The organism is Rothia uropygialis (genome assembly GCF_004137765.1).
In the GTDB taxonomy this organism is placed as follows: Bacteria; Actinomycetota; Actinomycetes; order Actinomycetales; family Micrococcaceae; genus Rothia.
The window spans coordinates 461,372-575,337 of sequence record NZ_NOIS01000003.1 but is presented as its reverse complement, the minus strand read 5'-3'; the positions used below and the strand labels follow the sequence as shown (position 1 = coordinate 575,337).

Below are 113,966 nucleotides of genomic sequence, written 5' to 3'. Positions count from 1 at the left end.
TCCCGCCGATGTGGAGCTCGAAGATGTCCTGGCCGCCTACGATGATGCGGAACAACAGATCGACTCATACGCCAAGAAGCTGCGGACTTAAGTCCTGCTGCTCGGATGGTTCCGTCCCGGCCAGGGCAGATCGGGTCGTTTCTGTAGCTTGGCCGCGAGAGCTGGACGCGCGGGACTCGGCCCTTGTCAGGGGTTCGTGAGGTATTAGGCTTTGCCGGGCTTGAGCAGGACCTTGGTCCAACCTTCCTCGCGGTCGTCGAAGCTGCGATAAGCCTCGGCGGCTTCCTCCAGCGAGAGCTCATGGGAGACAATCCATGACGGTTGGGCCCGGCCCATCGCGATCAGGTCTCGCAGCTGGCGGTTGTAGCGCTTGACCGGGGCCTGGCCGCTAGCGATCGACTGCCCCTTGAACCAGCTCATCCCGTAGTCCAGGTGCAGACGGCCTGCACTGGCGTCCTTGTCCTCGGCACCCGGGTCGGCGGGCAGGAAGATGCCCACTGAGCCGATGCCGCCCGTGAACTTCACTGAGGCGATCAGCTGATTCATGGTCATTGCCGGGTCCTCGTCACCACCGTGGTCGTGGGCCTGGTAGCCCACGCATTCGCAACCGCGATCTGCACCCAGGCCATTGGTTTGATCGAGAACAAACTGGACCGGGTCGACCTTCGAGTCGTCGATGGCGATCGCACCAATCTCCTCGGCCAAGCGCAGGCGATCCGGCTGACGATCTACCACCATGATCTTAGCCGCTCCGCGCAACGAGGCCGATAGCGCGGCCATCAAACCCACCGGTCCGGCCCCGTAGATCACAACGGACTCGCCTGGGCGCAGCCCAGCCAGCTCGGTGGCGTGGTAGCCGGTGGGGAAGATGTCCGAGAGCATGACGTAGTCGTTCTCCTTCTCCTGAGCATCTTCGCCCAACACCAGCGCGTTGGAATCACCGTACGGCACGCGCAGCAGCTCGGCCTGGCCGCCGCCGTAGTCACCCATCTCTGCGAAGCCATAGGCTGCCCCGCCTTTGCCTTCCGCCGGCTGGTTGGTGAGACAGTAGCTCGTGTTACCGGCTTCGCAGTTGGCGCAGAAGCCGCAGGAAATATTGAACGGCAACACCACGCGGTCGCCTACCTTCACACGGTCCACGCCGGAACCGATCTCCACGACCTCCCCCATGTTCTCGTGGCCCAGGGAGCGACCCGTCTCCATGGAGGTCCGGCCCTCGTACATGTGCAGATCCGATCCGCAGATATTGGTGGTCGTGATACGCACCAGGATGTCCGTAGGGCGCTCGATTTCGGCGTCCGGGACGTCCTTGACCGCAACGTCCTTCGGCCCTTGATAGATGACGGCTTTCATGGCGAACTCCTCGTCTCTCGGGGTGGCCTAGGGCTTTGCGTATGCCCACCGGGCCTGCCGCCGCGCCTGGCTCGGGACTCCGCCCGGTCCGACGCGACGAGCTTAGGGCCACTCTACGTGCAACCCCAGGCCCCGGCTACCACTACCGCAACACCCGGTCACCAGCGGATACCATAATCCGTGTGGGCCACGCGGGCCCGGTACCTGCACTAACAACGTGAATCAGGCCTGTGCCCGGGCTGGGAGAGCATCCGGTACAGGAATAGACGCCGGTGATCGTGAGATTGGGTGTTCATGTGAGAACTTCCCTTCAAACCCCATACCTATATGGGCCACACCCGTCGCGCCGAGACGAATCCACAGGTCAGGATACGCCGGCTCTACCGGGACTCTGGGGCCAAGCGGGTTGCAGTGAGACGGTTGTTCTCGGAGGGTTTTCCCTAACTGGCCCATACAGCCGATCGCCGAGCTTGCCGTTGGCGAAACACATCGCCCGGCGGGGTCGTTTCCCGCTCCTAAAGATCAGTGTTGTGGCAGTCATTCTCACCCCAAGGCGACCTGATACTTGTGTTGTGGTGGTTATGTCCGTTCCTCAACGAAATCCCAGGCCGAAAGTCTGGTCACCCAGCGTGGGGCCGTGGAAACTGACGGTGGCACAAGCTGACATTCGAGGGCATCGTTGGTGGTGTGACGTTGGACGCGAGGGGAATCGAGTATGCAGCGATCAGGAGGAGGTCCAAAAATGAACGTTCGGTTATCCGCGAATCTCGATGACATCGCATATAGACACCCTGGCCGCCCGGTCGTGGGGCTCCTGATGCCGATAGCTGCCCAGGCAATTGTGAGGGTGTGGCCATCGGTGTGAAGTTCCTCGGCCCCGTTTGGCTAATGCGATTGACTAACTATCTGGGGAGAGACCTGTAGGGGTTACGCGCACCGACTGTCTTGTCCGCATGATGCCCTAAAAATCCGGTTGAGTCTCGCTAACCGTAGGATTCAGGGGTTAAGGACACCTGGCTCCATTTATATCTATGCTTTGAGACCGGCGGAGTCCCGAGAGGCATCGCCTCCACGGTTGCTGCTCATCGCGTGTCGCTGCCTCACTCGATGCCCAAACGGGCGAAGGCGTTACGGAAGATCGTGAGCTCGCTGAGGCCAGGCAGTTTCTGCACGCTCTTGTCCAGTTTGTCGAGCTCTTCCCTATGCCCCTGGAAAAGGTGCGACATTACGTGTTTGACCTCGGCGTCGTCCATCATTCCCGAACCCACCGGTTTCCACAGTTTTCCCAGTGCCATGCGTACGATCGACTGCGCCCGAGGGTTCTCTTCAAGTCTCTCTCGCGCCTGTGTGGAGTAGAACGCGACGTGCCGCGTTTCCTGTTTCGCGATGCGCTCGAGAAGCGGGGAGAGAACCGGGTGGTCCTGCATTGCCGCCATACGACGGTACCCTGCGGTGGCGGAGAGCTCGTTGGCAGTGCCCCAAGCCATGTGCACGGCGATGAAGTCCGATCCCACCAGGTTCGACAGAATCGACTGTTTGGTGGGCCCCAAGGCTAGTTTCCATCCCAGGCTTGCGCGCTTGGCTTTGATCTCGTCGTAGTCAACGTGAATGCCATGCTTTTCGAGCACCGCGGCCAGAGCTTCGCCGTGCCAGAATTCCTCCCGGTTCCACATGGTCATGAACGCCGCCGAGGCATCGTCCCGATGGGAAGGGGTAACGAGCAATTCCCGAACGAAACAGGTGGTGTGATACTCGACATCGCACATGTAACGCACCGAGCGCAGCGTGTCCTTGTCCAGTGGCATCTCGTCGAAGAGATCCAGATCGAGATCGGACCACTTCACTGCCTCTGATGTTTCGGCATAGTTGTTGAAATCAAATGCCATGGTGGTTCCTTCCTTGAGCGATTGCCCTGCGGGCGCGGCGAAGTGTCGCGTGCACCTGATCGACGCTCGGCTGAGGGTCGAGCGGCAGGTGACGACCGATCACAGCGTCGGAGTTAGCGAGCTTCTGTCGATCGATACTGTGGGCGAAGATGCTCGCCAGTGCCTCGATTTCATCAGGTTGTGGAACTCCCACAACGCGCAGAGGAGCCCACGGTCTGGTCAGATGGGCCCGCGCGCTGAGCGCCTCTGGGCGTGAACGCGTGATCCGGGCGAGAGCCTCGGTGCGGAAAAATCGGAGAAGCTCCTCACGACGACCGACGAGCTCAGACATCACCCGCCTGGCTTCCCCTTCCAGCCTCGGTATCAGCGCGCTTTCGGCGACCTGCAGGGCACCTTCCTGGATAGCCATCCGGGCCATATGACCAGCAGTTATTGGCTCCTTGACTACATTTCCCACCACGGGGGCCACCACAGGCAGCGCTCGTTCTACCCAGAGACTGCGCAATTTGGTGGCGGGTGATCGAGGTTCCCGTGGCCCTCGCTCTGATGAGGAGCTATCGACTAGCTCCCGCAAAGCATGGGCCAGCCAGTATCGTTCGTAACCCCATGCGGTGATGAAGGCAGTGATGCGTGCTTCATTGGCCGTCCACGAAGCGAGCATCGCACGCGTCTCTGAGAGGGCGGCATTCTCGAGCTTCCACAGAAAATCTAGATCACGGACTAGGCCATCGTCGAGGACCACCGCTTCGACGTCGACGGAGATGCGCCCGCGGGCCCCAGCGACGTAGGCCTCAACATCGAAGTCTGTGCGCAGAACCGTCGGATGGTTCTTACGGGAGAACAGACGGCCGTCGACATGTCCGGGCGGGTGCTCAACCTCTGCGCGAGTTGGTCGCCCCGACCGCAATTCAGTAGTCGCGGCTTCCGCCGGCGGAGCGGTCGTTGCTCTATCGGAGTCTTTGTTGGTCACCATTGCAACACCTTCCAGCGTTTCTTGAGAGCAAGTCCATAGAGACCGAGGTCGGGAGTGACAGCGACTGGCTCGCCAACCAGTTCGAGCCACGCTGTATCGGCTAGCGAATCACCATATCCGGTGGACTTCGACAGGTCTGCTCCGCAGTTGCTTGCATACTTCCGTAGCCAGTTCGCCCGGGCCTCGTCCACTAGTGGTGGAGTCGCTAGATACCCGGAGAGTAAACCTGAGTCCGTGACGTCCATGCGGGTAGCGATGATGTCGTCGAAAAGGTCTGCGAGGGGCTCAACGAGCACTTCCAGGGCGCCGGTAACCAGCACGGTTCGGTGTCCAGCCGCTCGATGCTCCTCAATGAGCTTGCGCGCCTCCGGGCGGATCGAGCTTCGGATCCTTGCCCCGAGCTGCCCGTTGATGACTTCGCGCAGCTTGTCGATGGAAAAGCCCCGATAGCGTCTGTTGACCATTCGGATTAGCTCTGAACGATCGCGGGCCTCGGCCCGCAGAAGGCCCGGGACAATGCCTGCAAGCCCGCCGATAGCACGGGGCCAGTGGTAGGCCGGCTGAGTCGCTTGCATGACTGCGACATACTGTCCAATGACATTCGTTGAGATGACAGTGCCGTCGAGGTCGAACACTGCTAGAGCGTCAGTTTTCGGCCGGATCGGATCGGGGTCTGTTCGAGCGGGCCCAGAGCGACCCCGGGCCCGTGAGTAGCTTCGCGTAAGATCCGTGATTGCGGGCAGGTGGATGTCCTTGAAATAGCGGTCCCAGTTGATCTCTGCGACCTCGAATCCCCGTCTGTCGACGAACTCCGCTGGAAGCCGCCCCAATAAGTTCTTGGTTGCGGCGTCGTCGAAGATCATTTCGGTCGTAGTGTACTGACGATAGAGGTCAGCGAACTGGCGCAAGGACCTCAGGTCGGAATCAACACGATTCAGGTACGACGACCAGGCACGTGTGCGGCGAGATGCAGGGAGTCTGTCGACGACCCGACGCCCGGTTCGCGTACTCAATTCCTTGAGCCGTATCCGCTGTTCGACCAGCTCAGAGTTAGGAAAATGCCACTCAGGGACGTGAGTGGGACCGCCTTCGCGGTTGGGGATGGGCCGATCGAGGAAGTACTCACGAACCGTGGTAACCATTTGGTGAAAAGGCAGAGGGTTACGAGCTCCGGATACAACGTGATAATACTCCGGCTCTGTATGGCCGGAAGCCTGGTCTGAAGTGGGGGCTTCGGAGTCGTGGAGAGCGAGAGCGAGGATCACGTTGACCACGAAGTCGACGGGAATGATGTCGAGGACCGAATCCGCGTGGCCCGGGAATTCAGTGAGGTTACCGTTTGCATAGGCCATGATCAGTGGGTCGGCGACTTTGAACCCATCGATCCAACCAGGGCTCGGCCGGTGCAACGCAGACTCGATGATCGAAGGGCGTACGATCGAGACTCGATGGCCGTATTCGGCCCATTCCTCTTCCGCAACGCGTTCGGCCAACGCCTTCGTAAAAGTGTAAATGTCCGTCCAACCCAGGGACTGGGCACGGGTGTGTCCGAATTCGACGAGTCTCTGTGTGACATATGTATATCGGGCGGCTTCTGCGGCTGTGGCCACGGCCGTCGGTCCCATCCGGGAGCTCTGTGTGCGGGCAGTGCGCATGAATTTGCGCAACTGCTCCGGTGTGCGAGACTCCGCCTCGACCCTGTCACGGGCCTGTTGGGACGCTGCATACTCTGCGTGGCGATCAACCTCGTGAGCTAACCGTTGTTCCTGGGCGAGGCCCTTCGAAATGCCTCTTACGTAGGCGGTCGAGATGTGAATAACGTGTGGGTCCTGGTCGGTTTCGCGCAGCGCGCGGTACAGACACTCCACGCCGTGGACGTTCGTGCGAAACGCTTCGTCGATCGGTGAGTCGAACGAGACCGACGAAGCGGAGTGGACAACCACCTCGTACCGCTCCTCAAGGGGTGGTAGCTCTGATAAATCGCCTTCGATGACATTGACCCTAGTCTCCAGGGCATCGCGGACTACATCTATGCCGACACGCTCGATCCAGGGCGCGAACACCGGTTTGCTCAGCAGCCGCTGCAGGCGGTCTCTCCCGGTCTGTCGTCCGCGTGGACGTATCACAGCAGTGATGTTGACATCCTGTGTGCTTTCGAGAAGGGCTTGGAGGACAGCTTGACCGAGGAAACCGGTCGCGCCTGTCAAAAGAATACGGTTGGGCTTCATTGTGCAACCTGACCAGTTGTGTGGGAGTCGTAGCGATCAATCGGCCAGCGATCTCTTGTACATCCACCTTGCAAAGACTTGCCGGTGGTCGGCTTGTAGCCTTGATCAGTGTATCGTAACAGTATGCATGTTGCTTTGATCACAGGCGGTAGTGCAGGCATCGGCGCTGCCTTTGCTCGTGCCTTTGCCCAACGGGGTCTCGGGTTGGTGCTCGTAGCCCGCGATCGCGGAAATCTGGAGGCCTACGCCGAGCAGCTTCGTGCCGATTACGGGGTCATGGTTGAGACCATGATTGCTGATCTCGCTGATCGTCAAGCGCAGGCGCAGGTGGCAGCCAGGATTGAGGACCCGGGGGCCGCCCCTGCGATCGATGTGGTCGTCAACAATGCAGGCTTCTCGGTGCGTGCAGGACTGCTCGATAAAGATGTCAGTCAGCACGATCGGGGTTTTGAGGTGATGCAGCGAGCGGTGCTGGTCATCGGTGGTGCCGCTGCACGGGAGATGATGAGTCGCGGCAGGGGGCACATCATCAATGTCTGTTCGGTCAGCGCAGGGCTGACTCAGAACAATTACACTGCGATCAAGGCCTGGGCGCTGAACTATTCCGAGGCGCTGTCCGTACAGACGGCGCGCTCCGGGGTCAGCGTCACTGCACTGGTTCCGGGCTGGGTGCGTACCCAATTTCATGCTCGCGCAGGAATTGCGGGATCGTCTATACCGAATTTTTTGTGGTTGGATCCCGACGCACTCGTCGAAGAGTGTCTGCGGGACGTGGCCCGGGGGAAAAGTTTGAGCATTCCGCAACTGCGGTGGAAGTTTGTTGTGGCTGTGTTGCGTACAGCTCCGCGGTCGGCCATCCATCGCCTTTCCAGGGTGCTCACCGTTCGCCGAAACCAGGAGGCCTGAGAGCAATGGGGCTCAATCAGAGACTTAACATGGGCAATTCCGACTCAGAACCTGTGGCTACCCCACCAATTGGTGGGTCAATGGCCAAATATCATTCGAGGGCGCTTGCCAGTTTGCGATTCGTGCTCCAGCGAGTGCTTTTCCGGGGCCTTGTCCTGACCGCGATCCGACCGTCGGTAAAACTTGACCCAGGAGTGCGGCAGCTTGAAGGTGGGTTCCTTGTGGTGGCCAATCATGCCTCTCATGTGGATGCGCCGATCATCGCCCAGAGCCTGCCAAGACAGCAGGCCAAATTCCTCGCCGCAGGCGTCGCCTTCGACTACTTCTTCCAGTCGTGGCCCAAACGCTGGTTTGTGCGTTTGCTGTTTAATGCGTTCCCTATTTATCGCGGCGGTTCGCACAGCAACTCCGCGATTCCTCGTGCGCTGCTAAGGACGGGACTACCCGTGTTGCTGTTTCCTGAAGGCGGGAGGCAACGGACTGGAGCCATCGCAGACTTCAAAGTGGGCTCACTCAAGCTTGCGATCGACACTGGGGTGCCCATCGTCCCAACCGCCGTGGTGGGAGGTTATGACGCCATGCCCAAAGGGCGCAGCTGGCCGCTGCCGGGGAGGCCTCCGGTTCGTGTAGTGTTCGGCGCGCCGTTCACCCCTGCGCCGGGGGAATCGCCGGCCGCATGCACTACCAGGGTCCAGGCTCTTATTGAAGATCTTTACGACGCTGGGTCTGACGAGATCGGTGTTGCCCGTCTAACCCGGCGTAACCGCAGTGCCGACCAGGCAGGGAATCGCGAGCAGGCCGGCCGCGAGCGTGGAGAGAATGATCTCAGGGAGGATCTCACCGACTCCGCCGAACGAGGCGATGTCACCGATGAAGGGATGAAGAATTGAGTGCACCAATCGATGTCGGAGACGTCAAGCGCCATCGTTGGTGGGGCTGGGGAGCTGAGGGCGTGGAATTCCGTTGGGAGAACAAGCCGGCTTTCGCAGCCATTGCCAAGGAGAAGATCGGCCTCGATCTGCGGAATGAGCCGCACCCGGCTACCCCTATTCTCAATGATCACACGGTGCCTGTTTCGCGCATCTCCCGTGAGATCACCGACGAGATCATTGCGGCGGTCGGTGACGCCAATGTCAGCATCGATGACGAATTGCGCGTCATCCACTCGTTTGGGCGATCCCTGCCGGATCTGTATCGGGTACGGAACGGGATCATGCCGCGTCTGGTCGACATTGTTGTTCATCCCGGTAGTGAAGATGAGATTGTTGCCGTGCTCGGGCTCGTCATTAAATATGATCTCGTGCTCATCGCCTACGGTGGGGGATCATGCATCTCGGGCTCCATCACCCCCGATCCGGTTGAAGAGCGACCCGTTGTCTCCCTCAACCTCGGACGGCTTCGCCAGGTGGTCGACATCGATGAGTACTCGGGTCTTGCCAGGGTCGAAGCCGGTGCTTACGGGCCGGATCTTGAGGAGCAGCTCAACTTCCGCGGATGGACGATGGGGCATTTCCCAGACTCCTTCAGTTACTCGACGATTGGCGGTTGGGCGGCAACTCGGTCCTCGGGCATGCAGTCGGACAAATATGGCGACATCGAAGACATCGTGCGCGGGCTACGCATGGTCCACCCCCGGGGCGTCGTCATCAGCAAACCGATTCCCGGGCGTGATTCGGGCCCATCCGTGCACGAAATGGTTCTAGGAAGCGAGGGCCGCCTTGGCATCATTTCCGAATGCACCGTCCAAGTCCATCGGCTGCCCGAGACCCGTGAGGTGGTCGCATACCTGTTTCGGGACTGGGACAGCGGAGTCGAGTGTATGCATGACATTGCCCGGTCCGAGGTGAAGCCAACTTTCACACGCCTCTCCGACGGGGCAGAGACTCGGTTCAGTCTTGCTATGGTCTCTCAACCTACCTCCCTGAAAGGAAAGGTAGCCGCGGGGGCTCAGGGTGCCCTATTTGCCTACTTGCGTTCACGAGGGTGGGAGACGACTGAGGGAATGTGTTTGTCCTATGTCTGCTTCGAGGGCTCGAAGCAGACCGTTGATCGAGAGAAAACGGAAGCCAAGAGACTCGTGGGACGCCGGGGCGGGATCTGTCTGGGTACGGGCCCAGGAGCGATCTATGACCAGAAGAAGTTTGACACTCCGTACCTGCGGGACTTTCTGCTCGGTTACAGGGCCTTCGGCGATGTGTGCGAGACCGGAGTCACCTGGTCGCACCTCAAATCCGTCCACGCCCGTGTCCACCAAACGTTCCGACAGATTCGCCGCGCTCAGGGAGGGCAGGGTTTCATGTTCTGCCATATGTCCCATAGCTACCACCAAGGAGCCTGCCTGTACTTCACCTTTGCCATGCCGTATACCGATGAGCAGACCGCTCTCGACGAGTATCAAGAGGTCAAGAACGCCGTCCAGCAGGAATTTATCGATTCCGGAGGGGGCCTTTCTCACCATCATGCGGTGGGTACCGAGCATCGACCATGGATCGTTGATGATCTCTCCGAACCGGGTGAATTCATGGTCGGATCTCTGTTTCGGGCCACGGACCCGGGACGGCATCTTAACCCTGGCAAGGTTCTCGACGAGCACGGTCAGGCAGGGTAAAAAACGATCTTCAAGGGTGTTGAGCGACGGCAGTCGCGCCGAGTTCTGCCGATGACTTGTGATCGGTTCGGAGGCATTTCAGCAGCGTCATTCAACCTCTGAGACGGGGTGGAATGTGTTCCGGCACGTGCCCTTGTCGTCTAGTAGGTGCTGTTGCTCTGCTGGTGGGGCAGATCGATTTGGTCGGCGGGTATGATGCCGATTTCGCGGACTATGGTGTGAGCCAGTTCCTCAATCGACCCCGGCGGGGAACCTTCTTGGAACTGCTCGTCCTCCATCTGGTCAGCGTTAGCTTTCCCGGTTTCCGTCTTTTCCTGGTATTGCCCCGTGTTCCTATCGTCAATGTGCTCCAGGGTGTGCGGATCTGTTTCTTGTTCTTGGTCTTGCCCATTATTGGCTGCCTCCTCAGATGCCAGGCCCCCGAAGTTCAGTTTCTCGGTATTCCGGGGTCAGGCCGCCTGGACGGCGACCTTGTTTCATCGTGGTCTTATGATCCAGCGCCGTCAAACAGTAACTGCGTCAAATCCCCGTGCTTCTCACTTGTGCGGTTTCCTCCATTCTCGATTTGTCAGGCAGAGCGGGTGCAGCGTCGCCTGGACCGAGTCCCATGCCAGAGGAAGTTTTTTTGCCGATCCTCCAGAGTTGGCCCTAGGCCGTGTCTCTTTATTGCCGAGTGGCGGCAGCGTCGTACAGTGTGCGTATGAGGATTTCGGCCGACCAGGATCTGTAAGTGCGAGGTACTGAGGGCGACGTTGCACAGCGTCGCCCTCATAAGAGTGCCTGTTACGTGCTCCAGCCTTGGTGCCCCGCTCGTTCTACAGCGGATTGACGCGATCCGCGTTCTTCTAATACGGCGACTGACTGAGTTTGTACGTAGGCACAGTCCACCTCCGTCACCGTTGCCAGGAGCGCCTCATGCCTGCTGTGTTTCCCCCTGCCCTCACACCATTCCTCGACTTGTTGCGCTGCCCGGTGTGCAGCGCCGGTCTCCGACCCGATCCCGGCTCGCTGCGCTGTGAACGTGGCCACACCTTCAACATCGCCCGCCAGGGCTACGTCAGTCTTCTAACCGGTGCCCGCGCGACCAGCGGCGACGACGCTTCCATGGTGCACGCCAGGAACCAATTTCTCGCCACCGGCAAATACGGCCCGATTAGCCGCGCCTTGGCTGGTTTGACGGCTGAAGTCCTACCCGCCCACGGCACGGTCGTTGACGTTGGCTGCGGTACCGGCTATTACTTGGCAGGCGTACTCGACCAGCTTCCCGGTACCCAAGGGTTGGGGTTGGACTCGTCGGTACAGGCTCTGCGCTCGGCCGCCCGTTCCCATGAGCGAGCCGCCATGGCGAGCTCGGACGTCTTCCGTGCCTTCCCCCTGGTGGATCAGGCTGCCGATGTGGTCCTGAACGTGTTCGCTCCGCGGAATCCGGTCGAATTCCATCGCGTACTCCGTCCCTCCGGGCGGCTAATCGTCGTGCGACCGACCCATGACCACATAGCTGAACTCCGTAGCTGTGTGCCTGCGATGATCGCGATCGACCCGGACAAGGAGGAACGCCTGCAACGGTCGCTTGAACCATTCTTCGAAGCCACCAGCACCTGTAGAGTTGAGTACTCAGCGCATTTGACCAGTCAAGACGCTGTCGCTTTGGTGGGAATGACGCCCAGCGCACGGCATCTCGACCACGATGCTCTGATCGGTCGTCGGCTCCTACCTGACCACGTGACCGTTTCAGTCCTGATCACCTCCTACCGCCCTCGGTGAGCGCCGGCGGCCGGACGCGCCTTCTGACCGATGAGCAATGGGGCCGACTGGTGGCCCACCTCCCTCTCAACGCGGGGAAAGTGGGCCGCCCGTTCGCTGACCACCGCCGCATCGTGGAGGGGATTATCTACCGCACTTGCGTCCCCTGGCGAGACTTGCCCCGCGACGCGTTCGGTCCCTGGCAGACGGTATGGAAACGCCACCGAAAGTGGGCGGCTGACGGCACCTGGGACAAGGTGCTCGCACATCTCACCACACAAGCCGATGCGCTCGACGAGATTGACTGGACGGTTTCAGTGGACTCGACCGTGAGATCGCCAAGTGTGAGCATGAATTGCTGGAACTGCCCAGGGTCGGTCAGTGATTTATGGATAATCCGGAGGGTGTTGTCCAGGTGCTCGGGGCGGCGGTCCGGCTTTGAACCCTGGTCACTTGCCAGGGACTCGAGGATGCATCCTCTGTCCATACTGTGCAGGTGAAATGGGCACGTGCCGCACAGGTGGACCCCTCGAGTGCCCATTACGAATTCATCTAACGCCTCTATCTCGACGGAGCATACGACGGCGGAGATTGCGGAGTTGTTCGGGGTGGCCCGATCCACGGTTTCCAGGGCCGTCCAACGAGCCGGTATTTAGATGCCAGGGACTTCCAGAATCGCTGATGAATGGATGATCTGAGTCTGTTGAGGCAGGCGTGCTGGCGGGGCCTCCGAACGACACTATGAGACCTAACACCTGTCGTGGCACAAATGTCAGTTTTTTGACACGACCTCGCTCGCTGACCACGATGCGAGAAGTTTGAGTCGCTCGGCTGTGGGCGAGGAGGGCTCAGCGACGTAGGTGGACAGCGAGATGGACGGCGATGAGTCGAGGGTAAGTTCCTCGAAGCCCAGGATGAGTTCTCCGACCTCGTGGTGGTGGAGGGTCTTTCTGCCTGCGCGGTGGACGCCGACGTCGTGGGCGGCCCAGCGGGCGCGGAAGTCCTCGCTGCGCGTGGAGAGCTCGCCGACAAGTTGGGTGAGTTGCTTGTCGTGCGGGGTCGCGCCCGCCTGGGCGCGAAGGATCTTCACGCAGGTGGCGGCCGCGTCGTCGAGGTCGGCGTAGAAGTCCGCTGCAGCGGGGTCCAGGAAGACGAAGGCGGCCATGTTCGGGGCGGAGACCGCCGAGCGCCGGGTGGGGCTGCTGTAGACGACGTCAAACAGCGCCCTGCCGAGGGCGTTGGCGGCGAGCACGTCGAGTCTCCAGCTCAAGGCGATGACCGGCAAGGAGCTCATGGAGTCGATGAGCAGTTGGAGGTTCTGTGGCAAGGACGCCGTGGTCCTCGACTGCCTCCTGGCTCGCGCGGGTCTGCGCGCGGCGCGGGCGAGGTCGTAGAGGTAGGCGGTCTCGTCCTCGTCCAGTTGCAGGGCGCGGGCGAGGGCGTCGAGGACCTCGTCGGAGACGCCGGTAAGGTCGCCTTTCTCGATCCTCGTGTAGTAGTCGGCCGAGACGCCGGAGAGCATCGCGACCTCTTCCCGGCGCAGGCCGGGGACGCGGCGCACGCCAGCACCCCTGGGGATGCCGGCCATGTCGGGGGTGATCTTCGCGCGGCGGGTGGCCAGGAAGTCCCGCACATTGTCGTTCTTCGGCGTCATGCCTCCAACGGTAGGCGGGATACCCGGCTGGGAGCCAGGTGCTGGCAGAACCCCCGGCAGGGGGGTTCCATCGCAACCTTCCGCGCTCCGTCTAATGCGACGAGAGTGGGGCTTGTTCGGGCGGTCGGACAAGGGTCCGGCCCTCGGCGTACACGAGCAGGATGAAAAAGGAGACATCATGACTGAACGTACTGAGCGCGTGACCTTCCGTTCGCCGGGGATGGCCTGGGACCTAGCGGGGGTAATCCATCTCCCGGCGGACTTCGACGAGAACGGGTCGTACCCGGCGATCGTGAGCGTACACCCGATCGGCAGTTGCAAGGAGTAGACCGCCGGGAACGTATACGCGAAGTCGTTGGCGGAAGCCGGCTACGTGGTGCTGGTCTTCGACGCCAGCTTCCAGGGTGAGAGTGGTGGGCAGCCGCGGCTGGTCGAGGACCCGCACCAGCGCGTGGAGGATATCCGCGTCGCGATCGACCACCTGGTGACCCTGCCCTACGTCGATGCCGACCGGATCGGCGGGATCGGGGTCTGCGGCGGTGGCGGGTACGTCATCAGCGCGACGATGACCGATCGCCGGATCAAGGCCGTCACGTCGATCACGGGCGTGAACTTCGGCCGGCTGAGCCGCGAGTCCTTCAGCGGCTACGATCCGATCGGCGCGCTCGAGCAGATGGCTGCTCAGCGCACTGCCGAAGCCCGCGGCGAGCAAACGCGGGTCGACGACTACCTCCCAGCCTCGGTCGAGGCCGGGCGTGAGTCGGGGCTGAGCGACATCGACGTGCTTGAGGCCACGGACTACTACAAGACGGACCGCGGGCAGACAGCCGGCGGAGCGACGAGCGCGGCCTTCTCGCGACGAGCGGCGGCGATCGGCTGGGACGCGTTCTTCGACTCCGAGCAGCTGCTGACGCAGCCGCTGTTGGTCGTCATCGGCGACAGGCCCGGCGGCTTCGGGGCCTATCGCGACGGTCAGGAGATCTATGGTCGGGCCGCCTCGAAGGACAAGCATCTTCTCGTCGTCGAGAACACGTCGCACTACGACCTCTACGACCGGCCGGATCCCACGGCCAAGGCCATTCAGGCCGCGACTGAGTTCTTCGGCACCCACCTGTGAGCCCGGCTCACGCCGTCGCTCAGCTGGACTGGGACATGCTCCACGAGGCCCACAACGTGGTGCGCAGACGACGTGGCTGCTCGAGGACGGTGGCGATCTGGAACGCGATGTCCTCGGGGGCGAGATACGCATCCAGCGACGGGTCTCCTTCGGTGCGTCCAGCTCCGAGGGCGAATTCCGTCTTGGTACCGGCCGGGCAGATGGCTGTCACGCGGATCCCCTCGGGGCGCAGCTCGCGGTCGATCGCGCCGGCGAGACCGACCTGGGCGAACTTGGTTCCCGCGTACACGGCCTCGTCGGCTCCGCCTCGCAGTCCGGCGACGCTGGCGACGATGACGATGTCGCCGGCTCCCGCATCGCGGAAGCGGGGCACTGCGGCCCGGATTGCCCAAACGGTGCCGTTGACGTTGACTTGGACCATGTTGTCCAGCTGTTCGTCGGTGTTGTCGGTGATGCCCCCGTAGTAGCCGATCCCCGCGTTGGCGATAAGGGAATCAATCTTTCCGAAGCGGTCGACGGTCGCGTTGATGAACGCGTTCGCGCTGGCGGGGTCGGTGACGTCGAGCTGTAGGGGCAGCACATTATCCGCTCCGAGTTCGTCCTGCAGCGCTTCGAGGCGATCGGCGCGGCGCGCTCCGATGGACACCTTTGCGCCGCGCTGCACCAACAGCCGGGCTGTCTCGCGGCCGATCCCCGAGCTCGCACCCGTGATCGCCACCACCGTGTCCTGCAGGGATCGTGTCTCAACACCCATGTCAGCTCCTACTTTTCGTCGATCGACTTTCGTGGCTCGTTCTCGGCGGACGTCCCGCCGCCTGCCGGGCTTCGCCGGGGGACATTTCCTCACGCTGTCCATCGCTACAGGGCTCATGCGCTGATCCATTTTCCCAGGCCGGGTTCGTACGCGTCTAGCAATATGACCTCTTGTGACGGTCGACACTGTGACGGCAGCTCGAGCAGAGGGCCGATCTCCGGTGTGTCGTCAGCGTCGCGGCATCGCAGGCGATGGGGTTCGCGGCGGACGTTACTGTGTCATCCAACGAGTTCGACCTCGTTGCCTTCTGGATCGAGGACGACGGCTTCGTAGTAGCCGTCTCCGGTAACGCGAGGGCTCCCCGCGATGCGGAACCCGTCATCGCGCAGCCGCTGAGTAAGGTCGTCGATCGCTCGTCGCGAGCCGAGTCGGATTGCGACGTGCCCCCATCCGAGCTGACCCCTGGCTCGGGCATGCTGAACCCCCGGCCTACTCATGATCTCGAGGCAGGCGTCCCCGGCGAAGGAGAGGAAGTAGGTGCGCAGACCGGTCCTCGGGTTGTGGTACAGGTCGTTGGATCGGGCTCCGAAGTAGGTCTCGAAGAACGTCCGTGAGCCGTCGAGGTCGATCACGTACAGCGCGGCGTGATCGATGGCGACACTCAGCGGTCGGTCCGCGTCGGACTGCTGAGCTGCCGGGCGAGTGGTCGCCAGACCGCGAGTCGTGAACCAGTGCCAGAGGCGCTCATGATGAGCTGTCACGCGCTGAAGGAAGAGTGGCACGAGCGGTGTCCTGTCTGCTGTTGTGCGTGGTGGTCTACGTCGTGTGCACGCTGCCGCGTTGCTGTTGTCCCGATCCCCCCAGCCCGCTGAGTTGACGAGTCGAGGTGCCCATCGCGCTGTACCCGGGCGTTCTCGTCGGGGGCTCTACTCGGGCTGTGCTGCGCCTGACTCGAGGCCTAGTCTGGGGCTCGCGAAGCCAGCGTGGTCCAGGAGCTGCTCGGCGGTGATCCCGCTGAGCGAGGGCAGGATCGACCATTGATCACTGTGGGGGATCTGCACGTCGTCGGGGACGGCGATGGCGATCGTTCCGGCGGCGACGGCTGAGGTCGCTCGCGGCGGACGATGACTCGCCTCCCCTCCGGCCAGTCCTGGAGGTCAATCAGGGTGTAGCGCACCGAGTACAAAACCCGGCGCTTGACCAGCTCCTCGAGAGTCTTCTTGGTCGCCCCGGCACCGTCGATCCGGATCAGCACCTTCTTCCCGGTGAAGCGATGGTCTGGGGCATGCTTGCCGGCCCGAGCCCACGCCGCCTCGCGGGCGCGGTGCCGGGCAGTATGGAGTGCGCGTTCTGCAGCATCGACATCGCTGGCCAGGAGCGCGAGCAGGCGAGAGATCGTGGGATCGGAGGCAACCGGGCCGTAGACGTCCGGCTCGGCCCGGTGGCCTCCGATCCCACCCATAGCCAGCGTCAGCGCCAGGTCGAGCAGGATCTTGCCTGGATCATGCTGCGCCAGCGGGCGTCGCCACAGCGCCAAGGCCACAGAAAGAGACTGGTCCAGGCCGGTCGCGCGGATCGTCTCGGTCAGTAGCACCCCGCCCGCCTGCCCGCATCGCCGACGCCCGGGGCAAGGAGAACCAGTTCCCGCTGGCCCCGATGAAGAAGGAGGACGCGCCGAACGAGGAGCTGCGCCAGGCCTGGGAGTATTACCACACACCCGTTGCGAGCACCCGAATGCTCCGGGCTTCATGACCACGCGAAGCCTGTCGCAGATTATTGCCTACGACGCGTTCCACAAGGCCGAGGTGTTCTTCACCCAGCCGCTACTGGTCATCGCCGGGTCCGAGGCGGGCTCGAAGTGGATGAGCGACGATCTGTTCGCCCGTGTCGCAAGTGAGGATAAGTCCTTTCACATCGTCGAGGGCGCGAACCACATGGATATGTACGACGGCGAGAGGGAGGTCGCCGAGGCCTTGTCCGAGCTCGGCCCCTTCTTCAACGACAAGCTCTGAACCAACGGGAGGGCTTGGTGGCGCCGGTAAGGTGGTGGTGCATAATCGACCGATCGCGATCAGTTGCAGATGCCGGTTCTTGAGGCCTCGACTCAGGTTCTCCTCGGCCCCGTGGCCGCTCGGGGACGTCCGCACCGAATCAGTGGATCGCGTAGCCATAGTGGTCCATTCCTGTACACAAGCGCGAGCCGGATACCCACGCTTCAGGGGAGGTGGCCTGAATTACGCCAGGACCTTCCTACTATGACACGGTTCCTCGCGGAGACCACGGACGGGGGCGGGGCGTTGCGCCCCGCCCCCGCAGTCCGAGGCGCGGCGCTCAGCTCTCCGGTTCGGCCATGATGTACTCGTCCCGGAGTCGTTCATCGCGGAAGAAGTCCTCCAGGCATTCGACGACACCGTCGGCGATCCTCGTCTGGGCCGACAGCGTGGCTCCCGAGATGTGCGGAGTCATCGCCTCGTTCGGCATGCGCCGCCACGGGTGATCGACCGGGGCCGGTTGCGGGTACCACACATCGCCCGCGTAACCGGCGATCTGCCCGGATTCCAGGACCTTGATGAGGTCGTCGCGCACCATGATTTCCGCGCGGGCCGTATTGACGATGTATGACCCCCGGCGCATGGAATTCATCAGCTCTTCGTCGAACAGGTGCCTGGTCTCGTCCGTCAGCGGAGAGTGGATCGAGACCACGTCAACGTTCCTGACGAGTTCCTCGGTCGACTCGTAATAGGTCAGGCCGAGCTCCTGCTCCAGCTCTTCGGACAAGCGATGCCTCTTGAAGTAGCTCAGGTGGACGCCGAAGGGCTTGAGCCGCCGGGCGAGAGCCAGCCCGATGCGGCCCGCGGCGATGATTCCGACGTCCATTCCCTCGAGATCGTAGGACCGTTTGACACAGTCGGCGATGTTCCAGCCGCCGTTCACCGCGTACTGGTGGGACGGCACGAAATTGCGGACCAGGTCGAGAATCTGCATCACGGCGTGTTCGGCCACGGAGACGGAATTCGAGTAAGTGATCTCGGCGACCGTGATTCCCGCATTCGCGGCGGCATCGGTGTCCACGTGGTCGGAGCCGATGCCCGCGGTGAGAACCAGCTTGAGGTTCTTTGCCTTGCGGATTCGTTCTTCGGGCAGATAAGCAGGCCAGAACGGTTGCGAAATCACGACGTCGGCGTCCGGCAGGTGCTTTTCGAACTCGGAGTCCTTCCCCTCCTTGTCCGAGGTCACGACGAGCTCATGGCCCTGGGATTCGAGGAATTCCCGCAGGCCGAGTTCTCCGGAGACCGAGCCGAGCAACGAACCCGGTTCGAACCACTGTTTCGAGGGCGAGGGAAGCGTCTGGTCGCTGTCCGGATAGGTCTCGGGCAGTTCGGGCAGATCATCTCTCGCGTACTCCGGCGGATAACCGGTCACGGGGTCGGGATACAGCACGCACAGAACCTTGGACAACATGACTCCTCACTAAAGGTCGGCAACGCTCCGGAAAGGGCGGCCCCTGGCCGTCGATCCCCACCCGGAGCCCGGTTGAAACAACCCTCCTCTTCTCGGGACGGTACGTCTACCGCTTGCCCCGAAAGAGATGATGAAATCTCTGACCGTGGTCAGCCGAGGATGCTCCCCAGGTTCGGCAGGACCCGTTCGGCGGTACCGTGCGCAATGGCTTCCTTATCGGCGCCCCCCCAGGCGAGCGTCGCTCAGGAACTTCTGGGCTCCGTCCATCCGGACGAACGGGTAGTCGACCGCGTACATGATCCGGTCCGCACCGATCGTCTCGACGCAGTACTGCAGGTTGGCCTGCGTGAACATCCCCCTGGGCGTATTGCATACGTACGTTTGCGATACATGGTGGGCATGGTGATGATCGGTTACGCGAGAGTCTCGACCCGAGACCAGAATCCGGACGGGCAAACGGATGCCCTGAACCGGGCCGGGTGTCAGAAGCTTTTCGTCGACCATGCTTCGGGGACCCTGGCCAAACGACCTGCTCTGGACCGGGCGTTGGAGTATCTGCGAGAAGGCGACACCCACGTTGTGACCAAACTGGACCGACTAGGTCGCTCGGTGGGTAACCTCAAGGATGTCGCTGACCAGTTGCAGGACCAAGGTGTCGGACTGGTGGCCCTGTCCCAGGGGATCGATACCACCACCGCCGGTGGCCGGTTGTTCTTCCATATGTTGGTGGCCATTGCGGAGTTTGAGCACGACCTGATTGTTGAACGGACCCGTGATGGGTTGGCCGCTGCCCGTGCTCGTGGTCGGAAGGGCGGGCCGAAGTTCAAAATGACCCCAACGGAGGTCAAGCAGGCTCGAGCCATGTATGAGGCGGGAGAGCACAGCGTTCAGCAGATCGCGGAGACCTTCGGGGCCTCGAGGCCGACGATCTACCGTCACCTCGAGCAGGACACCACACGAGGCTGATCCGCCTGCCGGAGATGACAACTCGTGCAAGATGGACCGGATCCATAAATTAATCGGCGGTTATTTGTTGCGCAAAATGCCCCGCGACCCGATGGAGAGTCGCGGGGCATTTTTCCGGTGTGTGCTTAGGAAGAAGTCCTTAGTCGAGGCGGACTTTCTGGCCTGAGCATGTCGCATACGCCTGATCGTCGCTCTCACCCTCCAAGGTGAGGACAGTTGTAAAATTCGTTCCTACGTCATTGATGACATGGTCAGAGACAGGGCCTGCTTCCCATGAGATATTCCGGTCCGAAGGTTCCTTGACCCTGATGCCACCCTTGAGACCGGTCGTGATTTCGACACCAGCCATGCGAGACGAGCCGCAGTATCGGACTGGGACGAGCACATCGCAAATGGTCTTGCCGCCATCGTGGCGGCACTCAATTTTCGAGGAAACCTCACTACCGCCGCCGCCTGGGCCAGCCTGTGCTTGTGCTCCAGAAGCTGGCATCAATGGCGGCGCAATCGCAAGCCCCGATACGGCATAAATTCTTGATCCGCGGTTCTTAATTTCCTGGCTTTATCTCTTTATTACGTGCGTCATTTATTGCACATATAGCGCGGAGAGGTGGAAAGGTCTAGGTCACTCTATTCGTACAAATCTCTACTTTCCTGATCTTTTCTCCGGGTCGGCATTGTGGAGAAGTGACCCCCACCCCAGAGGGTCATGGCTGCGCCAACTGGAATGAGCGCCAGGATAGGAGCCCACTGTGTGATTATTAGGACAATTACTGATACAAAAATCATGCACAAGACTACAATCCTGACAGTGTTTGCCATTATAGTCACCCACTCTGTGGTTCGATCAGGTGAATTCACCGAATTCGCTACGTATGCTTAGTAGTATATAGCATGCGTGATAATCGGGCCCGAGGGGTTATTTGGCTGGCTGAGATCCTGGCGGTCTTCGCGGTTCATTGGAGGATGGCCCTGCCTACGTCGCCTGGCGTTTATTTGACCGGGCGACACGCCAAAAACACGAAATGCTGATCCACGTGCATTGACTCGGAAGATACCAAGTTATAAAATGCACATATGAGAACCACATGTATAAAAACTATTTCTTCTATTTCAGCTGGCTCAATTCTTGCCTTAGGTATTTTCACTCCCAGTCAAGCTTTTAGAATCGAAGATAATGCTGATAACGGCGACTCTGTCTTTTCCTTAAATCAAACTGACCAAAAAGCAATTATCGGTGGAGGCGCTGCTGTTGTAGGGACAATTGTTACTGGAGGAGCTGCGGCAATCGCAGCGGGAGTCCTTGCCCCTTATATTACGGACGTGGGACTTTGCCCTGGGGATCAGGCGCGATACATCTCGTATAAAGCTACGAACAATACAGCAGGTTCCACTATAACTAACTCCTGGTGCAAGTAGCGCATGCACGATCGCACAAAATAGGGGTGCTGGACATTCAAAATAACAAGATTTTTTTCAATAAAAAAAATATTTTTTATCAATTGTTTGCTATAGGAATGCTGTTTGGGATACTGCTCATTATGGGGCCATATGCAATCTGGTCAATCCCGCTGTTTATTTTGTCAATAGCAGGGCTTGTCGGAATGTTGGTGCAGTATTACTCCAACAAACGTAAAAATAATATCAAAATTAAATAATTAATTTGACAACATTATAAAACAATTTGGGTCAGGCTGGTCGCTAGTGGCTAGCCTGACTCGCATTCCATTTGGCTAGTATCGTTTCCCTTTGGCACTGCGGACGCGGGTCGAAGAGCTTAGACTCCGATGTCGAGGCAAGGCCTATGGTGGTTATTGTGGCGATGAAGCCGGGTGTCGTAGGAATAGGCTCATGCCTTCTCACTGGTTTAGGGCTTCACGCAGGCCTACTCTGCAGCAAGGGTCCAGCTGAACCTTTCGGCTTTCCTGTTGCCCTGTAGGCGGTCCCGCGAGGGGATGGCAGTAGCCAAGGCCAAAGGAAGACTGCGGGGTAAGAAACCGAAGCTCTCGGTATCTCAGCAGAAGCACCTGGTATCGCTATACGGGGCGGCGAGCATACGACGGCGGAGATTGCGGTGTTGTTCGGGGTGGCACGCTCCACGGTATACAGAGCGATACAACGCGCTGTATAAGTCCCCAACTAACACTTTAAGGAGTCGCTGTGGATTCTGGAGATGTGGCTACCTGGGTAGGTGCAACAGCGACTTTTGCCGCTGTTGCTGTGGCTCTGTATCAACCTGCTGGAGAACGGAAGATGCAAAGGATGGATTCTGCGAAGGAGCAAGCACGGGGAATCTCTGCCTGGATAGAAGCCGACTCTCCGCCGAAGCTTGAGGGATACGCCAAAAGGAAACAGGTGTATGTCCAGAATGCTTCCAGTACCCCTATGTTTAGGGTCGTCCTCTGTCTTGTGCCTATGGATGAGAGTAGAAACTCTCTAGCCAGTCGTGAACAAGTCTCACAGAACCACGAGTTTACGGGATTTCAGCGTGCCTTCGACGCCGTCCCACCAGGTCTGCATTCAGTACTGCTAGAAGAAATACCTGGAGGCGTAGCGAAAAGGTCGGGGGTCGAGGTGGCTTTCATAGACGCTCATGGGAAATCGTGGGTCCGTCGTGCGGAGGGGGTGTTGGAATCTCTTGGTGCAAACGATCCGCATGAGGGGAGAAAATTCGACAACATGGCGCGATGGACGGAGGGACAGGGCCTGGACCGGGTGCGGTGATGCGAGGTTGAAGACGGAGTGCGTATTCGACCGAACGTGGTGTGGAGACTCTAACTAACGGTCAGGTCCTGATAGTTGCGGAACAAGATCTCCAGTCGTTGGTCTTCGGTGCTGAGTTTCCTCGTTGCTCCGAAGGCTTTATCTACGGCTCGGTCGAGCTTGTCGTGAGCCTTGAGCAACGTCGGATCCATGGCCAGCGGGTTGTAGTGCTCTGCCAGGGAGCGATCAGGATGCAGGGACCGTGCGGCCAGCACGGATTGGCCTTCCTCAATGATCTGTTCTCGTTGTCCATGGTTCAGGGTAGGGACGGGGAAGGTATTCCAGATCAAAGTGTTGGCGAACCTCAGATCGGATTTGAGTCGGCCGCCGATGGTTTTCTGCCACGTGATGAACATAGACGAGGAAATCAAAGCGAACTGTAGACCATCCGAGTCGATGATGCGGAAGTTGGCATCCCCACAGATCACGCTGGATGCGAAAGACTGCGCAAGAAAGTATCGGCGGTTTTCCCGACATGGCGAGGAACGCAAATAAGAACCATGATTCAGAAGAGGCGAATGACCAAAGCGAGCGTCGTAACGCTCACTGTTGTTGCCCTCGTTGGCGGAAGTTTAGGGCTAGCAGCAGCCCCTGCTAATGCCGCTCCGCAAGATGCATCATCTTTGGCACAGTCCGATAGCGGACAGCTCAATAAAGCGGACTGGGAGGAAATTCAGGACAGGGCATCTGCCGCCGGTGACACCGAAGGTGCAAAGGTTGCCGAAAGCATGGCATCCGGTAGCGAGGGGACTACCACCTATGGGTTGACCGGCGCCGCAAAGAAGGCAGCAATCATTGCACTGAAATACGGCAAGGAAAAGCTTCCCGCTTCGATCCGCCCGTACGCCGGTCAGATTGTGCAGGTCCTCGAGGAGATCGACAATATTGCTGAGGCACCGATTGCCGCAGGTCTTCAGCAAGCAGGCATGGACCCCACTACCGCGGCTACCGTGTCCCAGCAGGTAGTCCTGTGGCTGTCGGTGTTTGGCCCCGTATAAAATACATCTATGAGTAAAAGGTCTCGAGAGTGGGTGACCGCAGTTGGCATGCTAGGTGTCTTCTGCGGTTTCCCCGCTTCAATATTCCTGCCACTAGCCGTATGGGACATGTGGGTTGCAGATCAAGTTGATAGCACAATAATCGCTATTCAAGTATTTTTATGTGTCGTGCTATCGATTGTATTTACATTTGCGGGTGGATTGCTTGAAAAATTACTAAAAATAAAATATTTTGGCTATTTTTCAAGTATAATTGAGATCGTCATTTCAATTATTATTATAATGGCAATATTCTCAATTTTGATACATTCAATTATTCCACTTGCTGCAACAAGCGTAGCCTCGTACTTTATATTTATCGGATATTCAATGCTTGTTGAGTCCAGATACACAATTCTGAGCAATATGGAGGGCGAGCAAGAGGAGTGATAAGCCCAAGTTTCGCCTCAAATCCTTGTCTTGTCACCTGACGAGGCGATCAGGGTTCGCCCTTCGTTGCAGTGCCACCCACCACTCGTGGTGGTGGTTCTGTCACATTCCCCGTGATCTGTCCGACAGCATCGTCGAGGTTGATGTCCAGGGATTTGGCTTCTCCGATGGCCACCCCGGTCATGAAGAAGTCGATCCAGCCGTGCTGGCCGGTGGTGGCCCGGGTGGCATCGCGTTCGAACAGGTTGATGCGTTCGGGAATGATCCCGAAGCAACGCAACAGGTCGGACCAGAAGGACTGGGCATATTTCTTCTCGGTGGCCTTCTCCCCGTCCTGTCGCCACCCGGTGATGCGTTGGCTCCAGAAGTGGGCGAAGTCAGTCAGCTTCCGGGTGGAGCTCGCACGGTCGAGGAAGTCATGAGCCATGGGTTATATCTTACGGAAGACCTAGTTGGCCCGGGGTATTCAGGCTCTTCTAACAATCCCGTAAGGAATAGAAATCAGCTGATATTGGCTGCCTCGGCGCGTACCTGCCGGGCCAGTTCCTGCTCCGGCACGCGTATGATCATCTCGCTCTTATGATGTGCCGGGTAGTACTGGATTCGTCGTCCGTTTCCCACTCGAAGAGCCTGAAGGGAAGCCCCCGAACCCAGGTGGTGGTGAAGTATGCCCCGGAAGCGCATTGGACGATTCTCTCTGTGTGAGCTTCATACCGACCTTCCCCTCCGATGTATACAGACTCAGATGTGTTCAGACCGATCCGTGTGGATGTCCTATTGATGAGGGGTTTCTTGTTCGTGGTGCAGCCGTGCCAGTTCCTGGTCTTCGAATCGTCTGACAAGGAACCGCCCGATCAGCCCCAGAACGGCTACTATTGCCAGCATGGCCACAGTGGCAATGGGGCCCTCGAAGAACTTCCCACTGATGGTGCCTCCGATCCCGGCTGCAAGGATCATGAAGATCCACACCCAGGTGGATTTCTTGCTGTTGAAGCTCATTCCCTCATCTTATGTTGGGTTCAGGCACGTCGCATCCCTTGCGGGAAGGATGGGTTCGAAAGCGTTGCTTTAAGTTCCATAAGACGGTCCCTCACTGGGGCACTTCCTGGAGTCTTCGCGGCAGACCGAGTAATCGCTAGTTGTCGCGGGGACCTGATTCCCGCAAGACCTGCCCGAATAAGTGCCCGGTGAAGGGGGGCGTCCAGGCGGTGCAGCCGGATTCTAGTTGCGGTTTAGTCCGTGACGACGAGTGTCTAGGGCTTGCTTGAAGTGGCTTTCGGCGGCATCTACTTCTGAGTCCGGTGTTGCTGGGTCGAAGACTCTCAACAGTGAGTATCGGAATGATGTCGGGTCCAGGCCACGCAGCTCGACGTTGCCGCCGTGGCCGTTGGCGGCGTAGGAGCTCCATCGTTGGCTGATGCGTTCTTCTCCGTCGGCTTTTCCGATGTATTGGCGGCCGTCGCGAGTGTCGGTAATGAGGTAGACGCCTAAGACTGAGGCCAGGGCTGTCCGCCAGGCAGCGTAGCGATGTTCGCGCATCACTGCTTGTAACTGGGTGTAGTCCAGTACCAGTTCGTCAAACCCGGGGAAGGGGATCGGTGCCGCATCGGCGATCTCCAGTACTGGGTAGGCTGCTGCGGTGGTGGCCTTGACTCTCCAGGCTCGCGGGGAGTTCCAGCTGATGACGAGGCGGTTGTTCAGGTCAGCCATCACATCCGATGCTGTCAGGTCGAAAACACGTCGGTGCTTGTCAACGGAGACAAGCCCGTGGTTTTCCACGACTGACCAGAGTCGTGCTCGGTTGCTGCCTTCTGCGATGAACACGATCCAGAAACGCGGTGGTTGCGAGGGAAAGCTCTTCGTGGAGATGGACTGGTTGGTCGTGTACTCCATGATCCGCTCGTCAGTGGATTCTGGGAGGATGCCAGGCGAGCTGTCTCCGTGTTCTTTGATGAACACGTGCCGGATCACCAGGGCGTCGGCTGGATCGATGCCAGCGTCTTTGAGGATCGTTTCGAACGTAAGCACGATGTCTATAACCCACTTCCAGGATGGGGCGAATGCTTCCCCGATCATAGCCGTGGCCAACGATCTGTAGGGGAACAGTAAGGGTGAGCTCTTGGGTCTGCGGGTGCAGTATGTGGATGCTACTGGCCAGCCTGTGATGATGGCCTGAATGCAAATGACGTTTTAACCATGATGGGTCTGCACTGCATCAGCCTGGAAGTCTACGACTTCAACCCGCGCGCACGTCGGGTTTACGAGAAGGCCGGGTTCATTTATGAGGGGACCGGGCGGGATGCGCTTCGGTTTGATGGTGGATGGGTCGATGTCCATGACATGGCCGTGATCGCCTCAGAATGAGGGGGAGAGTTTGTAAGCCTGGCCGTGGGGATCATGGTTAGAACCGTTGGTTGCGCACGGCCGGTGACATGAGCCCGAGCAGACCGCTGCAACAAAGGAGCGCCCCGGCCGCCATGAACACTGCCGTCGGTGAGAAGACGCTCGCGATCAGTCCGGAGAAGAAATACGAAACAGGGGCAGCGCCGAGCGTGGCCAGATTCAAGGCAGCCATCACACGACCGGCGTGGGAAGGATCGGTTTGGGTCAAGAATAAGGCGACGAGCACAGTGGCACTAATCCCGGAAAAGACCCCCGCTACGGTTGCACACAGGGCAGCTAGTCCAAGGTTCGGCGAAAGCCCTATCGCTGCCACAGCTGGACCCATGGCTGTGATCGAGGCCAACGCTAAGATTCCAGCGTTTAGATCAGCCTTAAAAATCGTCAGTCCCAGCGCTGAAATGCAGGCTCCGCCGCCGAAGAACGCTAGGACCATTCCGGCATCGCTGGCTTGCCAGTGGGATTCACGTGCTAACAGCGTCAGTCCTGTCGTGAACGGTCCAGTATAGGCGGATTCGGCGATGGTGATCAGCACGAGCATGGCCCTCAGGCCTGGGGCGCTCAGGGTGTAACGGAGGCCTTGCCAAGCATTCTGAACAAGTCCGACTTCGGCGGGGTCTTTGTCATCAAGCTTCTCTTGGGGAAGTTCTCGGGTGAAATATAAGGCCGTGCAGGAACCGGTGAATAATGCGACGTTGGCCAATATCGCGGTGGCGAAGTCGAAGGTACTCAGTAGGTACCCACCCAGAGGCGGTCCGGCCACGGTGGAAATTCGCTGAACTGCCGAGCGGATGGTTTGCGTCTCTGCCAGGTGTTCTTGAGTCACGATCCGGGTCGGAAGCGCTCCAACCGCCGGAAGGAAAAACGCATCGATAAGACCGAATAGTAATGCGAGGATGATCAGTTCCGGTACGGATCCTGATGAGGTGATGGCGAGGATCCCGAAGACGAGCATGGTCAACAGGCGAGCCGCATCTGAAACCAGTGCCACTGGTCGAGGCCCGAAACGATCAGATACCGCTCCACCGAACAGGAGAAATACTGCCCGTGGGGCTGCTCCAATTCCGACGATCAACCCAGCCATTGCCGGGGCGGCTACTTGTGCCGCAGTCCACGCCAAGGCTAGGTAGAAAATTTGGTCCCCAACCAGGCCCAGACCAAACCCGGTCAACCACCGAGCAACATTGAATGGCCCAGACCCGTTCGATTGACTCGGAGTCAACGATGGAGGACCTTGGGGTCTCATGGCTGCCGGTAGCCCTGTGCGAGGAAGAAGACAGTCGCTGCCTCGTCTGTTCCCTCGTTCTGAGCGCTGATTTCAAGCCACCGTTGTTCCAAGGCCTGAATTTCGGTATTGAGCTCATGAAGTTGTTGCGGTCTCAGACGGAAGTGACGGTCGGTTGCGAACCCGGAGTTGACCCAATCGTCGGCCAGCGTGGTGGTCTGGTCTAGGTAGGCAGCGAATTGCTGGCTGTAGTACTGGAAAACAAACCTGTACATGTCCTTTTGTGCGGAAAGCTTCTCAGGCTCGCGTGAGAACTCGGCGTTGGTCCAACTCGTCTTTTCGTTGCAGGCTCTCCACCACTTTTGTCGGGCATCCTTTCCTGCTTCGGGCGCAGGTTCGATGAAGCCTTCTTCGGCCAGTTTGGCGAGGTGATAACTCAGCGTGCCCGGGGCTTCGTCGACGTGCTGAGCCAGATGGGCAGCCGTCTGCGGTCCCAGCTCCCGCAATAGGGCCAAGAGTCGAAGACGGGTGGGATGGGCCAACACTCGCATCTGATTGGTGCGGTGAAGATTCGGTGACTGCGACATGCCCCATACCCTACTCCACAAGAACTATTGCGCAACATATGTTGTTAATTATTTTTCTTGTGGTCGTTTCGCGAGTCGGGTCGTATCTTGGTCCATAATCGACCGTTTATAAGACACTCGCGGGCGAAACGTGAAAACGCGATGGTCGGTGTCTCGTAAATCGTGTCCGTAATCTATGTAAGACCAGCTACGTTTTCGATACGTTGTGGGCATGGTGATGATCGGTTACGCGAGGGTCTCGACTCGAGACCAGAACCCGGACGGGCAGACGGATGCTCTGGACCGGGCCGGGTGTCGGAAGCTTTTCGTTGATCAGGCTTCGGGGACTCTGGCGAAGCGGCCTGCTCTGGATCGGGCTCTGGAGTATTTGCGGGAGGGTGACACGTTGGTGGTGACCAAGCTGGATCGGCTCGGTCGTTCGGTGGGTAACCTCAAAGACGTTGCTGACGGGTTGCAGGATCAGGGTGTGGGGTTGGTGGCCCTGTCTCAGGGGATTGATACCACCACTGCTGGTGGCCGGTTGTTCTTCCACATGCTGGCGGCCATTGCCGAATTCGAGCATGACCTGATTGTCGAGCGGACTCGTGACGGGTTGGCCGCTGCCCGTGCTCGTGGCCGGAAGGGTGGACCGAAGTTCAAGATGACCCCAACGAAGGTCAAGCAGGCTCGAGCCATGTATGACGCCGGAGAGCACACGGTCCAGCAGATCGCTGAGACCTTCGGGGTCTCGAGGCCGACCATCTACCGACACCTCGAGCAAGACACCAAATGAGACTGCTGTCCCTGCCGCTGCATGATTAATCGTGCAGGATGGACGGGCGTGGCATTGTCTCGAGTGTCCACTCAACGAGTGGTAGGTCCAGTCCGTTGTGTTAGTCGTCGACTACCAGAGTGCGCGGCATGAAAAGATCTTCGAAAGCACATTTCCGGCATTGTTGAGGAGACCGATGAAGGGCCAACCGACTGAGATCTGGCAGATCTACAACAAGGCGAACTCGACACTGGAGATTCCGGTCTACCAGCGCAACTACGACTGGGGCCTGCCGCAGTGCGCCCGCTTGTTCGACGATCTGGAGACTCTTGCCTACGCTGACCGGGAGAAGCAGCCGAAGCACTTCTTCGGCGCTGTTGTCGGCAAGTCCGAAGATTCCTGGACCTGGATCGTTATCGACGGCCAGCAACGACTCACCACGATCAGCATCCTCATCCTTGCCATCGCGCATTCCGTCGCCAACGGGGAAATTGAAGTGGGGAAGGACTCTGACCTAGGGCACAAACTCGTCGATGACTACCTCCTAGTGGATGCCAACCCGAATAATCTCAAGTTCAAGCTCAAGCCGGTTAAGAACGACGCCGCCTCCTATAGGGCTCTCTTCGGCCCCGAGGCTGACTTCATCGACTCATCAAATATCACCGCAAACTACCGCTACTTCCGTGACCGTCTGAGAACTACCGACCTCACCGCCTACCAGGTCTGGGACGCCGTATCACGCCTAGAGGTCATGCACCTGGATCTAGAGGCACACGATGACCCGCAGCGCATCTTCGAGTCACTAAACTCCACCGGGCTGAACCTCAGTGAGGCAGACAAGATCCGCAACCTGGTCCTGATGAACCAGAAGCTTGAGGAGCAGAACCGACTCTACGAACAGCGATGGAACCCCATAGAAGAAAACGTCGACTACCGCACCGACTGGTTCATCCGCTGGTACCTCACTGCAAAGACCAGCAAGACTCCGAAGGAATCGGATGTCTTCGAGGCATTCAAGCGTTTCACCCAGCGAAGCAAAGACTCCGTCCCACAGATCCTTGACGACATGTTCGAACAATCGAAGGCCAGCAAGGCCATTACGCATGCCACAACAGGATTCCCTCTCGTTGATCGTCGGCTCAGTCGAGCCAACCTCATCGTCGGTGACGTCGTTCAACCGTTGCTCATGCAGGTCGTCACTGATGCATGGCGTGGTGAGATCACCGAACACGATCTCAATGACGTCATCAGGATCATTGAGGCCTATATCTTCCGCCGCGTGATCTGCCAGGTCGCGGCAAATGGCCTCAACAAAATCTTCGCCACCGCATACAGCGAATTGCGAAGGCTGCGCACAAACGGGCAGAACTACGCAGACCTACTTACCTGGATCATCCGTCGGCGTGACGGGGGGTCAGGTCGCTTCCCCACCGACACAGATTTCCGAGAGAGTTTCGAGACTAGGGACTGCTACCACCTCCGTCCTCACCACAGGCAGTACCTCTTCGACGTGCTGGAAAACGGTGATTCGAAGGACAACAGGGACATCGCCGACAAGATTGCTTCCGGGGAACTTACCGTGGAGCACATCATGCCCCAGACCATCAACCACTCCTGGCAGGAAGAACTTGGACCGAACGCTGCGGATATCCACAGTATCTGGGAGAACCGGATCGGAAATCTCACCGTCACCGGCTACAACTCGGCCTACTCGAACTCCTCCTTTCAGAACAAGAAGGATATGCAGGAGGGCTTCAGCACCTCTCCCTACCGTCTCAATGCGGACGTCAAGACAGCAGAGCACTGGACTGAGGAGACCATGCGCACCCGGTCGCATCGACTCGTTCATCAGGCCCTGCAGTACTGGGCCTTTGCTGAGACGGATTTTCACCCCCCAGAACTCCTCCGGCCCACCGAACCGCTCGGAGATGACACCTCATTCCGCGGCAGAGAAATTACCGCCTATGAGTACGCCGATGCCTCCGAAACTGTGCCGGATTGGGCAACCATGGTGCCGAAGGTGCTGGCAGTTCTGCTCCAGCAGAACCGATCGAGGCTTCTGGACTTCGCAGAGACCGAGACCCTGCTCACCACCTCTCCTGCAGAACATGGGGAGACCCATGTGATGCGCACGGTCGACCCGAGCCTCGGTGTCTGGGTGAACACCAGTACCGAGAGAAAGATTGCGTTGCTCCGTCGTGTCTTCACTGCGTTGGACCTCGACCCGGAAGAACTCATCTTCACTCTGAGGCCCACCGCTGCCCAGACTGGAAAAGACTCAAACGAAGACTTATCCGCAGGGCACAACGGTGTCTACTCGGCACTGACCAAGTTCTTGGATGCGGTTACCGAAGCCGCAGCTTTGAAGTCCTCGATGGAGACCACGTCCGACCTGCGCGAAGAGATGTTTGGTGAGTTCCGTCCCTTCCGCAGAGACTCGTGGAGGCAGGACCTGGGTGGGCAGCCTCTGGCGGCTTTCATTGCTGCGACACCGGTTGTGTCGATGAGCTCTGATCAGGTCCTGGCGGTGATTTCCGGACTCTTTGCCTCTGAGGAAATGTTTGGCCCTGGTGCGGTACACCAATCGATCATTGACGGCAGTATGGCTGACTACCTGGCGCAGCTCAGTGCGCTGGGGTAGATCGCGCTGTCTTGTGGATAACCGTGCTCGTCTTAGAAAGAGGGGTAAGTCGTGTGCACTCGGCTGTGAGGCCGATCAAGCATATCTGGTCTTTTAGGTTTGGCCGGGGATATTCCCGGTGGGGTGCTCTGTCGGCTCCAGCATGGTGGTGCAGAATAGACCGATATTGCACAGCCTGAGAACCTAGACCCATAGCCAAACACCTACTCGAAAGTGCGACGATGATGTGCCAGTACACCCATCGATGGTTTGAGCTACATATAGTTACTGTCTGAAACGACTACGGGCCAAGTTGGGTAAGGCCAGTCTCGCTATCTGTGAGCACAATCGGCGGGGGCGAGTAAATTTTTAACATGGACTTCGAACCGCGTCGCTGGTGGGACTGCTCATTAGATGTGGAGCGGTTGGCATGGACCTCCGTTGTGCAGGTCAAAGAGGCCGCCGAACGCTTGGCGAAGAGGAGACGCGCGCCGATGCGTTTCGACACCAGTCCTGCACGGGTTGCGGCGTCCTTTGCAGCGATCGAGCATCTGCGGGTTGACGGTCGCGAACCGTCTGGCTGGGCGCCCATGTCCGGATACTTTCCCACCGCTAAAGGGTGGGTGCGGTTGCATGCGAACTACCCGCACCACGCTGCTGCCATCACTCGGGCACTCGGGGCATCGACAAGTGATGAACTCACCAACGTTTTGAGGGAGTGGACTGCACTCGAGGTTGAAAGCGCGATCACTCAGGAGCGCGGGATCGCCGTGGCGGTCCGCACCGGGCAGCAATGGGGTGGCCACCCCCAGGGTGTAGCAACTGCCAATGACCCTTGGGTTGCTGTTGAGCAGCACCAAGAGCGGCCCCCGTTGCCTGCGGCATCGGAGTGTTCCTTGCTTGATGGAGTGCGGGTTCTGGATTTCACCCGGGTCATCGCGGGCCCGACCTGTTCACAGCTACTGGCTTGCCTCGGCGCTGATGTCTTGCGTATCGACCCGCCCGACCGGCCCGAGCTTCTGGAACAACACCTCTCAACTGGGATGGGCAAACGATCATCCACCATCGATCTGGCCACCTGCCGAGAAAATCTTGAAACCCTGTTCTCGAGTGCTGACGTTGTCTTACTTGGCTATCGGCCCGGGTCGATGACACGCTTCGGTCTTGATCCTGATGATCTACTGGATCGCCACTCGCATCTTGTCATTGCCTCCCTGTCGGCATGGGGAGAGCGTGGTCCCTGGGCGCAACGGCCTGGATTCGATTCCATCGTTCAAGCCGCTTGCGGAATCGCTACCTACTGCATTAATCGCGAATCCCGCCCTGGAGCATTGCCGGTACAGGCTCTCGATCACTCCACCGGGTACGTTATGGCAGCACACGTCATGGACTCTCTTGCCAACGAGAGTTCAGGCATCATCCGGATCAGCCTTCTTGGGGCAGCCCGCACCCTCCTTGCCTACCAACCCCCGACATTTGATGCGCCGACGGGACTGACTGTACCCACGGTTGCCATGGATTCACCTTATGGGAAGCTCACCCTCGTGACCCCACCACTGACCGTGGACCGGCAGACGATCGAACGACCCATAGGCATCTATGGGTTATCACCGTTGGCGTGGGCTCCCCGATCAAACGCTCACGGGACAACTACGCCTCATTAAACAAAGGCAACCACGACACCAGGAGAGACCGTTGCAGAAACCACCGGTTGGCTACTGCGGCTTTATGTGCAAAGTTGCCGGACGTTACTGAGGAGCAGTGGTGTGAGGGCGCTGGCCAACACCAGGGTCGCTGCCATGCTGAGAGTAAGGGTTGTGTCCTGGCCTGCGAGCAGGCCTGCCACTGCGGTCCCGACGGGGGTGGCGGCGTAGGAACCGAGTGCATCGAATGTTGAAATCCTGCCCAGTTGCCCAGGTGGGATCTTCGTTTTCAATGCTGACATCCAGCAGATGGTGAAGACTTCAATGCCGATGCCACCGATGGCAAACAAGGGCGCCAGGGCCAGGAAATGTAGGTTTTGGATCAGGGCGAACGGGATGGCCGCGATAGTGGATGTGGTGGCGCTAGCTGCTGATCCGGGAAGGGCTGACGAGCGAGGGGTTCAACCACGACATCTACGAGCAAGGCGGAGGGGTCTGCTGCACGGTTAGGTGACACTGTCACCCCTCTTCGGATCAGTCCCTTAAGTGCGCAACAGCGTGCACGCGACACCCCATAGACATCAATTAAGCCTTCTTGTAGGTTGGAATTGTTCACATGATAACACAGGTCACATAAAAGATATCAGGCACCAATAAGCGCCTATATTATGAACAAAGAGCCACTATGAAGACTGCTAAATTTTCAAAAATTGCCCTTGCATCTACCCTTGCTGCAAATTTTGGAATCTGCGCGATTGAACCCACGTCCGCGCTAGAAGTTGAACCAACTAGCGGGAACCCAACTACCAACACTTACATAAGTAGCGGATCTGACGATAGGGGTGTGTACATAAAGTTTGCGCCCGAAGATCAAAAAGCAATCGCTGCGGCAGGAACCGGAATCGTCGGAGGCATGATTGGCGCTTTGGGTGGAGGCGCAGGCGGGATAGCTGGAGGCGCAATCGGAGCATCCATTGCACCATATTTCGACAGCAAAATACCGTGTGCGAACCGAGATGATGGTAAGACTTCCTGACAGACATGGTTCGAACAAGATGCTGGAGATTCAGCAGCAAAGATTACGCATAAAGAGTGCGTAGAACATTAACAGTGAGGTAATTTGTTGAAAGAACACCCGGAGAATAAACCGAAGAAGAATAACAGACCAGTAACCGCAATAGCAGCAATATTGATTTTTGCATCACTGGTTACTTTTCCGTATATACTTCCAAAATTTGGCTTACATAGTAATGCCGAACAGTTACCTTGGAGGGTTGGGATTATTCTACTGCTATGTGTGGTCGGGCTGATCGGTGACCGTCTCTTGGGTAAATCCGAAAAATGATGCCCATCATGATGGGCACCATAGGTTTCGATGCTATTAATAACTCACAAAAATTTCACGATTCCCTCGATCTACGAAGCCCGGCTTGACGGTCGTTTCGCACCATTCGCATAGACCTGCCCCAATGCATACGTAGAGCCCGAGTCGATAGCCTTGGTCGCGAGAGATCTGGATACAGCTCGATACCTTCGTAGCTTGCCCATGGCTTGTTCACCGCGCCGATCAGTGCGCCTTCTTCTCGAACCGGGGTTAAGGGGAGAATCATCGCGTGGACTTCAAGGACGTTGTCCACGGAAAGAGGTTGCTGGTTCACCAAGTCGTGAGGAGCTTGTTCACTCCGGCTAGACGGGCCTGTGACTCCCCAAGGAGCTGCCGCTTCTCCTCAATGGTCAGGCTCCGGATGTTGCGCTGCCGTGTCTGCTCCTTGCATCTAGTACGAAGTCTACGCATCGAACCACTGGCCTAACCACCGATAAGCACCTATATAGGGTTGATCCCAATGACAGATGAGAATCGTTTCCTTTCCCTGGCGCTAGCTAACTGGGTAGCGGAGTTCAATTCCGAGGCCCCTTGGGTGCTGGGCCTGAAGAAGAACTACTCGTTGCAGATGCACGAATCCATGGCCCCGGCTATGGACCAAGCAATCGACTTCCGGAGAACACCGGAGGGGCTCAATGAAGACCGCTTTCTGGTCTCTGAGCAACGGCGCCGCGTTATCGACCGGATATTCGAGGAGCTGGCCGGATGAGGTTTTTGGTCTCTACCGTCTGGCGGCCGGTGGTGGCGGCGCTGATCGCCTCCACACCGAAACACTGCCACTGCAGGCTCTGGTGCGTGTATCGGTTGAGACCGCCAATGTTCTCGGACAATGCGGCAAGCGGGCAGCGTAGGCTTCGCGTACTGCCCACTTGCTCTTCGCAGTTTGGGGTCAGCTCGAGGACGCAATACGGACATGTTCGCGCACGCCCCACTCTTCTTGACCGTCCGCGAGCAGATCCATGATCTTCTGGTGCCCCTCGTCGAGCGCCGGGTTCGAGTAATGGCGGTCGAAGGATGCATCGTCGCGGTAGAACTCGAATGCCCACATCGTGTCGGGATCTTCGACCGAGCGGGAGAGAACCCAGTCGACGGGGCCGTCGGGATCTCCCGTGTAGTGCAGGTCCGTGCAGATCAGGAAGAGCTCGTCGCCCTTGCCGGGCTTCGCCTTGAACTTGAGCACGTACCCGGGCTGCTTCTGTTGCATCTTCGTCTCCTCGTGCGAGTGGTCTTCCGTCCTCGGGACGCTCCTGTGGACTATTTAACTTCGCCACCATACACTTTAGCAGTGTAGTGTTAGGTATCAAAGCGGTGCCGTTGTTATCGTGCGGCTCCACGAAGAGAGTGACAAGAGGGGGAAGCGGCCGATGGTAAATATCAGTGCATTCGAAGAACGTGTTGCGGACACGAGGCTTCGGTTTCGTATTGCCCCCTGGAAGCGAACTGTCCGCACAGGAAACGGTGGCTACCTTCGGCCGAGTGAAGCAGGCCATCAATGCCTCGCGGAAACGATCGCAGCCGTTTGCGGGGGTCGATGATGAAGGCCGCGAAACCAGAGAGAGATGAAGCGTTCGTCTTCATGCGACAGATCGTCCGGGAACACGGTCGTGCAGGCGAGGAATGGATTCGTGAACGCGATATCAGCCTCGAACAGGGTTACATCCTTGGCTACCTCATTGACCACCCCGGATCGATCCAACGCGACGTCGCTCGTGCAATGCATCGTGGCGAAGCGAACGTGTCCAGCATGTTGCAGAAGCTCGAACGTCGAGGCCTCGTGGAGCGGCGCATGAAGGCCGGTAACGACCGCGTGAAACGGGTGTACGCAACCCCCGAAGGCGCAGCGCTCATCGCCGGCCTGGATACCGCGATGGCCAGCGTCGATAGGCAGGTCCTCGCATGTCTTACCGTCGAGCAGCGTAGCACCCTGCGCGAGATTCTCCGCTCCGTTGTGATCCACCTCGACCCCGTTAAGGTCACAAAGTCGTAGTCATAGCCCCATCGCTCCTGGCGAGGCTCGAGCTTCGACCTGTAGTTTCTCAACCCTCATGGGACAGGGCGTCAGATTCTGCACTCCGTGTGTGACTCCGACAGCCCAGGCTGCCTCGTGGGGAGTGTGCATCATGCCAGCTAAAACTTACCGGCTTCCGGGCAATCCGGAGAGGCTGGACGAAGATAGGTTCACGGTCACCGACCAGCAACGACGGACCTTCGACCGGCTAGCTCACGGTCTACCGGGGCAACTGTCTAATCGATGACCTTTGTCTTGGCCGAGCTGCTGGCATTCGAGCTTTCCGGGTCCACGCCGTCCTTGCGTTCAAGTCGTACGACCTCGAGCGCTTCCGTGCGAGACATGTGCAGGTTGTCGATCTCTTCCAGCGGACGCTTGGAGGTTTCCTTGGCCGTGAGCGCCACGGCTCCCACGCACAGGCACACGAGCAACACGAAAAGCGCGGGCATGACCCAGTTGTTCATGTCGCTGCCGTTGAGTGCTGCGGCAATCACGGGCACGAAGCCACCGGAGATCGCAAAACCCACCTGAGTTCCGAGGGCCAAGCCCGTGGAACGGACGGGCGTCGGGAACATCTCCGCGTAGAAGGAAGGCCACGTCGCATTGGAGAACGAGTAGAAACCACCGTGCACGAGGGCACCGAAGAGGAACACCAGTGGAATATTCGCTTCGGATACGGCCCAGAGGAACGGGAACATCATTCCCCCGGACAAGACAGCACCGAGGACGAACACCGGTTTGCGCCCGATTTTGTCCGAAACTATTGCCGACAACGGGATGACGAGCAACCCTACCGTGTTGGACACGACCGGAACCCAGAGCATGGTCGATCGAGCGATTCCGACCCCATTGGTCGCATAGGAGATCGCCCAAACGGTAAAGGCCACGTTGACCGTGTTGACCAGCGCGCACACAGCCACGCGGATGATCGCGGCCTTGTGATAACGGAAGGTGACCGTGAGCGGGGTCGATTGGTCCAAGACCGATTCGTTCTGTTCGTGCTTCTCGAAAGCCGGGGGTTCCTCGAGTTTCCGGCGGATCAAGTAGGCAGCGAGCACCACAAAGGCCGAAACCCAGAAAGGCACGCGCCAGCCCCAAGCGAAAAGCTGATCTTCGCTCAGGAAAGCGGTGAAGGGAATGAAAACGGCCGTGGCCAGCAAGGATCCGGCCTGGGTTCCTTGAAGCGACCAGCTGGTGATCAGTCCTCGACTGTGATCCTCGGAATGTTCGAGGGACATGGAAATCGCGGACGCCTGCTCACCGGCCGCGGAAAGTCCTTGGATCACGCGACACAGGATCAGCAGAATCGGGGCCAGGATCCCCACGGACCCGTAGGTCGGCAGACAGCCGATGGCAAAAGTTGCTCCTCCAATCAGGAAAAGCGTCATCATCAACACGAATTTGCGGCCCAACCGGTCCGAGAGCGGCCCCATGATCAAAGCACCGAAGGGTCGGACAATGTAGGCCACCCCCGCCACGCCCATCGACTGGAGAACCGCCGCTGCCGCGTTGCCTTCTGGGAAAAAGATGTGGTTGAGCACGATGGCCGCCGCCGTCGCGTACACCGCGAAATCGTAGTATTCGAGAGCCGAACCGATCCAGCCGGCGAGCGCCGCGCGTTTGGGGGATTTGGTCGGCAAGGCCGCCGTTTCCGCATCGCGTGGAGTGGACATGAGCCTACCTTCGTACCCGGTCGATTTTCTCCGCAGGGCCACGACTCTGTGAGTCACAGCGGAGCCGTTCTGTGCTTCCCACGGGAATCGTGAGGCGAACTCGAATCAGCGTAAGCGTGTCCCAGCACACAAGTCGAACGAGTGTTCACTATACGAACCGTTCCCTACTGAACCGAATGTACTGCGCTCCGCCCCAGGATGCCGCGTCGGACTTCACAGGTTACGAGGTCGTCGTGCCCTCCTCGTTAGATCCTTCTTCCAAACTGTCCTGACCCTTTGCGAGGTCGGACTCCCTGGAGGAGACGAACCGTGTGGATCGGAAAGCCTTGTAGCTGGCCCAACTCACCGCTGACATGGGCACGGCCAACAGTGCGCCCGCAACTCCACCCTGATGTGCTCCGATCGCGAGCGCGCTGATGATCACGATGCCGTGCAGGCTCAGTGCCGATCCCATGACCTTGGGCTGGAGAATGTGGTGCTCGATCTGATTCACGAGGATCACGACGATGATCAACACGATAGCGGCCGCCGGTCCGGCCGCCACGAGCGCAACCAGAGCCGCACAGGTACCGGTGACGAGGGCCCCGACGATAGGGATGAACGCGCTGAGAAAGATCAACGCCGCCAAGGGGAACGCGAGAGGTACGCCCATGACCAGCATCGCAATGAGATCCACGAACGCCGCGAACGCCGCAATGATCACGGTTCCGCGGATGTACCTGCCCAGAACATGAACGCTTGCATGGCCGGCATCGTTGATCCTGGTCTTGAGCCGTGCCGGAACAAAACCCACCAGGAAAGCCCACATTCGGGGGCCGTCCAGCAGGAAGAAGAACAGCATCACGATCATCAGGAGCGCGCCAGCGACCAGCTCGGTGACCACGGAGACCCCTTCGACCGCACTCGAACCGGCGCTGTTGGACTCAAAGTATTGACTGCCCTTGTGGAGGTACTCCTGGATGTGGGTGTTGTCCAGCGGGACGCCCCATTCGGTCAGGATCGCAACGAGCTTGCCGAAGCCTTCCTGCGTTTGGACGGCCAGATCCGACCATTCGTAGATCACAGTCATGACCACCGAGGAGATCACCGCGGCGAGCACCAGAACAATACCCAAAAGGGCAGTGATCGCGGCCCAGATCCTGTTGAAGTGTGCCCGGCGCAGGAGCCGGATGATCGGGTGCATCGCCGAGGCGATGATGAGGGCAAGAAGAAGCGGCAAGGTCACAATCTTCAGGGTCACCACGAGGTACCCCAGAAGCGTCACGGCCCCGGCGACCAGCAGGATCTGCAGGGCGCGAATCGAGGCCCGACCGAATGAATCCTTCCACAACTGACCGGGCAAAGGCGGCGCAGGAACACTGCCCCGAAAATGCGGCTGGGTCTCGGGCTCCTGAGGCTGTCTCGTCTGGTCCTCGGTTGGTTTCCCCATCGTGTACCTCAGTCCCTCAGTCCGGTTCGCGGGCCATCGCTCTTCGATGGCGAATCACATATTACGAGGCTCGGCCGGGTAATGGGAGACGGCGAGGGGAAACCGTGTGAAGTTCGAGGGTTGTGCGACTAACTCCCGACTCGAAATGAGGCCCCGCGATGATCACCCGGCAGCCCAGGCCCGTTGCCGCCGATACGCTCGCGAAGGGTCGTACCCGGCTCGGGCTCGTCCAGGAGACCGCGGCGCCGCAATTCCGGTGACACGAATCGGGAGAAACGCTCCAGATCCGCGGGACGCACGGCCGCGGACAGGTTGAATCCGTCCACGTCGGCCTCTTCGATCCACCGTTCGAGTTCATCGGCCACTGTTTCGGGGGAGCCGACGATCACGGGGCCGCGCCCTCCGATGGCGACGAATTCCGCGAGGTCTCTCACGGTCCATGTCTTGTTCGGGGACAGCGTCGTGAAGCTCGCGAGCGCCGATTGATTCGCGTCCGTGGTGACGTGTTCGATCTCGGAATCCGGATCGGCCCCCGAGAGGTCGACGCCCGTCCAGCCTCCGAAGAGCGCGAGCGTGGCCTCAGTGTCAACGAGCTTCTTGTATTCTTCGAGCCGTTGTTCGGCCAGTTCGTCCGTCTCAGCGACGACGACGGTCGCCAGGCTGAAAATCTTGATGGAGTCGCGCGCACGCCCTCGAGCTTCCAGCTCGTTCCGCACCGCAGTGGTCCATCCGCGCACGAGTTCGGGCGTGCCTCCGGAGAAGAAGATAGCCTCCGCGTGGTCCAGGGCGAACCTTTGGCCTCGTTTCGACGCGCCTGCTTGGAACAAGAAGGGCGTCCCCTGCGGCCCGGGGTGAGCCAGGGCTACACCGGGGACCGAGAAGAACTTGCCTTCGTGTTCGATCGGACGCACCTGTTCCGGGTCCACGAAGACGTTCGCCTCGGGGTCGGCTTTCACCGCGTCGGGCCCGAAAGAACCCTCGAACAGCTTGTACATGACCTCCATGTACTCGTCTGCTCGGTCGTAGCGCTCGTCGTGCGGGATCTGGCCGGCCATCCCCAAATTCTTGGCCGCGGAGTCCTGATAACTCGTCACGATATTCCAGGCGACGCGCCCGTCCGTGAAGTGATCCAACGTGCTCAGGGTCCGCGCCAAAAGGTAGGGCTGTTCATAGCTGACGGATGCCGTGACGCCAAAACCGAGATTCTCCGTCCCTTGGGCCATGGCGGTCACTACGACCAAGGGGTCGAGCAGAGGGTATTGCACCCCTCCGCGGGCGGTGGCATCCCCGTTGCCGCCGTAGACGTCGTAAATACCGGGGATATCGGCGAGGAAGAGGGATGCGAATCCGCCTTCCTCCAGGGTCCGGGCCAGATCCGTCCAGTAGGACAGCTGGTCGAATTCCGAGATTCTGGATTCGGGGTGACGCCACAAGCCCGGCGTCTGGTGCACTGGGACCAGCATGTCGAAGGCGTTGATCAGAATAGGGCGGGTCATCGGTTCTCCTTGACAGCGGTTCGAACCGGGTCCACGGCCAGGAGGGCCGCGATCACGGAAAGAACCACGAGTACGGACAGATAGGTAGTGATGAGCCATGGGGTTTCTCCGCCCCAGGCGTAGAGGAGGGTCGCGGTGAACGGCATCAAACCGCCACCGATCAGCGTTCCGAGTTGGTAGCCCATGCTGACGCCGGAATAGCGCACCTCGACGGGGAACTGTTCGGCGAACCATGCGGCCTGCGGACCGTACACCGAGTCGTGAGCGAAGACGAGGCCCACGATGATGATCAAGGGCAGGATCGAGGTATTACCGGCATCGGCCGCGAGGAAAATGGCCCAACCGAAGACGCCGATAGCTATGTACCCGGCGAGGGAAATGGGACGGCGACCGACTTTGTCGGAGACCCACCCCCAGAACGGTCCGGAGAAGAGCCCGATCGCCGAGGCAATCATGACCGCGGTGAGCACCGGTCCCGAACCGCCCTGGGTGTCTTTGAGATACGTCAGCAAATACACCGTGACGAGGTAATAGATTCCGTTTTGGGCAACGCGCAGGAACGTCGTCACGGCCAGGGCCCGCGGGTATTTTTTGATCATGGTCCACACGGGAGCCTGTTCGACTTGTCCCGCGCCCTTGATGTCAGTGAATTCCGCGGCGTCCGAGACACCCAGGCGGATCCACAGTGCCACGATCACGAATATTCCCGACGCGAGGAACGGCACGCGCCAGCCGAAGGAGGCAAATTGCTCGTCGGTGAAGATCCCCTGGACGATCGCGTAGAGCCCGGTGGCCAGAAGCATTCCGCCGGCCGAGCCGATCTGCGTGAAGGAACCGAAGAAGCCGCGGAGGTGTCCCGGAGCGTGCTCGACGCTTAGCAGCGCCGAGCCTCCCCACTCCGCGCCGGCGGAGAGCCCTTGGAGGATTCGGAGGACCACGAGGCCGATGGGCGCCCAGATACCGATGGTGTCGAAATTCGGCAGGAGGCCGATCAGAAAAGAGGACAGCCCCATCGTCAGGAGCGAGACGACCAGCAAGGCTTTGCGGCCGACCCTGTCACCGATGTGACCGGCGATGATTCCGCCGATGGGGCGAGCCAGCACCCCCACCGCGAGGGTAGCGAAGGAGGCCAGCAAACTGATCAGTGGCGTCGAACCATGGAAATACTGATTATTGAAAATGATCGCCGCGGCGATGCCGTAAAGGTAGAAGTCGTACCACTCGAGGGTGGTTCCGGCGAAGGCGCTCCCGAGGACGCGGATGGGACGAGAGCCTCGTGCGGTCGGCGGGTGTCCGGAAGGTGCTTGGACAGTCTGCTGGCTCATGGTTTCACCGTCTGGCCCTTGGTCGCGTCCCCGATCGCGTTGAGGCCCTCGGGAAGGGTTCCATTGATCCAGTAGTCGCCAATCGCACGGGCACGGAATGCGATGGGATTGTGCGTTGCGACGGTCTGGGCGTTGCGCCAGTGCCGGTCCAGTCCTTTGGAGCGTGACGTCGCGGAGGCGCCTCCGGTGAGGAACAGTTCCTGTGCCGCGCCGAGAGCGAGTTCGGGAACGCTGACCTGCGCGTGCTCAACGGCGACCTCAGAAAAGGACAACGCCTCGGGAATGCGCTCGGGAAAGTCGGGGTCGTCCAGGAATTCGGACGACGTCGCCCCGGCCGCTTCCGCGGAACGGATCCCCTCGTCGAGGATTCGGGCTGTCTGGGTCACGACCGATTCGGCGGTGAATGCCTTGGCGGCGATCCGTCCCGTCGCTTCCTGGATCAAGGGGTCTTCGCGAAATGGAAGCCCCGAGCCGGTGTTGAAAGTGCGAGCCCGTCGCGCAACCGAACCGGCGGCGTCGTCGCGAGCGGCACGGGCAATCCCCGCCATAACGGCCAAGAGAACGAGCTGGAAGAACGCGGCCTCGTGGACGGCTTCGGGGGAACCCGTAACACGGTCCAGGAGACCTGCTTCTTCGACCGCGACGTTCTCGAGCGTGGTGGTTCCCGTACCGGTGAGGCGCTGGCCGAATCCGTCCCAGTCGTCAGCGATTTTCACGCCAGGGGCATCAATGCGGACTACGGCGAAACGACGCCCCTCCCCTTCCGCCAGGGAAGCCGAGACGCGCGTGTAATCCGAGAAGATGGTTCCGGTGGTGTAATACTTTTCTCCCTTCACACGCCATCCGTCGACGGTGTTGGTGAGGCGGGTATTCAGCGAACCCAGCTGGTTGCTTCCCCTCTCGGTGGAAGCATTGCCCACCGTCTCCCCCGACAGAACACGGGGATACCAGGCGTCCTGAATTGTTCGCGGCTGAAAACGCAGGGACTCGACGAAGCCGTAGTGGGAACGGTAGACGTGTGCGACGTTCGCGTCCGCGGCGGCAAGGTCGATGAGGAGTCGAACGAAAGTTTCGATGCTGACACCGGGGCCTCCGTGCTCGGCCGGGACTCGCAGCGTGCTGAACCCCGCGGCGTCGAGCTGTTGGATTTCGTCGAACGGGAGGCGCCGCTCAAGGTCGCGCTGGAGAGACCCTTGCGCGATGCTCTCGAAGAGCGGGGCGAAATATTTCGCCAGAGCCGGGTAATCGGTCGGAAGGTTTGCGGACAGGTTTTCGGTCATGGGGCCTCGATTCTTGGGGCAAGCCGTTGAGATCGAGGCTAGGAGACACGACCCGAATGCGCAGAAGGTATTTCTCGCGGTTTCGGGTGTGACGCCGTATGTCGGCTTCATGTCTTGATGAATCCGCAGTGTTACTAGGGTTTTTCGATGCCGGCGCCGCTGCCTTCTCCTGCGTTCAGGTGGTCGGCCAACGAGGATCGGTGCGGCCGTACGCCTCCACGGTGCGTTCCACCTCAAGGGAAGGGGACCACAATCGCTGCGGTGCGGGCTCGACCATTATGAGTCGACGCCGCGCGTCCGGCTGTGGAGAACCGACTGCACCGGCAGGACCTCCTGGTTTGATGTCGATGGCTTCACGATCGACCAAACAAGTACGAGTTATCCACGGGTGGCAGGTTCATTCCCTTGGAAATCAGACCGGTCCTGAGCCCCCGATCTAAGGGGACTGATCGCCGGCATGATCGCGCTGGATCCGGTCCTCCACAAGGCATTGCGGAACAGCTGACCAGGACGCCGAGCGGCCGGTCCTATTCGGGGAGTCTGACGACCTGGCCGGCGAAGGCGAAGCCACCGCCGAAGCCGAGGAGAAGAGCCATGCCTCCTCGCGGTAAGTCTCCTCGGTGCCAGTACTTGGAGAGGCCCAAGGGAACACTCGCCGCCGAGGTGTTTCCGGACTCGATGACGTCCTTGATGACGATCTGCTTGTCCGTGACTTTAAGTGCCTTGGCCAAGGGTTCGACCAGGCGGAGATTGGCCTGGTGGAAAGCGAAGACGTCGATGTCCTCCAAGCTCAGGCCGGCGGCGTCGAGAACCTTGTGTGCCTGCTTGGCCGCGTCGGTGAAAGCCCACCGCATGACCTGGCGGCCGTCTTGGGTGAAGAATTCGGGGTCACCGTGGATGACCACGGCATCTGCCATGGAAGGGACCGATCCCCAAATGGTCTGGCTGACCTCGGGCGCCTCGGACTTCTGCAGGACCACGGCGCCGGCGCCGTCGGCCGTCAGAATGCATGTCCGCCGGTCGGTCCAGTCGGTCACGGCGCTGAGCTTCTCGGAGCCGATGACCAGCGCGGTCTCTGCGCTTCCGGCGCGAATCGCCTGATCGGCTATGCCCATCGCGTATTCGAAGCCTGAGCACGCAGTATTGACGTCCATGATGGCTGGGGCGGTGAAGCCGAGGCGCTGGCTCACGCGACCCGCCGTGTTGGGGCTTCGGTCCGTTGCGGTCGTGCTTGCCAGCACGACCAAATCGACATCGTGAAGACCAGCGTCCTCGAGGGCCATCCGGGCGGCACCCACGGCGAGATCGGCCACGGACTCGTCTTCGGAGGCGATATGCCTTTCGACAATCCCGGTGCGGGACTGAATCCACTCGTCGCTCGTGTCGACCATCTTGGCGATGTCGAAATTCGTGAGGACCTTCTCAGGCTGGAAATGACCGAGACCGACGACCTTGGAGCCGTGCTGGGCAGAAGTGTGTGCAATGGGCATATTCAGAATCCTACTGCTTTCATAACCCATGCGCGGCTCCTTGACCGACCGCCTAACTCATCTTTTCGGCGACGCGCTCGATCAAACCGGCGGCGTTCCGACGAGTACGTTCGGAACGCTCCTCAGCGGTGAGAGTCTCTTCCATCTGACGCACCCCATCGGGCTTCTTCTTGCCCCAGGTGTAATCGGAACAGCGCAGATCGGAACAAATGTACGTGCCCACCGTGTTGTAGTGGTCTTTCTTGCCCTTGGCTCGCTGGATGGAATACATCGAGACACCACTGCCCGGATGAAGGGTCATGCAGAGCTGGCACATTTGCGCCCCGCCTCTGCTCTTCTGAACGTTCTTATGAAGGACAATACCCCGAAGACCGGCCTCGGTTTCGGCGACGACATATGCGCTCTGCGGCGACTTCGGGTCGATCCAACCGAGGAATATTTCGGATTCCCAGTCCGTGGTGGCAAGCTCCTTCGGAACGTTGAGCCGCTGAGCGGCGCCCTTAGAACAATTGATGAAGCTCTTGCGGATTTCTGACTCAGTGTGTTGCTGCATGGTCAATACCCCATTGACGTGGTGGTGCGCAGACGTGTTCCCCGGACGGGGCTGCGCGGAAATGTCTTGTGCACAATGCCTCGACGGCCGACTCGTGGCGGCTTCTCGTCGGGCACAGGTCATCGCAGGTTGCGGCGTCATCAAGGCTGCAACCGGCGGGAACGGGGCTATCTGGTGTCGACGGTCAATCCGCCGACAACCTCCTGACGCCTTAGGGCATCGATACCTGAGCAAGTCACGTCCCTTTTATACACCCCTGGTCAAGCCCGTGCCCGGCGGAGAGACCGATCGGCCCAGGTCATCACCGCAAAAAGTGACGCGAGGACGATCATGAACAGACCCAATTCATGAAGTCCGGGGGTCGTGGCCTTCTGCCCGAAGAAAAGGCCCGAAGCCGACGACGCCGCCATCGCGCCGAAATACATGAACGTTCGGAGCAGGCCGGCCGAAGCCCCGATTTTGTCTTCTCTTGCCTGGAAATAAACGGCATTCTGGTTGGCCAAGCTCACCAGGCCCTGGGGTATCCCGAGAATCAGGGCAACGGCCACCAGGAGCCATACGGGCGCGTCGTCGGCAAGGGTGATGATCAGGGCGCAGGCCACGATTTGGGCTAGGGCCCCCACCTTCAGTTTGAGACGAACTTCAGCGAAACGGCCGGTCAACAAGGTCACGAGAATCCCGGTACCAAAGGTCGGCAGCAGGAGAAGCCCCGCGGTCGAGGCGGACAGTCCGCGTCCTTGCTCGAGCCACTGGGTGTATCCGTAGATGAACGCGTAGGAGACGGATTGGGCCAAGAAGGCCCTCACATAGGTCGCCATCAACGGTAAGTTTCCGGCAAAGACGCGAACATCGATGAACGGCGACCGACGTTTCATCTCCCACCAGGCGAAGGCCACGCCGAAGGCCGCGGAGACCAACAGCAACCAAGCCAGCGGCCAGGCAAGATTCATGAAGAACAGCAGAGCCGAGATGAGCGTGACCGAGAACAAGAGGATACCGATCAGGTCGGTGCTCGTGGTGACCTCCGAGTCCTCCGGTGAATCGTGGGCCGGAAGGAACAAGGCGCCGAGAATGAACGCCGCTGCACCCAGTACGACATTGATCGTCATGGTGCTCCGCCAGCCGCCGAGGCCGATCAAGGCGCCTCCGAGAGTCGGGCCGATGACCGAAATGACTTGGGTCGTAATCGTCAGCACCGAGAGCACGGCCGCTGGGGTTTCGATTCCGGTGCGATGAGATTCGTATTTGATCAGTCGCATCGCTGAGGGATACCCGGCACACGTACCGAAGCCCAGCACCACCCTGGCGACCATCAGGACCCAAATATTCGGTGCCAGTGCGCCAAGGATTCCAGCAACGGTCGTCAGGAATGCGCCGATGAGGAACAGGCGTTTGGACCCGAACTGGTCGATCAAACTGCCCATCAGGGGTTGTCCGATGGCCGTCGCAACGTACAGCGCGGAAACGAGCCAGGCAGTTTCAGAGGCCGGCGCTCCCAGTGCGATACCGATCGGCACCAGGGCCACCGCAATGATCGACGAGTTTATGGGGTTGAGGATCGCTCCCAGCATCATGGGCGCGTAAAGACGCCGGTCAAAGCGGTCCGGTCGAGGGTTTCGCCTGTCGGTCAGCGAATTCAAAATGGCATCAGCTTCTCAGAGCGGGGTGAATACTCAGCCAACCTCACTATAGTGCTTAGCAAAGCTATCTATGCCTCAGGAGGCCCGAAATGACCACCAACACCCCCGCACTTCTTGCCATGGACTTCCAGAACGGCATCGCTGGCGCATTCGAAGGAACCGGAGTGCTCGAAAACGCAGCACACGCGATCGACGCGGCTCGGACCGCAGGAATCCCGGTTCTCTGGGTTCGCGTCGCCTTCCGCCCCGGCTACCCCGAAACCGCCAGCAGCCCCACATTTTCGGGGATTGCCGAGACACGGGGCGATGCCATGACGCAGGAGAATGCTGAAACCCAGATTCATCCGGCCCTGTCCCCGCGCGAGGACGAACCGGTTGTGCTCAAACGGCGCTTCAGCGCCTTCAGCGGAAGCGATCTCGACGTACTCCTCCGCGCAACAGGGGCGGACACGCTGGTCATGGCCGGAATCGCAACCTCCGGCGTCGTGCTCTCGACCCTCCGTCAGGCCGCAGACCTCGATTACCGGATCATTGTCCTGGAGGACGCGTGCGCGGATCGCGACGAAGAGGTGCACCGGGTTCTGACCCAGAAGGTCTTCCCGAGCCAGGCGGAGGTCCTTCCCGTCAACGATTGGGCCAACCGGCTCTAATCCTTCCCGAGAACCGCAGGAGATTTGCCCGAGAGCTCGGATTCCCGTCAACGCCCGGCCCCTCCTCGGGCAATTCCCAGCGAATTCTTCCGGTGATATATCGCATAGGTCCGGGAATTACTTTACATGTCACGCAATAATTAGCGAACCTTCCTATGATTCAAACGGCTTCCGGTCCAACTGGGCTGTGACCTGCGCTTTTAATCAGTAGAACCTGCCTCCGCGCTTCTGTTAGCTTCTCAGGTGAACCAATACTCTATGGATAGGCTTACCTAAAATTGAGTCCACTTGATACAGCTTTGACGGGTCGTTTGGACCTCCTGGGCGCAGATTCCGCAGCCGAGTACATGGGTCTCGTTTCGGACATGTCGGAGCGCATTGCTCGACGCTTCGAGACAACCCAGGCACCTGCCACGAACACCCCCATCGCGGAATTACGCCGCCGTGTCGATGAAATGAACCTGGACGCAGAGCCCATCGGCGGCGCCCGTGCCGTGGAGGAAATCGACCGGCTCTTTCTGGAAGAGGCCGTGTGGTTCCATCACCCGGACTACCTCGCGCATCTGAACTGCCCGGTGGACGTCAACGCGGTCGCCGCGGAGACGGCACTGGCCGCGGTCAATACCTCGGTGGATACCTTCGACCAATCACGGATCGGAACTCTCATCGAACGCCGACTCATCGACTGGACCGCGCAGAAGATCGGCTTTCCCCAAGGCGACGGGGTTTTCACCTCCGGCGGCACACAGTCGAACCTCCACGCGCTTTTCCTGGCCCGCGAAGCAGCATTGCAGGGGTTCCGAGGAGCGCAGCGCAGTGAACGTCAGTCCCGATTGATCATCCTGACCAGCGAAGAAAGCCATTTCAGCGTGGACAAGTCGGCCCTGCTCCTGGGGCTGGCCGACGACGCCGTCGTCACGGTCGGCTCGAATGCCGAGGGACGCATGGACCCGGCCTCGTTGGAACAACACCTCAGGGATGCACTGAGCGCCGGAAAGATTCCCATGGCGATCAGCGCGACCGCCGGAACCACCGACCGCGGAATGATCGATCCGTTGCCTCAGATCGCCAAGATTGCGGAACGCTACGACATCTGGTTCCATGCCGACGCCGCCTATGGTGGAGCTTTGCTCGTCTCCCCTACACGGCGCGACCTGCTCGCCGGCCTCGATCGGGCCCGGAGCGTCACCGTGGACTTTCACAAGGGTTTCTTCCAGCCGGTTTCTTCCTCAGCGCTGATCCTCCATAACCCGAAAGACTTCCGACTGGGCACCTGGCACGCCGATTATCTCAACCCTGAGGAATCGGACGAGCCCAACCAGGTAGACAAATCCCTTCAGACCACCCGCCGGTTTGACGCCCTCAAACTCTTCGCGACCCTTCGGGGCACCGGGGCGGGCGCCGTCGGTCAGGCCGTCGATCGCGTCATCGACCTGGCACACGAGGTCCACGAGGTGATCGACAATCACCCGGCACTGCAGCTCGTCTCGGGCTCGGACCTTTCTACCGTGGTCTTCCGATGGCAGCCTGAGGGCGTCTCGGATCCTGATGCTGATGCGCTGGTGGCTCCCATCCGTCGCCACTTCCAGGAGTCCGGCCGAGTCCTCGTCGCCAAGACGGTGATCGGGGGCCGCCCCTGCCTCAAGCTGACGCTGCTCAATCCCGGAACCGAGCTCGACCGCATCGCACAGCGCCTGGAAGACATCTCCACCCTGGCCGCTCACATGCATGAACGGACCGCCCGGCACGCTCACGATCTCGAGGAGACCTCCTAAAATGACTCAGCCTGCATCCGCGGACCACGTTTATGACCTCGTCGGCATCGGCATCGGTCCGTTCAATCTCGGACTCGCGTGCCTGAGCGATCCGTTGGACGACGTCGACGCCCTCTTCTTCGATGAAAACGACGGCTTCGCTTGGCATCACGGGATGATGCTCGAGGACGCCACGATCCAGGTGCCGTTCCTGGCGGACATGGTCTCGATGGCAGATCCGACCTCCCGGTTCTCATTTCTGAACTGGCTCAAGCAAACCGGACGCCTCTACCCTTTCTACATTCGCGAGGACTTCCATCCGCTTCGCCGGGAATACGACGCCTACTGCCGCTGGGCCGCAGAACAGTTGACCAGTCTGTGCTGGCAACATCGCGTGGAATCCGTCGAGTACCTCGAGGAGCAGGATCTGTTTCTCATCACTTCGCTCTCGTCCCAAGGGGTCGAAAAACACCTCGCACGGCACGTCGTGACAGGAATCGGAACCGGGCCTCGAATCCCCCAGCCCCTCCAGGGCCTCGAGCGGAATGTGCGGCATTCTTCTCGCTTCTTGAACGAGCGTGAGGAACTCGTGGGGTCCGAATCCATCGCGATCATCGGCAGCGGGCAATCGGCAGCCGAGATCTACCTGGACCTGCTGAATTCGCAGAAGGACCACGGTTATCGACTCGACTGGATCACGCGGTCGCCACGGTTCTTCCCGATGGAGGACACCAAACTCACGCTCGAGCTGACGTCTCCGGAATACGTACGGCACTTCCACGGCCTTCCGGAAGAGATGCGGGACCGCCTGGGCCGCGAGCAACGCGGCCTATACAAGGGCATCAGCATGAGCACGATCGATGATGTATACGAAACGCTCTACAGGGAATCCTTCGAACGCTCTGTTCCGACGACTTTGCTGACCAACACGGCCGTCGTCGGCTCCGAATGGCTCCCGGGAGAAGGCGAAATTTCCCTGTCCCTGCGGCACGAAGAAACCGGAGAGACGACGGAAAGATCTGCCCAGCAGCTGGTTCTCGCAACCGGATATTCCCCTCGCGACCCCGTCTTCCTGAGGCCCGTGGAAGGTCTCATCAAGCGGGACCAGGCGGGCCGGTTCGACGTCGACCTTGAATTCCATGTCGACACCTTAGGCGGCCGCATTTTCGTTCAGAACGCCGAAGAGCACACGCACGGGTTGACCGCACCCGACCTGGGCATGGGCGCCTGGCGCAATGCCACCATTCTCAAACAGATCACCGGCCGAGAGGTCTACCCGATCGAGCGGAACATCGCGTTTCAGGACTTCGGCACCTCACAGGCGAAGGAGGACATCAAGTGACCGCCACTGTCCAAACAACCTCGAACGAACACGCCGCGGACGCCACTTCCTGGACCGTCCGCCCGGTCGATCCCGCAACCGATTCGTCCGTCCTCGCCGAGTGGCTGAGGAATCCGGCATCGCACTTCTGGCAGATGCAGGATGCCACCGAAGAAACGACGCGCCAGTACCTCGCGGACATCGCCGCCGACGACGCTCAGAACGCCTGGATGATTTGCGATAATGGGCAACCAATCGGCTACGCCGAAACCTATGATCCGGCGCGGGTGCTCCTGGCGGAGGTCTTCGACGCCCAGCCGTCAGACGTCGGAATGCACCTGCTGGTCGCTCCCCCTCCGCAGGATCCGGCTCAACGCCGCAGTGGCCTGACAAGTCGAGTGATGCGTGCCGTCGTCGACCATTGCGTCCACGAGTTGGGGGCCCGCCGCCTCGTGGTGGAGCCCGACGTACGCAACCGGGCGGTCGAAGCGAAAAACAGGGAAGTCGGTTTCCGGTTCATCCGCGAAATCGATCTCCCCGGGAAGACCGCAGCACTGAGCATCGTCGAAGCAGAACAGGCCGGGCACCCGGCCCCGGATGATCTCGCACCCCATCTGCACCCCGAGTACATGGAACCGGCGCAGCGTCATGTGATCGCCAAGGCGCTCGCCGAGTTCAGCCACGAACACCTCATTCACCCCGAACGTCTTGAAGAGGATCTTTGGGAACTCGCCGTTCCGGACGGCTCCGTGTACCGCTTCTGCGGCGAGGTCCTGTACCTCAACCACTGGTCCATCGACGAAGCCTCGATCACCCGCCACGCGGTGGGCAGTCCGGAAGGTCTGCCTCTCAACGCGCAGGAGTTCGTGGCGGAGATGCACCAGAGCCTGGGCATCCCGGGAAAGCTCTTGGGGACCTACCTCGAAGAGCTCGCCTCCACCCTGGCCAGCGCCGCGTTCAAGAATTTCCGCGGCGGGCCCACTGCCGGCCAGCTCGCACACGGCAGATCGGATATCGAGGTCGCCGGTGACTTCCAGCAGACCGAGGCCGCGATGACAGAAGGCCACCCGTGCTTCGTGGCGACCAACGGTCGAATCGGGTTCGGGTTGGAAGAGTTCCGACGCTACGCACCCGAGGCGGGCTCACGGTTCCGCTACGTGTGGGTTGCCGCGCACAGGGAAGACGCCGTCCTCGAGGTTTCAAGGTCGAGCACCGAGGATCAACACTGGGCCTCGGAGCTGTCCCTCAAAACTCGACGGTCCTTCACATCCAGACTCACCCAGTTGGGGCTCGACCCGGCGGAATACGTGTGGATCCCGGTCCACCCGTGGCAGTTCCAACACCGCATCTCGATCAGCTTCGCACCGGATATCGCCTCCCGTCGCCTGGTGGTCCTCGGTGAGGCCTCGGACGAGTACCAGCCGCAGCAGTCTATTCGGACGGCATTCAACCGGAGCTCTCCTTCGAAGTCCTACATCAAAACGGCGCTCTCGATCCAAAACATGGGGTTCCTGCGCGGGCTCTCTCCCGCATACATGCGCGCGACTCCCGCGATCAACGATTGGGTCGCCGACCTGGTGCGCGGCGATGAGCTCTTGCGAGAGGTCAACTTCGATGTCCTCCGTGAACACGCCTCGATCGGCTACACCGGGGACGCTTATCATGCGACCAGGACCAAATCGGATCAGCAGAAGATGCTCGCTGCACTGTGGCGAGAGAGCCCCCTCCCCAAGTTGGACGAGGGTGAACGCATCCTCACGATGGCATCGCTGCTTCATCGGGATGCCCATGGACGGTCGGTCATCGGCGAGCTGATCAAGGCATCGGGAACCGACGCGAAAACATGGCTCGGAGAGTACCTGACCGCTTATCTGACCCCGGTCCTGCACTGCTTGGAAGGTCACGAACTGGCCTTCATGCCGCACGGCGAGAATCTGATCCTGCGGATGAAGGGGGGCCGTGTCGTCGGGGCATTCATGAAGGACATCGGCGAGGAAGCGGCCATCATCGGCGAGCGTGCGCTGCCCGAGGAGATATCGCGCATGCGTCACGTGATCGACGACGCCGAGGCGGCGCAGCTCATCTTCACCGACGTGTTCGTGGGGGTCCTCCGGCACATCGCCGGGATACTGCATCAGGAAGGCACGATCGACCAGGCGGAGTTCTGGGCGCTGGTGCGAGACAACGTCGATGCCTACCGGGCTCGAGGGCTGCCGCGGCGGCGGTACCTGGACCTGGAGGTCCCCGAGTTCCGGCACTCTTGCCTCAACCGGCTCCAACTCCGCAACACCCTGGAGATGGTGGACCTCCAGGACGCTTCAGGCTCCCTGATCTACACGGGGAGCCTGAAGAACCCGATCGGTTAGGCCCTCGATCCTGGCGCCGTTCTAGTTGCCGGTGCTCCCGGGACTGGAGTTGCCATCCGTGGAATAGGATGCTGCTCCGGTCCCGGCGAGTTTGCCGTCATCGACGATCTTGTACTCATCGCGCAACGGACGGCTCGCGAAGAAGTCCTCCAGAACCTCGCGGGTTCCCGCTGCATAGCGGGCCTGCGCCGAAAGCGTGGTGCCGGATACGTGCGGCGTCATCGCGTTATTCGGCATGGTCCGCCAGGGGTGGTCCACGGTCGGGGGCTGCGGGTACCACACATCCCCTGCATAACCGGCCAGCTGACCGGATTCAAGGGCCTTCACAACGTCGTCACGCACCATAATCTCTGCTCGCGCAGTGTTGACGATGTAGGAACCGCGACGCATCGAGTTGATGAGCTTCTCGTCAAAGAGGTGGTACGTCGCCGGCACAAGCGGCGAATGCACGGAGATGATGTCCACGTTCTCAGCGAGATCCTCGACCGAATCGTGGAAGGTCATGCCCAGTTCATTCTCGACCTCCTCCGGAAGTCGATGAGTATCGAAATAATGCAGGTGCACGCCAAAGGGCTTGAGCCTCCTGGCCACAGCGCGGCCGATGCGTCCCGCAGCAATGATGCCCACATCAAAACCCTCGACGTCGTAGGCCCGCGAAACACAGTCGGCGATGTTCCAGCCGCCGTTCACGGCCCACTCATGGGAAGGAACGAAGTTACGGACGAGGTTCAGGATCTGCATGACCGCGTGTTCGGCAACGGAGATGCTGTTCGAGTAAGTCACCTCGGCAACCGTGATCCCAGCCTTCATCGCCGCATCGAGGTCCGTGTGATCCGAACCGATACCCGCGGTCAACGCCAGCTTGAGCTTCGGGGCCTTGGCGATGCGCTCGGCCGACAGATACGCAGGCCAGAAGGGCTGAGAAATGACGACATCGGCTTCCGGGAGGTATTTCTCGAACTCCGAATCCTCTCCGTCCTTATCGGAAGTGACGATCAGTTTGTGCCCCTGGGACTCGAGGTATTCGCGGAGACCCAGCTCACCGGATACGCATCCCAACAATTCGCCGGGCTTGAAATCGATGGACTCGGGGCTGGGGAGGCTCTGCCCGCCGTCGTATTGAGTGGGCAGTTGAGGGATCGAGTCCCTAGCGTATTTCGGGGGATATCCGGTGATGGGGTCCGGGTACAGGACGCAAAGCACTGTTGCCATGAGCTCTCCTTAGAAAGACGAAGCGCTCGCCGCTTCGTTATCGACTTCACCCTTGAGTCTTCTCGTCCTCCAAGAAGGTGTCCAAGACTTTATGTCGACCAGCCCATAGGCAACGCTTATTAGTTCACGTCAGCCCCGGAAAGAACCCCGCCGATCCCAGCCTCAGTCTTTTCTCGATCCGATCGGGTCGAGTATGGGCGAAGAGCGCCTCGACCAGAACCGAGCCCGGGGTCACACCGTGGGCCACGAGTCCCACCCGTGGGTGTACAAGGTCTTCGAGCGGTATCACGCGGATCTCCGGGGGAAGATCGAATCCGACGAGCCACTGTTGTGCGACCACGCCGGCCCATCGGCCTGTGCGCACCAGCGCAAACAGTGACGCCAGAGAGTCTGTCTCAACGCCGGGGTCCGCGACGAGGCCGCGTGAGCTCAGGGCCTCGTCCACGAGCTGCCGACCTCGCATACCCCTGTTGATCAAGCACAGCGGATAGTCGACGACGTCGTCCCAGCCGAACTCCTCGTCTCTCACGTGCCCCAGGAGGTCTTCGTGAGCCACCAGGACGTGCCTTTCGGTATAGAGCGGGAGCACCGACAGGTCTGCGTCGTCGTGGTCGTCGAGGTAGATCACGCCCGCATCCAGTCCAAAAGCCCCTATCCGCTGGATGATCTCCGAGGAACGCAGGCTCGATTCGAGGTTGATCTTGACTCTCGGGTGCTTGGACCGGAAGGGGTCCACCAGAAGCGAGATGGTGCTCGAGGCTGCCGGGATGACGCCGATCTTCAGCGTCCCCGACAGCCCTGAGCGCATGGCCTCGACCTCCTCACCCATGGAGGAATGGTCTTTGAGGATGCGTTGGGCCCACACCAGCACGCGGTCCCCCTCCGGAGTCAGGCCTTGGTAGTTCTGTCGCCGCTTGACCAGCGGAACTCCCAGTTCTTTCTCCAGTTTGTGAATCGACTCGGACAGTGCGGGTTGGGAGACGAAACAAGCTTTCGCCGCACGAGCGAAGTGACCCTCGCGGGCCAGAGTGACGAAGTATTCGAGCTGACGAAATTGCATACTTTATTGCACCACGCCTCCGCGTGGGGTTCTGGCTACATCGGCGTCAGTCCCATCTGCCCGGCTCGGGTGTAGAAACGGGCGGAGAGCTGCTTGGGGGCTTGATCGTCCTTCTCGATCCAGTCGACCGAATAGAAGTTCGACACCATGTTGTTGGGTGTGACCGTCACGTGCACGTAACCCCGGCGGCCGTCGTAGTGCTTGACGTATGGGTGCTGAATCCAGTCCGAGGTGTTCTTGTCGGTCTTCGCACCATCGCCGTCCGAAGAGACCGATGTACACACGAGCTCGACGCCGGTCGTGCGACTTGTCGGATCATTGAAGTCTGCCTTGAGCTCCGCGGCCGCGTGCTTGTGAATATCGCCCGCCAACATAACCGGGTTGGAGGCGCGGCTCATGGCATCGAGCATCCGATTGCGCGCGGCCGGATAACCGTCCCACATGTCCACGCGGTCGTCCGTGATCGGCGTCAGCACCACGCCGTTGGCCAGGATGTTCCAGGTCGCTGGACTGGTCTTGAGCTGATGGGCGACCCAAGCTTCCTGGTCGCTCCCCAGGATCGTACGGTTCGGGTCAGTACGGTCTGCCTCGTCCTTGGGCGCCGGGTCGCGGAATTGGCGGCTGTCCAACAACGAGAAGCGGATCAGGTTGCCGACGTCGATCGATGTCGTGATGTCGCTGGTGTCCCCTTGGGGCATGGCCTCTATGTCGAGGGGCATGTTCTCGTAGAAAGCTCGGTACGCTGCGGCGATCCGATCACGGAAAGTGGGATCCGGGGTCGTGGCCGCTGGAAACTTTCCGGTGTAATTGTTCTGGACCTCGTGGTCGTCCCAGATCGCGGCCGTTGCCACTCGGGCGTGGACGTCCTGAAGGTGCTGGTCGGTTTTGAACAGCGAGTACCGCAGCCGGTACTGCTCCAAGGTCCTGCATTCAACACCATGCGCCGGCCCGACCTCGGCTCCTTGCCGCCACAGGTTGTCTTCCGTGATGCCGTATTCGTAGATGTAATCGCCAAGGAAGAGGACCAGGTCAAGGTTCTTTTCCTCCGCGAGATGCTTATGCGCGGTGTAATGCCCGTGATACCAGGCCTGGCAGGATACGAACCCGAAGGAGAATGCGGAGACAGACGCGTCAGCGGCGGGCAGGGTTCGGAAACGACCAACACGGCTGAGCTGATCACCCACGCGGAACCGGTAGAAATATTCCGTCCCGGCCCGCAGTCCTTCGACCCGAGGGTGGACGGAGTGCGCCAGATCCGGCTGGGCCAGGGCGTCGCCTTCCTTCTCGATTCCGACGAAGTTCGCGTCTCTGGCGACCTGCCAGTTCACGGCGATAGGACGCTGGGGCATTCCACCATGTCCGTCCTCGGCGAGCGGTTGTGGGGTCAAACGGGTCCAGAGAACCACCCCGTCCGTCCGCGGTGCCCCACTGGCCACGCCCAAACCAAAGGGTTCGTTGATTGCGGTACCGGTTGTTGCGGAGGCTTCGGCACGGGGAATATTGATTCCCAAAGCGATGGCGGTGGCGGAGACGCCGCTGAGGTGAAGGAGACTCCTCCGGCTGAGAGTTTTGGCTTCCGGATGCGGTTCATGATGCACGGGTTGTACCTCACTGATGTGTGATTTCTGGGGTGACGAACCCGATCACGCTATCCAGTGATGATTTCCGCCAAGGAAACTATGAGAACTTATGTATTCACCGCACTTTCACCTCTCCGTGCGGAAGACTCACACGTTTCCACGCCGTAGGCTCCGGCTCACGTGATATCGGCTTCGGAAACACGCTGACGAATAAAGAATCCGTCCCTGGCGTATGCGCCTCCCGGACCTTCACCGGGGGTCAAAAGCGCATCGGGTGCAAACCCTGGGCCAGGGCCTTACGGCGTCTTTGCAACGGACAAAGGTGTGCTTCCGGCACTCCGGGCGACAGGGCGATGCGCCCACTTGCCGCCTCAGGTCAGGCTGTGAATTCCCTCGGGGTTCGGTAACGATCCCATTACGCCCGGACGCGTGCCATCGGCCTCCGGTCTGCAATACCGCCTCCCTGCCCTTGTGGGACGTGGGTTATCAATTCGTTACCGCTTTTCTGCCCTGGTAACGGTCTCGTGTACGCCCGAAAAACCTGCGATAGCGTGAAAACGTCTTGATAACCCGCAAGGTTTTTGGACGCCATCGAAAAAGGAGAAATCACCATGACCCGCACTCAGGTAATCACCCGCAAGGCTTCAATGACCGCCGCTGGTGTTGCATTAGCTCTCGGCGCGGGAGTCCTTGCGATGGGTCCGGCCCAAGCGGAAACGCCCTCCGCCTCGGACTCCGTTTCCACGCCGCAGGCCGAGGAAACGCAGCATGGCGCCCCCGCATCTCTCGACCAGGCCGTTTTGGTCAAGTCCGTGACCGATCCGACGGTCTACTACCTCAAGGTCCCCAGCCCCCACGGCATAGGTGAGGCTCCGGCCCCTGACGGAACGTACAGCGTCGACATTGTGATTGGCGACCAGACCGAGCACTTCACGGTTGACGCCAAGGACGGTCGCTTTGATCTGAAGGATTCCCATATCCTCAACACCTCAGAGCTCGAACCTTATGTCATCGTCGACTGGTTGGGCTGAGTCCTGAGGTCTGAACCCACAAGCTAGAACCACACTGAGGGCCGGCGGGGAACATGGTTCTGCCGCCGGCCCTCTTTCATGCTCTGTTCGCCCTGGGACTAGCCGGCCGACGGGGCAAAGTCTTCGAGATCGGTCGGTGCACGGTGGAGAGGCGGCTCTTCGTCTTCACATCCGCCCGTTTCCTCTGCAACGGGCCGGGCCCCTGTCCCCATGACCTGGAGCCACTTCGCGTAGTTAATCGATGCGCTTCCCCGCCCCGTCGCTGGTGGCGCCTCCTTGGGTCTGCAGGACCGCGAGCGCAACGCGGTCCCATGGCCTCGGTCATCAGTGGGATCTAGTCCACAGGGCACGGCGATTTGTCCTTACGCGGTTCGCGCGGAACCGTTTTCGCGGCCGCGTGGAAGCGATTGTGGGCTCGGTGCATTCGGGTCAATGCGGCGTGTTCAGCCACCGAGGTCGGCCGGCCTGGATCCGTCGACCAGGACGAAGCCTTTGGTCTCTCCCTGGGTCACCCACCACCGACCACCGCGGCGACGATGATTCCGCTGATCAGACGGATGGCATCGTCCCAAGCGAGATAAGGCCGTTTGGGTTTGTTGTGTGTTCACGTCGAGGAGGCCAGGCAGGCAACGTGGTTTTTGAACGTCGGGTCGAGGTCCCCCCCTAACAACGGATCTTGCGCCGCATGCCGTTCTTCAAGATGGCTTCACTCAGCAATTCGCGCAGGATCCGGGGCGGGAACGACCGCTGACGGGAAACCTCAGCACACAGGGATCAGGCCTTCCGAAGGGTGATTTGCCAGCTGGCCTCCCCCTGCTCCCGGAAGTCCGTGATTTCGTGGCCGTCCTCGGCCGCCCAATGCGGAATCGCCTCGGTGGCTTGGGTGCAATCGAAATCGATGACCAGGTGGTCCCCTGGGTCCAGAGTGGCCATGACGTCCTTGGCGTCGATCAGCGGGAACGGGCACACCGCGCCGAGAGAGTCCAGGGCGTAATAGCCCTCCCCGAGCTCCCGCAATGTGGAGGAAGCTCCGGTTTTTTCCTTGAGCCCTACTGCGCCGAGAGCAGCGGGGAATCCGCCAAACCCTTGGCCGCCTGAGGACGGGGCCGCTGGGGTGGTCTTCACCGAAGCGGAGGTCGTCGCTTCCTCGACACCCGATGTCACCGATCCGGACCCCACGGGTGCGGGTTCGAGCGTCCGCCCGTCCGAGGCCACCGCCAGAGTATTGTCGAGGCTTTCGCTGGTCGTATAGGTTCCGCCGCCCGAGGTGGGGCGCGACGTCGTCGGGCGGAGCCACAACTTGGCACCCAGACCCACGCCGAGCGCGATAAAGACCAGGGATACCCACCCTTGGAAGCTGAACAGGCTGGTCTGGACCATGCCGTTGCCCACGGTGCACCCGCCCGCAAGAGAGGCACCAACACCCATCATCAGTCCGCCCGCGACCGCGCGGGTAGCCGTGCGTGCGTCGGGCACGCGGATTCGGAATTCTCCGCCCGCTTTGGCCGCGATGAACGCGCCGACGAACAGCCCGAGCACCAGCATGACGCCCCAGTCAATATTGGACTCATTGCCTGTAACCATGAACTTGACCAGGTTGGAAGAGGGCGTGGTAATCCCTAAGCCATCATTGCGGCCCGCAGCCGCGGACAGCGGCCACGCAATGACCCCGATCAGACCGACCAGGGCGCCCGCCGTGTAGAAGTGGAGAGGACGCTTCCAGGCCGGGCGGTTTCCCAGGGTTGCGGGCTTGGGGATGCGCCGTTCCTTGCGCAGGAAATGGCGCACCATAACCGCTGTCACCGCGGAAACCAAGATCACGAAAACCCATGGAGAGATGCCGAAGGCCTCGGGGATGGTGGTCAGTCCGGTATCCCACTGTTTCATCCACACCGCAAATCCGCCGAGTGCGCCCTTCTTCATGGCCGCAGAAGACAGGGCATACATCGCGAGCGCGATCCACGAGCCGACCAGTCCTTCGGCCGAGCGGTACCACGTCCCGGACGCGCAACCCCCGGCCAGGATGATCCCCAGACCGAACAGAAGACTCCCGACCACCACGGCAACCGGAGCGAAACCGGAATACTCGGGAGAGATCACGCCTGTGGAGGTCAGCATGGCGATGCCTACCGCGTGCACCGCGATCACGATCATGAGCGCCGTGAACGTTCGCCACGAGCGCTGCAGGAAAATGTCACGGAGCATACCGGTTACGCAGAAGCGTCCGCGTTGCATGACTATGCCGAGTAAGGCGCCGACGATGAGACCTGTGAAGATCATGGTGAAGTGCCCTCTTTCATAAGCTGCGTGGATTGATCACGTTGAAGCTACTCGGGCTCGGGCTGCGGCGTCGAGAGCTCAGTAACCGAACGTCACTTAGCGACCGGCACGACCCCGGTGATCGGAATGGTCATGGTCGTGGGTTCGAAACGCACGGCGTAGCGGGTGACCGGGGTGCGACGGTCGGAGAGCACATTGGCACCGAGCAGGACGAGCCCGCCGAGCGCGAGGGCCGCAGCGATCCAACCCGTGGAGGACCAGCTGCCGCCGGCTTTCATGGCCGAGCCCGCAAGGAACGGACCGAGCGCGTTGGCCAGGTTGAATGCCACGTTGTTCATAGCCGCAGCCATGGTCTGGGCATCGCCCGCTGCCATCATCAGGCGAGTCTGGAGCGGGACGACCATTCCGCCGCTGGCCCCGATCAGGACCATCGCGATGCCGGTGACCCACGCGTTACCCACACCCACGGCGTAGAGAACGGCAGAGAAGCCCAGAAGAACCTGAAAACCCATAGCGGCCGGCAACAGGATCTTGGAGTTGATGTACCCGGCAACGTAACTGCCGACCGTGGATCCGACGCCGTAGAGCATCAGGATCAAGGACATCGCCCAGCCCGGCCCGGCGTGGGACCCCTCGAATGCCGAACTGAAGTACGAGTACACGGCGAAGATTCCGCCGAAACCGATCGCACCGGTGACCAGGGTCAGCAACACCTTGGGGTTGGTGAGCGCGGTCAGCTCGACTCGTGAGCTCGTGGCCTTGTTCCCCGCGTGGTTGGGTACGGTATTCCACAGCATGACGAGGGCGATCGCGGAGATCACGCTCATCAGCACGAAGCTCAGTCGCCATCCGCCGACCTGTCCCACCAGCGTGAACAGAGGGACGCCGACGATGGTTGCGACGGTGATGCCCATCTGGACAATGCTTACCGCGCGGGCCTGCTTGGTCGGAAGGTTGATGCCGGCCGCCGTGACCATGGCCAGGCCGATGAACGCTCCGTGCGGAATACCGGATGCGAACCTGCCGACCACGAGCCATTCCATGGACGGCGCAGCCGCGACGAACAGATTTCCCACCGTCAGAAGCAGGAGCAGTCCAAGAAGTAGGGGCTTCCTGGGCCATTTGGCGCCAACCGCGGAAATCACCGGGGCACCAAGTACAACGCCGAGTGCGTATGCGGTAATGATGTGGCCGGCCGAACCCTCATCGACCCCCATATCGGAGGAGATCGAGGGCAAGAGGCTCATTGAGGCGAACTCTCCGGCTCCGAAGGCGAAGGTTCCGACCGCTAGCAAGAGCGTGACGAGTCCTGTATTGGACGAATTCCGATTTAAAGTGAACAGCCGACTTGCCGACATGATCCCTCCTTTCTGAGCAGATTGCACAGTCGCCCAGACTTGGCAACTCTGGAGAACAACTGGGTACGCGCGACTTTTATTTCTGTTTCGAAAGAATCCCGGATGTGAATTCCGACATTGTGTTCGGTAACACTGACGAACTCGCTCGCGCACGCCCGAGCGGACGGCGTCGTTCCCCGTCATGTCCCGCTTCCACGACATCCTGAGAACCCCCGCGTAGGGTGGATCGTATGCTCCGCCCTATTTTCTGGCCGGTTATCGTGCCGTCTCTGCTCTTTGCTATCGGAGTCGGCTCCACGGTCCCGGTCCTCATTCTCTCCGCATTGAGTTTGGGGGCCAGTGGAGCTTTGGCCAGTGCGGTCGTCTCTTTGATGGGGGCCGCCAGCCTCCTCTTGACCGTCCCGGTCGGGATTCTGATCGACAAGGTCGGAGACCGCAGAGCCATGATCTTGGGGACCAGTGCGGCCGTGGTGATCACGGCATTGCTCGTTCTGTCCCTGGCTGGTTCTCTGCCCACGCCTTTTGCCCTTGTCATGTACGTTGTGCTGCTCATGCTTCTGGCGCCGGTCCAGGATATTTGGGGATTGGCTCGGCAGGCCGTCGTCGCCGACCGAATGCCCGCGATGCACATGGGCCGCGCCATGACCGCACTCGGCGGAACGCAAAGGGTCGGTAATCTGGTGGGCCCGATGATCAGCGCACTGCTTCTCCTGTGGTTTCCCTTGTGGTCCGTCTATATTTTCAGTGCGGCGTGTGCCGTGCTGGCCGTCATTGTGCTCTGTATTCCTGCGCTGAACCGTGGCTTCGACTCCATGGGAGCCTCCACTCAGACGACGCCGACCGCCGCGGTCGCGGATTCGAACGAGCCTGCGACTCAGAAGCTCAAGGTCCGGTGGAAGGCCGTGATGCTAGCCGGCGTGGCGATCACGATTCTGGCTATCGCTCGAGCTGCCCAACCCACGATGATTCAGCTTTGGGGTGTGCACATTGATCTGCACGAATCAGGCATTTCCTTGCTGGTGGCTTTGGGCGCGGCGCTCGAGCTGATTCTGATGTTCCCCGGTGGCTACATCAAGGACCGTTTGGGCCGATCGGTGGTTCTCATCCTTTGCCTCGCAATATTCGGGGCAGGATTCCTCGTCATGGCGGTTCAGCCCACTCTTGCGTGGACCATCTTGGCCGTCGCCGTTATGGCCGTCGGCAACGGACTGGGCGCCGGCGTGAACATGACGATCGGTGCCGACCTGAGCCCCAAGGTCGGTCGCGCAAAGTTCCTCGGAATCTGGGCGATTTTCAACAACTCGGGCAAGCTGGGCGGACCGGCGATTGTGGCGCTCCTTCTGAGCGTCGCCACCCTCCCGTTGGCCCTTGTCACTACAGGCGTGCTGACTATTGTCGGGGCGGTTTGGACGGCAGCGTTCGCCCGGACCATGGATCTGCCGAAGGGCGTCCACAAACGGAAAACCGACCAGACCGCCCGCTAGGGCGCAGCGCGGGGTTCGTGTTGACGCATCGCAAGAGCAGCTGACAGACGTGGATCAACTCCTCGAATACCGGTAACGTCCTGGGCCTGCCTGACGCGTGGTGATGCTGTAGCAATTCACGACAGGATCGATCGTGCGCAGGTGAGGTGCCCTGAGACCCAGCTTCGGGTGCCCCTTGCTAGCCTCGAGTACATGCCCGTCACTGAAACTCGCCCTGACCAGCGCCGACCCGCCGGCGTCGCTGTCCACGACGCCCACCTGCACAATCTCCAACACGTCAGTACAGAATTCCCGCGGGGTGCGCTGGTTGCGTTCACCGGGGTGTCAGGATCCGGAAAGTCATCCCTCGCGTTCGGGACGATTCACGGTGAGTCACAGCGGCGCTACCTGGAGTCCATTGCCCCTTTCGCTCGGCGACTGATCGGCAGCACCATGGATCCTCGCGTCGAATCCCTGACGGGCCTGCCGCCCACGGTGGCCCTCGAACAGAGGAACAGCGCAGGCGGTGCTCGGTCGACCGTCGGCACCATCACAACCCTGTCCAATGGGATTCGTCTTCTCTACTCGCGCGCCGGAAACCACCCCGCCGAATCGCTTCGGCGAGGTTCCGCACTGCACGGCGGAAGACTGCTGGCCGAGGCGTTCAGCCCCAATACGCCCGAGGGCATGTGCCCGCAGTGCCATGGTGCAGGCGTGCTTCACGAACCCACCGAACGCTCGATGGTCCCGGACCCGCAGCTTTCGATCAACGACGGCGCGATACAGGCATGGCCCGGGGCGTGGCTCGGCAAGAACTTCCACGACATCTTGTTCACTCTCGACATCGTGGACATGGATCTGCCGTGGCGGGAAATCCCCCAAGAGACCCGGGACTGGATCTTGTTCACGGAAGATCAGCCGGTGGTCGAGGTCCATCCGGAACGCGGCGTGGATCAGACGCAACGCACATACCAGGGCCGTTGGCGGTCGGTGAATCGCTATCTCCTTCAGACCGTGGATCAGGCCAAATCGGAGAAGACGCGCGCTCGTGCCCTGAAATACCTGGACACCTTCGAGTGCCCGACCTGCCACGGCCACAGGCTCAATCCCGATGCCCTGCGCGTGGAGTACCTCGAACAGAAGATCTACGAGCTCAACTCTCGCTCGGCGGAAGAGATTTTGGAGCTGTTCCAAGATCGTTGGCAGAGAGTCTCCGAACTTGAGGAAACCCCCGAGACGGAGGCGGAGCGTCTGCTCCTTCCGAATGTAGTACCCGTTCTCGAGACGATGGTCGGCTTGGGGTTGGGGCATCTCAGTCTTGATCGTCCCGCCCGCACACTGTCCACCGGTGAAATGCAACGGCTTCGTCTTTCGGCCCAGCTGAGGTCGGGGTTGTTCGGCGTCGCCTACGTCCTGGACGAACCATCCGCGGGCCTGCACCCCAGCGAGAAAGGCGTGCTTCTGGATCTCTTCGAACGGTTCATCGAGGACGGCAATTCGGTGCTTCTGGTCGAACACGATATGCGCCTGGTCGAACGCGCGGATTGGGCCGTCGACGTCGGCCCTGCAGCCGGCGTCGATGGAGGGCACATCTTGCACTCGGGTCCCGTGGCCGACCTCGCTCAGGTCAAGGAGTCCAAGACGGCACCCTATCTGTATCAGCCATTGCCCGAGCCCAGAACCGCGGATGCGGTCCGGACAGCCACGAGCCACCTGAGCATGGACGGCGTGACAGCGCGGAATGTGCGGGGCGTGTCCGTCTCCTTCCCGCTGGGCACCTTTGTGGCCCTGACTGGGGTGTCCGGCGCCGGCAAATCTACTCTCCTGGGTGAAGTTCTCGCGCCGATTCTCCGCGAAAGCGTTCGCTCGAGCGTCCTTGAACAGGACGAGGAGGCCGGCAAGAACCTCACCGTCGGAAAAGTATCCGGAACGGACGCCGTGGATCGCCTGGTACAGATCACGCAGAAACCCATCGGTCGCAGCCCCCGGTCATGCTTGGCAACCTATACCGGTCTTTTCGACAGGGTTCGCAAGCTCTTCGCCTCAACCCAGGACGCACAAGCGCGAGGATGGGGAGTCGGAAGATTCTCCTTCAACGTGACCGAAGGTCGATGCCCCACGTGCCAGGGCGAAGGGCAGATCGAGGTCGAACTCGTTTTCCTGCCGGGCAGTTACTCGCCCTGCCCCGATTGCCACGGGGCCCGATACAACCAGGAAACTCTCGAAGTCTCCTGGAACGGCAAAAATATCTCTGAGGTCCTGAGCCTTTCGGTGCGAGATGCCCTGGACTTCTTCGCCGACGAAGAGCACATTTGCCGATCCCTGCGGGCGCTCGACGCCATCGGACTTGGCTACCTGACCCTTGGCCAACCGGCCACGGAACTTTCCGGTGGTGAGGCCCAGAGAATCAAACTCGCGACCGAGCTCCAGAGAGCCCCGCGCGGTCATACCGTTTATCTTCTGGACGAGCCGACGACCGGGCTTCACCCTGCGGACGTCGACCTTCTGGTTGCCGAGCTCAACCGCCTCGTTGATCAAGGGAACACAGTCATCGTGGCGGAACATGACCTACGGGTTGTTGCGGGCGCCGACTGGGTCATTGATCTTGGCCCCGGTGCGGGTGAGCGCGGTGGTCAGATACTCGTCGCGGGCCCGCCGGCCGACGTCGCCGCGTGCGATGAGTCCGCAACGGGTCGGTGGATGAGAGGCGGGGGCTGAAGCCTCACGACTACCGGAGACGCCCCTCGGTCGGGACGATCTCCTGCATGGAGATGTACCGGTAAGGCCGTGTGATGTTGTTGATCCTCGGCATAGTCTGACCGACCGCATAACTCTCGATCCTCCCAGCCAATGCCGCAAGGATTCCATGGGCCTCGAGGCGTGCGAGTCCCTGCCCCGCGCATGTGTGAGTGCCGTATCCGAAGGAAAGATGGTCCACCGGATTTCGCTCGATCAGGAACTCTTCCGGATTTTCGTAATGCCGAGGGTCCCGGTTGGAGGCAGCGACGAGGAGAGCCGTTTGAGAACCGGCAGGTATCGTGGTGCCGCCGACATCAACGTCGCTCAGGGCGCGTCGGCCCAGCACCGGAATCGGTGCCAAGAAACGCTGCACCTCGTTGAACGCCGACGACGCCAACTCGGGTTTGTCCCGGAGCCGCTGGAACTGCTCGGGATATCGCCCGAGAAGCACAATGGCGTTTCCGATGGAGGTGATCGTGGTGTCCATGCCCGCGGCGATGTACTGGTGGATGATCATGCCGCAGCTTTCATAGGGAATCTGCCCGCGCTCAGCGGCCTCGAAGACTCCTCGGCCGATGCTTCCCTCCATAAGGTCTTCGGCCACGATCTGCTCGTGGGTCCAGTCGAAGAGTTCTTGAGCTACGGGGAAAGAGTCCAGTGCCCGATCATTGAGCGGACCCTGCATGTTGAATGCAGCTTCGCCCCAGGAAAGCAGGCGCTCCCTGACCTCACCTTGCACCCCGATGAGGTCCATGACTATAGAGACCGGAAAAACCTTAGCTAGTTCTTCCATTCCGTCGATCTCACCGCGTGAAGCGACCTCGCCGACGAGCGCATCTGCCTTGGCGAAGATCCCGTCTTTCATTTTTCTCACGGCTCTTGGTGACAGGTTTTCTGTCAAAGCATCGCGGAGCTTTTGGTGACCAGGCGGGTCCGTTGCCAGACTTGTTCCGGCCAAGGCCTCATTCATTGTGTCGTTGAACGCAACGCCAGTGGACGAGAAAACATCGGTGTTACCCAGGGCCTCACGCACCTCTTCGTACCGGGTAATGACCCACAGGTCACAGGCCGGTAGGTAAACAACAGGGGCCATCTCGCGTAGTCGAACGTAGGTCGGCATGGAATCCTGCAAGACCTCATCCGAAAAGAGGTCGAGATCTGCGACTGTGGGCACGGTCTGATGGGGTATCGAGGCAGGCATTCATTCTCCTGAGTGGTGCGGCAGCAACGCTATTGATCCACAGTCAACCAAAGCCCTCTGAATACAGCCAATGAATATTAGACATGACCGTTATTCATACGGCGAATATCCAGATTCGACAGTTTTTCCTTTGCGGCTTTCTCTACCAAACCACGCAACCAGATCCTGAATTTTCCGTCCGTGGCCCATGGGCTCCACACGACATCCGTCGCTAGCGGGGGAACATCGAAGGGGAACTCCTCGGACCACAGCTGCATGTGATCGTTCAAGGATTCGATGACGCTCCGTCTGTGTATCCCTACACAATCGTTGCCGGAGACCACCCACGGGATGAGCGAACTATCCGTGAGCCGTGTGTGTATCCGGAGATTTATTCCAGCTCGCCTCATTGCCTCGTAGGGAGGCTGAGGATGGCGAGATTCATATAAGACATGCGGCTTGGATTGGAGCCACTCCCGCGCGTTGAGCTCCTTGCGACCTGCGATCACAACCCACTCGTCCTCATAAAGCCGCTCCCGCTCGTAATTCGTTTGATAAGCCTCAGAGAGCAACATGAGATCGACATCGGAGTGCAGAAATAGCGAATCGGCCAGGTCCATGGTCGTCATGAGACGCAAGGACATCTCGGGAGCTTCGACAGAGATCAAATGTGCCAGAATCCCGCCGAAGATCGACGCCGTCGCGGGATTCATGGCCACCGTGACCCGCCGCGTATCGGTGCGTGGGTCGAAACCCCCTGGCCGGAACAAACGGTCAGCCCGCCCCAAAATGTCACGCAATGGGCCCTTGAGCGCCTGGGCGCGAGGAGTCAATCTAGACCGCCCTCCTTCCCTGATCAGGATCTCGTCCCGAAAGAGCCTCCTCAACCTCCGCAAGGCATGGCTCATCGCCGGCTGGGAGAGACCGACGCGATGGGCAGCGTTGGTCACTGATTCTTCAGCCAACAACGCATCGAGCAATACCAACAGGTTCATATCCACCCCGGCGAGATGGCTCACAGCATCAGCGATCGGAGGGTCGATCTCCTCGATATTCATTTCATGCATATTGAGAATGCTATCTATTCATTGGACTGCTGTGGTGGAACACACGATGATGAAAAGACACGTCACAGGAGGAAGAGATGTCCGCAGAAACCACTCACATCGACTTGGACCGTCCGCGCTGCGAAGGTCATGGACTGTGCGAGGAAGCAGCACCGGAACTCATGCATCTTGACGACGAGGGTGAACTCGTCATCGACGTCGAGAACATCGGGGCGGAAGAGCTTGCCCAGGCGAAAGCTGCCGTTCGCGTGTGTCCCGTCGCCGCGCTCAGGTTGTCCTGATGGTTGGACGAATGAAGAACGTTCTAATCATCGGATACGGCATCGCAGGAATCACCGCGGCGGACACCCTCAGGCACGAGGGGTACACAGGACAGATCACGATTGTAGGCGAAGAATCCACGGCTCCATACACAAGGCCCGGATTGTCCAAATCGGCGCTCAGCCCGACGAGGAATGCCACCATCAACCATCTTGCGCTTCCCAATGCGGAACACGGCGGAACCGAAATGCTGGGCATGTGCGCAAAGGCCATGGATCCACAGAACCGAGAAGTGACCCTAGAGGACGGTACACGACTGCCCTTCGACGGGCTCGTCATAGCCACCGGTGCACGCCCCCAGCGATTCAGCAAGAGCTCTCGAGAGCTCAACCTCCGGACCTTCGAGGAAGCCTCCCGACTTCGCGACCGATTGCTCAGCAAACCGAGACTGACCATAATCGGCGGCGGACCTCTTGGCATGGAGATTGCCTCGGTCGCGCGCTCTTTCGGGGCGCAGGTAACGCTGATCCACCGTGGAACTCCGATGAGGTCCCACATCGGTCCTTTTTTGGCCAACCATATTGCGTCCAGAGCCATCGCCCGAGGAATAGATCTTCTCGACGACCGGGCGTCCGAGGTACTGACACCAAATAGGGATTCCGACCCGTTGGGGCTAGTTCTGGAATCGGGCAATGGTCGTGAGACTGATTTGGTCATCACTGCCATCGGTGACAAACCCAGTACCGAATGGCTCGAGAGTTCCGGCCTCCTGCGACAAGGACGACTGGTCACGGATGAGAACGGATCCGTTGCGCCAGGAATCGTCGCCGCAGGAGATGCAACGTGGCAGAACACGGACACAGGCTACATCCGAACACCCCTGTGGACAACGGCAATTGCCCAAGCAAAAGCCGCGGCCACGACGCTTCTTCATGGTTCAGCGAAGAAGGTCCACACCCCCACTTATTTCTGGACCGAGCAATTCGACGTGACATTGCGTCTGATGGGTCCGGCTCCTTCGGATACGCGTCCAGACGTCGTCGCGGGAAGCATCGACGACGACTCGGCACTGTTCCAGTGGCCCGAAGCGGGGACCGCGGCGGCATGGAATTTTAAGATACCGATCCCCAAGCTGCGCCGGCTGGCCCGACCGGAGACCTTGGCAGTCCGCTAAGCCGAATCCCCTGTAGTTCTGTGGTTGACTGATGCAGTAGTCATCGTGTCATCGCCAGCTTTCCGGAGGGGAACGCCGTGCCATCTGCAGAGCTCGACCCAACCTCGGGTGTGCCCCTGTACCGCCAGATCAAGGACCTTTTGCGCACGGAAATCATTCAAGGTCGCCTGGCCGCAGAAACCCCCGTCACAGAGGACCGCCTTCTGGCCCGTTTCGACGTCAGCCGAGCACCCATCCGCCAGGCGCTGAAAGAGCTCGCCACGGAAGGGTATGTCTACCGAAAACAAGGCAGAGGCACCTTCCCGGTACCCGGCGCCAGCCTTCATCGTCCCGCTGACATAAAGCCCGGAAATTTGCACAAATACCTCAGAGAACGCGGGCTCGATGCGACCTCCGAGGTCTCTGACCTCGGAAGACAAGTCCCTCCGATGGAGATTCGCCAGCATCTGGCGCTCGAGGACCACGTCGCCTTGCTTCATTTCCTGCGCCTGATCACCGTGGAAGGTGAACCATTGATCGAATCGGACGTTTACGTCAACGCGCCGCATGAATTCTCTCCTACTACCGCGGAGCTAGAAGCCAACGGATCGGCCTTTGACTTACTCGAAGACGAGCTCGGCATTGCGCTGGAACGCACCGACCACGAAGCATGGGCCACCGCGGCTTCGAAGCGACAAGCCGCTGCCCTGGGCGTCCATGAGAACTCCCCACTTCTGGTCATCGACACGACCTTTTTCACCAGGGGCGCCGTGCCGGCCGGGTGGCGGCGAGCGATTCACCGAAGCGACGAGTTCAAGTACCAATTCGTCACTCACCGTTGAGTGCACATGAAGCCCGCTAACCCAGGGCGGCTTGACTTTAATATAATAATATGTATATTTACTGTCACAGTAACTCCCATCACACATGAGGAACGTGGACTGCGGCCGACGGGGCGGACGTTTGGCTTTCCGGTTCACGGATTCTCCTCGCCTACCGCCTCCGAGCCCTCACCACCAGGCAGAACACTGAAATCCTGCCTCTCGGAACACCGCATAAGATCGCCGCCCCATCGAGCGGCGCCACGGCGAAAGGTAGTACATGACTGAGCCCCACCCCCAATCCGCGACGGTCAACACCGTTCTCGGTCCCGTCCCGGCGACTGATCTCGGCGTCGTTGCGACCCACGAATCACTCCTCTCCATCTATCCGGGTGCTGAGTATGCGCCGGAGATCAGCATCGAGAGGTCCGAAATCTTTGCGACGATCGCAACCAAACTCGAACGGTTCAAATCAGCAGGCGGAGGGACCGTGGTGGATTCCACCGGCATGTTCCACGGTCGGGACCTCCCTCTCTACGAATCCTTGTCGCGCAGCACAGGCGTTCATCTCGTGGCTTCCACAGGCTTGGGCCCGCAGAGACTTCTCGGCGGCTACTTCTTGACGCCACAAACAAACCCGCCAAAACCCTGGCCCGCAAACAAATTCGCGGAACTCTTCATGCAGGAAATTACAGAAGGAATGGTCAACCCGCGCATCCGGCGTCATGCGCCTGCCGGGCTCGTGAGGGTAGCCGCCGCACCCGAAGGCATTACCGATACGGAGACGAGCCTCTTCCGGGGAGCGGCCCGCGCGGGCGTCGAAACCGGTGTGCCAGTGTCCGTTCGCTACGGGTCCGATCCCCTCAGTGAACTAGAGGTTCTGACCTCAGAAGGGCTGAACGCGAATCGAGTGCTGGTCGGCGGATTGGACCGCAACGATGCGGTCGAGAAGGAGTATGCGAAGAGGATCGCGGAGCGCGGTGCCTATATTGGCGTCGACCACATCGGCACCGACAACGATCCACGCTTTGTTGATGACGGCGCCCGCGCCGACCTCGTGCAACACCTCGTCACCGCCGGATTCGGCGACAGGATTATTCTCTCGTCCAACGCAATCGGCGTAGCCAGGGGACAGCCAGGCTGCGATATCCCCTACGAATTCGCGTCGAACTCCTTCGCCCGCCTCCTGACCTCCCGAGGCATGCCCGATGGCGTCGTACACAACCTCTTCAAAGAAAATCCCGCCCAGCTGCTGGCCGTTCGGTCCCGCTAGCGCAGGCCCTCCGAAATCGAGGTGACATTCTTGTCGAAAGTAAACACCGTCCTGGGCCCCATCCCCACCGAAGAGCTGGGGATCGTGGCCGTTCACGAACATATCGGATACGGAATGCCGGGCAGTGAGCTCGACACCCGATGGTGGAAGGATCCGCTAACCCGATACCAGGAGACCGTGCCAAAGCTCCAAAAGTTCTACGAGTACGGTGGACGCACCTTCGTGGACGTTACGGGAATCTGCAACGGCCGAGACGTTGACTACTACAAATCCCTGTCGACCAAAACCGGCGTCAATATCGTGGCGTGCACAGGATTCGTGGGCGGTGATACTGCTCTGCCGTGGTTCGCTGAGGCTAACGTAGAGTATCTTGCCGAGGTGTTCCTCCACGAAATCACCGTGGGTATTGGCGATACCGGTGCAAAGGCCGGGGTGATCAAAGTCGGCGTAAGCCGGGGCGGCCGCATGACCGATCTGGACAAGCGAATTTACAGGGCCGCTGCCCGTGCCGCCGTCCAAACGGGTGTGCCCATCTTGACCCACCTAGCGATCGACGCCGAGCCGGCCATCGCCATATTCCGCGAAGAAGGCCTGAGCCTGGACCGGGTGCTCTTCGGCCATGTCGACGATGGGTTCAATGCGGACAGCACGCCAGCCACTATGATCGCCGAGTCAGGCGGCCGCGTCGGCTTCGACACCTTCGGGTACGAAACCGAGCTCGACGACCCCCCGTTCTGGGCACGTCCACGTCAGGAAAGACTGAACCACCTCCTGGGGTTCATCAAAAACGGTTTCTTGGCCCAGACGCTGGTATCGGCCGATGCGAATTGCAGTCCCCTCGGCTGGCCCGGAGTCAAGGGCCATACGGTCAATTACCTCTTCGAAGACCTCATCCCCGACCTCAAAAAATCGGGGGTAGGCGACGAGACCATCGATACTCTCCTGCGAGAGAACCCGGCGGATTTCCTGACCATCACGGGCTAACCCCCTCCCATCGTCAGGACACACCACTGCCCGCAGCGCTGCGTGCGGCACGAGGAAGGCAATTAGAGCATGGAAATCTCGGACCTGAAAGAAATGAACATCGCCGTCATCGGCGGCGGTTACGGCGGGGCGTCTGCCGCCATGGCCTTGGATCGGCTAGGTGCCAAAGTATCGGTTTACGAAAGAGCAAAGGCCGTATTCGAGGTGGGTGCGGGCATCGGCCTCCGGCCCCCGACAGTCGAGCTGTTCCGGAAGTGGGGCATCTTCGAAGGCATTGAGAAAGTCAGTTCCCCCAGCGACCACCTGGAAATCTACAGTGCGGACGGAAAAACCCTCCTTGCCGAAGAAGAGTGGCCACATCTCAGGGACTACGAGCAGATCAACTACAACCGCATCATTCATCGAGGCGATTTCATTGACGTATTGCTCGGGGCACTTCCCGAGGGAATGGTCCACATAGGCCACCGCGCCAACGCCATCACCGATCACGGCGACCATGCCTCGGTGAGTTTCGAGAATGGCTCTGAGATTTCGGCTGACCTGGTGATCGGGGCTGACGGCATTCGCTCGAGAATCCGCGAACAGCTGTTCTCCGCCGAACCGCCGGTCTATTCAGGTGAACACGCATATCGAGTCGTGATCCCCATCGACCGGGCCCACGGCCTGGTAACGGATAACAACCCACGCTTCTACATGGGTGAGAATGGAACAATCGCGTACAACCTGCCGTTGCGCCATCGCGGTGACCTCTCCTACGACATCACGGCAAAGTCCAACGAGGAGGCTTGGGAACCGGAAGTCACCAATGAAGAACTCGTTTCGCTTCTTGAGGGCTTTGACAGCCGAATCGTGGCGGTGGCCCGGGATCTGGACATGTCGTCGGTAACCTGCCGGTCTGTCTACGACATCAACTCACTGGATTCCTGGCACACCGATTCGGTGGCACTGCTAGGGGACGCAGCTCATGCGATGTTGCATCATCAGGGGCAGGGTGCCAATTCCGCTATCGCCGACGCTGCGGCAATAGCCAGTGCGTTGGAACAGGCAGGATCGGTTCCGGAAGCCCTCCGTCTCTATCAGGAGGCTCGGAAACCAGTAACCGACGAGCTCCAACGCGTTTCCCGCTTGGGCTGGGACGCGAAAGCCGTAGAGTCCGCTTTTCCGGCTCAAGTCTGACCTACCGCCCCGCCAGGACCGAAGGAGTTTTCATGAGCATCCACCCAGAGATCGCAAAGATTCTCGAAAGCATCCCTGCCGCCACCGATGAGGTTCCCGACCCGGAGTTCATGCGCGAACAGGAGAAACAACAGATACCTTCTCTCGGCCAGCGCCCCCACGTCCGTGAGGTCGAGCAACGGACTGTCATCGGAGAGGACGGCCGGAATATCCCCGTTCGAGTATACAAACCAGAGAGGCGGACTGGCGCTCGGCCGGGCGGACTCACGGTCTATTTCCACGGAGGCGCATTCTTCTCCGGCAGTCTCGAAACCCACGATCACGTGGCTCGGGCCCTCGCCAAGGAGACCGAGTGGACCGTAATCTCGGTAGGGTATCGGTTGGCGCCTGACTCTGCTTATCCGGCGGGACTGGAAGACTGCTACACCGTGACTCGCTGGGCTGCCGGAACGGACCAGCTGGAGTGGGACGGAGTGCATCTGGCAGTTGCTGGCGACAGCTCGGGCGGAAACTTCGTGGCCGCCGTCGCCGCGAGAGCCCAGGATGACGGTTTCGACAAGATCACCCACCAGGTGCTCTACTACCCATCGCTCGACCTGGATTTCGACGTCAATCGATACGCTTCTTTGAAGGAGAACGAACAAGGATATGGATTGGAGACGGCCGGCCTGAAGCCGTTCAATGCTCACTATGTCGAGTCGGGCGCTGACCCCGCGGACCCTTTGGTCTCTCCGATCAAGCGCGAGGACCTGACAGACCTCCCACCGGCGCTCGTGCTCACGGCACAATACGATCCGTTGCGAGACGAGGGAGAATTGTATGCCAGTCGATTGCAGGAGGCGGGTGTCAGAACACAGCTGACGCGATATGAGCGGGCCAACCACGGATTTGTCCAAAACTTCTCGTGGATTCCGGAGTTCTACCGAGCATTCGAGGAGACGGCCGCTTTCTTGACAGAGGGATGACACGTTGCCCTAGCGCCTCCGCAACGAGTCAGAGAGCTCAGCCACTGCGCATGCTCCGAAGCGGATAGCACCTACAGCTCACCTGACTCGTATGTGCGGCGGTATCCGTCCATCGTGGTGAAGAACGGGGAGGGTTCCAGGGCAGGATCACCGGTATAGCCGAGTTGACGTGCGACGGGCTCGAACGGCGAATAGGGCGAGTCCGTCTGGACGAGCCCACCCTCGAGGTATTGACGGACGGCCTTGCGCACGCCCGCCTCGATCTCGAGGCTTTCCTGAATAGCGTGGGCGGCCTGGTTGGCGTCAAGCTCCATGTCATAAGGGATACCACCCGCGGTCCTGTAGGGGTGACCGAGGTACAAGGTCCTCGGTCTGATGTCGTCACGCAGGCACAAAAGACTTCTCTTGTACGCATTCGGATCTTCATACCCTGGGAAACCGTTGGCGGCTCCGTGAACTTGAACAGCGTCCCCCACGAATACTGCAGTGGAATCCTCGACGACGTAAGCTACCGACCCTGCAGTGTGGCCCGGGATCGAATAGACCGTAACCTCGACATCGCCCAAACTGATGGTCTCGCCACCTTCGACTGAGAGGTCCGGCTCGATCTCGCCGGAAATCGCACGATCCATCATCGACCTTTGCTCCTCAACACCATCGGGGTCATCAAGGTACTGTTGGCGCACGTCGATGTACTGCTGAATATGTGCTTCCCTCGAGCGCAACAAGGGCACATCTGCTCTGTGGAGGACAATCTTCGCCCGGTTTCTCGTCATTTCCCGGAGGGCCGCCGCACCACCGAGGTGATCGACATGACCGTGTGTCAGCAGGATCCAACGTACGTCTTCAATACTGCGCCCGAGATCTTCGAGGTTTGGCACCAAACCATCCCGAGGTGAAGCCGCCACCCCGGTGTCTACGATTGCGGGTTCAGGGGCGTCGATGAAGTAGCTGTAAAGGCCAAAACGCCCCCACGGGGAGACGATCGGATAAATTTTGACTGGTTCTTCCATGCGGATACTCCTGAACTGACCAAGCCTTCCGCAACTTTCTCACGCCCCGGAACGGTCGAAGTCATTGATGGATATAGGTTTATTATAATAATATTATTTAGATAATGACACCCTGCTTTCACGGCGGAGGATCACACAAGGGAACGAGGAACCATGCAAGAGACGCACAATTGGACTGTGGCCGGAGAGAACATACGCATCCATAAGGACCTCACGGTTCCCATGAGAGACGGAGTAAACCTCACGGCGGATCTTTATGAGGGCGCGGAGTCCAAGCCGCGCCCAGCCCTCGTTGCTCTCAGCCCATACGGCAAGGAACTTCAGGCCCTGGCGCTGACTACCCCTCCGCAACGACGCCCAAGCCCATTGTGGGACGGGTGCATCGAGGCCGGAGACATAGCCCGCATCGTCAAGGAGGACTACGCGCACGTCATTGGCGATCTGCGCGGTTCCGGCACAGCCGAGGGCGAGCACATCGGCAATTACAACGCGGGTGGAGTCTCTCTTGGAAAGGATGCTTACGACTTCATCGAGTGGGTCGCCGACCAGCCATGGTGTGATGGAAATGTAGGCATGGTCGGTATCTCCTATTTCGGCTCGATGCAGGTACTTGCCGCGGCAGAACGTCCGCCCCACCTCAAAGCTATCTTCGTCTCCGGTGGCCATTACGACTTCTACGAGACCACGTATCACGGCGGAATCATGTGGTTCATGCCCCGCGCTGCTCGAGAAGGTCGCGGTGGCGACTCGGGCTGGGCTTTTACCGATCGCATCAAGTCCCGCATGCTCGAGGAATTCTCGCCTAAAGAAATCCAAGCCAAAGTCGCGGAACGACTCAAGGACCCAGATATTACCGCTTGGCCCAATCTGGTGCATCTACTGAACTACCCCAAGCACCACGAGGCGTGGTTCGACATCGTGATGAATCACCTCGATGGCCCCTGGTACGAAGAGCGCAATCCCGTTGCCCTTGCACCGAACATCGACATCCCCGTGTGGTTACAGCTGGACCAGGGTCGAGGCTGGACGCTGGACTCGACGATCGAGGTCTTCGAGAAGATCCAAGGACCGAAGAAATTGGATATCGGGCCCTACCCGCCGATGCAATCCCGACCCTTCGTCGAGGAACACGAGAAAATGTTCCACTGGTATGACTACTGGCTCAAAGGAATCAACAATGGTGTCATGGACGAACCGGCGGTGACGGTTGCGGTTGAAGGGTCCCACGAGACGGTGACAGGTCAGCAATGGCCCCCGCACGAAGTCGTACATCGCGCACTCTACCTGCGACCGCGGGGAAAACTGACCAGCGACCGCGAACCGATGGGCGTGGAGCACGCGCACATGGATGGCTTCTTTCAGCCCCCACTAACGGTTACGGACACGATAGAGATACTCTCGTGGAACACCGAACCCTTCGCCGAAGCCACGGAGATGATGGGAGCCGGGGCGGCATACCTGTTTGTGGAAATCGACCAACCGGACACCAATTTCATTCTTCGGCTGTGGGACACACCCCCTTCGGGCAAGAGACAACTCATCACAACGGGTTATCTGAAGGCGTCCCATCGCGAACTGGATCGGTCACAGAGTACGGAGGGCTCGCCCGTACATCCGCACACTCGCGAAGTTCCGGTGGAACCGGGCAAAATCGAGGAATACGCCGTTCGCTTGTACCCCTTTGCGCACTCTTTCCTTCCGGGTCACCGTCTGACCGCAGAATTGTCCAACGCCGAGCCACTGGCCGATGAGCACAACGCGCTGTTACCACCGGATGCTTTCCATTTACCGGTGGGACGCCCAGTGACCCATAAGGTCTATCGGGACTGGGATCATCCGTCCCGGCTGGTCCTGCCGTTCACGGTCACTCGTTAAAGCCGGTGCCTCGGCCCAGGTGGACGTGGGGCTGCGAATTGCCGAGGACTTCGGGCGCTCGAATCCTTCCACCCCTGGTGCCGGGAGAGTCAATTGCGTATATACCTCAGCAGCAGCTCATCCCCTGAACGCAGGATCGAAGCCAGTGAGAGGTGCGTCGGTGCGAATTCCGCGGATGCGGCTATGCGCCTGGCCGTTCCGGCGAGGAGCTTCGGGGCGATCGTCAGACACAATTCGTCCACCGCCCCGGCCTGAAGAAAGGATCCGAACAGTTCCGGCCCGCCTTCACTGTGAATACGATGCAGACCTCGCGCAACCAGGTCAGCCCGGACTGCGTTCGGGTCCACAGAGAACCCCCCGTCGGCGGAGGAGATGACGACGTCCGCCACGTCCGCGAGCGCGTCGCGGTGGGCTGCGTCGGCCTGCGCAGAAACGTACACGATGGGCCGCACCGGTGCTTCGGTGAACACCCCGGAGTCCGGCGACAGTGCCGCGGACCCGCTGACGAGGGCGAATACGGGTTGCGCGGAGAGCCCGTGGGCCTTTCGCCAGGCGGCGGCTTTCTCCGGAAGAACCATCGCACCGTAGCCTTCGGTACGGACGGTTCCCGCTCCCACCAGCACCACGTCCGCGAGGTACCGAAGAAGATCGAAGACGCGGGAATCGCCAGGGCCTCCGAGGCTTCCCGAGACCCCGTTGACCGCGACCGCGCCGTCCAGACTCGCGACGAAGTTCATGCGCAACCACGCGCCGTCGTGCCCGCTTCCGGGTGAGTAGACGGAGAGGATCTGCTCGTCGGTCAGTGACTCGATCGGGGTCGGGAAGATCTGATCCATGCTCATACATTTCCTTCTGGCCAGGCGTTGTGCTCGACGCGCACGGGTGCCCGCCAACCGCGAATCGCCTCGTACATGCGGGCCGCGTCTACGGCCGCGGCGACGTCGTGCATCCGGACAATCCGCGCCCCACGTTCGAGACAAGCCATCATTGCTGCGATCGAACCGGAGACTCGCTCGCCCTGCGCCCGATCAAGGCTCTCCCCGATGAAATCCTTGTTCGACACCGCGGCCAGCAACGGCAGACCGAGCGAGGCGAGCTCGTCGAGCCTCCGCGTGATCTCGAGCGTATGGAGAGTGTTCTTATCCAAGTCGTGCCCCGGATCGATAATGATCTTCTCACGCGGCACCCCAGCGTCCACCGCCCGATCCACGCGTTCGGCGAGGAATTCGCGGACCTCCCTCACGACGTCGGAGTAGGCCGCCGCTGGCTTTTCCTCGCGCGGCTTCCCGGCGCTGTGGGTCACGACGACGTGCGCACCAGTATCCGCAATGGCCGACGCCATCTCGGGGTCGGCAAACCCGCTGGTGTCGTTGATCACCGACGCCCCTGCCTCGACCGCGGCCCTCGCGACCTCGGCGCGATATGTGTCGACCGAAACGACGACGTCGCTCGCGGCCGCAACGCTGTGGACCACCGGCAAAATACGGTCAAGCTCCTCAGCTGCGTCTACCGCCGGGCCCCGCCCGAACGGGACGCCGCCGATATCGACCCAATCGGCGCCCATCTCCGCGGCCCGCAATGCCGAGGACACAGCCGCCTCGACATCATAGGTTGCGCCGTGATCGTAGAAGGAATCCGGAGTTCGATTGACCACCGCCATCACCGCGACCTGTCGTTCGAAATCGAATACCCGGCGTCCGATGCGGTGAGAGGTCATGCGGTCCTGGGCTCCTGGGCGGGTTCTGGGTCAGGTGGCGATCAGGACCCCAGTTTAGCCATGTCGTCCGGGCCTTCGAAGCGGTTCATGTGCCGTCGTCATGGAACGATATCGATCGTGCTTCTGCTGCCCCGTTCAGGGGTGCGTTTGAGCCTCACTGACGTGCCGAGCGATAGTGACACCCCAAGGACGACCGCGTGAGGGTGTCCTCTGAACCGGCGCCTATTTCTCGCCTGCATCGTCGAACTGTTGGCGGATCTGGCGCGGAGAGACCAGGGGAATCTCCGAGGTCAGCGGTCGATGCTGCTTCTGCAGGCGGCGCTTGACCACCTGCCACAACAGCGCGAGCAACAGGAACCAGAACGGGCTGAGAATCGCGGCAATGCGGGTATCCTCGCTCAGCGTCAAAGTGACGGCGATGAAAACGAAGAATGCGAGCACCACCCAGGGGGCGAGTCTGGGCAACGGCATCCGGAAACCCGACGCCTCATGCCGATCGGGGTGCCTGCGGTAGTACAGGATGTAACTGACCACAATGGATCCCCACGTGAACAGGATGTCCGCCGAACAAATCGAACTGACAATCGTGAAGGCCTGCGTCAGGGCATCACCACCCAGCAGGAGCGGGACCGCGGCGAACAGGAAGACCGTGGTGAAGAAGACCGCCTTCATGGGTACGCCTCGCCGCGTCGTATAGTTCAGCGCCTGGGGAGCGTGGCCATCCTTGGACAGGCCGAAGGCCATGCGGGTTGCGGAATAGACACCGGAGTTGGCGCTCGAGGCCGCCGAGGTCAACACGACCAGGTTGACAACCAGAGCAGCCCCGGCAAAACCGGCGTTGCCGAACATCGTGGTGAAAGGGCTCTGCTCGGGATCGATGTGATCCCACGGCGTGACCATCATGACCACGGCAAGAGACCCGATGTAGAAGATCAGGATGCGCAAGAGGATCGAGTTGATGGCCCTGGGAAGATTGCGGTGCGGGTTCTCCGTCTCCGCCGCAGTGGTGCCCACGAGCTCCAAGCCGATGAATGAGAAAATGGCCAGTTGGAAGCCCAAGAAGAATCCGGTGATGCCCGTCGGGAAGAACCCGCCGTGCGTCCACAGGTTGGACACCGCGGCTCGAGTTCCGTCACCGTTCTCGTAGCCGGTCAGAACCAGGACGATTCCCACGAAGATCAGAGCCAGAATCGCAACGATCTTGATGATGGCGAACCAGAACTCGGTTTCCCCGAAGGCTTTGACCGGTTGGAGGTTCAAAACGATCAGGCCGATGGCCGTCATCAGAGCAGGCAGCCACACGGGAACCTCGGGCCAGAAGTACTGGACGTACGCGGTGATGGCGACCAAGTCCGCGACGCAGCCGACGACCCAGGAAAACCAGTAATTCCACGAAACCATGAACCCCGCCCAGGGCCCGATGTTGTCCTTGGCGATGTCCCCGAAGGTCTTGTAGTTGAGGTTCGACAGCAGCAACTCACCGAGGGCACGCATGACGAAGAACAGAACGAAGCCGATGAGTGCGTAGACCACGAGCAAACCGGGTCCGACGAGGTTGGTGAGCTTGCCCGATCCGTAGAACAGGCCGGTTCCGATGGCTCCGCCGATTGCGATGAGCTGGAGGTGCCGGTTCTTGAGCCCCCGGGCAAGAGTTTCCCCCGAACCGTTGGCGGATGACGCTGTCGTTGAGTTCTCGCTCATGCCCCGTCTTTCTGGATGGTAGCTTCGATCACAGGTGATCTATATTACGTCACCCGACACCGTGAAATACCGAACCGGAAACAGGTCCGAGAGGGAACCGGCCGAAGGCACACCTGACCACATCAAATACCGTGTCGGTCAGAGAAACGGCAGAGTTCCGGCCCCGAGCTCTCCTTCGGGATCCGAGACCGGGGCCGCGAGCATTCCGGCCGCAGCATCGATCAGAAATCGGCCGACCTGCATCCAGTTTCCTCGGTGTTCGCCTTTGTTCATGAGTTCCTCTTGCTCCGCGCATACGCGAATCACAAGATGTGCCATGAGGTACGACCGTCCCTGCAGCACGCCGTCGGAGATGCCTTCGACTTTCCGTTGCACAAATTTCACGTCCTCAGGGACGCCGGTGTCTCTGGCCACCTTCGTCACAATGTCCACCGCCGAGGGAACGGACTGTACCTGGGACAGGAATTGGGCGCGCCAACTCGGTCGGGGAAGACTGTCCAGCAATTCGAAGAGCGGCACCAGGCGCGCACGGATAATGTCATGCACGCTCGGCGAAGGCCCCAGGGCCGCGAGAAGCTCCTTGCGCCGTCGCCCCATGGCTTCGGCATGTCGTTCCAACAGGGCACGCAACAGCCCGTCTCTACCGCCGAAGTGGTAGGAAATCGCCGAGTGATTGGCGGCCCCGGCGTGCTCGACGATGCGACGGTTCGAAACCGCGTCGATCCCATGGATCGCGAAGAGCTCTTCCGCGGAATCGAGCAGGCACTGCCTCGCCCGATCGCTGTACCTTGCCATGCCCCTCAACTTCCCTTCGCAACCGACCTCATCACCATGGCAAATCGGGGCCGATTTCACAATTGTAAGTCACGTGTCTTAGATTGAATCAGTTGAGATCAGTGGCCAACGGAGATCGCTCGACTTCCGAACCATCAGGAGGCTGAAAAGTGAGCACCTCGTATCCACCGAAGCATCGAGAGGTGCAGAAGATCAGAAGTTCCAAGGACGCGGAATCGGAACCCGAATCTGCCGAGGAGCAAGCCGAGGCCAAACGGGCCAAGGCGGAGCTGGTCGGGCGCACCGTTGCAATTTTCGTCATGCCGCTCATCTTCGTGGGCATGATGATCACCAGCTACCTCGGCACCATGCATTCCCCTACGCCTAAGGACATGCCCGTCGTCGTGGCGGGTTCCTCGTCGCAAACCGAAGGCCTCAAGTCCGCCCTCGACTCTTCGGAGCCGGACGCCCTCGACGTCAAAACCGCGAACAGCGCCCACGACGCACGCAAGCAGGTCTACGAACGCGATGCTTCGGCCGCGGTCGTCGTCGACGGCAACCAAGCAACTTTGTACACGGCCGGTGGTGCAGGTGCCCAACAAGCCACGCTCACCACCAGCCTGGTCACACCCGCCATCGACAGCGCGGGCCTGAGCCTCAAGACCGAAGACCTCGCGCCTCTGCCGAATAACGACCCCGCCGGTCTCGCGGCTATGTTCCTCATGACCGCGATCGTGATGGCCGGATACCTTCCGTTCAGCGTGCTGAGGTCCAACTCGCCGGAATTGCTGAAATTCAGGCGCGTGGTCCCGGTCCTCGGAGCCTGGGCGGCCGTGATCGCCGGTTTGGTTTGGCTTGTGACCGGCCCGGTCCTCGACATCATCGCTCCGGAACATGCCGCCGCGATACTTGGCATAGCTTGGTTGGGCGTATTTGCGATCGCCTCGGTGCAGTTGTTCATCACCAGAATCGTCGGGGCCATGGGCGTGATCTTCGGAATCCTGTTCCTCATGGTTCTCGGCATGCCCTCGTCTAACATGGCCATGCCGGTATATACGATGCCAAGGTTCTTCCGGTTTACGCACGAGTTCTTGCCGATGCCGGCCATCGGCGAATCCTTGCGTTCGGTGCTCTACTTCGAGGGCAATTCAGTGGCCGGCCACCTTCTCGTGTTGGCGATCGGCGCGGTCGTCGGCCTGCTCCTGACCAAGGGCTACGACTACCTTCAGCACAAGAAGAACCCGAATCCCGAACCTCTCAGCGTGAACATCCCGTCGATCCACGGCGGCCGACGCCCTGACTCGAAATTCATCCGCTACGTCTCGCTCGCGATCTTCCCTCTCGCCATGGTGACCATGATGATCACCTTCATGCTCGGAGCAATGCATTCACCGACGCCCAAGGACATGCCGGTCGCCGTCGTCGGTTCGACTGCCGAACAAGCGGAGCAGACCGCCTCCACCCTCAAGCAGAACACGGGGGACATGTTCGACTTCACGGCGATGACCGACAGCGACGACGCGCGTGCCCTCGTACAGGATCGCGACGAGGTCGCCGCCTTCGTGCTGCCGTCGCAGCAAGATCCCGAATTCAAACTGATCGGTAATCAGGCGGCCAATAACAGTGCCTTCCAAGTCGTGAACCAAACCTTTGGCCGGGTCGCTTCGGCTCAGGATATGAAGCTCAACGTCGACGACGTTGCCCCCTTGCCAGATCGCGACAAGAACGGTGTGTCCGTCTTGTACATCGCCATGGGATGGATCCTCGCGGGGTTCATGGTCGTCATCGTCGGAGCGAACGCGAACCCTTGGAGTCGACCGCTCAAGAGGATGATCCCTCTGACCATCGTCTACGCAGCCTTCATGGGCTTCGTGGTTTCCCTCATCGCGGGACCGATCACGGGCGCAGTCCAGGGGCATTTCGCGCAACTATGGGGATCGGGAATCATCTCGATATTCTGCATCGCCATGTTCGCCATGGTCTTCGAGAGACTCATCGGAATGTTTGCCATCATTCCCGTGATCGGAACCCTCATGTTTGCCGGTGTTCCGTCCTCCAACGGCGCGATCTCCGAGTTCATGATCCCGAAGTTCTTCGCGACCCTCCACGACTTCCTGCCGATGCCCGCGGCGGTGGAGACGATCCGGTCGATCCTGTACTTCGACGGCGACGTCGTAGGCCAGCATCTGCAGGTCCTGGGCATTTGGGGGTTGGTCTCTCTGGCCTTGGTATTCCTCATCGACAGCCTCAAACCGCCGCGCACCGAACACGACTTCGGCAATTTGGAGCACGAACGGGCGAGAGAGGCAGCCAAGGAGAACCTCGGTGAACCTCCGGTTGAGCCGACCGCCTCACAGGAGGAGCTCGACGAGGGAGCGAATGATTCGGTCCCCGCTGCGCGGCCCCACAGCACCGTCGATCACCATGATCTGGTACGGGCCGGAGCCTGACCCTGAATCCGTCCGTCTCGGTAGGACGAGGCCCCAAGGCGATCATTTCAGCTTGGGGCCTCGTCCCCACCGCCGCGGAAACTCCGCATGGTTATTTCACTCCTTCTATGCTCCGGCCGCCGAGCCAGACCCGTTGGATCTCTCTGGTCGCCGTGACCTCGCGTGTCGGATCCCCCGTCACGAGCACCAGATCAGCCCGCTTCCCTGGTTCGACGATGCCCCGGTCGTCGAGTTGGAACGTCCGGGCGTTGAGACTCGTCGCGCTCTGGAGTACTTCCACCGGAGAGAGACCGGCCTGGTTCAAGAGATGGAGCTCTTCGTGAAGTGAGGTTCCGTGAACGACGTTCGCGGGCACACCAGGTGCTTGGTTCGCGTCCGTCCCCGCCAGAAGGATCGCCCCTGCCTCGCGCATATCGGATACCGCCCCTGTCGCCCACCTGTATTCGAGACCGTGGTCCGCGAAGAATTCTGCGGTTCCTTTCATCATTGTCAGCGTCGGTGAAGAGACAATGCCCTTCTGCACCATTTCGGCAAGCAGAGTCGGGGGCAAGCTCCGATCGAGTGGCGCGTGGGTCAGGACGTCGACGCCAATCCGGACTCCGGTCTGATATGCACCCACCGCGATGGCATGAGCGATCACGAGTTTTCCTGCTCGATGAGCCTCATCGACTGCGGCCTGGGCGACGTCGAGGTCCAACCCGCCATTTCCCGGACTCTCGAGAATCAGCTTGATGTAATCGCTTCCCTGATCCACACGCTCTTTCACGAGGTCACGTGCCCGGTGCGCGTCATCCGTCATGGATTCTTCGGGGAAATTCGGGATGCGCGCATGCGTTCCGTGATGAGACACGAGAGGCGCACCCGCGGTGAGGATGTTGCTCCCGTGACCTTCGCGGCGGACCTGCTGCTGGAATTCGTACGGCCACATGGCCATGTCCATTGCCGTGGTAATTCCGAATTCGAGGAGGTCGTCGAGCTGGTTCGGGTCGGTGATGTGCACGTGGGAGTCGATGAAACCGGGCAGGAGGGCGCGCCCGGTACCATCCACAGTGTCATCCGCCGAGACAGCACCCAGTGAGCCTGCAGGCTCAATGGACAGGATCCCCGACTCGTCGAAAACAACATCGTGCCGACCCTCCAGGAGAATTTCGCCATTGAAGACGCTGACGGAGCTGATGAGAGTTTTCACGGATATTTCTCCTGATCGAGTTACGCTTCCGGGGCCGATTTGCCCAGGACTGTTGCGCAGCCGTCGCCACGTTCTTCGTCCATGACCTCCAGACTGCTCTTCTCGCCCGAGAACTGTCCAGGAGTTCTCCGTCAGTCCGCCCCCGCCTGTTATCTGATGGCGGCACCGGCGATTCTGAGGACCAGCTTTTTCGGCAGGAACGCGGCGCCTTGGGCGATCACGCGGTTGGTCAGTCCATCGATGAAGCTCGGCGCGTTCCGGTCCAGGGCGGACATGAGGCCGTCGGCAAGTTGCCCGGTGGTCCGCATCCGTCCGACGGAAGCAGCCCGACCCGCGTGGTCGAAGAATTCCGTTTCGGTCGGCCCAGGGCATGCGGCCAGGACGCGAACGCCGCTGGACTTCACCTCGGCCCAAAGCGCTTCGGTCAGGGAAAGGACAAGCGCTTTAGACGCCGCATAAACCGCCAGGTGAGGAACCGGCTGGTATGAGGCGGTCGAGGCGATATTGATGATCGTGCCACACCCCCGGGCCACCATTGGCTTCACGAATCGGGAGGTAAGACCCACTACGGTGAGGCAGTTCAGCCGCACCATCTGGTCCAGGACCTCGGCGTCGACGTCGACGATGTCACCGTTGAGACCGAATCCCGCGTTGTTGACCACGGTATCGATCTGCCGAGATTCGAGTTGTCCCCAGAGCTCATGGGCGGCATAGGGCTCGGAGAGATCCATTTCGAGAACCTCGACGTCGACCCCGTGCTTGTGCTGGATCTCGTCCGCGAGCGCTCGAAGACGATCGCGACGTCGGGCAACCAAGATGAGGTCATCGCCTCGGTTAGCGAATCGTTCGGCTAGTTCCGCGCCGATGCCTGATGAGGCCCCGGTGATCAAGGTGTTGGCCATTGCTGCTCCTCCTAGAATCCTCAGCCCCGATCTGCAATTCAGGACTGACCGCTTCAAGCGAGCTTCGCACACACGTCGGCCGAGTCCCACCACTGGCGGGGCTCTCCATAGCCCGTATCCCGAAAGGGCCCCGGTTCTGAGTTCGAACCGGGGCCCTTTCGACGTGTGAGTACGAGAGTCGGACCTATTTTTGGCGGCCCTTCATCCGGGGATTCTGCTTGTTGATGACGTAGATCCTCCCCTTGCGCTTGACGACCTGCGCTCCCGGCTGATTCTTCAACGATCGCAACGATGCCCTGACCTTCATATTCCTCCTTTATGCAAATGATTCTCATAAAGATAGTACAGTAGGGAAACCTGGAAGGACCAAAGATTGCGTTTCGGCATCACCGAGCAGAAGGAGCAACACATGGATACGACCACCGTGATCGCCGTCATCGGAACATGCGAGCCAGAACGGCGTCTCCATGCGCAATACCTCGCCCACGAGACAGGACAGGAGCTCATCCATGCCAAACGCTTGGGTGTTGCGATGGACCCCGTCCGGGAAGCCACTTCTGTGATCCCATGGACCCTTTCGAGCGAAGTCGTGGTGGAATACCCGATCCAGGCTCCGATTCAGGACATCATCGGTTCACTCGTCGATCCCGAGGAGCCCACCCGTTTGGGCGGCGTGGTGTGCGTTCTCGACGCAACTCATTTCTTCGGTGAGCTCAATCGTTCGGACCAAGTCGAACATCTCGAGATGCACCACGGCACGGCCTTCACGGCCATGACGGCCAGAGCACTCCTCGCTTCGCAGCACATCGAGTATTGCTCCACGGCACTCATCGTGAATTGGCAGAGGCTTCCCCCGGAAGAGCTTTCTCTGATCAAGGCCGTCATCGGTGAATTGAGCCCGCTCGCCCGCGTCGTACTCCAGGGGGACGAACAGTGGATGCGAGAACTTGCCCGCACTGATGCCAAGGGAGAAAACTCTCTACCCGATCAGCAATCGGACATCCATATTCGACCGGGCTGGGTCGCTCACCTGAACGGCCAGCACGCTTCCCGTCATCGTAATCCGCGAGTCGCCTCGATGCGCTACAGCAACCCGCGCCCGTTCCATCCGATACGTCTGAAGCAGGTTCTGGACGAGCACATCGAGCCGGGAGAGAGCGGAATCGTGGTCCGTTCCTGCGGATTCTGCCGTCTCGCAACACGCCAAGGAATCACGGCTCACTGGAGCCAAACCGGCGCAGTCATGTCCATCGAACCGCTCGCCCGTGACACCGATACCTTCACCGAACCGCTGAGTTTCGGGCAAGACATCGTCCTGACTGGGATCGACCTCCAGCCCACAGCCCTTACGCGAGCACTGGACGAGGCAACCCTCAACGACCGCGAACTACTGAGCGACCCGGAGACCTGGAGGTACATGCCGGACCCGTTCCCGGTCTGGGTCACCGCAGACGACCGGCGCGAATAGGGCCCACAGAATATGCCAATGCCCGCAGGCCCTCACCCGCGCACGGACATGAAGCCGCCCGGAAGCACTCTTACCGCAGGTCCTTGCCTTTGGTTTCGGGCAGGGTCAGAACCGTCAGAGCGGAAATGAGAAGGAAGACCATCGAGTAGATCGCGAACTTGTACGGGTCCCCCAACCAGGTGAGCACGTAACCGGCGGTGCCCCCAAAGACTGCGATCGCAATCGAGTAAGGTACGCCGAACCCGGCCGTACGCTGGTCTGTGGAGAACATTTCCGCGTACGTCGCAGGAGCATGGCTCAGGAACCCCGCCAACAAAATCAGCTGGATGCTGATGGCAAGAATCAGCTGCCAGGCTTCACCGCCGGAAGCCAGGGCGATCATCGGAATGCACAGAACCATGCTCCCGATCATCGCGATCAGAATGCACGGTTTCCGTCCGATCCTGTCTGACAACGCGCCCCATATCGGCAGAACAATAATGAACACCACGTTTCCGATCAGGGACGCGGTGAACGCGGTTTTCGAATCGTAGTTGAAGGTCGTGGTGGCAAGGGAAGCCATCGAGACCGACCATACATAGTAGGCAATCGTCAGCCCACCGGTCATCAGGATCACTTGTAGCCCGGTTCGCCAGTTCTTCAGCACGGCAATCAGGATGTTCTCCTTCTTGACCTCGTGCTGTTTCACGGCTTCCATGTGCTCGGTGAACAGCTCGGATTCCTCCATCGAAGAGCGGATCCAAATGGCGACGATGCCGAGCAACGCACCGACCAGGAAAGGCACGCGCCAACCCCAGGCGCCCATCTGGTCTTCGGTCAAGAGACCCTGCAGGATAAGACCGAGCACCAGACCGCAAATCAGACCAAGGGTTCCGGTCACGTATATCGAGCTGGCGAACAGTCCGCGCTTTTCGCGCGGTGCATGTTCTGAAAGGTAAGTTTGGGCGGCGGGCAGCTCGCCGCCGTGTGAGAGTCCCTGGATGAGACGTCCGATGAGTAACAGAGCGGAAGCGAGCCATCCCACCTGATCATAGGTGGGACAGACCGCCACGATCAGGGAACCGACCGACGCGCTCACCACGGCCAGAGTCAGCGAGCGCTTGCGCCCCCATCGATCCCCCAGGAACCCGAAGAGAAACCCGCCGAACGGACGGGCAACGAACCCGACCGCGAACACGGCCATGGTTTCGAGGAAAGCGGATTGAGGATTTTCGTCGTTGAAAACTTGGGTAGAGAAATATACCGCGAAACTCGCGTAAATATTCCAGTCGAACCATTCCAGGGCATTGCCGATTCCGGTGCCCAACAGGGTTTTTGCATGCGACTGCCGGCTCGGAGGGGGCGCGGTCGCCGTGCTCGGAGAACTCATGGTCGTCCTTTCGCGGTGTCTGACGTACGGAGTACGCGTGCTCAGGAGTTCAGACGCCGGATGGCCAACTCCGCGAGCAAGCGCGAGCAGGCGTTCAGTACCGAATCGTCATAGGTTGCGTGGGGTGAGTGATTGAATGCGGCGGTTTCCGGATCTTTGTCCGGATCGACGGCCGCCACGAAAGCAAAAGTGCCCGGGATGCGTTCGAGAATCTTGGAGAAATCCTCCGCGGCGCCGACCGGTTTCTCCAGTTCTGCCCACCGGCCGGGGAAGGCGTCCTCGGTGACCTTCGAGAGAAAGTCGGTCTCTTCGTCGTGGTTGGTTGTGACCGGGTACAGCTTCTTGGTCTCAATCTCGCACGTGGTTCCGTGGGCAGATACGATGCCCTCGAAGAGCCGGACGAGATTCTGCAGGAGGCGCTCACGAGTTGCGGTGTCGAAGGCCCGCAACGTGAATTTTGCGGTTGCGTGATCCGGAATCACGTTGGCCGCCGAGCCTCCGACCAGGCTTCCGCAGGTCACGACCACCGGATTGAAAACGTCGAACTCCCGGGTGACCAGAACGTGGGACTGAGTCACCATCTCCGCGGCCACCGGGACCGGGTCCAATGCCTTGTGAGGTGCGGAGCCGTGCCCGCCCACTCCGTGCACACGAACAATGATCGTGTCCGAGGAGGCCATCAGGGCTCCCGGTTTGGAGGTGATGGTTCCCTGCGCATATTGCGCGGACCACACGTGCAAACCATATGCGTGATCCGGCAGGCGCCCTGCCGATTCGAGGAGCCCTTCGTCGATCAGATATTGCGCGCCGTCCCACCCTTCTTCGCCGGGTTGAAGGAAGAAGACGACGTCGCCGGCAAGCTCCTCCCGGACGGCGTGCAATGCCCGGGCAGCACCGATGATGCCGGCCATATGCATATCGTGCCCGCAACCGTGCATGGCTCCATTGGTCGAAGCCCAGGTCAGACCCGTCTCCTCGGCGACGGGAAGAGCATCCATGTCGGCGCGCAGCAACACGATCGGTCGTTTCTCGAGCGGCGTCTTGGCTCCCGCTCCACCCCGCAGAACCGCCGTGAAACCGGAAACCTCGCGGGCGTCCGTGATTTCCATTCCCAGCGACTCGAATTCCTGGCGAACCCGGGTGTTGGTCTGCGGCAAGTGGAGACCGGGTTCGGGGATCTGGTGCAGTTCCCTGCGCAGAGAGATGATCTCGGCTTCGTTGCTCGCGATGATGGCGGCGATCTGTTCGGACAAGGAAGACATGATGTGGCGAAATTCCTTTCGTCGGCGGAGGAACACCATATAAGCCGCCGGTTTTTATGATCGACGACTCACATGGTCGTGTTCCAGGCTACTCCCGCTGCAATTCCAGCCCTCATCGAATCGCTTAACAAGATGCAAGCCAGGCTCGCCACGGTCTTTCTTCCTCGGCACCGTACCGTGGTCAGTCCGTATAGACCTCCTTGACCTCTTCGTGCTTGATGCCTTCCATTGCTTCGCGGTCGATCTGTTCCTGGTTCTCGACATAGGGGGTTCCGTGAGTGTGGAAAGTAGGCACGGTCTTCATACCCCATGCTTGGCCCTTGGCCCGTTCGGCTTCCGTCCACTCGACAACCGGCCAGTCGGGGTCGAGAATCAGACGCGCTCCGGCGTTGGCCAATTCGATGCGGTTGCCGCCGGGCTCCCACACGTACAGGAAAAACGTCTGGTTGATGGCATGCTTGTACGGCCCGTACTCAATGAAGATGCCGTTCTCCAGGAAGATGTCCGCGGCTTTCAGAATGTCCTCGCGGGTATCCGGGGAGAAGGCAAGGTGGTGGAATCGACCGCGCTCACCCGTCCAGTCATCGGAGTAGACCACGTCATAGGACTTCTGATGGAATCTGAACCACCAAGCACCGTATCCGCCGGAATCCAACCGAACTCTCTCGGACTCACGGGCCTTCATGACGTCGCGCCAGAATTCCCCTGCGGCATTGACGTCACTGGCGAGATAGTTGATGTGGTCCAGACGCCGTGCGTTGACTCCTCGACCCGGGAAGGCGGAAGCCTGGTTCTTGAGCGCCGGATGGTCCTCAAGGTCCGGAACATAGTGCTCGGTCTCGTAGTAAATGGCCATGAGGTGCCCGTCCGGATCCTCGAATTCGTAGGAACGCCCCACACCGACCTCGGGCTCCTTCCACCCGTGTCCCAAACCCGTGGCTTCGATCGCAGCGACGCGACGTTCGAGCGCTTCTGGGCTCGAAGCCCTGTAGAGGGTCCTGCCGACACCGTTCGTGCTGGACGCGGTGAGCTTGATCGTGTAGTTCTCGTACTCGTCCCAACACCTCAGATACGCGGAATCATCGACGCGAGCGATCACGCGCATCGCCAGCAGATCCCGGAAGAACCAGAGGCTCTCCTCGAATTTGGGGGTCAACAGTTCGACGGCTCCCACATGTGAGAGGTCGAAATTCTCCATCTCGGCCATGAGATGTCCTTTCTCTTGCCGGCGGTCAGTCCAGGTAGGTAAGTCCGGCCGCTTCTAGCGGCTCGCGCATCGAGTAGAGGTCGAGTCCCAGGGTTCCTTCTCTGAACTTCTGGCGTTTCTCCTCTTCCCGGTCTTCACGCTCTTGGGCGGCACGGACCACTTGCTTCACACGGTCCTTCGGGACGACGACCACGCCGTCGTGGTCGGCTGCCACCACGTCGCCTGGGTGGATGAGCGCATTCGCGCACACGACGGGGACGTTGACGGAACCGAGTGTGGCCTTGATGGTTCCTTTCGAGTGAATCGCTCGGGCGAAGACCGGAAAGTCCATCTCTTCGAGTTCTTTCGTGTCCCGGCAGCCGCCGTCGATGACGAGGCCCTTGGCTCCCTGGGCGCGCATCGACGTCGCCAGCAGCTCTCCGAAGAATCCGTCTTCGCTCTCGGTCGTGCAACCGGCGACGACAATATCCCCTTCCTGTACCTGTTCCGCGGCAACGTGCAACATCCAGTTGTCGCCCGGCTGAAGCAAGACCGTCACTGCCGGACCACACAACTTCGCCGAGGGATAAATGGGCCGGATGTAGGGGCGCATGAGCCCCACACGCCCCATGGCCTCGTGGATCGTGGGTACTTCGAACGCGCTGAGCGCTTCGACATCCTTCGCGTCGGGGCGCTCAATGGCGGTGTGAACGACTCCAAGATCAAACATGAGGTACTTTCCCTTTCTCTTCGGTTGCTGCTTTCTGACCGATACGGCGGTCCAACCTCTTATAGACCTTCCGAACATTGCGTTCGTAGATGTCTGCACGTTCCTCATCGTTCAACTGCGACGCTGCAATGTAGCGGGCCGTATCGTCGAAATAGTGACCCGTTTCGGGGTCCTCGCCCCGTACGGCCCCGATCATTTCCGAGGCGAACAGGACGTTCTGAGGCGGGATGACGGAGAGGAGCTCGTCAATACCGGGCTGGTGATAGACGCAGGTGTCAAAGAAAACGTTGTTCAGCAAGTGCTCATCCAGAGTCGGTTTTCCGAGCGATTGCGCCAAACCTCGGAAACGCCCCCAGTGGTAAGGGACCGCTCCACCGCCATGAGGAATGACGAGTTTCAGATCGGGGAAACGAGAAAACAAATCGCCCTGGATCAGTTGCATCACGGCCGTGGTGTCGGCGTTGAGATAGTGGGCGCCCGTCGTGTGGAAAGCGGGATTGATCGACGTCGAGACGTGAATCATTGCGGGCAGTTCGTGTTCGATCAATTTCTCGTAGATCGGGAACCATGATTCGTCCGTGAGCGGCGGTGAGGTCCAATGACCGCCCGAGGGATCAGGGCTGAGGTTGACCGCGACGATGTCGTGTTCTTCCACGCATCGATCGATTTCCGCAACACATGTTTCGGGGTCGGTTCCGGGCGATTGGGGCAGCATCGCAGCAGGAACGAAACGCTCGGGGTAAAGTCTTGCGACTCTCGCGCAAAGGTCGTTGCAGATGCGCGCCCACACCGAGGAGGTTTCGAAGTCTCCAATGTGATGCGCCATGAAGGAGGCTCTGGGAGAGAAGACCGTGAGATCGATTCCACGCTCGTCCATGAGGCGGAGTTGGTTGCTCTCGATACTTTCACGGATCTCTTGGTCAGTGATCGAAGGCCCATTCGGATCGGGTTCGGGACCGCCATCGAGCGCGGCGATCTGTTGTTCTCTCCACTGCCCCAGAGCCGCGGGGGCCGTCGTGTAGTGGCCATGGCAATCGATGATCATGATGTTCTCTCTTCCGTTTCCACTTGTCCGTCTGCGGGATCCCACACAGCCCGGGGTACGTATACGTGTCCTGACATCAGCAGGCGCGCTGTCCGGGTAATGCCTGCGCGCTGTACGTGACCGTTTTCGGAAAGCTCCAGGTCAACGAGGAATTCGCCGCTGGGATGCTCGATCGATACGACGCGTTCGAGCCCATCACCGGGTGCCGCCAGTCCGCGGGCCACACTTCCGTCCATGCACACGGCCGTCGCGACGGTCACCGCCGCCAGAACCCCTATGGACTCATGAGCCACGTGAGGTATGAAGCACCTCGTGGACAGTGCACCTCCATTGCGGGGTTCCGCGATGAGGGTCATTTTGGGGTAGCTCTTGTCCCTTACGTCTCCCAAACCCATGTGCTCTGCGCTCTTCAACCGCAATTCTTCGAGGAGAGCTTTCAAGTCGGCGTCCTCATTGAGCTCGGTCGGCTCCTCGTAGCCTGACCGCGCCACGTCACGCGCACGGACAAGGACCATGGGTTGGCCGTTGTCGATCATGGTCGTCTCGAGTTCCTGTCCGGAGTCCAGAACAACGATGTCGCGCTCGTTCCCCGTCGGCAGGAGCGCCGATGCCACCGAACCTTCGGTGTCGCGGAACATGATCTCGATCGGGGAGGCAGTTCCACCGACTCCGTCGATCGCGGTATCTCCTTCGTACGCGACCTCGAAGTCCTGACGGTTTTGGCCGTCGGTCCGTGGAGTACGCACGGTGATCTCGGCGACCAATCCGGTATTGAGGGTTCGAACCACCGCGGTTGTTGTCTCGTCTGAAGGTCTGATGAGTCCGGTTTCCAGCGCATAGGGAACCACTGCCGAGAGCATGTTCCCGCAGTTCGCGGTGGTCTGGACACCCGTATTGCCTGGTTGAAGCTGTACGAAGGTGAAGTCGAGGTCCACACCGTCATCGTCAGAGGTACTCACAATTCCGGCCTTGCTCGTCAACGGGTGTCCCCCGCCCAACCCATCCACTTGAAGAGGATGGGGACTGCCCATCACAGCGGTCAGTACGCGGTCCCGGAGATCCAGCTCGGCAGGGAGATCGGGTGCGTAGAAGAACGGTCCTCGCGATGTCCCGCCACGCATGAACAGTGCGGGGATGGCTGTCTGGGAACCGGACGCCATATTGTATTCCTCGATATTGGTCACAGTGATGACTCCTCACTAGCCATTTCCGGTTGGTCGGTAGGTCGAACCCGAGTTTTCCGGCCGAACAGGGCCAAAACAATCGCTCCGAAAATCCAGGTTCCGGCGATGAAGAAGAAAACGGAGGAGTACCCCGAGGACCCATAGATTGCTGCAATGATCAACGGCCCGAGTGCGTTCGAGAGTCGCCCTATCCCGTATGAGATGCCAGTTCCCAACGAACGGGTCCTGGTATCGAAGAGTTCGGGAGAGTATGCGTACGCAAATGACGTGTATCCGCGTTCGAACATATTCACCAAGAATCCGAAGACGACGATCATGATCGGATTGAAGGTCAACCCGTACAGCAGCCCACACAGACCGATGACGACGCCGAAGATCACGAGCAACCATTTGCGCTCGAATTTGTCGGTGATCAGCGCCGCCAGGAGGGAACCGAGGGGCGCGCCGACAGTCGTCAACGCCACGTAGAAAATTGACTTCTCGACCAGGAAACCTTGATCGGCCAGCAAAGTCGGGGCCCAACTGGAATAGCCGAAGAACCCCACGGTCTGCGTGATCCACAGGATGGACAGAACGAGCAGAGGTCCGATGTATCGCTTGCGGAACAGCGTTCGAAGCGGAGTGTTCTCCGAGCGCCTCACTTCCTCTTGGGGTGGGGCCGGCGCAGGTATGGATACGCCGGTTGCCGCTACCTGTTCCTCCATGCGCCGCAAAACGTCTTCGGCTTTTGTCAGCTTGCCTTTGCTCTCGAGCCAGGTCGGGGATTCCACGAGGGCCTTGAAGCCGAAAATGAGAATGGCACCGAGCGAACCCCACAGATAAACCAACCGCCAGCTGGAGTCGCTCAGCGGAACCACGAAGCTGGCAATAAATGTGGTCACGGGCGTTCCACAGATTCCAATGACCATCGCGTACGCCAAGTACCGCCCGCGGACTTTGGCCGGAAAAACCTCATTGACGTAGATAACGGCGATGACCGTCATGGCCGATAATCCGGCCGAGGTGAGGAATCTGAGGGTGGCCATTGAGGTGAAGTCCCAAGCCGCAGCGGTCAACAGGGAAAACACCGAGAACCACACCGTAGTACTGATCAACGCAAACTTGCGTCCCCACTTGTCGGCCAACCAACCACCGACCAGAGATCCCAGGAACATGCCGACGAAGGCGATTGAGGTTATATAGCCGATCTGGGGCACCGACAACCCCCAGACCCGTCTGAGCTCAGGTGCCGTGGCGGCGAAGGTATTGATGTCGGCGAACTCGAAAAAGTATGCAACCGCGATCAGAGCGATCATGGTCTTATGGAACCGGGAGACGGGCAGTCGGTTGATCCGATTGATCGAATTTGCTGTCTGCATCATTCCCCGTTTCGTAGGACATCGCCCACCCAGTAGAGGTTTCTCGGGTTGTCGACCAACAAGGCTTGCTGGGCTCGATCCGTTCCTGCAATTAGAGGTATGTAATTGAGGAGCACGGCATCGTCCGGCATGTGCGTTTTCAGGTTGGGATGCGGCCAATCGGTCCCCCACAGGACTCGCTGCGGGAACTCGTCAATGACTCGCCGTGCGAAGGGCACGACGTCGGTGTAGATCTCCTCGGCACCGTTTCGGGCGAATGGGCCCTCCACCGATAGGCGTTCGGGACAACTCACTTTGACCCAGGAACCGGTTCTGTCGACAAAACTCAAGAATTTTTCGAATTCGGAAGACTTTTCTCCTGCGGAGACCTTGGGCCTTCCCATGTGGTCGATGACCAGAGGGACGTCGATCTTCTCCAGCAGCGCCTCGATGTCCGGCAGCGAATCCGGCTCGAAGTACACCACGATATGCCAGCCGAATTCTTTGATCTTCGAGGCGACCGTCATCAGGTCCTCGGACGGATCCTTGGCAACCAGTCGCTTGAGAAAATTGAACCTCACGCCTCGAATACCGCGCTCGTGCATCGCTGCGAGATCCTGCTGAGTAATGTCGGGCCCTACCGTGGCCACTCCACGGGCAGTATCTCCGAAGAAATCGAGCGCGTCGAGCAACGCCGAGTTGTCGCGGCCGTGGCAGGTCGCTTGGACGATCACGTTCCGTGAAAGACCGAGATTCTCCCGCAATCGTCGCAGATCCTGCTTCCCCGCATCGCACGGCGTGTACTTCCGTTCGGGCGCATAGGGGAACTCTGCCGCTGGGCCGAATACGTGACAATGAGCGTCCACCGCCCCCGGCGGCATCACGAAGGTTGGATTGCTGAGGTTGCGTTCCCAATCAAGCCAGCCCGGAGTCTTGGCAAAGGTTTCAGGCATCTGAGCTGACCTCCTTGTCATGGGGATTACCCCGCAGATGCGATGTGGATTACACGAGCGTACATCGTAAACCTTATTGTTTACAATTCTGCCAACTATTGAGCGTTGCGCGCGGTAGACTGGAGTGATCTGAGAAATTGTGCGACCAGAAGGAGAGCCGCCTTGCCGGAGGACAGCTCAGCTGTGACAAAAACGGAACATGCCCCTGGAAGCACAGGACGCGCCCCGTCCACCTCAGCCCCACAGCTGGTCAGCCTGCTACGAGAGGCGATCATCTCCGGCCAGTTGGTTCCCAACCAGCGGCTTGTCGAGGCCGATTTGTCCGAAGAATATGGCGCTTCACGCGGCAATGTTCGCATCGCCCTCTCCGAGCTGAGCGTCGAGGGCTTGGTCGAGCGCGTTCAGAATAGAGGGGCCCGAGTACGAGCCGTATCTGTCAACGAAGCCGTGGAAATCACCGAGGTTCGTGGCGCGATCGAGGCCATGTGCGCCAGGAAGGCCGCCGAAAAGGCGACCAGTGAGAACATCCGCGAACTGCGCTCCATTGCGGAACGGATGACCCAGGCGGTCGAGAAGGGACTTCTCAATGAATACTCACAGTGCAATAAAGAACTCCACGCGCTGATCATGGAAATGAGCGAGCAACGGACCGCCGCCGAAACCATCAAACGACTGCGCGGTCAGGCCGTGAGGTACCAATTCAGACTCTCGAACCACCCGGGCCGCCCGAGCACATCCTTGCCCCAGCACCTTGCGATCATCGAGGGTATATGCACCCACGATCCTGACGCCGCCTCACTGGCGATGAGTCGTCATCTCGACAGCGTCGCGGAGGCCATCAGGTCCACCGATATCTGAACTCACCGTGAGCGTTCATATAGTTAACTAAATTGTTGACAATATTCATGTGTCCTGGTTCACTGATCTTCGATGCGAACCTCTGGCGTGCCACGTGGGAGGACTCGTGTCCCCAGGGCCTCGAGGAGGAGGCTCATGTATTGAAGGGGATCTCTCATGAAGACTCACGACCTTGCGCCGCGCACACAGCGAATCACCAACAACAGGGCCTTCACCATAGTTCTGTCCCTGTGCTGGGTAGCCATCTTCTTCGATGGCATCGACACGTTCATGTACGGGTCGACCATCCCGACCATGACGGCCGACGATGACTTCCACATGACGGCCGCGCACGCCGGAAATATCGGTTCCTTCGCGACCTTCGGCATGTTAGTGGGCGCCCTGGTCATCGGCGTCATCGCGGATACGATCGGACGACGCTGGAGCATCATTCTGTGCTCGGCGATCTTTTCGGTTTCTTCAGCAGGGTGCGCCCTTGCCGCCACCGCCATGACATTCGGGGTATGGCGCACAATCGCCGGCTTCGGGCTCGGCGGACTGCTTCCGACGGCCATCGCGATGGTCTCCGAATTTGCCCCTGATCGCGTACGGAACTTCTCCGTTGGCCTCGTGATGACCGCGCACCAAGCCGGCGGCATCGTCGCGCCCTTGTTGTGCCTGTACATGTTGCCCACATTGGGATGGCGGTCGATCTACTGGGTCGGCGTCCTCCCCTTGATTGTGCTGGTGCCACTGGTTCTTGCGATATTGCCTGAATCGCCCACATTCCTCGTCGCCAAGGGCCGCATGGACAGGGCACGAGCCCTCGCGGAACGCTTCGACCTGATCGTCCCCCTCGAAAAAACGACCATCAAGAAACGCGGCGGGAATTTCGGCCAGAACTTCGCCAAGTTGTTCCGTGGACGCAACGCCGTCGTGACGCTCTTGTTCTGGCTCGGATCATTCGGCGGACTTCTTCTGGTCTACGGTATGAGCACGTGGCTGCCGTCGCTGATGGAATCCCTGGGGTTCGATCTCGGAAACTCTCTGGTGCTGTTGTGCCTTATCAACGCGGGCGGAATTGTGGGTACGCTCGTTGCCGGCAAGATATCGGACAAATGGGGGCCGGTTCGGGTCTCGATGCTGTGGTTTTTCCTCACGGCGGTCGGTGTCTGCGCCATGGGTATCAAATCGACCATGTTGGTCACGTACGTTCTGGTCTTCGTCACCGGAATCTTCTTGTTCAGCGCGCAGATCATGATCTATGCGGCTGTCTCTCACGTGTTCCCGACGGAGTCCCGCGCCACTGCGCTTGGACTCACGACAGGCATGGGTCGGTTCGGTGCAGTGTTCGGTCCGTGGATGGGTGGGCAGCTCTTCGCTCTCGGCCTGGAAAAGTGGGGCTTCGTCGCCTTCGGCATTTTCGGGGTCACTTCAGGAGTCATGATGCTCCTGATCTATCTGGTCCTGCGAATCCACGGTGGAAAGACCAAAGAGGCCACGGAAGCGGAGAACATCGTCATCCAGGCAGGATAGACACACGGCCCGCGGGGATCGTCACGACTGGGCGAACTTCTCCAGCGCGTCCCCGGTCAACCTGTACGTTTCCCATTCGTCCTGGGGGAAGGCGCCCAAGCTCTTGTAGAAGCCGATCGACGGCTCGTTCCATTTCAGGACGCACCATTCGACGCGCTTGTATCCTCGATCTATGGCCGTCTGGGCCAGGCTGCGCAATAACGCCTTACCAGCGCCGGAGCCCCGGGAATCTTCACGAACGAAGAGATCCTCCAGATAGATTCCGTGAACTCCTTCCCAGGTCGAGTAGTTCAGGAACCACAGGGCGAAGCCGTCGATTCGATGACCCGAATCCTCAGGCGCTTCGGCAACGTACACAAAAACGGCCGGATGTTCAGCAAAAACGTCGCTCGCCAGCTTGTCCTCGGTAAGGTTCACGGCATCCGGCTCTTTTTCGTACACCGCAAGGTCCACGATGAGCTGACGGATTTCCGCGATGTCCTCCGGAACGGCTGAACGAATGACGGGACTCGACATATTGACCTCTGTGATTGATGAGTACTGAGCTTGCAGAATATCGGACCCGTAAGGGCCTCTACCAATTCGCCCGGCCCATCATTGTGTGCTGAGCACCCCGGTTTCACGGGAGTAACGTGTGACGTGGAACAACACAGCCAATGGAGGAAAAGCATGAAAATCCGTGGAGCCGTGCTCACAACGTCCGACACCCAGGGACCATTCGCCCAGTCGCGCCCTCTGCACATCCGCGAGCTCGAATTGGATCCGCCCCAAGAAGGCGAAGTTCTGCTCCGCATGACCGCAGCGGGCGTTTGCCATTCCGATCTGTCCGTCGTGGACGGCAACCGCCCCCGCCCCGTGCCGATGCTGCTGGGTCACGAGGGCGCGGGGATCGTGGAAGAAATCGGCAAAGGAGTCACCGAACTGGAGCCCGGCGACCACGTCGTCACCGTGTTCCTACCTCGATGCGGAGAGTGCAAGAACTGCCAAACCAACGGCAAGCTGCCGTGCAGCCGAGGCCTGGAATCGAATAACGCCGGATATCTTCCCGGCGGCGGCCCACAGATTCGCCTCCACGATCCCGAGGGCGGCGACGTCTTCCATCACATTGGGGTTTCGGCTTTCGCCACACATGCCGTCGTCAACCAGGCGAGCGTGGTCAAGGTTGGTTCGGACCTTCCGCCGGAAGCGGCCGCTCCTCTCGGGTGCGCGGTTTTGACCGGCGGAGGCGCCGTCATCAATGCGGGCGAACCTCGGGACGGCGACTCGATCATGGTCGTGGGACTCGGTGGGGTAGGGATTGCCGCCTTGATCACCGCCATCGGCCTCAAGAAGGGCAGTGTCATTGGGGTGGACGCCAATCCGGACAAACTGACGCGAGCCCTTCAGTTGGGGGCCGATGCCGTGTATGCCCCCGAGGAAATCATGGAACAGTCGATCAGGGCCGACCTCGTGATCGAAGCGGCCGGTCATCCCAAGGCATTCGAGACCGCGTTCAATGCCACGGCGTTGGGCGGACGCACAGTCACGGTGGGGTTGCCTCACCCCGAGGCAGAATCTGTCATCCATCCCCTGTTGCTGACTTCGGAAGCGCGCACCGTCGTCGGCAGTTACCTCGGATCCGCGGTACCGTCCCGCGATATCCCAAAATACGAGGAGTTGTGGAGGAAGGGTGAGCTGCCCGTGAACGAACTGATTTCCAACCGGATCAAGCTGGAGGACATCAACGAAGCCATGGACACGTTGGCCAGCGGCCAGGCCGTCCGCCAAATCATCCTCTTCGACGACGCGTAGTTTCCGGAGGATCCGGAATATTTGTTGTGCGCCACACCGTTGTGCCCCGTGAAAGACGTAGTTTCTGGTTATAAGGAGTATCCATGGCTGAGCTCAAGCGCATCCCCCGTACCGACATTTCCGTTTTCCCCATCAATCTGGGTGGAAACACCTTCGGTTGGACTTCGGACCGGCAGCAGTCTTTCGACGTTTTGGATGCCTTCGTGACCGCGGGCGGCAATTTCATCGATACGGCAGACGTCTATTCCGCATGGGCCGAAGGTCACTCGGGCGGTGAATCAGAGACGGTACTCGGCGAGTGGTTGAAGGCTCGGGACAACAGGAGCGACATCATCATCGCGACCAAGGCAGGCAGTCACCCTGAGCATTCCGGTCAGGCTCGTGAAACAGTGTTTGCGGCTATCGATGACTCGTTGAAGAGGCTCCAAACCGACTACGTGGACCTGTTCTACGCGCACTTCGACGACGAATCCGTCTCGATCGAGGACCAGGCCAGAACCTACCACGAGATTGTGGAGTCGGGTAGGGCAAAGAACATCGGTCTGTCGAATTACAGCCCCGAACGGATGAACCGCTGGTTCGAATACGCGACGACCGAGGGCCTGACCGTGCCCGTAGCAATTCAGCCTCACTACAATTTGCTCAAACGCAAGGACTTCGAACAGGAGTATGCCCCGATCGCTCGCAAGTACGATACGGCGGTGTTCCCATACTTCGCATTGGCTTCGGGGTTCCTCAGCGGCAAGTATCACGGCAAGAGCGACCTCGAAGGCGCAGCCCGCAAGAGCATGATCGATGACTACTTTGCGGACGCGAGCCTCGACAGCGGGGTCGAGGTCGTATCCGCGCTGGAAGAAGTGGCGGCGAATCACGACGCCGAGGTCACGAGCGTGGCCCTGGCATACCTGCTCGCGAAGGGGGTCACGGCTCCAATCGCCTCCGCTCGCAACACTGACCAATTTCCGGCCGTGTTGGCGGCGGCGTCCCTCGGTCTGGACGACGCCGAAGTAGCCCACCTCGATGAGGTCTCGTCGCCCTTCGCCTGATCCTGCTGGGCTGCTCTCCGGATCGACGCCCGCGCTTTCCGTGTCTCGAGCCGAACTGGTTGCATTGGGTGGCGATTCCCTGCGCCCCCCACAACGCGGTGACCGCTCATGACTCGCCGCGGGTACCCGAGGCCAAATAGAGCTAGAGCCGGCCCGTACGCATGAATTCGTCGAGCCGCGCACTATGGACCCCGACGTCGAACCCCGCATCGTTCAGCCAATCGGCGTTGTAGTACTTGTCGAGGTAGCGGTCGCCTGAATCGCAAATGAGGGAGACGACGCTGCCGCTCTCCCCCGCGATCACCATATCCGAGACGATCTTCAGGGCGGCATAGAGCCCGGTGCCCGTTGAGCCGCCCGCTTTGCGCCCGATGAGCCGTTCGAGTAGAAGGATCGCCGCAACACTGGCGGCGTCTGGGATGTGCATCATACGGTCGATGCTCGCGGGCATGAAGCTGGCCTCAACACGCTGACGACCGATTCCCTCGATCCGCGAGCCCTTGTCCGTGGTCGCATCCGGGTTCTGGTCCCGCCATCCGGCAAAGAAGGCCGAGTTGTCCGGGTCCGCTACGCAGATGCCCGTCGACCGCCCGGTGTATCGAACGTACCTGGCCAGCGTGGCCGACGTACCGCCGGTACCCGCGGTAGCCACGATCCATGCGGGCTCGGGATGCGGCTCCAGCCGGAGCTGGTTGAAAATCGATTCGGCGATGTTGTTGTTGCCTCGCCAGTCGGTGGCCCTCTCGGCGTAGGTGAATTGATCCATGTAGTGCCCGTCCGTTTCGCGGGCCAGCTCCGTGGCCCTGGCATAGACCTGGTCGGGGCTGTCCACAAAGTGGCATTTTCCGCCATAGGACTCGATCAGCTCTACCTTACGAGCGCTCGTCGTCTTCGACATTACGGCGAAGAAGGGGACGCCGATCAGGCGGGAGAAGTAGGCCTCCGAGACGGCGGTCGATCCGCTGGACGCCTCGACCACGGGTCTGTTCGGGCGGATCCATCCGTTGCACAGGGCATGCAGGAATAAGGACCGTGCCAGCCTGTGTTTGAGGGACCCCGTCGGGTGGCTGGATTCGTCCTTGAGGTACAGGTCGATGCCCCACTTTTCGGGCAGCGGTACACGGATCATGTGTGTGTCGGCCGAGCGCTGAGCATCGGCCTGCACCGCCTTGATGGCCTCGGCGGTCCAGCGTCGGGTGTCATTGCTGTACCGGTTGATGTCTTCAACCACGGTCATTGAACCGGGATTCTGAGCAGTCATGGGGTTGTCCCTCCGTGTGGTTGGGTCACGCAGTGCAGGTCACCTACCTAGAAACCGCTCCCGTCGTTGGCCATATTCGCGAACCTGGAGTAGTGGCCTTGGAATGCGACGGTAATGGTCTTGGTCGGACCGTTACGGTGCTTCGCCACGATCACGTCGGCCTCTCCGGCTCGCGGTGATTCCTTGTCGTAGATGTCCTCGCGGTGCAGGAGGATGACCATGTCGGCGTCCTGCTCGATCGAACCGGATTCACGAAGATCCGAAATCATGGGTTTCTTGTCATTACGTTGTTCCGAACCACGGTTGAGCTGCGACAGCGCAATTACCGGAACTTCGAGTTCTTTCGCAAGAAGTTTCAACGAACGCGAGAACTCCGAGACCTCCTGCTGACGGGATTCAACGCGTTTGCCCGAGGACATGAGCTGCAAGTAGTCCAGGACCACCAGCTGAAGGTTGTTCTTTTGCTTCAGCCGACGGCACTTGGCGCGAATCTCCATCATGGACATATTCGGCGAATCGTCAATGAACAGCGGGGACTTGTCCATTCGCCCCATGACCTCGGCGATCTTCGACCACTGGCTGTCTTCCAGAGAACCTCGTCGCAAGTCGGAAAGGTTCAGGGACGCCTCGGCGGACAAGAGACGCATTGCGATCTCATTGCGGGACATCTCCAAAGAGAAAATCACGCTGGCCATGCTGTGGTGGATGGATGCCGACCGCGCGATGTCCAAGGCGAGCGTTGACTTGCCCACGGCGGGTCGTGCCGCGACGACGATCATTTGACCGCCCATCAAACCGTGTGTGAGTTCATCCAACTCGTAGAAGCCCGTCGGCACGCCCTGCATCCCGTCGGTCTTGTCCCCATTGGCTTCGATCTCCTCGACCGTCTCACCGATGATGTCCTTGAGGATCACGTAATCTTCGGAAGTTCTTCTCTCGGCAACTTGATAGACCTCGGCCTGGGCCTGGTTGACGACGTCGTCGACCTCGCCATCTTGCGAATAGCCCAATTGGACGATTTTGGTGCCGGCTTCGACGAGCCGCCGCAGTACGGCCCGCTCTCGAACGATGTCGGCGTAGAACCCGGCGTTTGCGGCGGTGGGCACCGAAGAAATCAGGGTATGGAGATAGGCGGCCCCGCCAACGCGACTCAATTCACTACGCTTAGTCAGTTCATCAGCGACCGTAATGGCGTCGGCCGGCTCCCCCTTGCCGTAAAGATCGATGATCGCGTCGTATATGGACTCGTGCGCCGGGCGATAGAAATCCACGCCGCGTAGTACTTCAACGACGTCGGCGATGGCGTCCTTGGACAGCATCATGCCGCCGAGCACAGACTGCTCCGCGACATTGTCCTGGGGCGGGGTGCGCCCGAAATCCTGTTCCTGGACCGCTTCAGACATCGATGTTGGTCTCCTCTTCTCGGCCGGTACGGCCAAGACTACGTACTCGGTTGGTCTTCATACTGCCGGAATCTCTGTACAGTGCTGCGGGGTGTTGTCCGCCGGATTCTCAGGTGATCCGGGACGAAAACCCGCCCGATTAACCAGAAAATATGAGCCCGGGCGAGGCTTCGAAATCCCTCTTCGTCCGCCACGAAACCCCAACCCTGTGGATAACTTGTGTATAAAGCTCTTCGTGTTGTGGAGGTGTTGGGGACAACCCTGTGGGTAATTCAAGACAGCAAGCCAGGAAGTCCGGAATTCCGCGGAACTAGACGCCCACAGCCTGTGCATAACCACCGACATCCTTCCCTAGCCTCACCTCTCACTTGAGGGTTGAAGGTTCGAAATCAACCCGTTGTACTCAAGTTATCCACAAGTAGTCTACCGTTTGCGCACTAGAGCCCTGCCGCTATTTGTCGCCCCAGGCCCTCCATGAGTGGAAGCGGGTCTGCGATGCACCGCCGGACATCTGGGTCCACATCGGTCAACGCGAAGAGCTGTTCGATCCCAACGGAACGAACTTGTTCATCGGACAGGTCCGATGTTCCGCACACGGCAATGGTTCGTACCCCGGCCTCGCGAGCTCGCTCGGATACTCGGGCGGGCGCTTTTCCTTGGAGGGTCTGAGAATCGAACCGCCCCTCCCCAGTAATCACGAGATCCGCACCCTTGAGAGCGTCGTCAAATCCCACCAGGTCGAGGACCAGATCGGCACCAGACTGCATCACGCCGCCGAGAACCGCAGCCGAGGCGAAACCGAGACCGCCTGCAGCTCCTGCGCCCGAGGCCGAGGAGAAGGCCCCGGGATGTGCCCCCATCGCGTGCTCAATGAGCTCGGCATACCGGCCTAGGGCAGCATCCAGGGTCGGAACCTGGGACTCTCCTACACCCTTCTGCGGCCCGTAGACGGCCGCGGCTCCTTCGGCTCCGCAGAGCGGATTGGTAACGTCAGAGGCGATGATGAAGTCGGCCTCTGCTAAGCGATCGTCCAGACTGTCCAACGTCACGGATGCGATCTCAGCGAGGCCGGCCCCGCCCGGATCAACGGGCGCTCCCGCGTGGGTGAGCAGCTGTGCGCCTAAAGCGGCGAGCATGCCTGCGCCGCCGTCAGAGGTGGCGCTTCCACCCAGACCGAGAATGATCTTTCGAGCGCCCCGGTCCAAAGCGTCTGTGATGAGCTGGCCTACGCCGTCCGTCCTGGCGGTAGTGCCGTCAATAGCCCCTGAATCGACCCCGTCCGCATCAACCAGTCGAAGCCCGCAGGCTTCGGCAACCTCGAGGACCGCGGTTCGGGTGACGGAGTCGTAAGCGTATGCAGCATCCGTGGGAACGCCATATGGACCGGAAACGCGAGATATATGTTTTTCATAGGATATAGACAATGCGGCATCTATGGTTCCATCTCCCCCGTCTGCCACGGGAACCGACACGATGTCCACCTCCGGGCCCAGGTAATCAACAATACCGCGGCTCAATGCACCCGAGATACCGGATGCCGTGGCCGACCCTTTGAACTTGTCGCAGGCGATCACGATGCGTGTCATGGCCACTCCTCTCACACACTCCTCAAGCGACCCCGGTCGTGGCGACCATGATCAGGATGAGCGGGTTGGTCACGATCGAGATGATCAGAAGCAACAGGTTGAGGATCTTGCGGCGTCTGTACTTGAACAGGCCGAAGAGGGAGAGAAAACTTGCGAACGCTCCTGCAATCGAGGAAACGACCAGGCATACCAGGAAGAAACCGAGAACGAACGTGTTGGTTCCTGTATTACCGGCAACGAATCCGAGGACAATCAACAGGATCGCGCCAATCCAGAACGCAGTAGCTATGACCAGAAGCTTGGTGCTCGGCAACCAGTCCAAGCGTTTCCTGTTTCGGCCGTTCCACGCGAAACGACCTCGGGGCCCCTCCGCACGGGCATCGTCGCTCGCCTCGTCCCACATCGTGTCCCAGTCGGTTTGATTCTCACTATGCGCCATACCCTCATCTTTTCACGGGTTTCTTAGGGCGAGCTTTGCCCCTGCGGACCGTTTATACAACGATGCCCGGCATCTCCTCGCGTGGAGATACCGGGCATCACATGATGCGGGGTTTGCGGCGCCTTATTGTCGGCACCCGCGACCCCGCTCATGGAACTAGGACGCGACGACGTCCAGCTCGACGCTTGCAACAACGTCTTCATGAAGACGAACGGCCACAACGTGGCGGCCGGTCCTCTTAATGTTGTTCTCGATGGTCACGGCGCGCTTGTCGACGGAGCCGAGGCCTGCTGCCTCGATCGCGTCCGCAATTGCGGCAGGCTTGACGGTGCCGAAGAGGCGACCCTCTGCGCCGGCCTTGACCGGAACGCTCACGGTTGCGGCGGAGAGCTTCTCCGCTTGAGCCTGTGCGTCCTCGAGGTTGTGCTGCGCACGTGCGGAACGAGCCTGACGGATCGACTCGATCTGACGCTCGCCTCCCTTGCTCCACACCACGGCGAAGCCGCGGGGCAGAAGGTAGTTGCGCGCGTAGCCGTCCTTGACCTCAACAACATCGCCAGCGGCACCGAGGCCGTTGACTTCCTGAGTCAGAATGATCTTTGCCATGTTCTTCTACTCTCCTTCTCTTTAGCGGCCAGCGCCGGAGTAGGGCAACAGAGCAACTTCGCGGGCGTTCTTAATAGCCTGTGCGATTTTGCGCTGTTCCTGCACGGTCACGCCGGTGACGCGACGTGCACGAATCTTGCCGCGGTCGGAGATGAACTTGCGCAGGAGAGCGACGTCTTTGTAATCGATCTCAGTGACTTCAGCAGCCTTGAGCGGGTTCTGCTTTGGTTTGGGCTTGCGAATTTCAGCCTTAGCCATCGTGGTGCTCCTTAATTGTTGTGGAGCCCGCAGGTTTCACACCGCGGGATGGGTTAATAAATGATGCGGAGGGTGCGCTCCGGTTTAGAACGGCGGTTCGTCGTCCTGACCAGCGCTCCAGTCGTAATTTCCGCCGGAGTTCTGACCCCAAGGATCCGCCGCGGGCGCCTTCTGGCCGCCCCGCGAATTGCCCTGGTTAAAACCATTGCCGCCGTACCCATTGGAACCTCCGGAGCTGCCTCCGAAACCTCCCTGGTTACCGCCCGCGTCGTTACCCTGGTTGAAGTTGTTTCCACCGGGCCCGCCCTGGCTGCCTCCGAAGTTTCCTCCTCCGGAGCGCTGGTTGCGATTGACCGACGCTGTGGCGAAACGGAGCGAGGGGCCGATGTCATCGACGTCCAGCTCCATTGAGGTGCGGCGTTCGCCCTCCTTGGTTTCATACGACCGAGCTTTGAGACGACCCTGTGCGATAACACGTTGTCCCTTGGTCAGGGATTCGGCAACATTTTCCGCGGCCTCGCGCCAGATCGAGCAACGAAGGAACAGAGCTTCCTGGTCCTTCCACTCGCCGCTCTGGCGATCGAAAACGCGCGGAGTCGAGGCGATCGTGAAGTTCGCGACTGCAGCACCCGAGGGGGTGAACCGCAGTTCAGGGTCGGCGGTGAGGTTTCCGACAACCGTGATGATGGTTTCTCCAGCCATCATGACCTCCTGAGTCGTATTGAATATTGTTTCCAGTCAAGCACCGGTGACGACCCGGAAGGGTCGGATCCGGCGAATTTGTGGAAACTTTAGGAGATCTTCTGCTCTTCCGGGCGGATGATCTTGGTGCGCATGATGGACTCGTTCAAGTTCAGAACGCGGTCCAGTTCCTTGGCAACATCGGGCTCAGCAGTGAAGTTGACGACGGCGTAGATGCCTTCGGACTTCTTCTGGATCTCGTAGGCCAGTCGGCGACGACCCCAGATGTCGATGTTCTCGATGGTGCCGTTGCCATTGCGGACAACTTCAAGGAACTTGTTGAGGGTCGGCTCAACGGCGCGGTCGTCAACCTCGGGGTTGATGATGGCCATGAGTTCGTATTCACGCATGTTTGAACCCACCTCCTTTGGTCTTTGGCGGCTACGGTATTTCCGTAGCAGGAGGTTCGCTTGTGCGTTGCCTGCGAGCTCGGGGATTGACCGAGTCGGCACAGGCTTGACCAAGTTTACAGCACGTGCCGTTCCCTGGCACCCACGGTGGGACTCAATTCACGACGCCGCACCTCAATGCGACACCGCTTCGGAGAAAGCCAGCTCCCGTCCGGGCTAGAACCGCCGGTTGTTGTTGATCCGCGCTGTCTCACTCGCATTGATGATCCCGACCCGGAACGGGATCGTGAACAGATCGATGAACATCAGCAATCCCAAAAGAATGAAGAAGAAGTAGCCGACAATGACCGGGGCCAGCAGCCAGCCCAGGCCGTGCAGGATCAGGTAGAAAATCCCCATGAACGGCGCCCGGAGGTAGAACTTGTGAATTCCGAAAATCCCCAGGAAAAACCACAGGACGTAGGAGAGGATCACGCTTTTCCTCACCACGTAGACCGGTCCTGGGTTGTGCCCTCCGCTCATGTATTGCGGTGTGTGGTGTTCGGGCCTCGAGTGGCTCATAGCCCTCCTCCGTAAAGGTTTTGGTCGCGTCACCAGCGTATCGCTTGAAAATTGAACCGCGATCGGTCGTTCACTGTCCGCGTGTGTACAGAGATACAGCAATGGCGACGGGTTGGTCCCGTCGCCATCGCTCATGAGATTCCGACACTCTCGCCGATACCCCGGTTTATTTCGGGTCGCGCTGGGTGAAGGAGAAATACCCCAAAATCAGTGGGACGACGCACCACACCGCGTACCAGACACCGGAAGCCACGTACTTCGGATCCTGCATCGGTTCCAGGGGATTGGTCAGGTTGGCCGTCAGTGCAGACGGAATGTAGCTCTGGAAGTCCCGAACCCATTCCCACTGGAAAGGCATCAGAAGAAGCGGCAGGATGAACAGCAGAACAACCAGAATGACGATTGCTCCCGCGTTATTCCGAATGATCGCGCCGATACCGATGCCCATCCATGCCGTCAGCACGAATACGAGGATCAGGCCGAGGATATTCATCAGGGTCTGTTCCTCGAATAGATCGAACGTTATATTCATGTCCGACGTCGAGAGCACCCACTGACTCACCGCCCATGCCAAGACACCGGAGACGATCGCCGTAATCGCAGCGATGAGTGTGATCTGGACGGTCTTGGCCACATAGACCATTCCGCGTTTGGGCGCCGCAGTCAGGGTCGAGATGACCGACTTCGTGCCGAATTCTGAGGCGATGAAGACCACGGCCATCGACGCAAGAATGATGTAACCGAAGACGTATCCCGAGTCCACTGCCTGGCGTGCGAATTCAGCCGGGTCACCTAGTTGCAGGTAGTACTGGGGGATCTCTTTGCCCTTGGTCATGGCATCGTGCAACGAGTCCGCGTAGTCCTTGGCCTGGACTGCGGTCAGCGCGGCGAAGCCGATCATGATCAGCGCCGTAATGATCATCAGCACCCAGCTGGACACCAAGGTACGGAATTTGAGTGCCTCTGACCTCAGAACGCCGAGGAAGGACAACTTGTACTTAGGAGTTTTTGAGCGTGCGGGCTCAGCGGCCCGCGCATTATGTGTTTCTACAGTGGAGCTCATTGCTTACTTCTCCTCCTGATTCCAGGGGGTCGCCTGTTCGGTGGAGTGGGCAGGTTCGTAGCCGTCATCCTGGGTGGCGGGTGCGACCGTCGGGTTGGATGCAGTGTGTGCACCGCCGGATGCCTGGCCGCTTGCGGAGCCGGAGTCTGCGGCCGAACCGGCCGCAGCCGAGCCAAGGCCCGCATTCGGATCGGAAGAGCGGTACTCGACCGAATCGCTGGTCATGGACATGTACACCTGCTCCAGGCTGGCCTTCTGGGGAGTGATCTCCCACAGCAAGACACCCTGGGATTGAGCACGCTGAGCGACCTCGCGGCCGTTGGCACTCACGAGGAGGGCGTCGTCGTCCTGTTTCTGGACTCCTACCTGGTCCTGACGGAGGGCCTCCGCGAAACTTTCCGGATTGTCGGTGCGAACCAGGACGTGATCCTCGCCGGTTTGATTGAGGAATTCCTTCAGCGGCTGATCCGCGAGGACTTTGCCCTGCCCAATCACGATCAGATGGTCCGCAGTCTGGGACATTTCCGACATCAAGTGGGAAGACAGGAAGACGGTTTTTCCCTCGGAAGCGAGGAAACGGGCCATCTGGCGCACCCAAATGACGCCCTCGGGATCAAGACCGTTGACCGGTTCGTCCAAAATGACGGTGCTGGGATCGCCGAGAATCGCCGTGGCAATTCCGAGTCGCTGACCCATACCGAGTGAATAGCCGCCGACCTTCTTCTTCGCGGCGCTGCTCAACCCGGTGATCTCGATGACTTCGTCCACACGGGAATTCGGAATGCCGTGAGTGCGGGCCAAAGCACGGAGATGGTTGACACCACTGCGCCGGGGATGGACTGCACGTGCCTCGAGCAGCGCACCGACCGAAGTCAGCGGCGAAGACAAATGGCTGTACTTTTTACCGTCCACAAGGGCACTGCCCGTTGTGGGCTTCTCAAGCCCGAGGATCATACGCATCGTTGTGGATTTACCGGCGCCGTTCGGCCCGAGGAACCCTGTGACTTTTCCCGGCTGAACCGTGAAAGAAACGTTGTCAACGGCGCGCTTGGACCCATACTGCTTGGAGAGGCCAGAGACCTCGATCATGGTGGCTCCTTCCTAGCCCGGAGAGCCCGGGTCTAACGTCGTCTTACCCCACCCTATAAGCAAATTCCTCCTCGTTCCCTGAAAAATCAAGCAACGAGGGCGATTTCATACCAGGGTATGAATGTGGGTAGAGCTGGCTGTACTCCTCAGGAAACCCGAAAAACGGGCCACGCCCCATCCCCAGAAAATGCTCTGTCGTTTTCGGCGATCAAGCCGGAGAGGACTAAGCCATTTCCTGGCCGTCGCGGTTCTGTTCCGCCCACCATTTCTTCAGGCTTCGTTCAGCCTCTTCCTCCCCGAGCTTTCCCTCGTCTAACCGCATGTTCAGGAGAAAGTTATATGCCTTGCCGACCATAGGTCCCGGCGCAATGCCCAGAATGTCCATGATCTGCTGACCATCCAGGTCCGGTCGCATGGCTTCCAGTTCTTCCTGTTCGGCCAATTCGGAAATGCGCCGTTCCAAGTCGTTGTACGCGCTGCCGAGCCGTTGGGCTTTCTTCTTGTTCCGGGTCGTCACATCGGAGCGGGTCAGTCTATGGAGCCTCTCCAGCTGGTCGCCCGCATCGCGAACGTAGCGCCGAACCGCGGAATCGGTCCACCCGGCGTCCCCGTAGCCGTAAAAACGCATGTGGAGTTCGATCAGGCGGGCAACGTTCTTGATCGTCTCGTTGTCGAAACGCAGAGCGCGCATCCTTTTCTTGGCCAGTTTGGAGCCGACGACGTCGTGGTGCCGGAAACTGACCGTGCCATTGTCTTCTAGCTTCCGGGTACCCGGTTTGCCGATGTCATGCATGAGCGCGGCGAAACGCAAAGTGAAGTCCGGCGACGGAACCGGTCCGTCGTCGTCGGTCTCCAGGTCCTTTGCCTGCATCAGCACCGTGAGGGAGTGCTCGTAGACGTCCTTGTGGTGGTGTTGGGCGTCCGTCTCCAGCCGCAGGGCAGGCACCTCGGGAAGAACATGGTCAGCAAGGCCGGTGCTCACCAATAGTTCGACGCCGCGCCGCGGGTTCTTGCCGATGATCAACTTGATCAGTTCATCCCGCACTCGCTCGGCGGAAATGATGTCGATTCGAGCGGCCATATCCGTCATCGCCGCAACCATTTCCGGCGCCGGGTCGATGTCGAGCCGGGAAACGAACCTTGCGGCTCTCATCATGCGAAGAGGGTCATCGGAGAAGGAGTCCTCGGGTGTACCGGGCGTTCGCAGAATATTGGCCGAAAGGTCCTGAATGCCGCCGTACGGGTCCACGAGCTCAAGGCTTGGCAGTCGCAAGGCCATGGAGTTGATGGTGAAGTCTCGTCGGAAGAGGTCGTCCTCGAGTCTCCTGGCGAATGCCACCGTCGGTTTCCGTGAATCAGGGTCGTACGCCTCGGCCCTGTAGGTCGTCACCTCGATCATCGCATCGCCTTTGCGCAACCCGATGGTTCCAAAGGCTCGGCCGATCTCCCAGTGGGCATCGGCCCATTCGCGGGCGACGTCGAGCGTCTCATCCGGTGTCGCGTTGGTTGTGAAGTCCAGGTCCAGCGCGGCCGAACCCAGGAACAGATCCCGTACGGGGCCACCCACCAGGGACAGCTCAAACCCCCGATCCTCGAAGAGTTTTCCGAGGTCCAGGGCTGCGGGGTGGATTGAGGAGCTGTCAAAGAGGTTAACCATAGTCCTTAAAGCGTGCCAGAAAACCGCGGCAGGAGTGGGGTCGAAGCGCGGACATGACCCCGGAGTGTAGGTCACACACTCGCGCTCTCAGCACGTGTCAAGGAGTAACTCTGTAAGGTGGACATATGACTTTTCCAGTACCCCGGGCACCGAAGAAGCGGGCTTTCACCCCGCCTTCCCCCTTGCCCACGGTGGAAGAAGTCTCTGCCGGGGGCATAGTCGTCGATCTGAAGACCTCTGGGCAACCCGTAGCGATCATCGCCCGGATCAACCGTGGCGGACGTCTGGAATGGTGTCTCCCCAAAGGTCATCCCGAGGGTCAGGAGACCAATGAGGAGGCCGCCTGTCGGGAGATCGAAGAGGAAACGGGCATCGCGGGAAATGTGCTGGCGCCCTTGGGTTCCATTGATTATTGGTTCACGGTTTCCGGACACCGAGTCCACAAGACCGTGCACCACTTCTTGTTGGAGGCAACGGGCGGGTATCTGACTACGGAGAAGGACCCGGATCACGAGGCCATCGACGTCGCCTGGTCCAATATCGACGACTTGG

103 protein-coding genes and 2 pseudogenes (1 of these 105 cut by a window edge) are annotated in these 113,966 nt (G+C 60.0%); 43 read left to right on the top strand and 62 right to left on the bottom strand.

The genetic code is table 11. From position 1 onward, the window contains the following. Window positions 1–204: 204 nt before the first annotated feature. The 4 genes from EWV35_RS09350 to EWV35_RS09335 form a co-directional block, all read right to left on the bottom strand. On the bottom strand, window positions 205–1,353 hold the full coding sequence (locus EWV35_RS09350; RefSeq protein WP_129660921.1) for a glutathione-independent formaldehyde dehydrogenase: 1,149 nt from the start codon (window positions 1,351–1,353) through the stop codon (window positions 205–207). A 1,100-nt stretch (window positions 1,354–2,453) separates the two neighbouring features. Continuing rightward, on the bottom strand, window positions 2,454–3,239 hold the full coding sequence (locus EWV35_RS09345; RefSeq protein WP_129660918.1) for a ferritin-like domain-containing protein: 786 nt from the start codon (window positions 3,237–3,239) through the stop codon (window positions 2,454–2,456). Further along, entirely contained in the window at window positions 3,229–4,212 is a 984-nt protein-coding gene (locus tag EWV35_RS09340) for a hypothetical protein (protein WP_129660916.1), read from the bottom strand. The genes EWV35_RS09345 and EWV35_RS09340 overlap by 11 nt, the downstream gene beginning before the upstream one ends. Next, window positions 4,206–6,440 (bottom strand): HAD-IB family hydrolase, encoded by a 2,235-nt coding sequence (locus EWV35_RS09335; RefSeq protein ID WP_129660913.1) that lies wholly within the window; start codon window positions 6,438–6,440, stop codon window positions 4,206–4,208. The genes EWV35_RS09340 and EWV35_RS09335 overlap by 7 nt, the downstream gene beginning before the upstream one ends. Before the next feature lie 123 nt (window positions 6,441–6,563). Between EWV35_RS09335 and EWV35_RS09330 the strand changes: the two genes are divergently transcribed. From EWV35_RS09330 to EWV35_RS09320, 3 genes are read left to right on the top strand one after another with little or no spacing between them, the layout of a single operon-like run. Beyond that, window positions 6,564–7,346 (top strand): SDR family NAD(P)-dependent oxidoreductase, encoded by a 783-nt coding sequence (locus EWV35_RS09330; RefSeq protein WP_129661099.1) that lies wholly within the window; start codon window positions 6,564–6,566, stop codon window positions 7,344–7,346. A 5-nt stretch (window positions 7,347–7,351) separates the two neighbouring features. Then, window positions 7,352–8,236 (top strand): 1-acyl-sn-glycerol-3-phosphate acyltransferase, encoded by an 885-nt coding sequence (locus EWV35_RS09325; RefSeq protein ID WP_129660911.1) that lies wholly within the window; start codon window positions 7,352–7,354, stop codon window positions 8,234–8,236. Next, on the top strand, window positions 8,233–9,954 hold the full coding sequence (locus EWV35_RS09320; RefSeq protein WP_129660908.1) for an FAD-binding oxidoreductase: 1,722 nt from the start codon (window positions 8,233–8,235) through the stop codon (window positions 9,952–9,954). The genes EWV35_RS09325 and EWV35_RS09320 overlap by 4 nt, the downstream gene beginning before the upstream one ends. A gap of 140 nt (window positions 9,955–10,094) precedes the next feature. On the opposite strand, the gene EWV35_RS13195 is transcribed toward EWV35_RS09320, so the two are convergent. Continuing rightward, window positions 10,095–10,232 carry a hypothetical protein gene (locus EWV35_RS13195; RefSeq protein ID WP_165168482.1) on the bottom strand — a complete coding sequence of 46 codons (138 nt, stop codon included), beginning with the start codon at window positions 10,230–10,232 and terminating at the stop codon, window positions 10,095–10,097. Between the two features lie 637 nt (window positions 10,233–10,869). Between EWV35_RS13195 and EWV35_RS09315 the strand changes: the two genes are divergently transcribed. Continuing rightward, window positions 10,870–11,718 (top strand): putative RNA methyltransferase, encoded by an 849-nt coding sequence (locus tag EWV35_RS09315; RefSeq protein WP_129660905.1) that lies wholly within the window; start codon window positions 10,870–10,872, stop codon window positions 11,716–11,718. Beyond that, window positions 11,715–12,029, top strand: a pseudogene (locus tag EWV35_RS13470) (transposase); the annotation flags it as partial. The gene EWV35_RS09315 and the pseudogene EWV35_RS13470, both read left to right, overlap by 4 nt. Before the next feature lie 440 nt (window positions 12,030–12,469). Here EWV35_RS13470 and EWV35_RS09300 read toward each other — a convergent pair. Continuing rightward, complete coding sequence (locus EWV35_RS09300) at window positions 12,470–13,351, bottom strand: helix-turn-helix transcriptional regulator (RefSeq protein WP_129660899.1); 882 nt, start codon at window positions 13,349–13,351, stop codon at window positions 12,470–12,472. Between the two features lie 178 nt (window positions 13,352–13,529). Between EWV35_RS09300 and EWV35_RS13330 the strand changes: the two genes are divergently transcribed. Continuing rightward, window positions 13,530–13,679, top strand: a complete 150-nt coding sequence (locus EWV35_RS13330; protein ID WP_202976066.1) for an alpha/beta hydrolase — start codon at window positions 13,530–13,532, stop codon at window positions 13,677–13,679. 27 nt (window positions 13,680–13,706) lie between these two features. Beyond that, on the top strand, window positions 13,707–14,468 hold the full coding sequence (locus EWV35_RS09295; RefSeq protein WP_202976065.1) for an alpha/beta hydrolase: 762 nt from the start codon (window positions 13,707–13,709) through the stop codon (window positions 14,466–14,468). Between the two features lie 19 nt (window positions 14,469–14,487). On the opposite strand, the gene EWV35_RS09290 is transcribed toward EWV35_RS09295, so the two are convergent. The 3 genes from EWV35_RS09290 to EWV35_RS13660 all read right to left on the bottom strand — a co-directional run bounded on the left by EWV35_RS09290 (window position 14,488) and on the right by EWV35_RS13660 (window position 16,816). Then, window positions 14,488–15,222: an SDR family oxidoreductase gene (locus EWV35_RS09290; RefSeq protein ID WP_129660896.1), complete on the bottom strand. Its 735-nt coding sequence runs from the start codon at window positions 15,220–15,222 to the stop codon at window positions 14,488–14,490. Window positions 15,223–15,500: 278 nt separating this feature from the next. After that, window positions 15,501–16,004: a VOC family protein gene (locus tag EWV35_RS09285; RefSeq protein ID WP_238654343.1), complete on the bottom strand. Its 504-nt coding sequence runs from the start codon at window positions 16,002–16,004 to the stop codon at window positions 15,501–15,503. Between the two features lie 176 nt (window positions 16,005–16,180). After that, window positions 16,181–16,816 (bottom strand): transposase, encoded by a 636-nt coding sequence (locus EWV35_RS13660; RefSeq protein ID WP_202976064.1) that lies wholly within the window; start codon window positions 16,814–16,816, stop codon window positions 16,181–16,183. 154 nt (window positions 16,817–16,970) lie between these two features. Between EWV35_RS13660 and EWV35_RS09275 the strand changes: the two genes are divergently transcribed. Continuing rightward, window positions 16,971–17,234: an alpha/beta hydrolase family protein gene (locus EWV35_RS09275; protein ID WP_202976063.1), complete on the top strand. Its 264-nt coding sequence runs from the start codon at window positions 16,971–16,973 to the stop codon at window positions 17,232–17,234. Window positions 17,235–17,553: 319 nt separating this feature from the next. Here EWV35_RS09275 and EWV35_RS09270 read toward each other — a convergent pair whose 3' ends face one another. Further along, a complete protein-coding gene (locus EWV35_RS09270) occupies window positions 17,554–18,684 on the bottom strand; it encodes an NAD-dependent formate dehydrogenase (RefSeq protein WP_165168480.1) in 1,131 nt (376 codons plus the stop codon). Between the two features lie 204 nt (window positions 18,685–18,888). On the opposite strand from EWV35_RS09270, the gene EWV35_RS09265 reads away from it, so the two are divergent. Continuing rightward, window positions 18,889–19,650, top strand: a complete 762-nt coding sequence (locus EWV35_RS09265; RefSeq protein ID WP_454824053.1) for a recombinase family protein — start codon at window positions 18,889–18,891, stop codon at window positions 19,648–19,650. Between the two features lie 139 nt (window positions 19,651–19,789). Here EWV35_RS09265 and EWV35_RS09260 read toward each other — a convergent pair whose 3' ends face one another. Next, window positions 19,790–19,999 carry a hypothetical protein gene (locus EWV35_RS09260; protein ID WP_129660893.1) on the bottom strand — a complete coding sequence of 70 codons (210 nt, stop codon included), beginning with the start codon at window positions 19,997–19,999 and terminating at the stop codon, window positions 19,790–19,792. 725 nt (window positions 20,000–20,724) lie between these two features. Between EWV35_RS09260 and EWV35_RS09255 the strand changes: the two genes are divergently transcribed. The 3 genes and pseudogenes from EWV35_RS09255 to EWV35_RS09245 all read left to right on the top strand — a co-directional run bounded on the left by EWV35_RS09255 (window position 20,725) and on the right by EWV35_RS09245 (window position 22,371). Continuing rightward, window positions 20,725–21,066 carry a hypothetical protein gene (locus tag EWV35_RS09255; RefSeq protein ID WP_129660890.1) on the top strand — a complete coding sequence of 114 codons (342 nt, stop codon included), beginning with the start codon at window positions 20,725–20,727 and terminating at the stop codon, window positions 21,064–21,066. A 521-nt stretch (window positions 21,067–21,587) separates the two neighbouring features. Next, a pseudogene (locus EWV35_RS13465) lies at window positions 21,588–21,778 on the top strand (helix-turn-helix domain-containing protein); the annotation flags it as partial. A 29-nt stretch (window positions 21,779–21,807) separates the two neighbouring features. Beyond that, a complete protein-coding gene (locus EWV35_RS09245; protein ID WP_129660888.1) occupies window positions 21,808–22,371 on the top strand; it encodes a hypothetical protein in 564 nt (187 codons plus the stop codon). 50 nt (window positions 22,372–22,421) lie between these two features. Here EWV35_RS09245 and EWV35_RS09240 read toward each other — a convergent pair whose 3' ends face one another. Then, window positions 22,422–22,838 carry a type IIL restriction-modification enzyme MmeI gene (locus EWV35_RS09240; RefSeq protein ID WP_193554097.1) on the bottom strand — a complete coding sequence of 139 codons (417 nt, stop codon included), beginning with the start codon at window positions 22,836–22,838 and terminating at the stop codon, window positions 22,422–22,424. Window positions 22,839–23,033: 195 nt separating this feature from the next. Between EWV35_RS09240 and EWV35_RS09235 the strand changes: the two genes are divergently transcribed. Both EWV35_RS09235 and EWV35_RS09230 read left to right on the top strand, forming a co-directional pair. Next, entirely contained in the window at window positions 23,034–23,408 is a 375-nt protein-coding gene (locus tag EWV35_RS09235) for a hypothetical protein (protein ID WP_129660885.1), read from the top strand. A gap of 9 nt (window positions 23,409–23,417) precedes the next feature. Further along, window positions 23,418–23,837: a hypothetical protein gene (locus tag EWV35_RS09230; protein ID WP_129660882.1), complete on the top strand. Its 420-nt coding sequence runs from the start codon at window positions 23,418–23,420 to the stop codon at window positions 23,835–23,837. 49 nt (window positions 23,838–23,886) lie between these two features. On the opposite strand, the gene EWV35_RS09225 is transcribed toward EWV35_RS09230, so the two are convergent. From EWV35_RS09225 to EWV35_RS09215, 3 genes are all read right to left on the bottom strand, one after another. After that, window positions 23,887–24,264, bottom strand: coding sequence for a type IIL restriction-modification enzyme MmeI (locus EWV35_RS09225; protein ID WP_129660879.1), 378 nt, complete (start codon window positions 24,262–24,264; stop codon window positions 23,887–23,889). Window positions 24,265–24,611: 347 nt separating this feature from the next. Beyond that, entirely contained in the window at window positions 24,612–24,836 is a 225-nt protein-coding gene (locus tag EWV35_RS09220) for a hypothetical protein (protein WP_129660877.1), read from the bottom strand. Between the two features lie 222 nt (window positions 24,837–25,058). Beyond that, window positions 25,059–25,865, bottom strand: a complete 807-nt coding sequence (locus EWV35_RS09215; protein ID WP_238654339.1) for a GIY-YIG nuclease family protein — start codon at window positions 25,863–25,865, stop codon at window positions 25,059–25,061. A 168-nt stretch (window positions 25,866–26,033) separates the two neighbouring features. Here EWV35_RS09215 and EWV35_RS09210 point away from each other — a divergent pair, with 168 nt between their 5' ends. Then, window positions 26,034–26,201, top strand: a complete 168-nt coding sequence (locus tag EWV35_RS09210) for a GNAT family N-acetyltransferase (RefSeq protein ID WP_342210831.1) — start codon at window positions 26,034–26,036, stop codon at window positions 26,199–26,201. 37 nt (window positions 26,202–26,238) lie between these two features. Here the strand turns inward: EWV35_RS09210 and EWV35_RS09205 are convergent, their stop codons facing one another. Continuing rightward, on the bottom strand, window positions 26,239–27,483 hold the full coding sequence (locus tag EWV35_RS09205) for an MFS transporter (protein WP_129660875.1): 1,245 nt from the start codon (window positions 27,481–27,483) through the stop codon (window positions 26,239–26,241). Beyond that, the gene (locus EWV35_RS09200) at window positions 27,480–28,049 is read right to left on the bottom strand and encodes a winged helix-turn-helix domain-containing protein (protein WP_129660872.1); all 570 of its coding nucleotides are present in this window, start codon (window positions 28,047–28,049) and stop codon (window positions 27,480–27,482) included. Before EWV35_RS09200 ends, EWV35_RS09205 begins: the two co-directional genes overlap by 4 nt. Window positions 28,050–28,260: 211 nt before the next feature. Between EWV35_RS09200 and EWV35_RS09195 the strand changes: the two genes are divergently transcribed. From EWV35_RS09195 to EWV35_RS09175, 5 genes are all read left to right on the top strand, one after another. Beyond that, window positions 28,261–28,821: a recombinase family protein gene (locus tag EWV35_RS09195; protein WP_129660869.1), complete on the top strand. Its 561-nt coding sequence runs from the start codon at window positions 28,261–28,263 to the stop codon at window positions 28,819–28,821. 175 nt (window positions 28,822–28,996) lie between these two features. Further along, a complete protein-coding gene (locus EWV35_RS09190) occupies window positions 28,997–31,441 on the top strand; it encodes a DUF262 domain-containing protein (protein ID WP_129660866.1) in 2,445 nt (814 codons plus the stop codon). A 353-nt stretch (window positions 31,442–31,794) separates the two neighbouring features. After that, a complete protein-coding gene (locus EWV35_RS09185; protein WP_129660863.1) occupies window positions 31,795–33,084 on the top strand; it encodes a CoA transferase in 1,290 nt (429 codons plus the stop codon). A gap of 664 nt (window positions 33,085–33,748) precedes the next feature. Beyond that, window positions 33,749–34,099: a hypothetical protein gene (locus EWV35_RS09180; RefSeq protein ID WP_129660860.1), complete on the top strand. Its 351-nt coding sequence runs from the start codon at window positions 33,749–33,751 to the stop codon at window positions 34,097–34,099. A gap of 808 nt (window positions 34,100–34,907) precedes the next feature. Next, window positions 34,908–35,156 (top strand): hypothetical protein, encoded by a 249-nt coding sequence (locus EWV35_RS09175; protein ID WP_129660857.1) that lies wholly within the window; start codon window positions 34,908–34,910, stop codon window positions 35,154–35,156. Between the two features lie 180 nt (window positions 35,157–35,336). Here EWV35_RS09175 and EWV35_RS09170 read toward each other — a convergent pair whose 3' ends face one another. After that, complete coding sequence (locus EWV35_RS09170; RefSeq protein ID WP_129660854.1) at window positions 35,337–35,651, bottom strand: putative quinol monooxygenase; 315 nt, start codon at window positions 35,649–35,651, stop codon at window positions 35,337–35,339. 372 nt (window positions 35,652–36,023) lie between these two features. On the opposite strand from EWV35_RS09170, the gene EWV35_RS09165 reads away from it, so the two are divergent. After that, the gene (locus EWV35_RS09165) at window positions 36,024–36,434 is read left to right on the top strand and encodes a MarR family winged helix-turn-helix transcriptional regulator (RefSeq protein ID WP_129660850.1); all 411 of its coding nucleotides are present in this window, start codon (window positions 36,024–36,026) and stop codon (window positions 36,432–36,434) included. Window positions 36,435–36,691: 257 nt separating this feature from the next. Here the strand turns inward: EWV35_RS09165 and EWV35_RS09160 are convergent, their stop codons facing one another. From EWV35_RS09160 to EWV35_RS09125, 8 genes are all read right to left on the bottom strand, one after another. After that, on the bottom strand, window positions 36,692–38,128 hold the full coding sequence (locus EWV35_RS09160; RefSeq protein WP_129660847.1) for an MFS transporter: 1,437 nt from the start codon (window positions 38,126–38,128) through the stop codon (window positions 36,692–36,694). 220 nt (window positions 38,129–38,348) lie between these two features. Beyond that, window positions 38,349–39,557 carry an AI-2E family transporter gene (locus EWV35_RS09155; RefSeq protein ID WP_129660844.1) on the bottom strand — a complete coding sequence of 403 codons (1,209 nt, stop codon included), beginning with the start codon at window positions 39,555–39,557 and terminating at the stop codon, window positions 38,349–38,351. 128 nt (window positions 39,558–39,685) lie between these two features. Beyond that, window positions 39,686–41,053 carry an LLM class flavin-dependent oxidoreductase gene (locus EWV35_RS09150; RefSeq protein WP_129660841.1) on the bottom strand — a complete coding sequence of 456 codons (1,368 nt, stop codon included), beginning with the start codon at window positions 41,051–41,053 and terminating at the stop codon, window positions 39,686–39,688. Continuing rightward, a complete protein-coding gene (locus EWV35_RS09145) occupies window positions 41,050–42,378 on the bottom strand; it encodes an MFS transporter (protein ID WP_129660838.1) in 1,329 nt (442 codons plus the stop codon). Before EWV35_RS09145 ends, EWV35_RS09150 begins: the two co-directional genes overlap by 4 nt. Then, the gene (locus tag EWV35_RS09140; RefSeq protein ID WP_129660835.1) at window positions 42,375–43,658 is read right to left on the bottom strand and encodes an acyl-CoA dehydrogenase family protein; all 1,284 of its coding nucleotides are present in this window, start codon (window positions 43,656–43,658) and stop codon (window positions 42,375–42,377) included. The genes EWV35_RS09145 and EWV35_RS09140 overlap by 4 nt, the downstream gene beginning before the upstream one ends. Before the next feature lie 527 nt (window positions 43,659–44,185). Continuing rightward, on the bottom strand, window positions 44,186–45,148 hold the full coding sequence (locus tag EWV35_RS09135; RefSeq protein ID WP_129660832.1) for a beta-ketoacyl-ACP synthase 3: 963 nt from the start codon (window positions 45,146–45,148) through the stop codon (window positions 44,186–44,188). A 52-nt stretch (window positions 45,149–45,200) separates the two neighbouring features. Beyond that, window positions 45,201–45,701, bottom strand: a complete 501-nt coding sequence (locus EWV35_RS09130) for an FBP domain-containing protein (protein WP_129660829.1) — start codon at window positions 45,699–45,701, stop codon at window positions 45,201–45,203. A gap of 260 nt (window positions 45,702–45,961) precedes the next feature. Next, the gene (locus tag EWV35_RS09125) at window positions 45,962–47,341 is read right to left on the bottom strand and encodes an MFS transporter (RefSeq protein ID WP_202976062.1); all 1,380 of its coding nucleotides are present in this window, start codon (window positions 47,339–47,341) and stop codon (window positions 45,962–45,964) included. Window positions 47,342–47,430: 89 nt separating this feature from the next. Between EWV35_RS09125 and EWV35_RS09120 the strand changes: the two genes are divergently transcribed. The 4 genes from EWV35_RS09120 (at window position 47,431) to EWV35_RS09105 (ending at window position 53,432) form a co-directional block, all read left to right on the top strand. Further along, window positions 47,431–47,991 carry a cysteine hydrolase family protein gene (locus EWV35_RS09120; protein ID WP_129660826.1) on the top strand — a complete coding sequence of 187 codons (561 nt, stop codon included), beginning with the start codon at window positions 47,431–47,433 and terminating at the stop codon, window positions 47,989–47,991. 278 nt (window positions 47,992–48,269) lie between these two features. After that, the gene (locus EWV35_RS09115) at window positions 48,270–49,766 is read left to right on the top strand and encodes a pyridoxal phosphate-dependent decarboxylase family protein (RefSeq protein ID WP_238654337.1); all 1,497 of its coding nucleotides are present in this window, start codon (window positions 48,270–48,272) and stop codon (window positions 49,764–49,766) included. Window position 49,767: 1 nt separating this feature from the next. Next, on the top strand, window positions 49,768–51,087 hold the full coding sequence (locus EWV35_RS09110; protein ID WP_129660823.1) for a lysine N(6)-hydroxylase/L-ornithine N(5)-oxygenase family protein: 1,320 nt from the start codon (window positions 49,768–49,770) through the stop codon (window positions 51,085–51,087). Continuing rightward, window positions 51,084–53,432, top strand: a complete 2,349-nt coding sequence (locus EWV35_RS09105) for a GNAT family N-acetyltransferase (protein WP_238654335.1) — start codon at window positions 51,084–51,086, stop codon at window positions 53,430–53,432. The genes EWV35_RS09110 and EWV35_RS09105 overlap by 4 nt, the downstream gene beginning before the upstream one ends. A 21-nt stretch (window positions 53,433–53,453) precedes the next feature. Here EWV35_RS09105 and EWV35_RS09100 read toward each other — a convergent pair whose 3' ends face one another. The 3 genes from EWV35_RS09100 to EWV35_RS09090 all read right to left on the bottom strand — a co-directional run bounded on the left by EWV35_RS09100 (window position 53,454) and on the right by EWV35_RS09090 (window position 57,302). Further along, window positions 53,454–54,644 (bottom strand): NAD-dependent formate dehydrogenase, encoded by a 1,191-nt coding sequence (locus EWV35_RS09100; RefSeq protein WP_129660820.1) that lies wholly within the window; start codon window positions 54,642–54,644, stop codon window positions 53,454–53,456. A 124-nt stretch (window positions 54,645–54,768) separates the two neighbouring features. After that, window positions 54,769–55,704, bottom strand: a complete 936-nt coding sequence (locus EWV35_RS09095) for a LysR family transcriptional regulator (protein ID WP_129660818.1) — start codon at window positions 55,702–55,704, stop codon at window positions 54,769–54,771. A 35-nt stretch (window positions 55,705–55,739) separates the two neighbouring features. Then, on the bottom strand, window positions 55,740–57,302 hold the full coding sequence (locus EWV35_RS09090) for an alkaline phosphatase D family protein (RefSeq protein WP_129660815.1): 1,563 nt from the start codon (window positions 57,300–57,302) through the stop codon (window positions 55,740–55,742). 593 nt (window positions 57,303–57,895) lie between these two features. Here EWV35_RS09090 and EWV35_RS09085 point away from each other — a divergent pair. Beyond that, window positions 57,896–58,315, top strand: a complete 420-nt coding sequence (locus EWV35_RS09085; RefSeq protein ID WP_129660812.1) for a hypothetical protein — start codon at window positions 57,896–57,898, stop codon at window positions 58,313–58,315. A 774-nt stretch (window positions 58,316–59,089) separates the two neighbouring features. On the opposite strand, the gene EWV35_RS13635 is transcribed toward EWV35_RS09085, so the two are convergent. Both EWV35_RS13635 and EWV35_RS09075 read right to left on the bottom strand, forming a co-directional pair. After that, window positions 59,090–60,595 carry a YeeE/YedE thiosulfate transporter family protein gene (locus tag EWV35_RS13635; protein WP_129660809.1) on the bottom strand — a complete coding sequence of 502 codons (1,506 nt, stop codon included), beginning with the start codon at window positions 60,593–60,595 and terminating at the stop codon, window positions 59,090–59,092. A 92-nt stretch (window positions 60,596–60,687) separates the two neighbouring features. Continuing rightward, window positions 60,688–61,953 (bottom strand): MFS transporter, encoded by a 1,266-nt coding sequence (locus EWV35_RS09075; protein WP_165168476.1) that lies wholly within the window; start codon window positions 61,951–61,953, stop codon window positions 60,688–60,690. A gap of 230 nt (window positions 61,954–62,183) precedes the next feature. On the opposite strand from EWV35_RS09075, the gene EWV35_RS09070 reads away from it, so the two are divergent. Beyond that, window positions 62,184–63,437, top strand: a complete 1,254-nt coding sequence (locus EWV35_RS09070; protein ID WP_129660801.1) for an MFS transporter — start codon at window positions 62,184–62,186, stop codon at window positions 63,435–63,437. Window positions 63,438–63,629: 192 nt separating this feature from the next. Continuing rightward, window positions 63,630–66,134: an excinuclease ABC subunit UvrA gene (locus EWV35_RS09065; RefSeq protein WP_129660798.1), complete on the top strand. Its 2,505-nt coding sequence runs from the start codon at window positions 63,630–63,632 to the stop codon at window positions 66,132–66,134. Between the two features lie 10 nt (window positions 66,135–66,144). Here the strand turns inward: EWV35_RS09065 and EWV35_RS09060 are convergent, their stop codons facing one another. Next, window positions 66,145–67,356 carry a cytochrome P450 gene (locus EWV35_RS09060; RefSeq protein WP_129660795.1) on the bottom strand — a complete coding sequence of 404 codons (1,212 nt, stop codon included), beginning with the start codon at window positions 67,354–67,356 and terminating at the stop codon, window positions 66,145–66,147. A 77-nt stretch (window positions 67,357–67,433) separates the two neighbouring features. Then, window positions 67,434–68,402: a LysR family transcriptional regulator gene (locus EWV35_RS09055; protein WP_129660792.1), complete on the bottom strand. Its 969-nt coding sequence runs from the start codon at window positions 68,400–68,402 to the stop codon at window positions 67,434–67,436. Between the two features lie 77 nt (window positions 68,403–68,479). Here EWV35_RS09055 and EWV35_RS09050 point away from each other — a divergent pair, with 77 nt between their 5' ends. The 7 genes from EWV35_RS09050 (at window position 68,480) to EWV35_RS09020 (ending at window position 75,035) form a co-directional block, all read left to right on the top strand. Next, complete coding sequence (locus EWV35_RS09050) at window positions 68,480–68,683, top strand: ferredoxin (RefSeq protein WP_129660789.1); 204 nt, start codon at window positions 68,480–68,482, stop codon at window positions 68,681–68,683. An 11-nt stretch (window positions 68,684–68,694) separates the two neighbouring features. Continuing rightward, window positions 68,695–69,837, top strand: coding sequence for an NAD(P)/FAD-dependent oxidoreductase (locus tag EWV35_RS09045; RefSeq protein ID WP_165168474.1), 1,143 nt, complete (start codon window positions 68,695–68,697; stop codon window positions 69,835–69,837). 77 nt (window positions 69,838–69,914) lie between these two features. Beyond that, complete coding sequence (locus EWV35_RS09040) at window positions 69,915–70,658, top strand: GntR family transcriptional regulator (RefSeq protein ID WP_129660783.1); 744 nt, start codon at window positions 69,915–69,917, stop codon at window positions 70,656–70,658. Window positions 70,659–70,917: 259 nt separating this feature from the next. Beyond that, the gene (locus EWV35_RS09035) at window positions 70,918–71,910 is read left to right on the top strand and encodes a phosphotriesterase family protein (RefSeq protein ID WP_129660780.1); all 993 of its coding nucleotides are present in this window, start codon (window positions 70,918–70,920) and stop codon (window positions 71,908–71,910) included. 30 nt (window positions 71,911–71,940) lie between these two features. Beyond that, a complete protein-coding gene (locus EWV35_RS09030) occupies window positions 71,941–72,894 on the top strand; it encodes a phosphotriesterase family protein (RefSeq protein ID WP_129660777.1) in 954 nt (317 codons plus the stop codon). A gap of 69 nt (window positions 72,895–72,963) precedes the next feature. Further along, window positions 72,964–74,070 carry an FAD-dependent monooxygenase gene (locus EWV35_RS09025; RefSeq protein WP_129660774.1) on the top strand — a complete coding sequence of 369 codons (1,107 nt, stop codon included), beginning with the start codon at window positions 72,964–72,966 and terminating at the stop codon, window positions 74,068–74,070. Window positions 74,071–74,102: 32 nt separating this feature from the next. Next, window positions 74,103–75,035 (top strand): alpha/beta hydrolase, encoded by a 933-nt coding sequence (locus EWV35_RS09020; protein WP_129660771.1) that lies wholly within the window; start codon window positions 74,103–74,105, stop codon window positions 75,033–75,035. Window positions 75,036–75,106: 71 nt separating this feature from the next. On the opposite strand, the gene EWV35_RS09015 is transcribed toward EWV35_RS09020, so the two are convergent. Further along, window positions 75,107–76,048 (bottom strand): MBL fold metallo-hydrolase, encoded by a 942-nt coding sequence (locus tag EWV35_RS09015; protein ID WP_129660768.1) that lies wholly within the window; start codon window positions 76,046–76,048, stop codon window positions 75,107–75,109. 153 nt (window positions 76,049–76,201) lie between these two features. On the opposite strand from EWV35_RS09015, the gene EWV35_RS09010 reads away from it, so the two are divergent. Continuing rightward, complete coding sequence (locus EWV35_RS09010) at window positions 76,202–77,923, top strand: CocE/NonD family hydrolase (protein ID WP_129660765.1); 1,722 nt, start codon at window positions 76,202–76,204, stop codon at window positions 77,921–77,923. 89 nt (window positions 77,924–78,012) lie between these two features. Here EWV35_RS09010 and EWV35_RS09005 read toward each other — a convergent pair whose 3' ends face one another. The 4 genes from EWV35_RS09005 to EWV35_RS08990 all read right to left on the bottom strand — a co-directional run bounded on the left by EWV35_RS09005 (window position 78,013) and on the right by EWV35_RS08990 (window position 82,136). Continuing rightward, entirely contained in the window at window positions 78,013–78,765 is a 753-nt protein-coding gene (locus EWV35_RS09005) for a pyrimidine reductase family protein (protein WP_238654331.1), read from the bottom strand. Continuing rightward, entirely contained in the window at window positions 78,762–79,640 is an 879-nt protein-coding gene (folP, locus tag EWV35_RS09000) for a dihydropteroate synthase (RefSeq protein ID WP_129660762.1), read from the bottom strand. The genes EWV35_RS09005 and folP overlap by 4 nt, the downstream gene beginning before the upstream one ends. A gap of 222 nt (window positions 79,641–79,862) precedes the next feature. After that, window positions 79,863–81,341, bottom strand: a complete 1,479-nt coding sequence (locus EWV35_RS08995; protein ID WP_129660759.1) for an amino acid permease — start codon at window positions 81,339–81,341, stop codon at window positions 79,863–79,865. A 138-nt stretch (window positions 81,342–81,479) separates the two neighbouring features. Continuing rightward, the gene (locus EWV35_RS08990) at window positions 81,480–82,136 is read right to left on the bottom strand and encodes a TetR/AcrR family transcriptional regulator (protein ID WP_129660756.1); all 657 of its coding nucleotides are present in this window, start codon (window positions 82,134–82,136) and stop codon (window positions 81,480–81,482) included. Between the two features lie 149 nt (window positions 82,137–82,285). Here EWV35_RS08990 and EWV35_RS08985 point away from each other — a divergent pair, with 149 nt between their 5' ends. Continuing rightward, window positions 82,286–84,565: an ABC transporter permease gene (locus tag EWV35_RS08985; RefSeq protein WP_165168472.1), complete on the top strand. Its 2,280-nt coding sequence runs from the start codon at window positions 82,286–82,288 to the stop codon at window positions 84,563–84,565. Window positions 84,566–84,656: 91 nt separating this feature from the next. On the opposite strand, the gene EWV35_RS08980 is transcribed toward EWV35_RS08985, so the two are convergent. The 3 genes from EWV35_RS08980 to ykgO form a co-directional block, all read right to left on the bottom strand. Continuing rightward, window positions 84,657–85,754, bottom strand: coding sequence for an amidohydrolase family protein (locus EWV35_RS08980; protein ID WP_165168470.1), 1,098 nt, complete (start codon window positions 85,752–85,754; stop codon window positions 84,657–84,659). Between the two features lie 149 nt (window positions 85,755–85,903). Beyond that, window positions 85,904–86,656: an SDR family NAD(P)-dependent oxidoreductase gene (locus tag EWV35_RS08975; RefSeq protein WP_129660750.1), complete on the bottom strand. Its 753-nt coding sequence runs from the start codon at window positions 86,654–86,656 to the stop codon at window positions 85,904–85,906. Window positions 86,657–86,840: 184 nt separating this feature from the next. After that, a complete protein-coding gene (ykgO, locus tag EWV35_RS08970) occupies window positions 86,841–86,963 on the bottom strand; it encodes a type B 50S ribosomal protein L36 (protein WP_129316372.1) in 123 nt (40 codons plus the stop codon). Between the two features lie 102 nt (window positions 86,964–87,065). Here ykgO and EWV35_RS08965 point away from each other — a divergent pair, with 102 nt between their 5' ends. Beyond that, window positions 87,066–88,124: a GTP-binding protein gene (locus EWV35_RS08965; RefSeq protein ID WP_129660747.1), complete on the top strand. Its 1,059-nt coding sequence runs from the start codon at window positions 87,066–87,068 to the stop codon at window positions 88,122–88,124. Between the two features lie 70 nt (window positions 88,125–88,194). On the opposite strand, the gene EWV35_RS08960 is transcribed toward EWV35_RS08965, so the two are convergent. From EWV35_RS08960 to EWV35_RS08925, 8 genes are all read right to left on the bottom strand, one after another. Further along, window positions 88,195–89,493, bottom strand: a complete 1,299-nt coding sequence (locus tag EWV35_RS08960) for an MFS transporter (RefSeq protein WP_129660744.1) — start codon at window positions 89,491–89,493, stop codon at window positions 88,195–88,197. Between the two features lie 41 nt (window positions 89,494–89,534). Beyond that, the gene (locus EWV35_RS08955) at window positions 89,535–90,755 is read right to left on the bottom strand and encodes a M20 metallopeptidase family protein (RefSeq protein WP_129660740.1); all 1,221 of its coding nucleotides are present in this window, start codon (window positions 90,753–90,755) and stop codon (window positions 89,535–89,537) included. A gap of 181 nt (window positions 90,756–90,936) precedes the next feature. Further along, complete coding sequence (locus tag EWV35_RS08950) at window positions 90,937–91,962, bottom strand: VOC family protein (protein WP_129660737.1); 1,026 nt, start codon at window positions 91,960–91,962, stop codon at window positions 90,937–90,939. 25 nt (window positions 91,963–91,987) lie between these two features. Next, the gene (ligK, locus tag EWV35_RS08945) at window positions 91,988–92,671 is read right to left on the bottom strand and encodes a 4-carboxy-4-hydroxy-2-oxoadipate aldolase/oxaloacetate decarboxylase (RefSeq protein ID WP_129660734.1); all 684 of its coding nucleotides are present in this window, start codon (window positions 92,669–92,671) and stop codon (window positions 91,988–91,990) included. After that, complete coding sequence (locus EWV35_RS08940; protein WP_129660731.1) at window positions 92,664–93,716, bottom strand: amidohydrolase family protein; 1,053 nt, start codon at window positions 93,714–93,716, stop codon at window positions 92,664–92,666. Before EWV35_RS08940 ends, ligK begins: the two co-directional genes overlap by 8 nt. Beyond that, a complete protein-coding gene (locus EWV35_RS08935) occupies window positions 93,713–94,900 on the bottom strand; it encodes a 4-oxalomesaconate tautomerase (protein ID WP_238654329.1) in 1,188 nt (395 codons plus the stop codon). Before EWV35_RS08935 ends, EWV35_RS08940 begins: the two co-directional genes overlap by 4 nt. Further along, entirely contained in the window at window positions 94,897–96,261 is a 1,365-nt protein-coding gene (locus EWV35_RS08930) for an MFS transporter (RefSeq protein WP_238654327.1), read from the bottom strand. The genes EWV35_RS08935 and EWV35_RS08930 overlap by 4 nt, the downstream gene beginning before the upstream one ends. Next, complete coding sequence (locus EWV35_RS08925; protein ID WP_129660728.1) at window positions 96,258–97,190, bottom strand: amidohydrolase family protein; 933 nt, start codon at window positions 97,188–97,190, stop codon at window positions 96,258–96,260. Before EWV35_RS08925 ends, EWV35_RS08930 begins: the two co-directional genes overlap by 4 nt. A gap of 183 nt (window positions 97,191–97,373) precedes the next feature. Between EWV35_RS08925 and EWV35_RS08920 the strand changes: the two genes are divergently transcribed. Both EWV35_RS08920 and EWV35_RS08915 read left to right on the top strand, forming a co-directional pair. Next, complete coding sequence (locus EWV35_RS08920; protein ID WP_129660724.1) at window positions 97,374–98,048, top strand: GntR family transcriptional regulator; 675 nt, start codon at window positions 97,374–97,376, stop codon at window positions 98,046–98,048. 156 nt (window positions 98,049–98,204) lie between these two features. Beyond that, window positions 98,205–99,563: an MFS transporter gene (locus tag EWV35_RS08915; RefSeq protein WP_129660721.1), complete on the top strand. Its 1,359-nt coding sequence runs from the start codon at window positions 98,205–98,207 to the stop codon at window positions 99,561–99,563. A gap of 21 nt (window positions 99,564–99,584) precedes the next feature. Here the strand turns inward: EWV35_RS08915 and EWV35_RS08910 are convergent, their stop codons facing one another. Continuing rightward, window positions 99,585–100,079, bottom strand: coding sequence for a GNAT family N-acetyltransferase (locus EWV35_RS08910; RefSeq protein ID WP_129660718.1), 495 nt, complete (start codon window positions 100,077–100,079; stop codon window positions 99,585–99,587). A 153-nt stretch (window positions 100,080–100,232) separates the two neighbouring features. Here EWV35_RS08910 and EWV35_RS08905 point away from each other — a divergent pair, with 153 nt between their 5' ends. Together EWV35_RS08905 and EWV35_RS08900 are read left to right on the top strand one after the other, a co-directional pair. Beyond that, window positions 100,233–101,354 carry an alcohol dehydrogenase catalytic domain-containing protein gene (locus EWV35_RS08905; RefSeq protein WP_129660715.1) on the top strand — a complete coding sequence of 374 codons (1,122 nt, stop codon included), beginning with the start codon at window positions 100,233–100,235 and terminating at the stop codon, window positions 101,352–101,354. Between the two features lie 83 nt (window positions 101,355–101,437). After that, window positions 101,438–102,400 (top strand): aldo/keto reductase, encoded by a 963-nt coding sequence (locus EWV35_RS08900; RefSeq protein WP_129660712.1) that lies wholly within the window; start codon window positions 101,438–101,440, stop codon window positions 102,398–102,400. A gap of 142 nt (window positions 102,401–102,542) precedes the next feature. Here EWV35_RS08900 and EWV35_RS08895 read toward each other — a convergent pair whose 3' ends face one another. From EWV35_RS08895 to EWV35_RS08840, 12 genes are all read right to left on the bottom strand, one after another. After that, entirely contained in the window at window positions 102,543–103,661 is a 1,119-nt protein-coding gene (locus EWV35_RS08895; protein ID WP_129660709.1) for a PLP-dependent cysteine synthase family protein, read from the bottom strand. Window positions 103,662–103,708: 47 nt separating this feature from the next. Further along, the gene (gene dnaB / locus EWV35_RS08890) at window positions 103,709–105,064 is read right to left on the bottom strand and encodes a replicative DNA helicase (protein WP_129358255.1); all 1,356 of its coding nucleotides are present in this window, start codon (window positions 105,062–105,064) and stop codon (window positions 103,709–103,711) included. Window positions 105,065–105,501: 437 nt separating this feature from the next. Further along, the gene (locus EWV35_RS08885; RefSeq protein WP_238654325.1) at window positions 105,502–106,650 is read right to left on the bottom strand and encodes a glycerate kinase; all 1,149 of its coding nucleotides are present in this window, start codon (window positions 106,648–106,650) and stop codon (window positions 105,502–105,504) included. A 22-nt stretch (window positions 106,651–106,672) separates the two neighbouring features. Beyond that, window positions 106,673–107,089, bottom strand: a complete 417-nt coding sequence (locus EWV35_RS08880) for a hypothetical protein (RefSeq protein ID WP_129660706.1) — start codon at window positions 107,087–107,089, stop codon at window positions 106,673–106,675. A 156-nt stretch (window positions 107,090–107,245) separates the two neighbouring features. Further along, entirely contained in the window at window positions 107,246–107,695 is a 450-nt protein-coding gene (rplI, locus tag EWV35_RS08875; protein ID WP_129358257.1) for a 50S ribosomal protein L9, read from the bottom strand. 21 nt (window positions 107,696–107,716) lie between these two features. Next, entirely contained in the window at window positions 107,717–107,953 is a 237-nt protein-coding gene (gene rpsR, locus EWV35_RS08870) for a 30S ribosomal protein S18 (RefSeq protein WP_048680746.1), read from the bottom strand. Window positions 107,954–108,037: 84 nt separating this feature from the next. Next, a complete protein-coding gene (locus EWV35_RS08865; RefSeq protein WP_129661066.1) occupies window positions 108,038–108,655 on the bottom strand; it encodes a single-stranded DNA-binding protein in 618 nt (205 codons plus the stop codon). A gap of 89 nt (window positions 108,656–108,744) precedes the next feature. Beyond that, window positions 108,745–109,044, bottom strand: a complete 300-nt coding sequence (rpsF, locus tag EWV35_RS08860; protein ID WP_129358258.1) for a 30S ribosomal protein S6 — start codon at window positions 109,042–109,044, stop codon at window positions 108,745–108,747. Between the two features lie 216 nt (window positions 109,045–109,260). Beyond that, window positions 109,261–109,605, bottom strand: a complete 345-nt coding sequence (locus EWV35_RS08855; RefSeq protein WP_129660703.1) for a TM2 domain-containing protein — start codon at window positions 109,603–109,605, stop codon at window positions 109,261–109,263. 166 nt (window positions 109,606–109,771) lie between these two features. Further along, window positions 109,772–110,668: an ABC transporter permease subunit gene (locus EWV35_RS08850; protein ID WP_129660700.1), complete on the bottom strand. Its 897-nt coding sequence runs from the start codon at window positions 110,666–110,668 to the stop codon at window positions 109,772–109,774. A gap of 3 nt (window positions 110,669–110,671) precedes the next feature. Further along, window positions 110,672–111,757, bottom strand: a complete 1,086-nt coding sequence (locus tag EWV35_RS08845; protein WP_129660697.1) for an ABC transporter ATP-binding protein — start codon at window positions 111,755–111,757, stop codon at window positions 110,672–110,674. A gap of 223 nt (window positions 111,758–111,980) precedes the next feature. Then, a complete protein-coding gene (locus EWV35_RS08840) occupies window positions 111,981–113,414 on the bottom strand; it encodes a CCA tRNA nucleotidyltransferase (protein WP_129660694.1) in 1,434 nt (477 codons plus the stop codon). A 125-nt stretch (window positions 113,415–113,539) separates the two neighbouring features. Between EWV35_RS08840 and EWV35_RS08835 the strand changes: the two genes are divergently transcribed. Further along, on the top strand, window positions 113,540–113,966 hold the 5' portion of the coding sequence (locus EWV35_RS08835; protein ID WP_129358263.1) for an NUDIX hydrolase. The gene runs 74 nt beyond the window's last position; the window shows 427 of its 501 coding nt (coding positions 1–427); it begins with the start codon at window positions 113,540–113,542; its stop codon lies beyond the right edge, outside the window.

Excerpts from the sequence above, each read along its gene's own strand:
- EWV35_RS13635 (WP_129660809.1), bottom strand. The coding sequence starts at position 60,595 with ATGATCTTCACAGGTCTCATCGTCGGCGCCTTACTCGGCATAGTCATG.
- EWV35_RS13330 (WP_202976066.1), top strand. The coding sequence starts at position 13,530 with ATGACTGAACGTACTGAGCGCGTGACCTTCCGTTCGCCGGGGATGGCC.
- EWV35_RS09335 (WP_129660913.1), bottom strand. The coding sequence starts at position 6,440 with ATGAAGCCCAACCGTATTCTTTTGACAGGCGCGACCGGTTTCCTCGGT.
- EWV35_RS08845 (WP_129660697.1), bottom strand. The coding sequence starts at position 111,757 with ATGATCGAGGTCTCTGGCCTCTCCAAGCAGTATGGGTCCAAGCGCGCC.
- EWV35_RS09045 (WP_165168474.1), top strand. The coding sequence starts at position 68,695 with ATGAAGAACGTTCTAATCATCGGATACGGCATCGCAGGAATCACCGCG.
- EWV35_RS09130 (WP_129660829.1), bottom strand. The coding sequence starts at position 45,701 with ATGCAGCAACACACTGAGTCAGAAATCCGCAAGAGCTTCATCAATTGT.
- EWV35_RS09270 (WP_165168480.1), bottom strand. The coding sequence starts at position 18,684 with ATGTTGTCCAAGGTTCTGTGCGTGCTGTATCCCGACCCCGTGACCGGT.
- EWV35_RS09265 (WP_454824053.1), top strand. The coding sequence starts at position 18,889 with ATGGCTTCCTTATCGGCGCCCCCCCAGGCGAGCGTCGCTCAGGAACTT.
- rplI (WP_129358257.1), bottom strand. The coding sequence starts at position 107,695 with ATGGCAAAGATCATTCTGACTCAGGAAGTCAACGGCCTCGGTGCCGCT.
- EWV35_RS08950 (WP_129660737.1), bottom strand. The coding sequence starts at position 91,962 with ATGGCCGAGATGGAGAATTTCGACCTCTCACATGTGGGAGCCGTCGAA.
- EWV35_RS09255 (WP_129660890.1), top strand. The coding sequence starts at position 20,725 with ATGAGAACCACATGTATAAAAACTATTTCTTCTATTTCAGCTGGCTCA.
- EWV35_RS09020 (WP_129660771.1), top strand. The coding sequence starts at position 74,103 with ATGAGCATCCACCCAGAGATCGCAAAGATTCTCGAAAGCATCCCTGCC.
- EWV35_RS09225 (WP_129660879.1), bottom strand. The coding sequence starts at position 24,264 with ATGGCTCATGACTTCCTCGACCGTGCGAGCTCCACCCGGAAGCTGACT.
- EWV35_RS09290 (WP_129660896.1), bottom strand. The coding sequence starts at position 15,222 with ATGGGTGTTGAGACACGATCCCTGCAGGACACGGTGGTGGCGATCACG.
- EWV35_RS08900 (WP_129660712.1), top strand. The coding sequence starts at position 101,438 with ATGGCTGAGCTCAAGCGCATCCCCCGTACCGACATTTCCGTTTTCCCC.
- EWV35_RS08905 (WP_129660715.1), top strand. The coding sequence starts at position 100,233 with ATGAAAATCCGTGGAGCCGTGCTCACAACGTCCGACACCCAGGGACCA.
- EWV35_RS09110 (WP_129660823.1), top strand. The coding sequence starts at position 49,768 with ATGACTCAGCCTGCATCCGCGGACCACGTTTATGACCTCGTCGGCATC.
- EWV35_RS09150 (WP_129660841.1), bottom strand. The coding sequence starts at position 41,053 with ATGACCCGCCCTATTCTGATCAACGCCTTCGACATGCTGGTCCCAGTG.
- EWV35_RS09085 (WP_129660812.1), top strand. The coding sequence starts at position 57,896 with ATGACCCGCACTCAGGTAATCACCCGCAAGGCTTCAATGACCGCCGCT.
- EWV35_RS09070 (WP_129660801.1), top strand. The coding sequence starts at position 62,184 with ATGCTCCGCCCTATTTTCTGGCCGGTTATCGTGCCGTCTCTGCTCTTT.
- EWV35_RS09155 (WP_129660844.1), bottom strand. The coding sequence starts at position 39,557 with ATGGGGAAACCAACCGAGGACCAGACGAGACAGCCTCAGGAGCCCGAG.
- EWV35_RS09035 (WP_129660780.1), top strand. The coding sequence starts at position 70,918 with ATGACTGAGCCCCACCCCCAATCCGCGACGGTCAACACCGTTCTCGGT.
- EWV35_RS09135 (WP_129660832.1), bottom strand. The coding sequence starts at position 45,148 with ATGCCCATTGCACACACTTCTGCCCAGCACGGCTCCAAGGTCGTCGGT.
- EWV35_RS09055 (WP_129660792.1), bottom strand. The coding sequence starts at position 68,402 with ATGCATGAAATGAATATCGAGGAGATCGACCCTCCGATCGCTGATGCT.
- EWV35_RS09160 (WP_129660847.1), bottom strand. The coding sequence starts at position 38,128 with ATGTCCACTCCACGCGATGCGGAAACGGCGGCCTTGCCGACCAAATCC.
- EWV35_RS09325 (WP_129660911.1), top strand. The coding sequence starts at position 7,352 with ATGGGGCTCAATCAGAGACTTAACATGGGCAATTCCGACTCAGAACCT.
- EWV35_RS08955 (WP_129660740.1), bottom strand. The coding sequence starts at position 90,755 with ATGTCTTCCTTGTCCGAACAGATCGCCGCCATCATCGCGAGCAACGAA.
- EWV35_RS09050 (WP_129660789.1), top strand. The coding sequence starts at position 68,480 with ATGTCCGCAGAAACCACTCACATCGACTTGGACCGTCCGCGCTGCGAA.
- folP (WP_129660762.1), bottom strand. The coding sequence starts at position 79,640 with ATGACCTCTCACCGCATCGGACGCCGGGTATTCGATTTCGAACGACAG.
- EWV35_RS09260 (WP_129660893.1), bottom strand. The coding sequence starts at position 19,999 with ATGGCTGGTGTCGAAATCACGACCGGTCTCAAGGGTGGCATCAGGGTC.
- EWV35_RS08930 (WP_238654327.1), bottom strand. The coding sequence starts at position 96,261 with ATGATGCAGACAGCAAATTCGATCAATCGGATCAACCGACTGCCCGTC.
- EWV35_RS08855 (WP_129660703.1), bottom strand. The coding sequence starts at position 109,605 with ATGAGCCACTCGAGGCCCGAACACCACACACCGCAATACATGAGCGGA.
- EWV35_RS08925 (WP_129660728.1), bottom strand. The coding sequence starts at position 97,190 with ATGCCTGAAACCTTTGCCAAGACTCCGGGCTGGCTTGATTGGGAACGC.
- EWV35_RS09315 (WP_129660905.1), top strand. The coding sequence starts at position 10,870 with ATGCCTGCTGTGTTTCCCCCTGCCCTCACACCATTCCTCGACTTGTTG.
- EWV35_RS09165 (WP_129660850.1), top strand. The coding sequence starts at position 36,024 with ATGCGACAGATCGTCCGGGAACACGGTCGTGCAGGCGAGGAATGGATT.
- EWV35_RS08865 (WP_129661066.1), bottom strand. The coding sequence starts at position 108,655 with ATGGCTGGAGAAACCATCATCACGGTTGTCGGAAACCTCACCGCCGAC.
- EWV35_RS09185 (WP_129660863.1), top strand. The coding sequence starts at position 31,795 with ATGGACTTCGAACCGCGTCGCTGGTGGGACTGCTCATTAGATGTGGAG.
- EWV35_RS09275 (WP_202976063.1), top strand. The coding sequence starts at position 16,971 with ATGACCACGCGAAGCCTGTCGCAGATTATTGCCTACGACGCGTTCCAC.
- EWV35_RS09075 (WP_165168476.1), bottom strand. The coding sequence starts at position 61,953 with ATGTCGGCAAGTCGGCTGTTCACTTTAAATCGGAATTCGTCCAATACA.
- EWV35_RS08885 (WP_238654325.1), bottom strand. The coding sequence starts at position 106,650 with ATGACACGCATCGTGATCGCCTGCGACAAGTTCAAAGGGTCGGCCACG.
- EWV35_RS08895 (WP_129660709.1), bottom strand. The coding sequence starts at position 103,661 with ATGACTGCTCAGAATCCCGGTTCAATGACCGTGGTTGAAGACATCAAC.
- EWV35_RS08940 (WP_129660731.1), bottom strand. The coding sequence starts at position 93,716 with ATGATCATCGATTGCCATGGCCACTACACGACGGCCCCCGCGGCTCTG.
- EWV35_RS09025 (WP_129660774.1), top strand. The coding sequence starts at position 72,964 with ATGGAAATCTCGGACCTGAAAGAAATGAACATCGCCGTCATCGGCGGC.
- EWV35_RS08965 (WP_129660747.1), top strand. The coding sequence starts at position 87,066 with ATGGATACGACCACCGTGATCGCCGTCATCGGAACATGCGAGCCAGAA.
- EWV35_RS09230 (WP_129660882.1), top strand. The coding sequence starts at position 23,418 with ATGAGTAAAAGGTCTCGAGAGTGGGTGACCGCAGTTGGCATGCTAGGT.
- EWV35_RS09195 (WP_129660869.1), top strand. The coding sequence starts at position 28,261 with ATGGTGATGATCGGTTACGCGAGGGTCTCGACTCGAGACCAGAACCCG.
- EWV35_RS09350 (WP_129660921.1), bottom strand. The coding sequence starts at position 1,353 with ATGAAAGCCGTCATCTATCAAGGGCCGAAGGACGTTGCGGTCAAGGAC.
- EWV35_RS08960 (WP_129660744.1), bottom strand. The coding sequence starts at position 89,493 with ATGAGTTCTCCGAGCACGGCGACCGCGCCCCCTCCGAGCCGGCAGTCG.
- EWV35_RS08990 (WP_129660756.1), bottom strand. The coding sequence starts at position 82,136 with ATGGCAAGGTACAGCGATCGGGCGAGGCAGTGCCTGCTCGATTCCGCG.
- EWV35_RS09345 (WP_129660918.1), bottom strand. The coding sequence starts at position 3,239 with ATGGCATTTGATTTCAACAACTATGCCGAAACATCAGAGGCAGTGAAG.
- EWV35_RS09205 (WP_129660875.1), bottom strand. The coding sequence starts at position 27,483 with ATGAGACCCCAAGGTCCTCCATCGTTGACTCCGAGTCAATCGAACGGG.
- EWV35_RS13195 (WP_165168482.1), bottom strand. The coding sequence starts at position 10,232 with ATGGAGGACGAGCAGTTCCAAGAAGGTTCCCCGCCGGGGTCGATTGAG.
- EWV35_RS09015 (WP_129660768.1), bottom strand. The coding sequence starts at position 76,048 with ATGGAAGAACCAGTCAAAATTTATCCGATCGTCTCCCCGTGGGGGCGT.
- EWV35_RS08975 (WP_129660750.1), bottom strand. The coding sequence starts at position 86,656 with ATGGCCAACACCTTGATCACCGGGGCCTCATCAGGCATCGGCGCGGAA.
- EWV35_RS09340 (WP_129660916.1), bottom strand. The coding sequence starts at position 4,212 with ATGGTGACCAACAAAGACTCCGATAGAGCAACGACCGCTCCGCCGGCG.
- EWV35_RS09100 (WP_129660820.1), bottom strand. The coding sequence starts at position 54,644 with ATGGCAACAGTGCTTTGCGTCCTGTACCCGGACCCCATCACCGGATAT.
- EWV35_RS09010 (WP_129660765.1), top strand. The coding sequence starts at position 76,202 with ATGCAAGAGACGCACAATTGGACTGTGGCCGGAGAGAACATACGCATC.
- EWV35_RS09005 (WP_238654331.1), bottom strand. The coding sequence starts at position 78,765 with ATGAGCATGGATCAGATCTTCCCGACCCCGATCGAGTCACTGACCGAC.
- dnaB (WP_129358255.1), bottom strand. The coding sequence starts at position 105,064 with ATGTCTGAAGCGGTCCAGGAACAGGATTTCGGGCGCACCCCGCCCCAG.
- rpsR (WP_048680746.1), bottom strand. The coding sequence starts at position 107,953 with ATGGCTAAGGCTGAAATTCGCAAGCCCAAACCAAAGCAGAACCCGCTC.
- EWV35_RS08850 (WP_129660700.1), bottom strand. The coding sequence starts at position 110,668 with ATGAGCTCCACTGTAGAAACACATAATGCGCGGGCCGCTGAGCCCGCA.
- EWV35_RS09190 (WP_129660866.1), top strand. The coding sequence starts at position 28,997 with ATGAAGGGCCAACCGACTGAGATCTGGCAGATCTACAACAAGGCGAAC.
- ykgO (WP_129316372.1), bottom strand. The coding sequence starts at position 86,963 with ATGAAGGTCAGGGCATCGTTGCGATCGTTGAAGAATCAGCCGGGAGCG.
- EWV35_RS09330 (WP_129661099.1), top strand. The coding sequence starts at position 6,564 with ATGCATGTTGCTTTGATCACAGGCGGTAGTGCAGGCATCGGCGCTGCC.
- EWV35_RS09175 (WP_129660857.1), top strand. The coding sequence starts at position 34,908 with ATGACAGATGAGAATCGTTTCCTTTCCCTGGCGCTAGCTAACTGGGTA.
- EWV35_RS09120 (WP_129660826.1), top strand. The coding sequence starts at position 47,431 with ATGACCACCAACACCCCCGCACTTCTTGCCATGGACTTCCAGAACGGC.
- EWV35_RS09170 (WP_129660854.1), bottom strand. The coding sequence starts at position 35,651 with ATGCAACAGAAGCAGCCCGGGTACGTGCTCAAGTTCAAGGCGAAGCCC.
- EWV35_RS09140 (WP_129660835.1), bottom strand. The coding sequence starts at position 43,658 with ATGACCGAAAACCTGTCCGCAAACCTTCCGACCGATTACCCGGCTCTG.
- EWV35_RS09210 (WP_342210831.1), top strand. The coding sequence starts at position 26,034 with ATGATGGGTCTGCACTGCATCAGCCTGGAAGTCTACGACTTCAACCCG.
- EWV35_RS09200 (WP_129660872.1), bottom strand. The coding sequence starts at position 28,049 with ATGTCGCAGTCACCGAATCTTCACCGCACCAATCAGATGCGAGTGTTG.
- EWV35_RS08915 (WP_129660721.1), top strand. The coding sequence starts at position 98,205 with ATGAAGACTCACGACCTTGCGCCGCGCACACAGCGAATCACCAACAAC.
- EWV35_RS09145 (WP_129660838.1), bottom strand. The coding sequence starts at position 42,378 with ATGAGCCAGCAGACTGTCCAAGCACCTTCCGGACACCCGCCGACCGCA.
- EWV35_RS09095 (WP_129660818.1), bottom strand. The coding sequence starts at position 55,704 with ATGCAATTTCGTCAGCTCGAATACTTCGTCACTCTGGCCCGCGAGGGT.
- EWV35_RS08995 (WP_129660759.1), bottom strand. The coding sequence starts at position 81,341 with ATGAGCGAGAACTCAACGACAGCGTCATCCGCCAACGGTTCGGGGGAA.
- EWV35_RS09220 (WP_129660877.1), bottom strand. The coding sequence starts at position 24,836 with ATGAGCTTCAACAGCAAGAAATCCACCTGGGTGTGGATCTTCATGATC.
- ligK (WP_129660734.1), bottom strand. The coding sequence starts at position 92,671 with ATGTTTGATCTTGGAGTCGTTCACACCGCCATTGAGCGCCCCGACGCG.
- EWV35_RS09180 (WP_129660860.1), top strand. The coding sequence starts at position 33,749 with ATGAAGACTGCTAAATTTTCAAAAATTGCCCTTGCATCTACCCTTGCT.
- EWV35_RS09300 (WP_129660899.1), bottom strand. The coding sequence starts at position 13,351 with ATGACGCCGAAGAACGACAATGTGCGGGACTTCCTGGCCACCCGCCGC.
- EWV35_RS09065 (WP_129660798.1), top strand. The coding sequence starts at position 63,630 with ATGCCCGTCACTGAAACTCGCCCTGACCAGCGCCGACCCGCCGGCGTC.
- EWV35_RS08880 (WP_129660706.1), bottom strand. The coding sequence starts at position 107,089 with ATGGCGCATAGTGAGAATCAAACCGACTGGGACACGATGTGGGACGAG.
- rpsF (WP_129358258.1), bottom strand. The coding sequence starts at position 109,044 with ATGCGTGAATACGAACTCATGGCCATCATCAACCCCGAGGTTGACGAC.
- EWV35_RS08910 (WP_129660718.1), bottom strand. The coding sequence starts at position 100,079 with ATGTCGAGTCCCGTCATTCGTTCAGCCGTTCCGGAGGACATCGCGGAA.
- EWV35_RS09060 (WP_129660795.1), bottom strand. The coding sequence starts at position 67,356 with ATGCCTGCCTCGATACCCCATCAGACCGTGCCCACAGTCGCAGATCTC.
- EWV35_RS08840 (WP_129660694.1), bottom strand. The coding sequence starts at position 113,414 with ATGGTTAACCTCTTTGACAGCTCCTCAATCCACCCCGCAGCCCTGGAC.